This is a genomic window from Mesorhizobium sp. M1E.F.Ca.ET.045.02.1.1 (assembly GCF_003952485.1).
Taxonomy (GTDB): Bacteria; Pseudomonadota; Alphaproteobacteria; order Rhizobiales; family Rhizobiaceae; genus Mesorhizobium.
The window spans coordinates 2431036-2543524 of the sequence record NZ_CP034447.1 but is presented as its reverse complement, the minus strand read 5'-3'; the positions used below and the strand labels follow the sequence as shown (position 1 = coordinate 2543524).

At 63.7% G+C, this 112489-nt stretch carries 104 protein-coding genes, 1 tRNA gene and 5 pseudogenes (1 of these 110 cut by a window edge); 42 read left to right on the top strand and 68 right to left on the bottom strand.

Features of this window, described 5'->3' with window-relative positions:
• The 12 genes from EJ070_RS12365 to EJ070_RS12310 form a co-directional block, all read right to left on the bottom strand.
• Window positions 1-547: the 5' portion of a GntR family transcriptional regulator gene (locus EJ070_RS12365; RefSeq protein WP_040973628.1), read on the bottom strand. Its footprint begins 113 nt before the window's first position; the window shows 547 of its 660 coding nt (coding positions 1-547); it begins with the start codon at window positions 545-547; the stop codon falls past the left edge of the window.
• Between the two features lie 22 nt (window positions 548-569).
• Entirely contained in the window at window positions 570-1454 is an 885-nt protein-coding gene (locus EJ070_RS12360; RefSeq protein ID WP_126091614.1) for a dihydrodipicolinate synthase family protein, read from the bottom strand.
• Between the two features lie 104 nt (window positions 1455-1558).
• Window positions 1559-2947: a chromate efflux transporter gene (chrA, locus tag EJ070_RS12355; protein WP_126091613.1), complete on the bottom strand. Its 1389-nt coding sequence runs from the start codon at window positions 2945-2947 to the stop codon at window positions 1559-1561.
• Entirely contained in the window at window positions 2944-3762 is an 819-nt protein-coding gene (locus tag EJ070_RS12350) for a sulfurtransferase/chromate resistance protein (protein ID WP_126091612.1), read from the bottom strand. Before EJ070_RS12350 ends, chrA begins: the two co-directional genes overlap by 4 nt.
• A 139-nt stretch (window positions 3763-3901) precedes the next feature.
• Window positions 3902-4678 (bottom strand): SDR family oxidoreductase, encoded by a 777-nt coding sequence (locus EJ070_RS12345; protein WP_126095718.1) that lies wholly within the window; start codon window positions 4676-4678, stop codon window positions 3902-3904.
• 11 nt (window positions 4679-4689) lie between these two features.
• Entirely contained in the window at window positions 4690-5502 is an 813-nt protein-coding gene (locus EJ070_RS12340) for an SDR family oxidoreductase (protein ID WP_126091611.1), read from the bottom strand.
• On the bottom strand, window positions 5499-6500 hold the full coding sequence (locus tag EJ070_RS12335; protein ID WP_126091610.1) for a sugar phosphate isomerase/epimerase family protein: 1002 nt from the start codon (window positions 6498-6500) through the stop codon (window positions 5499-5501). Before EJ070_RS12335 ends, EJ070_RS12340 begins: the two co-directional genes overlap by 4 nt.
• A 40-nt stretch (window positions 6501-6540) precedes the next feature.
• Window positions 6541-7308, bottom strand: coding sequence for an SDR family NAD(P)-dependent oxidoreductase (locus EJ070_RS12330; RefSeq protein ID WP_126091609.1), 768 nt, complete (start codon window positions 7306-7308; stop codon window positions 6541-6543).
• An 11-nt stretch (window positions 7309-7319) separates the two neighbouring features.
• The gene (locus EJ070_RS12325) at window positions 7320-8441 is read right to left on the bottom strand and encodes an ABC transporter ATP-binding protein (protein ID WP_126091608.1); all 1122 of its coding nucleotides are present in this window, start codon (window positions 8439-8441) and stop codon (window positions 7320-7322) included.
• Window positions 8438-9334 carry a carbohydrate ABC transporter permease gene (locus EJ070_RS12320; RefSeq protein WP_126091607.1) on the bottom strand — a complete coding sequence of 299 codons (897 nt, stop codon included), beginning with the start codon at window positions 9332-9334 and terminating at the stop codon, window positions 8438-8440. The genes EJ070_RS12325 and EJ070_RS12320 overlap by 4 nt, the downstream gene beginning before the upstream one ends.
• Window positions 9327-10262 (bottom strand): sugar ABC transporter permease, encoded by a 936-nt coding sequence (locus tag EJ070_RS12315; RefSeq protein WP_126091606.1) that lies wholly within the window; start codon window positions 10260-10262, stop codon window positions 9327-9329. Before EJ070_RS12315 ends, EJ070_RS12320 begins: the two co-directional genes overlap by 8 nt.
• A gap of 55 nt (window positions 10263-10317) precedes the next feature.
• On the bottom strand, window positions 10318-11583 hold the full coding sequence (locus tag EJ070_RS12310; RefSeq protein ID WP_126091605.1) for an ABC transporter substrate-binding protein: 1266 nt from the start codon (window positions 11581-11583) through the stop codon (window positions 10318-10320).
• Between the two features lie 134 nt (window positions 11584-11717).
• Here EJ070_RS12310 and EJ070_RS12305 point away from each other — a divergent pair, with 134 nt between their 5' ends.
• Window positions 11718-12914, top strand: a complete 1197-nt coding sequence (locus EJ070_RS12305; RefSeq protein WP_189350503.1) for an ROK family transcriptional regulator — start codon at window positions 11718-11720, stop codon at window positions 12912-12914.
• A gap of 222 nt (window positions 12915-13136) precedes the next feature.
• Here EJ070_RS12305 and EJ070_RS12300 read toward each other — a convergent pair whose 3' ends face one another.
• On the bottom strand, window positions 13137-13925 hold the full coding sequence (locus tag EJ070_RS12300) for a 3-hydroxybutyrate dehydrogenase (protein ID WP_126091603.1): 789 nt from the start codon (window positions 13923-13925) through the stop codon (window positions 13137-13139).
• 223 nt (window positions 13926-14148) lie between these two features.
• On the opposite strand from EJ070_RS12300, the gene EJ070_RS12295 reads away from it, so the two are divergent.
• The gene (locus EJ070_RS12295) at window positions 14149-14937 is read left to right on the top strand and encodes an acetoacetate decarboxylase (RefSeq protein ID WP_126091602.1); all 789 of its coding nucleotides are present in this window, start codon (window positions 14149-14151) and stop codon (window positions 14935-14937) included.
• A pseudogene (locus tag EJ070_RS12290) lies at window positions 14930-16089 on the top strand (patatin-like phospholipase family protein). The gene EJ070_RS12295 and the pseudogene EJ070_RS12290 overlap by 8 nt, the downstream one beginning before the upstream one ends.
• 310 nt (window positions 16090-16399) lie before the next feature.
• Here EJ070_RS12290 and EJ070_RS12280 read toward each other — a convergent pair.
• Window positions 16400-18000: pseudogene (locus tag EJ070_RS12280) on the bottom strand (inorganic phosphate transporter).
• Between the two features lie 81 nt (window positions 18001-18081).
• Window positions 18082-18615 (bottom strand): TetR family transcriptional regulator, encoded by a 534-nt coding sequence (locus EJ070_RS12275; RefSeq protein WP_126091601.1) that lies wholly within the window; start codon window positions 18613-18615, stop codon window positions 18082-18084.
• Between the two features lie 148 nt (window positions 18616-18763).
• Between EJ070_RS12275 and EJ070_RS12270 the strand changes: the two genes are divergently transcribed.
• Window positions 18764-20065, top strand: coding sequence for an efflux RND transporter periplasmic adaptor subunit (locus tag EJ070_RS12270; RefSeq protein WP_245464858.1), 1302 nt, complete (start codon window positions 18764-18766; stop codon window positions 20063-20065).
• The gene (locus tag EJ070_RS12265) at window positions 20062-23145 is read left to right on the top strand and encodes an efflux RND transporter permease subunit (protein ID WP_126091599.1); all 3084 of its coding nucleotides are present in this window, start codon (window positions 20062-20064) and stop codon (window positions 23143-23145) included. Before EJ070_RS12270 ends, EJ070_RS12265 begins: the two co-directional genes overlap by 4 nt.
• A gap of 240 nt (window positions 23146-23385) precedes the next feature.
• Here the strand turns inward: EJ070_RS12265 and EJ070_RS12260 are convergent, their stop codons facing one another.
• Complete coding sequence (locus tag EJ070_RS12260) at window positions 23386-23838, bottom strand: L,D-transpeptidase (RefSeq protein WP_126091598.1); 453 nt, start codon at window positions 23836-23838, stop codon at window positions 23386-23388.
• Window positions 23839-24176: 338 nt separating this feature from the next.
• Between EJ070_RS12260 and EJ070_RS12255 the strand changes: the two genes are divergently transcribed.
• The gene (locus EJ070_RS12255) at window positions 24177-24509 is read left to right on the top strand and encodes a hypothetical protein (protein ID WP_126091597.1); all 333 of its coding nucleotides are present in this window, start codon (window positions 24177-24179) and stop codon (window positions 24507-24509) included.
• Between the two features lie 33 nt (window positions 24510-24542).
• Entirely contained in the window at window positions 24543-24707 is a 165-nt protein-coding gene (locus EJ070_RS36260) for a hypothetical protein (protein ID WP_189350500.1), read from the top strand.
• A 64-nt stretch (window positions 24708-24771) separates the two neighbouring features.
• Here the strand turns inward: EJ070_RS36260 and EJ070_RS12250 are convergent, their stop codons facing one another.
• Entirely contained in the window at window positions 24772-25458 is a 687-nt protein-coding gene (locus tag EJ070_RS12250) for a response regulator transcription factor (protein WP_126091596.1), read from the bottom strand.
• Between the two features lie 93 nt (window positions 25459-25551).
• Here EJ070_RS12250 and EJ070_RS12245 point away from each other — a divergent pair, with 93 nt between their 5' ends.
• Window positions 25552-26280, top strand: a complete 729-nt coding sequence (locus EJ070_RS12245) for a response regulator transcription factor (protein WP_245464857.1) — start codon at window positions 25552-25554, stop codon at window positions 26278-26280.
• Window positions 26281-26426: 146 nt separating this feature from the next.
• On the top strand, window positions 26427-28517 hold the full coding sequence (locus EJ070_RS12240) for a sensor histidine kinase (RefSeq protein WP_189350496.1): 2091 nt from the start codon (window positions 26427-26429) through the stop codon (window positions 28515-28517).
• 299 nt (window positions 28518-28816) lie between these two features.
• Here the strand turns inward: EJ070_RS12240 and EJ070_RS12235 are convergent, their stop codons facing one another.
• Window positions 28817-29227, bottom strand: coding sequence for a hypothetical protein (locus tag EJ070_RS12235; RefSeq protein ID WP_126091594.1), 411 nt, complete (start codon window positions 29225-29227; stop codon window positions 28817-28819).
• 464 nt (window positions 29228-29691) lie between these two features.
• Here EJ070_RS12235 and EJ070_RS12230 point away from each other — a divergent pair, with 464 nt between their 5' ends.
• Window positions 29692-30894 (top strand): aromatic ring-hydroxylating dioxygenase subunit alpha, encoded by a 1203-nt coding sequence (locus EJ070_RS12230; RefSeq protein ID WP_126091593.1) that lies wholly within the window; start codon window positions 29692-29694, stop codon window positions 30892-30894.
• Between the two features lie 168 nt (window positions 30895-31062).
• Here the strand turns inward: EJ070_RS12230 and EJ070_RS12225 are convergent, their stop codons facing one another.
• Window positions 31063-32481 (bottom strand): aminotransferase, encoded by a 1419-nt coding sequence (locus EJ070_RS12225; protein WP_126091592.1) that lies wholly within the window; start codon window positions 32479-32481, stop codon window positions 31063-31065.
• A 291-nt stretch (window positions 32482-32772) separates the two neighbouring features.
• Here EJ070_RS12225 and EJ070_RS12220 point away from each other — a divergent pair, with 291 nt between their 5' ends.
• From EJ070_RS12220 to EJ070_RS12210, 3 genes are read left to right on the top strand one after another with little or no spacing between them, the layout of a single operon-like run.
• Window positions 32773-33690, top strand: coding sequence for an ABC transporter permease (locus EJ070_RS12220; RefSeq protein WP_126091591.1), 918 nt, complete (start codon window positions 32773-32775; stop codon window positions 33688-33690).
• On the top strand, window positions 33687-34508 hold the full coding sequence (locus tag EJ070_RS12215) for an ABC transporter permease (RefSeq protein ID WP_126091590.1): 822 nt from the start codon (window positions 33687-33689) through the stop codon (window positions 34506-34508). Before EJ070_RS12220 ends, EJ070_RS12215 begins: the two co-directional genes overlap by 4 nt.
• 37 nt (window positions 34509-34545) lie before the next feature.
• Window positions 34546-35619, top strand: coding sequence for an ABC transporter ATP-binding protein (locus tag EJ070_RS12210; protein ID WP_126095716.1), 1074 nt, complete (start codon window positions 34546-34548; stop codon window positions 35617-35619).
• On the opposite strand, the gene EJ070_RS12205 is transcribed toward EJ070_RS12210, so the two are convergent.
• From EJ070_RS12205 to EJ070_RS12185, 5 genes are all read right to left on the bottom strand, one after another.
• Window positions 35583-36893 (bottom strand): flavin monoamine oxidase family protein, encoded by a 1311-nt coding sequence (locus tag EJ070_RS12205; protein ID WP_126091589.1) that lies wholly within the window; start codon window positions 36891-36893, stop codon window positions 35583-35585. The genes EJ070_RS12210 and EJ070_RS12205 overlap by 37 nt on opposite strands.
• Window positions 36890-37966 (bottom strand): extracellular solute-binding protein, encoded by a 1077-nt coding sequence (locus EJ070_RS12200; protein ID WP_126091588.1) that lies wholly within the window; start codon window positions 37964-37966, stop codon window positions 36890-36892. Before EJ070_RS12200 ends, EJ070_RS12205 begins: the two co-directional genes overlap by 4 nt.
• A gap of 115 nt (window positions 37967-38081) precedes the next feature.
• Complete coding sequence (locus EJ070_RS12195; protein ID WP_126091587.1) at window positions 38082-39164, bottom strand: ABC transporter substrate-binding protein; 1083 nt, start codon at window positions 39162-39164, stop codon at window positions 38082-38084.
• A gap of 65 nt (window positions 39165-39229) precedes the next feature.
• Window positions 39230-39916, bottom strand: coding sequence for a transcriptional regulator BetI (betI, locus tag EJ070_RS12190; protein WP_126091586.1), 687 nt, complete (start codon window positions 39914-39916; stop codon window positions 39230-39232).
• Between the two features lie 6 nt (window positions 39917-39922).
• On the bottom strand, window positions 39923-40717 hold the full coding sequence (locus EJ070_RS12185) for a class I SAM-dependent methyltransferase (protein ID WP_126091585.1): 795 nt from the start codon (window positions 40715-40717) through the stop codon (window positions 39923-39925).
• 215 nt (window positions 40718-40932) lie between these two features.
• Here EJ070_RS12185 and EJ070_RS12180 point away from each other — a divergent pair, with 215 nt between their 5' ends.
• The 4 genes from EJ070_RS12180 (at window position 40933) to EJ070_RS12160 (ending at window position 45849) form a co-directional block, all read left to right on the top strand.
• Window positions 40933-42552, top strand: a complete 1620-nt coding sequence (locus EJ070_RS12180) for an NAD(P)/FAD-dependent oxidoreductase (RefSeq protein ID WP_126091584.1) — start codon at window positions 40933-40935, stop codon at window positions 42550-42552.
• Entirely contained in the window at window positions 42539-44113 is a 1575-nt protein-coding gene (locus tag EJ070_RS12175) for an NAD(P)/FAD-dependent oxidoreductase (RefSeq protein ID WP_126091583.1), read from the top strand. Before EJ070_RS12180 ends, EJ070_RS12175 begins: the two co-directional genes overlap by 14 nt.
• Window positions 44114-44354: 241 nt before the next feature.
• The gene (locus EJ070_RS12165) at window positions 44355-45590 is read left to right on the top strand and encodes an aminomethyltransferase family protein (protein WP_126091582.1); all 1236 of its coding nucleotides are present in this window, start codon (window positions 44355-44357) and stop codon (window positions 45588-45590) included.
• Window position 45591: 1 nt separating this feature from the next.
• Window positions 45592-45849, top strand: coding sequence for a hypothetical protein (locus EJ070_RS12160; protein ID WP_126091581.1), 258 nt, complete (start codon window positions 45592-45594; stop codon window positions 45847-45849).
• A gap of 8 nt (window positions 45850-45857) precedes the next feature.
• Here EJ070_RS12160 and EJ070_RS12155 read toward each other — a convergent pair whose 3' ends face one another.
• The 4 genes from EJ070_RS12155 to EJ070_RS12140 all read right to left on the bottom strand — a co-directional run bounded on the left by EJ070_RS12155 (window position 45858) and on the right by EJ070_RS12140 (window position 49154).
• A complete protein-coding gene (locus EJ070_RS12155; RefSeq protein WP_126091580.1) occupies window positions 45858-46916 on the bottom strand; it encodes a dipeptidase in 1059 nt (352 codons plus the stop codon).
• A 369-nt stretch (window positions 46917-47285) separates the two neighbouring features.
• The gene (locus EJ070_RS12150; RefSeq protein ID WP_040998912.1) at window positions 47286-47585 is read right to left on the bottom strand and encodes a GNAT family N-acetyltransferase; all 300 of its coding nucleotides are present in this window, start codon (window positions 47583-47585) and stop codon (window positions 47286-47288) included.
• Entirely contained in the window at window positions 47578-48216 is a 639-nt protein-coding gene (locus tag EJ070_RS12145; RefSeq protein WP_126091579.1) for an alpha/beta hydrolase, read from the bottom strand. Before EJ070_RS12145 ends, EJ070_RS12150 begins: the two co-directional genes overlap by 8 nt.
• 5 nt (window positions 48217-48221) lie before the next feature.
• The gene (locus EJ070_RS12140) at window positions 48222-49154 is read right to left on the bottom strand and encodes a VOC family protein (RefSeq protein ID WP_126091578.1); all 933 of its coding nucleotides are present in this window, start codon (window positions 49152-49154) and stop codon (window positions 48222-48224) included.
• Between the two features lie 216 nt (window positions 49155-49370).
• Here EJ070_RS12140 and EJ070_RS12135 point away from each other — a divergent pair, with 216 nt between their 5' ends.
• Window positions 49371-50945, top strand: coding sequence for an alkaline phosphatase family protein (locus EJ070_RS12135; RefSeq protein ID WP_126091577.1), 1575 nt, complete (start codon window positions 49371-49373; stop codon window positions 50943-50945).
• A gap of 45 nt (window positions 50946-50990) precedes the next feature.
• Here the strand turns inward: EJ070_RS12135 and EJ070_RS12130 are convergent, their stop codons facing one another.
• Window positions 50991-52352 carry a PRC-barrel domain-containing protein gene (locus tag EJ070_RS12130; RefSeq protein WP_126091576.1) on the bottom strand — a complete coding sequence of 454 codons (1362 nt, stop codon included), beginning with the start codon at window positions 52350-52352 and terminating at the stop codon, window positions 50991-50993.
• A 216-nt stretch (window positions 52353-52568) separates the two neighbouring features.
• Here EJ070_RS12130 and EJ070_RS12125 point away from each other — a divergent pair, with 216 nt between their 5' ends.
• Window positions 52569-53489, top strand: coding sequence for a diacylglycerol kinase family protein (locus EJ070_RS12125; RefSeq protein ID WP_126091575.1), 921 nt, complete (start codon window positions 52569-52571; stop codon window positions 53487-53489).
• 8 nt (window positions 53490-53497) lie between these two features.
• Here EJ070_RS12125 and EJ070_RS12120 read toward each other — a convergent pair whose 3' ends face one another.
• From EJ070_RS12120 to EJ070_RS37620, 4 genes and pseudogenes are all read right to left on the bottom strand, one after another.
• Window positions 53498-53701 (bottom strand): hypothetical protein, encoded by a 204-nt coding sequence (locus EJ070_RS12120; RefSeq protein WP_126091574.1) that lies wholly within the window; start codon window positions 53699-53701, stop codon window positions 53498-53500.
• A 195-nt stretch (window positions 53702-53896) separates the two neighbouring features.
• Window positions 53897-54361 (bottom strand): phage holin family protein, encoded by a 465-nt coding sequence (locus EJ070_RS12115; protein WP_126091573.1) that lies wholly within the window; start codon window positions 54359-54361, stop codon window positions 53897-53899.
• Between the two features lie 6 nt (window positions 54362-54367).
• Complete coding sequence (locus EJ070_RS12110) at window positions 54368-54694, bottom strand: DUF883 family protein (RefSeq protein ID WP_126091572.1); 327 nt, start codon at window positions 54692-54694, stop codon at window positions 54368-54370.
• Between the two features lie 118 nt (window positions 54695-54812).
• Window positions 54813-55013: pseudogene (locus EJ070_RS37620) on the bottom strand (hypothetical protein); the annotation flags it as partial.
• Window positions 55014-55114: 101 nt separating this feature from the next.
• Between EJ070_RS37620 and EJ070_RS12105 the strand changes: the two are divergent.
• Window positions 55115-55528 carry a response regulator gene (locus EJ070_RS12105; protein WP_126091571.1) on the top strand — a complete coding sequence of 138 codons (414 nt, stop codon included), beginning with the start codon at window positions 55115-55117 and terminating at the stop codon, window positions 55526-55528.
• A gap of 109 nt (window positions 55529-55637) precedes the next feature.
• Here the strand turns inward: EJ070_RS12105 and EJ070_RS12100 are convergent, their stop codons facing one another.
• Window positions 55638-56189 (bottom strand): RNA polymerase sigma factor, encoded by a 552-nt coding sequence (locus tag EJ070_RS12100; protein ID WP_095804581.1) that lies wholly within the window; start codon window positions 56187-56189, stop codon window positions 55638-55640.
• Between the two features lie 3 nt (window positions 56190-56192).
• Entirely contained in the window at window positions 56193-56396 is a 204-nt protein-coding gene (locus EJ070_RS12095; RefSeq protein WP_126091570.1) for a NepR family anti-sigma factor, read from the bottom strand.
• 217 nt (window positions 56397-56613) lie between these two features.
• On the opposite strand from EJ070_RS12095, the gene EJ070_RS12090 reads away from it, so the two are divergent.
• The 6 genes from EJ070_RS12090 to EJ070_RS12070 all read left to right on the top strand — a co-directional run bounded on the left by EJ070_RS12090 (window position 56614) and on the right by EJ070_RS12070 (window position 60144).
• Window positions 56614-57408, top strand: a complete 795-nt coding sequence (locus tag EJ070_RS12090) for a response regulator (RefSeq protein ID WP_126091569.1) — start codon at window positions 56614-56616, stop codon at window positions 57406-57408.
• A gap of 190 nt (window positions 57409-57598) precedes the next feature.
• The gene (locus tag EJ070_RS12085) at window positions 57599-57763 is read left to right on the top strand and encodes a DUF1328 domain-containing protein (protein WP_126091568.1); all 165 of its coding nucleotides are present in this window, start codon (window positions 57599-57601) and stop codon (window positions 57761-57763) included.
• Between the two features lie 168 nt (window positions 57764-57931).
• Window positions 57932-58960, top strand: coding sequence for a sensor histidine kinase (locus tag EJ070_RS12080; protein ID WP_126091567.1), 1029 nt, complete (start codon window positions 57932-57934; stop codon window positions 58958-58960).
• A gap of 247 nt (window positions 58961-59207) precedes the next feature.
• A complete protein-coding gene (locus EJ070_RS36255) occupies window positions 59208-59378 on the top strand; it encodes a hypothetical protein (RefSeq protein WP_189350494.1) in 171 nt (56 codons plus the stop codon).
• A gap of 110 nt (window positions 59379-59488) precedes the next feature.
• Window positions 59489-59809, top strand: coding sequence for a hypothetical protein (locus EJ070_RS12075; protein WP_126091566.1), 321 nt, complete (start codon window positions 59489-59491; stop codon window positions 59807-59809).
• Between the two features lie 89 nt (window positions 59810-59898).
• Window positions 59899-60144, top strand: a complete 246-nt coding sequence (locus EJ070_RS12070) for a YMGG-like glycine zipper-containing protein (RefSeq protein ID WP_027166589.1) — start codon at window positions 59899-59901, stop codon at window positions 60142-60144.
• A 91-nt stretch (window positions 60145-60235) separates the two neighbouring features.
• On the opposite strand, the gene EJ070_RS12065 is transcribed toward EJ070_RS12070, so the two are convergent.
• The 4 genes from EJ070_RS12065 to xylF form a co-directional block, all read right to left on the bottom strand.
• Complete coding sequence (locus EJ070_RS12065; protein WP_126091565.1) at window positions 60236-61879, bottom strand: CHASE domain-containing protein; 1644 nt, start codon at window positions 61877-61879, stop codon at window positions 60236-60238.
• A 130-nt stretch (window positions 61880-62009) separates the two neighbouring features.
• Window positions 62010-62807: an ATP-binding cassette domain-containing protein gene (locus tag EJ070_RS12060; RefSeq protein WP_126091564.1), complete on the bottom strand. Its 798-nt coding sequence runs from the start codon at window positions 62805-62807 to the stop codon at window positions 62010-62012.
• Window positions 62808-62882: 75 nt separating this feature from the next.
• Complete coding sequence (locus tag EJ070_RS12055) at window positions 62883-64247, bottom strand: sugar ABC transporter permease (RefSeq protein WP_126091563.1); 1365 nt, start codon at window positions 64245-64247, stop codon at window positions 62883-62885.
• Between the two features lie 241 nt (window positions 64248-64488).
• Window positions 64489-65529, bottom strand: coding sequence for a D-xylose ABC transporter substrate-binding protein (gene xylF / locus EJ070_RS12050; protein WP_126091562.1), 1041 nt, complete (start codon window positions 65527-65529; stop codon window positions 64489-64491).
• Between the two features lie 360 nt (window positions 65530-65889).
• Here xylF and EJ070_RS12045 point away from each other — a divergent pair, with 360 nt between their 5' ends.
• Window positions 65890-67134 (top strand): ROK family transcriptional regulator, encoded by a 1245-nt coding sequence (locus EJ070_RS12045; RefSeq protein WP_126091561.1) that lies wholly within the window; start codon window positions 65890-65892, stop codon window positions 67132-67134.
• Between the two features lie 216 nt (window positions 67135-67350).
• Here EJ070_RS12045 and EJ070_RS12040 read toward each other — a convergent pair whose 3' ends face one another.
• From EJ070_RS12040 to EJ070_RS11995, 10 genes and pseudogenes are all read right to left on the bottom strand, one after another.
• Entirely contained in the window at window positions 67351-69072 is a 1722-nt protein-coding gene (locus EJ070_RS12040; protein ID WP_126091560.1) for an adenylate/guanylate cyclase domain-containing protein, read from the bottom strand.
• Between the two features lie 198 nt (window positions 69073-69270).
• Window positions 69271-69652: pseudogene (locus EJ070_RS12035) on the bottom strand (LysR substrate-binding domain-containing protein); the annotation flags it as partial.
• 208 nt (window positions 69653-69860) lie between these two features.
• On the bottom strand, window positions 69861-70892 hold the full coding sequence (locus EJ070_RS12030) for a medium chain dehydrogenase/reductase family protein (protein ID WP_126091559.1): 1032 nt from the start codon (window positions 70890-70892) through the stop codon (window positions 69861-69863).
• Window positions 70893-71332: 440 nt separating this feature from the next.
• On the bottom strand, window positions 71333-72022 hold the full coding sequence (phoB, locus tag EJ070_RS12025; RefSeq protein ID WP_006328038.1) for a phosphate regulon transcriptional regulator PhoB: 690 nt from the start codon (window positions 72020-72022) through the stop codon (window positions 71333-71335).
• A gap of 19 nt (window positions 72023-72041) precedes the next feature.
• Entirely contained in the window at window positions 72042-72749 is a 708-nt protein-coding gene (gene phoU, locus EJ070_RS12020; protein WP_126091558.1) for a phosphate signaling complex protein PhoU, read from the bottom strand.
• A gap of 20 nt (window positions 72750-72769) precedes the next feature.
• The gene (gene pstB / locus EJ070_RS12015) at window positions 72770-73573 is read right to left on the bottom strand and encodes a phosphate ABC transporter ATP-binding protein PstB (protein ID WP_126091557.1); all 804 of its coding nucleotides are present in this window, start codon (window positions 73571-73573) and stop codon (window positions 72770-72772) included.
• Window positions 73570-74421: a phosphate ABC transporter permease PstA gene (gene pstA / locus EJ070_RS12010; RefSeq protein WP_126091556.1), complete on the bottom strand. Its 852-nt coding sequence runs from the start codon at window positions 74419-74421 to the stop codon at window positions 73570-73572. Before pstA ends, pstB begins: the two co-directional genes overlap by 4 nt.
• Window positions 74422-74424: 3 nt before the next feature.
• Complete coding sequence (gene pstC, locus EJ070_RS12005) at window positions 74425-75411, bottom strand: phosphate ABC transporter permease subunit PstC (protein ID WP_126091555.1); 987 nt, start codon at window positions 75409-75411, stop codon at window positions 74425-74427.
• Between the two features lie 66 nt (window positions 75412-75477).
• Window positions 75478-76536, bottom strand: coding sequence for a phosphate ABC transporter substrate-binding protein PstS (pstS, locus tag EJ070_RS12000; protein WP_126091554.1), 1059 nt, complete (start codon window positions 76534-76536; stop codon window positions 75478-75480).
• 750 nt (window positions 76537-77286) lie between these two features.
• Entirely contained in the window at window positions 77287-80670 is a 3384-nt protein-coding gene (locus tag EJ070_RS11995) for a response regulator (RefSeq protein WP_126091553.1), read from the bottom strand.
• A 291-nt stretch (window positions 80671-80961) separates the two neighbouring features.
• Between EJ070_RS11995 and EJ070_RS11990 the strand changes: the two genes are divergently transcribed.
• Window positions 80962-81309 carry a hypothetical protein gene (locus tag EJ070_RS11990; RefSeq protein WP_245464856.1) on the top strand — a complete coding sequence of 116 codons (348 nt, stop codon included), beginning with the start codon at window positions 80962-80964 and terminating at the stop codon, window positions 81307-81309.
• 36 nt (window positions 81310-81345) lie between these two features.
• Here EJ070_RS11990 and EJ070_RS11985 read toward each other — a convergent pair whose 3' ends face one another.
• Window positions 81346-82164 (bottom strand): DUF2865 domain-containing protein, encoded by an 819-nt coding sequence (locus tag EJ070_RS11985; RefSeq protein ID WP_245464855.1) that lies wholly within the window; start codon window positions 82162-82164, stop codon window positions 81346-81348.
• A 596-nt stretch (window positions 82165-82760) separates the two neighbouring features.
• Here EJ070_RS11985 and EJ070_RS11980 point away from each other — a divergent pair.
• Entirely contained in the window at window positions 82761-82976 is a 216-nt protein-coding gene (locus EJ070_RS11980; protein ID WP_126091550.1) for a hypothetical protein, read from the top strand.
• Between the two features lie 33 nt (window positions 82977-83009).
• On the opposite strand, the gene EJ070_RS11975 is transcribed toward EJ070_RS11980, so the two are convergent.
• The 11 genes and pseudogenes from EJ070_RS11975 to EJ070_RS11925 all read right to left on the bottom strand — a co-directional run bounded on the left by EJ070_RS11975 (window position 83010) and on the right by EJ070_RS11925 (window position 92355).
• A complete protein-coding gene (locus EJ070_RS11975; RefSeq protein WP_126091549.1) occupies window positions 83010-83378 on the bottom strand; it encodes a hypothetical protein in 369 nt (122 codons plus the stop codon).
• 239 nt (window positions 83379-83617) lie between these two features.
• Window positions 83618-84572 (bottom strand): IS630 family transposase gene (locus tag EJ070_RS11970; RefSeq protein ID WP_245464853.1). Its coding sequence is split into 2 segments (ribosomal slippage): window positions 83618-84254 and window positions 84253-84572, totalling 957 coding nucleotides; the frame shifts between segments, so codons are not numbered across the junction.
• A 406-nt stretch (window positions 84573-84978) separates the two neighbouring features.
• Window positions 84979-86166 (bottom strand): IS91 family transposase, encoded by a 1188-nt coding sequence (locus EJ070_RS11965; RefSeq protein WP_126091547.1) that lies wholly within the window; start codon window positions 86164-86166, stop codon window positions 84979-84981.
• 13 nt (window positions 86167-86179) lie between these two features.
• Window positions 86180-87040, bottom strand: a complete 861-nt coding sequence (locus EJ070_RS11960; RefSeq protein WP_126094674.1) for a site-specific integrase — start codon at window positions 87038-87040, stop codon at window positions 86180-86182.
• 464 nt (window positions 87041-87504) lie between these two features.
• On the bottom strand, window positions 87505-88692 hold the full coding sequence (locus tag EJ070_RS11955; RefSeq protein WP_126091547.1) for an IS91 family transposase: 1188 nt from the start codon (window positions 88690-88692) through the stop codon (window positions 87505-87507).
• Between the two features lie 13 nt (window positions 88693-88705).
• Window positions 88706-89565 (bottom strand): annotated as a pseudogene (locus EJ070_RS11950) (site-specific integrase).
• Window positions 89566-89749: 184 nt separating this feature from the next.
• Window positions 89750-90622, bottom strand: a complete 873-nt coding sequence (locus tag EJ070_RS11945) for a glutathione S-transferase family protein (RefSeq protein WP_126091546.1) — start codon at window positions 90620-90622, stop codon at window positions 89750-89752.
• A 22-nt stretch (window positions 90623-90644) separates the two neighbouring features.
• Complete coding sequence (locus EJ070_RS11940) at window positions 90645-91226, bottom strand: VOC family protein (protein ID WP_126091545.1); 582 nt, start codon at window positions 91224-91226, stop codon at window positions 90645-90647.
• 160 nt (window positions 91227-91386) lie between these two features.
• Window positions 91387-91461 (bottom strand) — tRNA-Glu (locus EJ070_RS11935).
• 85 nt (window positions 91462-91546) lie between these two features.
• A complete protein-coding gene (locus tag EJ070_RS11930; RefSeq protein WP_126095714.1) occupies window positions 91547-91960 on the bottom strand; it encodes a VOC family protein in 414 nt (137 codons plus the stop codon).
• An 11-nt stretch (window positions 91961-91971) separates the two neighbouring features.
• Entirely contained in the window at window positions 91972-92355 is a 384-nt protein-coding gene (locus tag EJ070_RS11925) for a fimbrial protein (RefSeq protein WP_126091544.1), read from the bottom strand.
• Between the two features lie 106 nt (window positions 92356-92461).
• On the opposite strand from EJ070_RS11925, the gene EJ070_RS11920 reads away from it, so the two are divergent.
• On the top strand, window positions 92462-93454 hold the full coding sequence (locus EJ070_RS11920; protein WP_126091543.1) for an RluA family pseudouridine synthase: 993 nt from the start codon (window positions 92462-92464) through the stop codon (window positions 93452-93454).
• A gap of 209 nt (window positions 93455-93663) precedes the next feature.
• Window positions 93664-94575, top strand: coding sequence for an RNA polymerase sigma factor RpoH (rpoH, locus tag EJ070_RS11915; RefSeq protein WP_126091542.1), 912 nt, complete (start codon window positions 93664-93666; stop codon window positions 94573-94575).
• 268 nt (window positions 94576-94843) lie between these two features.
• Here rpoH and EJ070_RS11910 read toward each other — a convergent pair whose 3' ends face one another.
• From EJ070_RS11910 to EJ070_RS11900, 3 genes are all read right to left on the bottom strand, one after another.
• Window positions 94844-95506: a peroxiredoxin gene (locus EJ070_RS11910; RefSeq protein WP_126091541.1), complete on the bottom strand. Its 663-nt coding sequence runs from the start codon at window positions 95504-95506 to the stop codon at window positions 94844-94846.
• A gap of 187 nt (window positions 95507-95693) precedes the next feature.
• Window positions 95694-96059 (bottom strand): cell division protein ZapA, encoded by a 366-nt coding sequence (locus tag EJ070_RS11905; RefSeq protein ID WP_126091540.1) that lies wholly within the window; start codon window positions 96057-96059, stop codon window positions 95694-95696.
• 4 nt (window positions 96060-96063) lie between these two features.
• Window positions 96064-96336 carry a DUF4164 domain-containing protein gene (locus tag EJ070_RS11900; protein WP_126087211.1) on the bottom strand — a complete coding sequence of 91 codons (273 nt, stop codon included), beginning with the start codon at window positions 96334-96336 and terminating at the stop codon, window positions 96064-96066.
• Window positions 96337-96610: 274 nt separating this feature from the next.
• Here EJ070_RS11900 and tkt point away from each other — a divergent pair, with 274 nt between their 5' ends.
• The 4 genes from tkt (at window position 96611) to EJ070_RS11880 (ending at window position 103177) form a co-directional block, all read left to right on the top strand.
• On the top strand, window positions 96611-98602 hold the full coding sequence (tkt, locus tag EJ070_RS11895; RefSeq protein WP_126091539.1) for a transketolase: 1992 nt from the start codon (window positions 96611-96613) through the stop codon (window positions 98600-98602).
• Window positions 98603-98809: 207 nt separating this feature from the next.
• Window positions 98810-99820: a type I glyceraldehyde-3-phosphate dehydrogenase gene (gene gap / locus EJ070_RS11890; protein WP_126091538.1), complete on the top strand. Its 1011-nt coding sequence runs from the start codon at window positions 98810-98812 to the stop codon at window positions 99818-99820.
• Window positions 99821-99985: 165 nt separating this feature from the next.
• A complete protein-coding gene (locus EJ070_RS11885; protein ID WP_126091537.1) occupies window positions 99986-101875 on the top strand; it encodes a potassium/proton antiporter in 1890 nt (629 codons plus the stop codon).
• Between the two features lie 105 nt (window positions 101876-101980).
• On the top strand, window positions 101981-103177 hold the full coding sequence (locus EJ070_RS11880; RefSeq protein WP_126091536.1) for a phosphoglycerate kinase: 1197 nt from the start codon (window positions 101981-101983) through the stop codon (window positions 103175-103177).
• A 33-nt stretch (window positions 103178-103210) separates the two neighbouring features.
• Here the strand turns inward: EJ070_RS11880 and EJ070_RS11875 are convergent, their stop codons facing one another.
• Window positions 103211-103975, bottom strand: coding sequence for an IS5 family transposase (locus EJ070_RS11875; protein ID WP_126095713.1), 765 nt, complete (start codon window positions 103973-103975; stop codon window positions 103211-103213).
• A gap of 291 nt (window positions 103976-104266) precedes the next feature.
• Between EJ070_RS11875 and EJ070_RS11870 the strand changes: the two genes are divergently transcribed.
• From EJ070_RS11870 to EJ070_RS11855, 4 genes are all read left to right on the top strand, one after another.
• Complete coding sequence (locus EJ070_RS11870) at window positions 104267-106015, top strand: adenylate/guanylate cyclase domain-containing protein (protein ID WP_126091535.1); 1749 nt, start codon at window positions 104267-104269, stop codon at window positions 106013-106015.
• 593 nt (window positions 106016-106608) lie between these two features.
• The gene (locus tag EJ070_RS11865) at window positions 106609-107634 is read left to right on the top strand and encodes a class I fructose-bisphosphate aldolase (protein ID WP_126091534.1); all 1026 of its coding nucleotides are present in this window, start codon (window positions 106609-106611) and stop codon (window positions 107632-107634) included.
• Between the two features lie 159 nt (window positions 107635-107793).
• Window positions 107794-108534, top strand: coding sequence for a thioredoxin family protein (locus tag EJ070_RS11860; RefSeq protein ID WP_126091533.1), 741 nt, complete (start codon window positions 107794-107796; stop codon window positions 108532-108534).
• A gap of 186 nt (window positions 108535-108720) precedes the next feature.
• Complete coding sequence (locus EJ070_RS11855; RefSeq protein WP_126091532.1) at window positions 108721-109455, top strand: SGNH/GDSL hydrolase family protein; 735 nt, start codon at window positions 108721-108723, stop codon at window positions 109453-109455.
• Between the two features lie 6 nt (window positions 109456-109461).
• Here EJ070_RS11855 and EJ070_RS11850 read toward each other — a convergent pair whose 3' ends face one another.
• Window positions 109462-109623, bottom strand: a complete 162-nt coding sequence (locus EJ070_RS11850) for a hypothetical protein (protein ID WP_096874765.1) — start codon at window positions 109621-109623, stop codon at window positions 109462-109464.
• 202 nt (window positions 109624-109825) lie between these two features.
• Here EJ070_RS11850 and EJ070_RS11845 point away from each other — a divergent pair, with 202 nt between their 5' ends.
• Together EJ070_RS11845 and EJ070_RS11840 are read left to right on the top strand one after the other, a co-directional pair.
• A complete protein-coding gene (locus EJ070_RS11845) occupies window positions 109826-109990 on the top strand; it encodes a hypothetical protein (protein WP_126091531.1) in 165 nt (54 codons plus the stop codon).
• A gap of 222 nt (window positions 109991-110212) precedes the next feature.
• A complete protein-coding gene (locus tag EJ070_RS11840; RefSeq protein ID WP_059189944.1) occupies window positions 110213-110932 on the top strand; it encodes a YafY family protein in 720 nt (239 codons plus the stop codon).
• 170 nt (window positions 110933-111102) lie between these two features.
• Here EJ070_RS11840 and EJ070_RS11835 read toward each other — a convergent pair whose 3' ends face one another.
• Window positions 111103-111804 (bottom strand): DUF1013 domain-containing protein, encoded by a 702-nt coding sequence (locus EJ070_RS11835; protein ID WP_126091530.1) that lies wholly within the window; start codon window positions 111802-111804, stop codon window positions 111103-111105.
• A gap of 172 nt (window positions 111805-111976) precedes the next feature.
• Between EJ070_RS11835 and EJ070_RS11830 the strand changes: the two genes are divergently transcribed.
• Window positions 111977-112261: a hypothetical protein gene (locus EJ070_RS11830; RefSeq protein WP_189350492.1), complete on the top strand. Its 285-nt coding sequence runs from the start codon at window positions 111977-111979 to the stop codon at window positions 112259-112261.
• Window positions 112262-112263: 2 nt separating this feature from the next.
• Here EJ070_RS11830 and EJ070_RS11825 read toward each other — a convergent pair whose 3' ends face one another.
• Window positions 112264-112404: a DUF1127 domain-containing protein gene (locus tag EJ070_RS11825; protein WP_095778147.1), complete on the bottom strand. Its 141-nt coding sequence runs from the start codon at window positions 112402-112404 to the stop codon at window positions 112264-112266.
• Window positions 112405-112489: the final 85 nt, after the last annotated feature.

Below are 112489 nucleotides of genomic sequence, written 5' to 3'. Positions count from 1 at the left end.
TGACCGGCACGACGCGACCGTCGATGCGGAAGCGCTCCTGGTGGATGAGCCTGATCTTCACCGAATTGACCAGATAGGCCTTGGCGATGATTTCGTTGCCGAGCGCGCTGATGAAGGTGTCATGCATGGCCCAATCGATGTTCTGTGCCTTGGCTTCCATTTCCGGCGTCGGGGTCTGCGCCAGCGCCTGGGCGAGCATGTCCTCGTGCTCGCGCCTGAGACGCGCGATCTCGGCATCGGAAGCGTTGACGGCAAACAGCGCGACCGCCTCGCGCTCCATGAACAGGCGGAACTGGAAGGCCTCGCGGATCAGGCTGATGTCGATATGGGCGATCTGCATGCCGCGCTGCGGGATCGTGGTCAGCAGCCCCTCGGCCTCGAGCCGCGGCACGATCTCGCGGATGGCGCCAAGCGGCAGGCCGGTAAAGGCAACCAGCTCGCGCTGCGACACGAACTGGCCCGGCCTAAGGTCGCGGGCCAGCAGATGCCGCGTGAAGCTGGCATAGGCCTTTTCCCTCAGAGTTGCCGGTTCGCTCGTGTCGTCCATGCCGATCAGCGTCCTCCGCCGCTCATGCCGCTTGTGTCGAAAATAGCCTGTCGTAGGCGGCACCAAGCTGCTGTCGCTGCTGCAATGCCACCTCCTCGAGCGGCGGCCGGACCGTCAGCCAGCGTTCGTCGCCTGTCTGGCGCGCCACCATGGCCTTCACCGCCGGGATGACCGGATGCCTGAGCAATTCGAGGACGAAGCCCTCCACACGGGAATCGTCGCGCCCGCTTTCGATCATGGCGCGAAGCTCGCCCGCGGCGAAATTGGCCATGCCGGAAATCGCGCCCTGGCCGCCGATCCGCACCGCCGGCGCCAGATGCCGTTCGTCGCCGATCAGGATGATCAGGTCGCCATGCGTCTTGAGCACCGCTTCGCTGTACGCCCAGTCTCCGCCCGAATCCTTGACCCCGGCGACCACGCCCGGATACGCCCTGCGCAGCCGGCCGATCAGGTCGAGCGAGAGCTGCACCGTCGTGACCGAGGGGATGTTGTAGAGCAGCATGCCGCGGGCAAGCGGACCGAGCGCGGCGAACACGGCCGCAAACCAGCCGAACAACCCATCGTCGCCGACATTCTTGAAGTAGCTCGGCGGCGCGAGAAGGATGTTGCGGGCGCCGCGTTGCAGGGCCTGACGGCACTGCTCCGCAGCATCTTCCGCCGCGTCGACGAGCACGCCGGCGACGAGCTGATCGGCCGAGATACCTGACGCAAGCATGGCATCGATGACCGCCTGCCGCTCCGCCGTGCCGACGGAAGCGCCTTCGCCCGTGGTGCCGAACAGCGTCACGCTGTTGCAGCCGGCATCGAGACAGGCTCTGGCATGCGCGGTCATCAGCGGGATGACAATCCGCCCGGATGCGTCGAAGGGCGTAGTGAGGGCAACCGACAGACCAAAGCGCGACGCCACTGCAAAGTCTCCAAATTCATCAATCTGCAAGTAGCCGTATCATGCTGACATGTTAGTTGTAAACAAGCAGATCGATCACGCTTGGCTGCGGTCGGAAAGATTTTTCACAATGCCTGCAGAGCCAGTCCTGCCAGCGCCGATCCGGCCAGCGTCGGCAGCATGCCGGCTTTCAGCCTGAGCATGGCGACCATCGCAGCCGCCGACAGCAGCGCCGCGCGCCAATCGAGCGAGGAGTAGACCGGGACCTCCACGCCCCAACCGACACTCTCGACCTTGCCGAAGACGACATGCAGCGCGAACCACAGCGCGAGGTTCATGATGACGCCGACGACGGCCGCCGTGATCGCGCCGAGCGCCGCCGACAGCGCCTTGTTCTGCCGCAACTGTTCGATGTAGGGCCCGCCGAGGAATATCCAGAAGAAGCAGGGCGTGAAGGTGGCCCAGAGCGTCAGCACCGCCCCGAGCGACCCCGCAAGCAACGGGTTGATCGCGCCGGCATGGCGGTAGGCGGCGGCGAAGCCGACGAATTGCAGCACCAGGATCAGCGGTCCGGGCGTCGTTTCGGCAAGGCCGAGCCCGTCGACCATCTGCCCGGGCGAAAGCCAGCCGAACGAAGTCACCGCCGCCTGAGCGACATAGGCGAGAACCGCATAGGCGCCGCCGAAGGTGACGACGGCCATCAGGCTGAAGAAGCCGCCGATCTGCGTCCACACGCTTCCCGGTCCCGCCAGCACGGCGATCAGCGCCACCGGTCCGAGCCAGAGCGGCAGCCAGATGGCGATGGTGCGGGCCGCGTGCCATTTGGTCGGCACGGTGTGGCCAAGCTCGCCGCGCTCGAACATCAGGTCGACCACGCCGCTTCTGTCGGCGACGGTGCTGCCCTTGCCGTGCGCCGAGCCGGAAAACAGCCCTGGCGCGAAGCGATTGCCGATCCAGCCGATCAGTCCTGCCGCAAGCACGATCAGCGGAAACGGCAGCTTGAGGACATAGATGGCGAGGAAGGCCGCCACCGCGATGGCCACCATGGCGCGGTTCTTCAGCGCTCGTTTGCCGATGCGGATCACCGCCTCGACGACGACGGCAAGCACCGCCGCCTTGACGCCGAAGAACAGCGCCTCGATGACCGGCGCGTCGTTGTAGAGCATGTAGAAGCTGCTCAGGCCGAGCATGACCAGCGCGCCTGGCAATACGAACAATGTGCCGGCGACGAGGCCGCCCGCTGTCCGGTGCAGCAGCCAGCCGATATAGACGGCGAGCTGCTGCGCCTCGGGGCCCGGCAAGAGCATGCAGTAGTTGAGCGCGTGCAGGAAGCGTTCCTCGCCGATCCAGCGGCGCTCCTCGACCAGCTCCTTGTGCATCATTGCGATCTGCCCGGCCGGCCCGCCGAAGGAGAGCAGGCCGATCTTGGCCCACAGCCGCGTCGCCTCGCGGAAGGTCGGCGCGGCCGGGACTTCGGCCGGCCGCGCAGCGCCGTCCTTGGCAAGCACGGTCATTGTGCCTTGCCTCCGGCCGGCCAGTTATGCGTCTCATCGGTGGCGTCGCGGCACCAGCGGAAGAAGGCATCGTAGAGCAGCATGCTGGCTTCGAGTTGCTCCAAGTCGTCGCGGAACATGCGCGACAGGCCGAGCGAGGCGGCGAGGAATCCGGCCGCCTGCGGGACGAGATCGAGACGCGCCGTGTCCGCCCCGCGCACGACGAGCGCCAGACGATCGAGCGCTTCGATGCGCAGGCCGAATTCCTCGATCATCGTGTCGAAGGTGCAGCGCTCGCCGCGGTGGCTCCAGAACACGCCCTCGATGTCGAAGGGAACCGCGGCGAAGCGGTCGGCCACCAAATGCACCTCGGCCGGGTCGACGAACAGGAAGACGGCATCGGGATCGACGAAGCGGCGGATCAGCCACGGACAGGCGATGCGGTCGACCTTCGGGCGGGAACGGGTGACCCATACGGTGCGGCCCTTCTCGTTACGGGGCGGGATGGCGCTGGACGTGACCAAAGGGGCATTGCCGGCGGCCCAGGCCTCGAAGCCGCCTTCGAGCGATTCCGCAGGAATGCCTTCGTGGCGCAGCCACGCGGCGACGCCTTGCGACAGCTTCTGCCCCTTCTGGCAGATGACGACGGCTTTTGCTCCGGAGAACTCGGCAGCCCAGGTCGAGACGGTTCTGAAATCGCGCCGGCGGGATGCCGGCAGCAGGCGTGGATCGGCCTGGTAATCGTCATCGATGCGCACGTCGATGAGAACAGGCGCATCCGGCACCCCGACCAGACGGGCAAGTTGCGGGACAGTTATTGCGGTGGTTGATGGCATGGCGTCCACCTCCTGAACGAAGAGAGTTTGGACGCGATCGTTGGGCTGACGCCTCACGGGGTCGTCGCGGGGAACCCCTTGCAATGATGCTGGAACGGTCCCCGCCGATTGTCAAGGAAGAGCTTCTACGCTCGTCCCGTCACAGCGATGCCGTGATGCCGCCGTCGACATAGAGGACGTGGCCGTTGACAAAGCTTGATGCATCCGATGCCAGGAAGACCGCCGCCCCGATCAGTTCCTCGACCTCTGCCCAGCGGCCGGCAGGCGTGCGTTTCTCCAGCCAGGCGGTGAAGTCGGCGTCGGCGACCAGGGCGGCATTGAGTTCGGTGTTGAAATAGCCTGGACCGATCGCATTGACCTGCAGGCCATATCGCGCCCAGTCGGTCGCCATGCCCTTGGTCAGCATCTTCACGGCACCCTTGGTCGCCGTATAGGGTGCGATGCTCGTGCGTGCCAGCTCGCTCTGCACGGAGGCTATGTTGACGATTTTGCCGTGTCCGCGCGGGATCATGCGGCGTGCCACAGCCTGGCCGACATGGAACACGCTGTCGATATTGGTCGCCTTGAGCCTTTCCCAGGCATCCAGCGGAAATTCCTCGAGCGGCGCGCGAAACTGCGTGCCGGCATTGTTGAAGAGGATCTCGATCGGACCGATTTCGCTCTCGATGGCATCGACCGCTGCCGCCACGGCGGCCGCGTCGGTCACGTCGAAGGCGCGAGCGTGAACCTTATGGCCTTCGGCGGCGAGCCTTGCCCGCGCCTCCTCCAGCACGCTTTCGTTGCGCGCGTTGAGCACCAGCTCCGCGCCTGCTTCGGCCAGGCCGCGGGCGATCGCGAAACCTATCCCCTTCGAGGATCCGGTTACCAGGGCGAGCCGGCCGGAAAGGTCGAAGCGCTTGATGGCAGTTTCCCTCATCGTCACGTGCATCACCCCGGAAAGATCGTGAAGCCGCCGTCCACGCGGATCACCTGGCCGTTGATGAAGCGGGCGCGCGATCCGGCGAGGAAGGCGACAGCCTCGGCAATCTCTTCAGGCTCGGCATAGCGGTTCAGGGAACGCTTCGACGAATCCATCCTGGCCGGATCGACGACGCGCGTCGCCTGGAACCGGGCGGTTTTCGTCGCCCCCGGGCTGACTGCATTGACCCGCACGCCCTCGTCGATCAGTTCCTTGGCGAGGCAACGGGTATAGTGGACGACAGCGGCCTTGAGCGTCGAATAGACGACCTCCGGCGAGCAGCCGAGGTGAGCGGCCGCCGAGGCGATATTGATCACCGAACCTGACCCGCGCTTCACCATCGGCGGCACGAAGGCCTGGCAAACCAGCATGGTGCCGATCAGGTTGTTTTCGGTGAGCACCTTTATGTCCTCGTAATCGATGTCGAGGGCGTTGTTGGGGTTGGGCTTGGTTCCCTTGGCGCCGATGTCCCCGCCTGCGCAGTTGACGAGCACATGCACATCGCCGAGTTCCGCCTCGATCTTGCGCTTCATCTCGGCAACGGCGGCACGGTCGCCGATATTGCCGGTGACCGCGGTGACCCGGGTGCCGTGTCGTCCCAGGTGCCTTGCCGATTCACCGAGGTCGGCGAACTCGCCATACTTCGCCGGTTGGGTCCAGTCCAGGTCGTGGATTGCTACGTCCGCCCCGAGTTCCGCCAGCCGGTCGGCCATGACGTGGCCGAGGCCGCGTCCGGAACCGGTGACGAAGGCGGTGACGCCGCTGAGTTCGCGAGTTGTCATGAGGGGTTCTCCAGAGTCATGAGGCCGAGCTCCTTCATGTTGGCGGCGCTACGCCGGATCATGTCGAGCTCGTAGGAAACCAGGGCGCCGTCGACCCCGCGCTCCCAGGGAGTGCGGAAATCGGCATCGTCGGGCAGGCGATTCTTTTGCGCGGCGGCAAGGCAGGCGGCGAATTCGCGCGCGGTTTTCGGCGGATAGCCGTTCCACCAGTCGTCGAGAAGAAAGCGCACATGGCGCGCCTCGAGCGCGCCCGGCTCGAGCACGGCGGTGAGTTCGTCGTGCAGGTCGCCGAGCAGGGCCGCGAGGTCGCTGAAGGGCACGGCGCCGTCGCCGATGGCGCAGCGCACGAGCCGATATCCTTCGCCCGTGAACTGAACGCGGTAGTCCTTCAGGTGGACATGTCGCACATAGGGTGCGATGCGGCGGGTGAAGTCGAGCGGCGCCTCGGCGACGGGAAACGTATTGCCGGTGTCGAACGTGATGCCGACCCCTCGCCCGCCCGTCTCGCAGAACGCCACCAGCTCGGCGCTGCCGAAATCCTGATGGTTCTCGATGGCGAGCACGCGGCCTTCGGCTTCGGCCCGCGGCCCCCATTGCTGAAGCGCCGACCTGATCGAGGCGTTGAGCTCGCCCCATTTGTCGCCCCAGGCATTGCGGTCACCGCACAGAACCGGTGTCAGGCCGAGCCGGATAGTCTTCGCGCCGAGCGAGCGGGCGGAACGGAACGCGCTCTCCAGCGGCCCCATCATGTTGAGCCCGGCGCTGACGACGGGCGTCATCCCAAGCCCATCGAGCCGCTCCTTCAGGGCGGTCAGCCCGTAATCGGACATTTCCGCCAGCCATGGATCGTAGATCTCGAGCGTGCGTGCGCCGAGCTCCTCGGCCAGGGCGATGAAGCCTTCCAGCCCCGCGCCCTTGGGGTTGGCGCGCGGCGTGCCGCGGCCCTGCAGCCCAAGATGATAGGTAAGCCCATAGGGGTTCAAACCAACGCGCAGCATCAGGCCAGCCGATCGAACGAGGGGAAACGGAGAACCTGCATCAGCTCAGGCCCGCATCGACGGTGATGGATTGCTTGGTGATCATGCGGCTGTCGTCGGCGGCGAGAAAAAGCGCCGTGCGGGCGATCTCGTCGGCCAGCAGAACCCGCCTGATCAACTGGCGCCCGACCATCTGATCGACGGACTCCGGCGTCGTGTACCAAAGACGGCGCTGCCGCTCGGTGATCACGGCGCCCGGCTCGATGGCGTTGACGCGGATATTGTCGGGACCGAAGGCGCGGGCCAACGACCGCGTCATGCCGATGATCGCGGCCTTGGCCGTGGCATAGGCGGTCATCTGGTCGGCGCCGAAGCGCCAGGAGGTCGAGGAAAGGTTGATGATGGAGCCAAAGCCCAGCGACTTCATCTGCGGATGGACGGCCTGGGCGGCGAAGAACTGATGCTTCAGATTGACGTTTTGGGCATGATCCCAGTAGTCCGGCGTCACTTCAGCGACTGCGTGGCGGTCATCATTGGCGGCGTTGTTCACCAGGACGGCAACCGGCCCGGCCTTTTCCCGCACATTCTCGATCGCTGCGCGCAGGGCCGCGATGTCGGTCACATCGCATGGCAGGAACAGAGGCGCGTGGCGCGTGGCGCCCGCAAGCTCCGCCTTCAGTTCCCGGCCGACCGCTTCCTGAATGTCGAGAAAGGCCACGCGCGCCGCGTTGGCCGCAAAGGCGCGAACCATTTCGGCGCCGATGCCAGAGGCTCCTCCGGTGATCAGCACGACACGGTCTGCGAGGCTTGGATAGGTAGCGAATGTCAAAGGCTGAGCTTTCAAAGAAGGGATTGGGTCGTCGGATCGAAGAGGCAAGCCCGCGCCATGTCGATGCCGAGCGTCATTGTCTCGCCCATCCGGGGGGCGCTGTCCGGGTCGAAACGGCCGGTGACTTCGAGATCGCCGAAGCGAAGCACCGCCAAGGTCTCGGCACCCGTGGGCTCGACCAGCTCGACCGGGGCCTTCACCGCCGCAACGGCACGCTTGCGGTGCTTCAAGTCGTCCGAAAAGCGGTAGATATGTTCCGGCCGCACGCCAAGCACGACGTTCCTCGGCGCGCCGGCCGGCACCGGCTGGGCAAGTTCCAACGCTGCCGTGCCGCCATCCGCGGTCCGAACCGTGACGCAGGGCCGGCCCGCCCCGTCGCCGAGCTCGGCGGGAATGAAATTCATCGCCGGCGAGCCCATGAAGCCCGCGACGAACATGTTGGCGGGGCGGCTGTAGATCATCTGCGCGGCGTCGAACTGCTGCACCGACCCCTGATGCATGACGGCAATGCGCGAAGCGAGCGTCATCGCCTCCACCTGGTCGTGGGTGACATAGACCGTGGTCTTGCCGACACGGTTGTGCAGCTTCTTGATCTCGGTGCGCATGTCGACGCGCAGCTTGGCATCGAGGTTGGAAAGCGGCTCGTCGAACAGGAAAAGCTTCGGGTCCCGCACCAGCGCCCGGCCCATGGCGACCCGCTGGCGCTGGCCGCCGGAGAGTTGCCCGGGCTTGCGGCCAAGCAGCGCCTCGATCTGCAGCAGCGCCGCGACGTGCTTGACGGCTTCAGCCTGATCGGCCTTCGGCACGCCGCGGCTCTCCATGCCGAAGGTGATGTTCTGGCGCACGGTCATGGTCGGGTAGAGCGCATAGGACTGGAACACCATGGCGATGTCGCGGTCCTTTGGCGGCACGGAATTGACGAGCCGGTTGCCGATTCGGATTTCACCCGACGTCACGCTTTCAAGTCCGGCGATCATGGCAAGCAGGGTGGACTTGCCGCAACCGGAAGGTCCGACGAGAGCGATGAACTCTCCCGGCTGCGCTTCGAGGTTGATGCCCTTCAAGACGTCCACGGCGCCGTAGCTCTTGTAGAGATTGCGAATGGTCAGGGCGGATAGGGATTGGCTCGTCATTTGATGGCGCCCTGTGTCAGACCGCGAACGAAGTATTTGCCGCCAAAGAGATAGATCAGGAGCGGCGGCAGCGCACCGATCAGCACGGCGGCGCTCATCACGTCGTAGCTGCGGGCGGTCGTGCCGCTCGCCGTCAGCGCGACGAGCGCGGCTGTGATCGGCTGCGCCTGGCCGGACGTGAAGACCACGCCGAACAGATACTCGTTCCAGATGCCGGTGAACTGCCAGATGACGGTCACGATCAGAATGGGCGGCGACAGCGGTATTATGATCTTCCAGAAAATCCGCCAGAAGCCGGCGCCGTCGATGCGCGCCGCTTTGATCAGGTCGTCGGGGATGCCGACATAGTAGTTGCGGCAGAACAGGGTGGTGAAGGAAATTCCCTGGACGACATGCACCAGGATCAGGCCGTAGGTCGAGTTGGTCAGACCGAGCTTTCCAAGAACGAATGCCCAGGGCATCAGCGCGATCTGCCCCGGCATGAAGACACCGAGCAGCATCAGGGTGAACAAGACCTCCGAGCCCTTGAAGCGCCATTTGGACAACACGTAGCCGTTCACGGCGCCGAGCAGCGTGGAAATGATCGTCGCCGGAATGGTCATCCACAGCGAGTTCAGGAAATTCCGTTGCATCCCCTGGCAGGTGCCGGCGATGCAATAGGTGCTCCAGGCCTGCGCCCATGCCTCCAGCCGGAAGGTCTTTGGCAGCGAGATGAGCCCGTCGCGCGCGATCTCCGCCTGCTCGCGGAAGGAATTGAAGACGACCACGAAGAGCGGGATCAGATAGATTGCGGCGAAGACCGTGAGCAGGCCATAGATCGCGAACCGGCTCCAGAAGTGCCTGCGGCTCGCTGCGGCCGCTTCCAGGTCGATGGCGGCGGCCAGTTCAGCCATTTCCTGCCTCCGCCCGGCGGCGCCACACCACCCACAGCGAATAGGGCACCAGCACCACGGCAAGCGCCGCCAGCATCATGACCGCGGCGGCCGCGCCCTCGCCGATCTCGCCACGCTGGAACATCAGATCGTAGACGTAGATGGCGGGGAACGTGGTCGAGATGCCCGGCCCGCCGCGGGTCAGGGCTGCGACGAGGTCGAACGTCTTGATGGCGAACTGGATCTGGATGACGGCGACCGCAAGGAAGATCGGCGCGATGGTTGGCAGAATGACCTTCCTGTAGGTGCGCACGACCGATGCGCCGTCGATCTGCGCCGCCTTCACCAGATCCGGATCGACCGAGCGTAGGCCGGCCAGAAAGAGCGCCATGGCGAAACCGGAAGACTGCCAGACGCCGGTGATGATCACCGCATAGATCGCGTGGTTGCGATCGCTGGTGAGCGCGAAGCTGAAGTCGCTCCAGCCCAGCCCGCGCACCAGCGCCTGGATGCCGTCGACCGGATTGTAGAGCCAGCTCCAGACGGTGCCGGTGACGATGAAGGAAACCGCCAGCGGGTAGAGGAAGATTGTCCGCCACACCGCCTCGCCGCGCACGCGCTGGTCGATCAGGATGGCCAGCAGCAGCCCGACCGCCATGGAGCCCACGATGTAGAAGCCGCTGAAGAGGAAAAGGTTGGTGTAGGCGATGTTCCAGCGCCGGTTGGACCAGAGCGATGCGTAGTTGTCGAGGCCCGCAAAGCCGTAGCTCGGCAAAAGTGTCGAGTCGGACAGCGACAGATAGAGCGTCCAGCCCGTGAACACGAAGACATAGACGAAGCTCGCCGCGAGCGAAGGGGCGAGCACGAGGATCGGCACGATCGATCCCAGACGATCCCGCCACGAGCGGGCGGGCACGGCTATCGGAACGGAAAGGTCGTGGATGGACATTGGGCTTCCTGCCGGCCGGGCGCCGGCGCGATGTCGCGCCGGCGCTCTCCGCACGTCATTCCTGCGCTTCGGCGGCGTCGGCCATGGCGTTGGCCGCATCCTTGGCGGACATGTCGGGCGTCGCGACGAATTCTGTGATCGTGTCCATGATGGCGCCGCGGACCTTTTGCGGGATGGTCATGTTGTGGGCCATTGAGCGGACCAGCGTGCCCGCCTCGATCGAGGCCTGCAGGTCCTTCTGGGACTTCTGCTGGCAGGGATTGAAGCCCTTCGACAGATCGACATCGAGGCGCGCCGGGATCGAGCCCTTGGCCTGGTTGAAGACGGTCTGGAACTCCGGCGACAGAATGGTGCTGGCGAGCAGCTTCTGGCCCTCCACATAGTCGGGATCCTTCTGCTGGAAGAACACGACGGAATCGGAGTTCAAGATGAAGCCGGGCTTGCCCCAGTCGGTCGGCGCCTGGGCGCAGACATAATCCGTTCCTTCCTTGAAGCCGGCGGCGGTGAGCAAGCCGATCGTCCAATCGCCCATGATGTGGAACGCCGCCTCGCCGCGGCCGACGAGAGCCGACATCGAATCCCAGTCGCGCCCGTTCATGCCGGGGTCCATGTACTTGGACGTCATGATGCGGAATTGCTCGAAGGCCTTGACCATGCCGTCGCTGCGCATGGCGTCGACGTTGCCTTCGACGAAGGCCTTGCGATAGAGGTCGAGGTCCTGGCCGTAGACGACGACTTCGAAGACGGTGGAATCGGTCCAGTCGGCGGTCGAGTGCGAGATGCAGATCTTGCCGGTGGCCACGATCTTGTCGCAGGCTGCGTTGAATTCCGCCCAGGTCTTCGGAACTTCCGTCACGCCGGCGGCCTGCATGACTTTCGGCGACGCCCATATCCAGTTGATGCGGTGGATGTTCATGGGTGCCGCCACCCACTTGCCGCTCGGCTTCATCACCGGCAGCAATTCCGGCGCCACCACCTTCTCCCAATTCTCCGCCTTCGCGAGATCATCCAGATCGGCGGTCATGCCGGTCTTGTTCCATTCAGCGATCTCGGGACCCTTGAGCTGAACCGCCGGAGGAGCATTGCCTGCGATCACGTCGGCGCGCAGCTTGGCAAGCGTGTTGGCGGTATGGCCGGCGATCGAGGTCTGTTGCCATTTTCCGCCCTTCGCCTCGAACATCTCGCCAAGCTTGGCGATGGCCTGCGCGTCCGATCCGGTCGCCCATTGGTGGAGCAGATTGGTCTTCGGCTCGGCGAGTGCTGTGTTTGCAAGAAAGGCAAATGCCGCCGTAGCGACAAGGGTCGCCCTCAGATATCTCATCGTCTCACTCCCATTTGATTTCAGCACGGTTCATCACGACCGTTTCGTCGAGACCGCCCGCGCATCGCAGAAGGTCTCTAGTTTTTTCTAGAATGATCAAATACGATCGACAGTCAAGGAGTTTTAAGACGAAAATGACAAAAAGCCTGCTCAGATCGCTGCTGGACGGTCAACCTCCGGGCACGCCTGAAAGTCTGATTGTCCGCTGTCTCAGCCAGCGCGGCGCCATTTCCGCCGCGCAGATTGCCCGGCTCGCCGGCTTGGCCCGCTCGACCGTCTCGACGGCTCTGACTGGCCTGAGGAAGTCAGGGATCGTGGTGGAACTGGCGGCAGCTGACGAAACGGCCAAAGGCGTCGGCCGGCCGCCGGCGACGCTGACGCTCAATCCTGAAGCCGGCACCTGCGTTGGCGTTCATCTTAGTCTCGACGAGATTCGGGTCGCTGTGGCTGACGTCTCGCATTCATTCATTTCTGAAAAAATTATCCCCCTCGGCCTGGATTATCCTCCGGACCGGGCGGCAAAGCTCACCAAGGCGGCGATCGCGCAATGCTACGAGGAGAACAGCTTGTCTGCGTCCGGCCTCCTGGGTGTCGGGGTTTCTGTGTCGGGACCGGTCAGCCCCGAAGGCTTCGTCCAGCGGGCCAGCATCGTTCCCACTTGGGCTGGCGTCAACATCCGACATGTCTTTGGGCCGGTGCTGGAGCAGCCGATCTTCGCTGCCAATGAAAGCAACTGCGCCGCCATTGCCGAGATGATGTGGGGCGCCGCCGTCGGTTACGAGGACTTTGTCCTGTTCAAGATCGACCTCGGGGTCGGCGGAGCGATCGTCCAGCACGGACGCGTCGTGACCGGAATTGCCGGCGGCGCGGGCGAATTCGGTCACATGAGCATCGATCCATCGGGCGATCTTTGCCGCTGCGGCAATCGAGGCTGCCTGGAACTCTACGCCAGCTTCAACCGGCCATTGGAGCAGATCGCGCGCGTGACGGGCCGGCGCGTCACGATGGACGACGTGATCCGCATGGCCGAGCAGGGGGATGTCGGAGCATTGCGCATGATCGAGGATACCGCCGAAATGGCGGGCCGCGGCCTGGGCATGATCGGATCCGTTCTGAACCCGCCCCTCATCATCATCGGAGGACGCATGGCGCTCGCCGGCGACATCCTGCTTACGCCGCTCATTGCAGCCTATGAACGGCACACCCTAATCAAGGCGCGGGACGTCGCCCCCGACAGGCGCACGCGAATAATCATCGGCAAGCACACCGAAAACGATGTGCTGCTTGGAGCCGTCGGCCTCGTCCTGAGCCATTACGGGCGACTTCAATAGCCATGGGGACCGGCAAGGACTGCGCCAGGGGAAGGATAGCACGAAGCATCGCGAGTTAAGCCTTACGCCGCGACAGCGCCCCCTTTAGAGCAATTCCAGGAAAAGTGTGTAACGGTCGGGCTCGGCGGCTTCGCCGTAGCCTTCCCTCCGGAATTGCGTAAAACAAATATTAGAGCAGTTCAGCGTTTCCGTGAAACGATGAACTGCTCTAGGGAAGCGCGCTTACTGCGCCGTCCAGCCGCCATCCATCGGCAAGGTCGTGCCGGTCATCTGCTTGGCGGCGTCCGAGCACAGGAAGAGCGTCAGCGCGGCGAGTTCCTCGACGGTGACGAATTCCTTGGTCGGCTGCGCGGCTAAAAGCACGTCGTGCTTGACCTGCTCCTCGGTCATGCCGCGCGCCTTCATCGTGTCGGGGATCTGCTTCTCGACCAGCGGCGTCCAGACATAGCCGGGGGCGATCGCGTTGACGGTGATGCCGTCCTGAGCGACTTCCAGCGCCACCGTCTTGGTCAGGCCGGCAATGCCGTGCTTGGCCGAAACATAGGCCGACTTGAACGGCGAGGCGACCAGCGCGTGCGCCGAGGCCGTGTTGATGATGCGGCCCCATTTGCGGCTCTTCATGCCGGGCAGCGCCGCCTTGATGGCATAGAAGGCGGCGAGCAGGTTGATGCGGATGATCGCCTCCCACTTGTCGTCGGGAAACTCGTCGATCGGCGCGACATGCTGGATGCCGGCATTGTTGACCAGGATGTCGAGGCTGCCGAACGCCTCTTCGGCCTCGTGGATCATGGCGGTGACCGCGGCGCCGTCCATCATGTTGGCGCCCGAATAGCGGCACTTGACGCCGAAATCCTTCTCGATGCCGGCCCGCTCCTGCTCGATGGCCGCGGCGTCGCCCAGGCCGTTGATGGTGACATTGGCGCCCTCGGCGGCAAAGGCGCGGGCGATTGCAAGCCCGATGCCGCTGGTCGAGCCGGTGACCAGCGCATTCTTCGAAGACAGGGAACCCATGAAAAATCTCGCTAGAGGTGGAGTGGACTTAGGGCACATAGTTTGTGCGCCGCAGCATGACAATGCCATGGCCATATGTCGTTGCGATTACAATGTTGTGATGCCGCCCGATAGCCATGAAGCTGGCGCCCGAGCACCATGACATGGCACTGTCATGGTGCCGTGCAACATACTCCCCCTGCGCGTCTCGCGTGTGTCATTCCTGAACCGACGGGTGAATAGCTTGGAAATCGACGATGTCGTTAAGCGCGCCTATGAGATGCCGCTCACCAATCCTTCGTTTCCGCCCGGTCCCTACCGTTTCTTCGACCGCGAATACATCATCATCACCTACCGCACGACACGCGAGGCGCTGGAAGCCGTCGTGCCGAAGCCGCTCGAGATCGATGAGCCGCTGGTCAAGTACGAGTTCATCCGCATGCCGGATTCGACCGGCTTCGGCGACTATACCGAGACCGGCCAGGTCATCCCCGTGCGCTATGGCGGGCAGCATGGCGGCTATGTCCACTCCATGTATCTCGACGACGACGCACCAATCGCCGGCGGCCGCGAGCTGTGGGGCTTCCCGAAAAAGCTCGCCAGCCCCAAGATCGTGCATGAGGGCGAAGTGGTGGTCGGCACGCTGCACTACGGCAGCGTGCTCTGCGCCACCGGCACCATGGGCTACAAGCACCGCGAGGCCGACCACGATTCCGTGCTCGCCTCGCTGGCGGCGCCCAACTTCCTGATCAAGATCATCCCGCATGTCGACGGAAGCCCGCGCATTTGCGAGCTGGTGCGCTACTACCTGACCGATGTGACGCTGAAGGAAGCCTGGACCGCGCCGGCCGCGCTCGACCTTCGGCCCCATGTCATGGCCGACGTGGCGAAGCTGCCGGTGCTCGAGGTCGTCTCGGCCGTTCATTTCACCGCTGATCTGACGCTCGGGCTCGGCGAAGTCGTCCACGACTATCTCGCCGACCGCAACCCGTCCGCCGCCAGCGCAATCCAGCCGGAGAAGGCTCGTGCTTGAACGGACCCGAAACAAGGCGGTCGCCGCCACCATCGAGGAAATAACGGCGCAGTATGACCGCATCGCCCTGGTCTTCCAGGGGGCGGCGCGCTCGGCGCCTATCAGGCCGGCGTCTATCAGGCGCTTTCCGATGCCGGCTGCGAGCCGACCTGGCTCTCCGGCGTTTCGATCGGCGCCATCAACGCCTCGATCATCGCCGGCAACGAGCCGAGCCGGCGCCTGCAGCGCCTGGAGCAGTTCTGGCAGACGATCTCCGGCCGCAAGATCTGGGCCTACACGCCCGAAGGCGACATCTATCGCGACATCCGCAACCGCACCTCGTCGTGGATGACGATGATGATGGGCCAGCCCGGCTTCTTCAAGCCGCGCAATCCCAATCCATGGTTCGAGCTGTCGGGTGCCGAGGGCGCCACCAGCTTCTACGACACCGCCGAGCTGAAGGACACGCTGGAGAGCCTGATCGACTTCGATGTGCTCAACGACGGCAGGAAGCGCTTGAGCGTCGGCGCGGTCAACGTCAGGACCGGCAACTTCGTCTATTTCGACACCGAGAAGGTCCGCATCGGGCCGGAGCACATCATGGCGAGCGGCGCGCTGCCGCCGGCCTTCCCCTCGGTCCGCATCGAGGGCGAGTATTATTGGGACGGCGGCATCGTCTCCAATACGCCGCTGCAATACCTGCTCGACCAGGAAGAGGATCGCTCCTCGCTGGTGTTCCAGGTCGATCTGTTCAGCGCCCGCGGCGCCCTGCCGCGCAGCATGGCCGACGTGCTGTCGCGCCACAAGGACATCATGTATTCGAGCCGCACGCGCCAGAACACCGACAATTTCCAGCGCATCCACGCGCTAAAGATGAAGCTGCTCGATGCGCTGAAGCGCGTTCCGCCAGATGAGCTCAGGGACGGCGAGAGGGAACTGATCGCCGACTATTCCGATGCCGGCGTGGTCAACATCGTTCACCTGATCTACCAGCACAAAGGCTATGAGGGCCACGCCAAGGACTACGAGTTCTCGGGCACCTCGATGCGCGAGCACTGGGAAATGGGCCTCGAGGACACCGAGCGCACGCTGCGCCACAAGCAGTGGCTGTTGCTGCCGACCAATGTCGAAGGCGTGGCTATCCACGACCTTCACCGCGAAGACCCGACGTAAGGTCCGGTAGGAAGACTCGACGGGTTGCTCCGCTAACAAGCACCCTCGTCGAGTTCCGTCACACCCCCCTCTGTCCTGCCGGACATCTCCCCCGCAAGGGGGGAGATCGGATGTTGCGCGGCTTTCGCCAATTGTCGGGGTCGAAAGAAGCGCGCGGCGCCCAAGCTGCCAATCTCCCCCTTGCGGGGGAGATGTCCGGCAGGACAGAGGGGGGTGCTGTCCCGCCAACGTTTCGAGGGTAGCTATCAAGCAAAAAAGAAAGGCAGCGCCTGGCCGGCGCTGCCTTTTCTTTTGAGTTCTTGCGGCTATCTCAGAACACCTGGCGGAAGACCACGAAGAGCACGAAGGCCAGCGCGATCGAGCGGGCAGTGTCAGCACCTAGGCGAGCAAAAGGTTGCGCACGGTCGCCCACTGCAGACCGGAGCCGTTCGCCGCCATCGTGCCAGCAACGCCCGACGACAGCACGTGGGTGGTCGACACTGGCAGGCCGAGACGGTCGGCCATGCCGATCGTAACCATCGCGACCAGCTCGGCGGCGGCGCCCTGGCCATAGGTCAGGTGGCTCTTGCCGATCTTCTCGCCGACGGTGACGACGATGCGCTTCCAACCGACCATGGTGCCGAGGCCGAGCGCCAGCGCCACGGCGATCTTGACCCAGAGCGGGATGAACTTCGTCGCGTTGTCGACCGCCTTATGGTAGTTCGTCACCGCCTGCAGGTCAGCGTCCTGCATCGGCAACAGCTTCTTCTTGTCGATCAGCTTCAGCGCTTCGCCGATCAGATAGATGTCGTTGCGGGCGTTGCTGACCAGGTCGGTCGGGACCTTGTCGACGGTCGCGTAGGGCTGCAGCCCGGCGGTCGTATTGTGGATGTAGGTCTGCAGCGCGGGCGTCGTCTGATCGCTCCAGGTCTTGGAGCGGACAGCCTCTTGAACCGCGGCCTTGGGGTCCGCGACAGTGACGCCCGGCTTGACGTATTTGCCCAGCGACTGCTCGACGGCGGCGGAAGCCGACTTGTAGGCCTCGAGGTAGTTGATGTCGGGGGTACGGTTAAGCGCATAGGCGGTCGGCACCACGCCGATCAGGATCAGCATAATCAGGCCCATGCCCTTCTGGCCGTCATTGGAGCCATGCGCGAAACTGACGCCGGTGCAGGTGAAGATGAGCAGCGCGCGGATCCACCACGGCGGCGGGGTTTTGCCTTTCGGCGCCTCATAGAGCGCCGGATTGCGCACAAGGATCTTCATCACATAGAGCAGAACGGCCGCCGCGAAAAAACCGACGAGAGGCGAGACCAGCAGGGACATGCCGACATTGGTCGCCTGTCCCCATTCGACGCCGCTGGTGGCGCTTCCGGCCGGCGCCATGAACTGGTTGGCGAGGCCGACGCCGATGATCGAGCCGACCATCGTGTGCGAGCTCGACGCCGGCAGGCCGAGGAACCAGGTGCCCAGATTCCACAGGATCGCCGCGACCAGCAAGGCGAACACCATGGCGAAGCCGGAGGACGAGCCGACCTGCAGGATGAGCTCGACCGGCAGCAGCGACAGGATGCCGAAGGCGACCGCGCCGCTCGAGGTCAAGACGCCGAGGAAATTGAAGACACCCGACCACATGACGGCGAATTCCGCCGGGAGCGATCGGGTGTAGATGACCGTCGCCACCGCATTGGCGGTATCGTGGAAGCCGTTGACGAATTCGAAGCCGAGCGCGATCAGCAGGGCGATGCCGAGCAGGATCCAGGGCACTGTCTTGGCGACTGCCAAGTCCTGGCTCAGTGCATAGCCGACATAGATGATGCCGGCCAGAACCAGCACGCCGAAGGCAGGCAGGAACCACTTCGCGCCGCTCGATTGTTCCAACGGGTGATCCGGTCTCGGAATCCCCGCCTCACTGGAAACCACGTCCACCATCGTCCCACTCCTTTTGCATTGCAGCAAAGAACCGGGAGAACGCTATGTCTCCAGGATGAAGCTGGTGTGACGCCCTGCAACCTATGCGGCTATCTTGAGCAGCGAGGAAACCAGGAGCTTGTGCTCCTCCGGCGAGAGCACGTCGGAATCGAAAAGGTTCATGCTGCGCAGTCCCTCGATGGCGAGGAAGCAGACCAGCAGCGAGCCGAGGTCGTCGGTCTCGTCTTTCAGCCGTTCGAAGAGCTGCCGCTTGAACGCCTTTATCGGCGTCAGGAAATCCGGATCCTCCGCGATCGCGGAGAACATCCAGGAAGCCGATGGTTTCGGCTTCTCGCAATCATCGGCCGAAAGCCGTATGTAGGCCGCGAGCACGCTTTCATCGCTGGCCTCGGCCGTGCGTTCCTCGAGCGCCTCTTCGAAAGCATTGAGGTAATTTTCCACCAGCCCCTGCATCAGCTTGGCCTTGGTCGGAAAATTATAGAGCAGTCCGCCCTTCGACACGCCGGCCCGGCTGGCGACGGCGTCGAGCGACAGGCTTCCGGGACCCGCCTCGCGCGCCACGTCGGCGGCCGCTGCAAGTATCCTGTCGCGCGAATTTGCCCTGCGAGCTTTCATCACGCCTCCCCCTTACATTAGCTTATGCGGAATTGACAAGACCGTCCAGACGGTACAGTAAGACGCCGAAAATTGAAATCGGGACCCGTCGCCAGTATGTGTCCTGGCATCGACCGTTATGCCGGTTTCGGCTCGAGGGGACTTTTCCGTGAAGCGCTTTATCATCATCACCGTATTTCTGCTTCTGCTCGCTCTGGTGTGCGTCGGTATCGTCGGCTTCAACATCCTGCGCGACAACGGCATCAAGCAATTTTTCGCCACCATGAAGCCGCCGGCCGCGACCGTCTCGACCGTCGTCGCGAAACCCTCGAACTGGACGCCGGGCGTCGAGGCGATCGGCACCGTCAACGCCGTGCGCGGCGTCGACCTGACCGTCGAGACGGCAGGCATCGTCAAGGACATCCTGTTCCACGCCAACCAGAAGGTCGCGGCCGACGCCGTGCTCCTGCAGCTCGACGACGCCGTCGAGAAGGCCGATCTGGTGGCGCAGAAGGCGCAGGCCGCGTCCGACCAGGCGGCGCTGACCCGCGCGCTCGAATTGCAGCGGCGCGGCGTCGGGACCGACGCGACGCTCGATGCCGCGCGCGCGGCGGCGGACGCTTCGGCCGCGCAGGTGAACAAGCTGCAGGCCGTGCTCGACCAGAAGCAATTGTCCGCCCCCTTCAACGGCACCGTCGGCATTCCCAAGATCGACATCGGCCAGTATCTGGCCCCGGGCAACTCGGTTGTGACGCTGCAGGACCTGGATACGATGCGGGTCGACTTCACGGTGCCGGAACAGCAGCTGCGGCTGCTGAAGATCGGCCAGACGGTGCGGATCGGCGGCAGCGTGGCGGACATGCCCTTTGCCGGCTCCATTCGCGGCATCGATCCCAAGATCGACCCGGCGAGCCGCCTGGTATCGATCCGCGGCGAGGTCGCCAACCCGGAGGGCAAGCTGACGCCTGGCCAGTTCGTGCAGATCCGCGTCGAGCTGCCGGAGGAAAACAACGTCATCTCGGTGCCGCAGACGGCGGTGACGTCCAGCCTTTACGGCGACTTTGTTTTCGTTGTCGTGCCGGCAAAGCCTGCCGACGGTGGCGCTGCGGCGCCGGCCAAACCGGATGACCAGAAGACCGGCGGCATCGAAAGGCCGGCCAGCGACGCAACCAAACCGCAGGCCGATGCCTCGAAGCCTGCCTCCGACACGGCAAAGTCCGCCGACAACGCCGCAAAGCCCGCTGATAACGCTCAGAAGCCCGAAGCCGGGCAGCAGCCGGCGCTCGTTCTGTCGCAGGTGTTCATCAAGCTCGGCCGCCGCAACAACGGCATGGTCGAGATCGTCGAGGGCCTGAAGGCTGGCGATCAGGTCGTCACCGCCGGTCAGAACCGGCTCTTCAACGGCATGTCCGTTGCCGTCGACAACACCATCGATCCCAGCAAATCGGCGAACAAGCAGGTTCAGCAATGAGCTTTTCCGACATCTTCATTCGCCGGCCCGTCCTCTCGACGGTGCTGGCCTGCATGATCCTGCTCCTGGGCTTCCAGGCCATCTTCAACCTGTCGATCCGCCAGTATCCGAAGGTCGACGAGACGGCGATCACCATCACCACGGCCTATCCCGGCGCCAGCGCCGACCTGATCCAGGGCTTCATCTCCGCGCCGATCGCGCGCGCCGTCGCCTCGACCGAGAACATCGACTACGTGACCTCATCGAGCCGCCCGTCCTCCAGCACCGTGACCGTGCAGATGAAGCTCGGCTCCAATCCCGACGTGGCGCTGACCGAGGTGCTCTCCAAGGTCCAGGGCGTGCGCGGCACCCTGCCGGACGCCTCCAAGGATCCGGTGATCGTCAAGGGCACCGGCCAGCAGTTCGCGATGATGTATATCTCGATGCAGAATCCGAACATGACCAAGGAGCAGCTCACCGAGTATATCGAGCGCGTCATCCGGCCTCGCATCTCGACGGTGGAAGGCGTCGCCGACGTTCAGATCTTCGGCGCCGAGGAATATTCCATGCGCGTCTGGATCGACCCGGTCAGGCTTGCCGCCCGCGGTGCCACCGCCGCCGACGTGCTGACTGCGATCAACAACTCCAACTTCCTGTCCGCGCCCGGCAACACTCAGAACGAGTATGTGGTCTCGTCGATCACGGTTCACTCGACCTTGCAGACGCCGGAAGCGTTCTCGCAGCTCCCGATCCGCTCGACGGACGGCCAGGTCGTGCGTCTGCGCGACGTCGCGCGCGTCGAGCTCGGCGCCGCAAGCACCGACACCAGGGTGAGCTTCAACGGCAAACCCGGCACCTTCCTCGCCATCTTCCCGACACCGGCGGCCAACCCGTTGACGACCGCGGCGGCGATCACCAAGCTCGTGCCGCAGATTCAGGAGACGCTGCCGAAAGGCATGACGATCGAGGTCGTCTACGACGCCACCGGGCAGATCAGCGCCTCGATCGAGGAGGTGTTCAAGACCATCGGCGAGGCGGTCGCCATCGTCATCGTGGTCATCCTGTTGTTCCTCGGATCGTTCCGATCGGTGATGATGCCGATCGTGACCATCCCGCTGTCGCTGATCGGCGTCTGCTTCATCCTGTTTTCGGTCGGTTACTCGATCAATCTCTTGTCGCTGCTTGCCATGGTGCTGGCGATCGGCCTCGTCGTCGACGACGCCATCGTGGTGGTGGAGAACATCCATCGCCACATGGAGGAGGACCACATGTCGCCGATGCAGGCGGCCTTCAACGGCATGCGCGAAATCTTCTCGGCCATCGTCGCAATGACCATCACGCTCGCCGCCGTGTTCGCGCCGCTAGCCTTCACCGGCGGCCTGACCGGCGCATTGTTCCGCGAATTCGCGGTGACGCTGGCCGGCTCCGTGGTGCTGTCCGGCCTGATCGCCGTGACCATCACGCCGATGATGTCTGCGCGCCTCCTGAAGGCCGGCGCGCATAGCCGCTTCCAGCGCATCGTCGACGGCACCTTCAGCCGCGTCGAGCGCGTCTACGAGCGGGCGGTCACCGCTTCGCTCAGGAACCGGCCGGTGACGCTGATCATCGTCGTCGCGCTGGTCGCGCTCACCGGCTTCATGTTCACCAAGACCTCCAGCGAGCTGGCGCCGGAGGAAGATCAGGGCTTCCTGCTGTCGCTGGTGACCGCGCCGCGCTATGCGACGTCGGACTACACCGAAACCTACGTCAACCAGATGCTCGGCCTGGTGAAGGACATCCCGGAGACCAGGGCGCAGTTCTCGGCCGTCGCTTTCGGCGGCGCGACCAACAGCGCCTTCGTCGGCTTCGCCTTCAAGGACTGGGCGGATCGCAAGCGCGGCTCCAAGGAGCTTCAGGCCGACATCCAGGGCCGCCTCGCCAAGGTGGCGGGCGTCGAGGCCTTCGTCTTCGCGCCGCCGACGCTGCCCGGCTCAGGCGGTGGCCTGCCCATCTCGATGGTGGTGCGCTCGACCGGCGATCCCTCCGAGGTCTTCGACGAGGCCGAGAAGATCAAGAACAAGGCGCAGGCTTCCGGCCGCTTCATCGTCGTGCAGAACTCGATGGCCTATGACGCGCCACAGGTGACCGTCACCATCGACCGCGAGCGCGCCGCGGCGCTGAACCTGCCGATCGCCGATGTCGGCCGCACGCTGACTCTGCTGGTCGGCGGCGCCGAGGTGGCGCAATTCGACCGCGACTCCCACAGTTACGACATCATCCCGCAGGTGCCGCAGGAGTTCCGCGACAATCCGGAGAGGCTGGGCGAATACTTCATTCGCAGCGAGGACGGCAAAATGGTGCCTCTGTCGGCGGTGGTGAAGATTTCGACCAACGCATCGCCGGCGGCGATCGAGCAGTTCAACCAGCTGAATTCCTCGACGATCTCGGCCTTGCCGCTGCCGGGCGTCACCACCGGGGACGGGTTGAAGGTGTTGGAGGATCTTGCCAAGGAGACGCTGCCCGACACTTTCTTCATCGACTATTCCGGCCAGTCTCGGCAGGAAAAGGAGCAGGGCAACACCATCCTGATCGCCTTCACCGCGGCGGTGATCGTCATCTACCTGGTGCTGGCCGCGCAGTTCGAGAGCTTCCGCGACCCGCTGATCATCATGATGGCGGTGCCGTTGTCGATCTTCGGCGCCATCGTGCCGCTCAACATCGGCCTGGGCACGCTCAACATCTACACCCAGGTCGGACTGATCACGCTGATCGGCCTCATCACCAAGCACGGCATCCTTCTGGTGGAGTTCGCCAACCAGCAGCGCGAAATCCACGGCATGCGGCGGCGCGACGCCATCATTGCCTCGGCCAAGGTGCGCCTGCGGCCGATCCTGATGACGACGGCGGCGATGGCGCTCGGCGTCGTGCCGCTGATCATCTCCAGCGGCGCCGGCGCCGCGGCCCGTTACTCGATGGGCCTCGTCATCTTCACAGGCATCCTGGTCGGCACGATGTTCACGCTGTTCGTCGTGCCCATGTTCTACACCTTCATCGCCAGCAAGGATCTGCCGCATCTTGCCGAGAAGCCCGATCCGAAGCTGATGCCGGCGCTGCCGACCTGAAGCGGAGGCAATAGCGAATAGGGGAGAATGGCGTTCGCGCGCCGGGGCATCTCTATTCGCTACTTCCTATTCGCTCCATAATGAAAAGAGGCCGGAAAATTCCGGCCTCTTTTTTGGCGGTGGCCTCACGGCTTCGGCGCTGAGCAATTTCAGGAAAAGTGTGTAACGCTTTTCCGTCCGAAATTGCGCCTAATAGACTACGCCGAAGGCGGCAATCCGCCTGCTACTTGACCCAGCCCGTTATTTAACAATGACGATGCTGGTGTTGGCCGGGCCGAAAACCTCGACAAGCTGGTAGAAATCGGCCGCGGCATCGGGATGCAGGCGCACGCAGCCATGCGAGGCAGGCCGGCCGAGACGGTTGATGGCGTAGGTGGCGTGCACCGCGTAGCCGCCGCTGAAGAACACCGAATGCGGCATCGGCGCATTGTCGTACTTCTTCGAATACCACATCTCGTGCAGGCGGGTCGGCCTGAAGGATCCCGTCGGCGTGATGTGCCTCCTGTCACCCGTCGACACCTTCCAGGTGTAGGTCGGACGGCCGTCGACCGTGACTTCCATGATCTGCTGCGACAGCGAAACCCGGGCGACGATCTGATTGGCGTGGGCGGCGTTGCTGCCGAAAAGCAATGCCGCGCCGGTGAGCGCGGCGGCGGTGACATTGATGAGCTTGGCGGAAATGGCGGTATGCATGACGATCCCTCTCTTTATGCCGGTCCGGCCGGCTTCATTTCGATGTGTCGCTTTATCGAGGTCACCTGTTTCAAGCCTATTTCGCTTGATGCTCGTTATTGTTTCGAATCTGTTTCCCAAAATTAACGCCCCAGCCCGGAAGAACGCTGCTCGTGAGCCTGTCATGGTTACCGACGACAGAGGGGAAACCGACAAACGAAAGTGCGCATGGCTCTGATATGAAAGCTATTTCGCTAATCTCGAAACCGAATTGCAACAAAACGCGGCCTGCGCGGCATGATGCGGATACAGGCCGGCGGCAATGTGGATGCAACGGGAACAGACATCAGCAAACGAAAATGGGCAGGAAATCGAACCTACGCTCCTGGCTTCTCAGGATCGGCGTCGCGGCCGTCATCCTCGGTGGCGCCGGCTCTGTCGCCGGCAACCCCGTGGCAACGCTCGGCGCCATGAATTCGGGCGAGGTTTCGACGCTGCACACTGCACTGTTCATCGCCACGGTCTGGATCGTTTCCAGCCTGCGCGTCCACCGGCTGAGGGCCCTCTGGCGGGTCGGCCTTCGGCTGATGAGGACGCGCGGCCCCTCCGGCTACTTGCTGCCGAGAGGACCGAAGGCCCGCGCCGCAGCGGGGGGCTCCGTTAGCGGCGCGGGCGCTTCGGGAGTTTCCTGAAGCACCGATACATATCGATTTAGGGGTAATGACATGAACACCAGGTTTGCAGCTTCCGTGCTTTCCGCATTGCTCTACGCGCAAGGGCTGCTCGGCTTTGCCGCGCTGGCAACGGTGCTCCTGAAGGAGCGCGCCCATGTCGAAATCACCGCCAGCGCCGACTTGCCCTCAGGTCCCTCGGTCCTTGTGGCGCGCTGAGCACGAAGCATCGGTTTTGGGGGATCCGATGCCAGATCAAGGAAATGACCCGGCCGCCCTCGCCTCAGTCGGTGCGCGGCGTCGGCGGATCGAAGCGATAGCCGGCGCCCCTGATCGTGGTGATGGTCTCGGTATCGAGCTTGCGGCGCAACCTCACGATCCGCGAATCGATCGAGCGGTCGAAAGCGTCCGCGTTCTCGGCCGGCGCGGCGGCGATGATGTCGTCGCGCGTCAGCACCTTTCGCGGGCTTGCCAGGAAGAGCCTGAGCAGCGCAACCTGGCCCGGCGACAGTTGATCCTCGGCACCGGAGCGATGCATGACCATGGCCGACCTCAGGTCGACGGTGGCGTTCTCCAGCACGATCAGTTCCTGGGTGTTGCGGCCGCGTCGCATCAGCAGGCCGCCGATGCGCGCAGCGAGCTCGCGCACATTGAGCGGACTTTCCACCACGTCTGCGGCGCCGAGCTCCAGCGCCAGCACCTTGTCGACAAGGTCGCGTGGCCGGCAGATCAGGATGAAGTCGGAGCCGCTCTCGCCGCCATAACGCTTGAGCAGCTCGCGACCGTCCGCCTGGGTCACATCGTCACCGACGACGACGACATCGATGCCCCCCGCGGAGAGCAGCGACTCCGCCTCCCAGGGCTGGCGTGCCTGGCGCACATCGTGCCCGCGCCGTTCGAGATGGTCGGCAAGGTCGCCGGCCACCACTTCGGCAACGGACACAAGCGCGACGACAGATCGTGCTGCCATTTTCTTCACCCCGCCACAGACAACTCGAGATGAGCGCTGGACATCATGTTTATACCCAATCTACTTTCCGCTGAAAGCGGGAGCGAGACCATTGTGAAGGCACGCATCATCGTCGTCGAGGACGAGCCGGACCTGAGGGAGGCGGTTGCCGAATATCTTGGGGCAAACGGCTATGACGTTGCCACGGCCGAGAATGCCGCGGCGGCGCGCGGCCTGCTCGAGGCGCAGTCCTTCCACCTTGCCATACTCGACATCGCCATGCCCGGCGAGGATGGCCTGTCGCTCGGCCGCTGGCTGCGTTCGAAGACCCAGATCGGCATCATCTATGCCACCGCCGCCGGCACCGCGCTCGACCGCATCGTCGGCCTGGAACTCGGCGCCGACGACTACATCGTCAAGCCCTACGAATTGCGCGAAGTGCTGGCGAGGGTCCGCAGCGTGCTGCGCCGCGTGCCGCAGCCGGCAGCACCTAAGGCCGCGAAGGCCGAGGCCGGCACGCGCCGCTTCATGAACTTCGGCGGCTTCCAGGCCGATTTCGACGGCAGGCTGGTCACCGGCGCCAACGGCGCGGTCATCGAGATGGCCAAGAGCGAGTTCGACGTGCTGGAGGTTTTCCTCACCCGCGCCAACCGGCTCCTGACGCGGGCGGCGATCTCGGAGGCGATCGGCTTCGTGGAAGATCCCGAATCGTCGCGCGCGGTCGATATCCGCATCATGCGTCTCAGGAAAAAGATCGAAACCGATCCGGCCAACCCGAAATTCCTGCGCACCGTACGCGGCGAAGGCTATATCTTCTCGCTGCCGACAAGCGACGGCAATTGACTCCGGCCCGCGCATCCTTCCGGATACGTGAAAGACGCTGTAGCATTCCGATTGAGCGCACGCCCCCGCAAAACCGTGATCGATTTTCGGGGCTTGTGTGCCGGATTTCATGGTTTACCGATATGGCTCCGGGATGACGTTCGACGATGACAGCTGAGGCCGCACGGATGGACATGCACGGCTCCCGCCAGGGTGCCGCGATGGCGGCCGTCCACGTCGTTCGCCGTTTGCGCGAGGCGGGCGATTGGCAGCGCGAGATGGACGGCATGCTGGAAACGCTCTGCCGGGCCATGGATTGCCAGCGCGGCATTCTGTTTCGTCTGCGCGAACTGCCCGGCCAGGGCTTTGCGCAATCCGTCTCGGCTTACTGGATCGACCCTGAATTCGGCGGCGAGCTGGCATCGCCCACCGTCATCATGCAGTCGATCATCAACTCCGATCCGCTGCTGGAGCGGCTGCAGGAGGACGAGCGCCAGGGCAAGGTCTTTGCCGGTCACACCCGCAATCTGGATGGTTTCCTGAGGGCCGATTTCGAGAAGCAGAACATAAAATCCTTCATTTCCGTGTCGGTCTTCGCCCACGGCCATCTCTGGGGCACGCTGGCGGTCAACGACTGCGTCGCCGAACGCGAATGGACCGACGAGGAAGAGGCGACGCTGCACATCATCGCGCTCGCTATCGGCGACGCCATCGAGCACTCGCCCTCCGAGGCGCATGCCAGCGAAGTCATCCGCCGCACCATGCTGCAGGCCTCGCTCGACGCCATCATCGTCATCGACGAGGCGGGCTTCATCATCGAATTCAACCCGGCCGCCGAGAAGATGTTCGGCTTCCCGCGCAGCGATATCCTCGGCAAGGACCTGCTCGACACCATCGTTCCGCACTACTACCGCAAGGGCTATGCGTCGGGCGCCGAGTATATGGCGGGCCGCGGCGCGCCGATGGTCGGCCAACGGCTCGAGACCGTGACCCAGAACGCGGCCGGCGAGATTTTCCCGATCGAACTGACCGCGACTGAGATGCGGGTTGCCGATCGCCGCCTGATCTTCGGCTCGATCCGCGACCTGCGCGAGAAGCTGCACGCCGAAGAAGAGATCAACCGCCAGCGCGAGAAGCTGCACCAGAACGAAAAGATGGCGGCGATGGGCTCGCTGCTCGCCGGCGTCTCGCACGAGCTCAACAACCCGCTGGCGGTGGTGGTCGCGCAATCGACCCTGCTGCATGAATTCGCGACCGACCCGCAGACCAAGGTGCGCGCCGAAAAGGTGCGCGCGGCCGCCGAACGCTGCGGCCGCATCGTCAAGAGCTTCCTGTCGATGGTGCGCCTGCATCCGACCGAGCAGGCCGAAACCGACCTCAACCAGGTGATGCGCTCGGCGCTCGAGGTTACCGCCTATGGCGCGCGCTCCAGCGGCATCATCATCGACACCGACTTCGCCAACGGCCCGCTGCTCGCCATGGCGGACGCCGACCATGTCACGCAGGTCGCGGCCAACTTCCTCATCAACAGCCAGCATGCGCTGGCTGGAGCCACCGGCGAGCGGCACATCAAGGTGCGGACCTTTCGCAGCGAGCGCGGCAATCCCGGATTCTCCGTCGAGGACAACGGGCCCGGCATTCCCGAGGCGATCCGCTCACGCATCTTCGAATCCTACTTCACCACCAAGCCCGTCGGCGTCGGTACCGGCATCGGCCTTTCGATCTCGAAATCGATCGTCGAGCGCCACAACGGCAACATCTGGTTCGAGGAGGTTGAGCCGCACGGCGCGCGCTTCGTCGTCCAACTGCCGGCGATCGCCGGCGATACGGCAAAGACCGGCGAAGGTCCGGCACGCTCGAGCGGGCTGCGCCATGCGCTGATCATCGACGACGAGCCCGACGTCGCCGCTTCTCTCTCCGACATACTGGAGCTCATGGCGGTGAAATCGCGCGTCGTCGCAAGCTGGACGTCGGCCGGTGAGGTGCTGAGCGGGCAGATGCCGCCGGACATCGTCTTTTCCGACCTGCGCATGCCGGGCACCAGCGGCATATCGATCTATCGCGAACTGCTGGCCGAACGGCCGGGACTGGCGCAACGCTTCGTGCTGGTCACCGGCGACCTTATCGGCGCCAAGGCTGAGATCGAGGCGCTGCCGCCGCACCAGCGCCCGCAGATCCTGGAGAAGCCATTCTCCACACTAGACGTCCGCGGAGTCCTCTCCGCTATCGCCGATCAGGCGGCGGCCGTGGAAGGCTGAATCCGGCGTGCCAGGGATATGTGGCGATTCAAGTCAGGCCGAGTGGAGAACGATGGCTTCCGAGAACCGAAACGGAGCTTACATTCAAGTACGCGAGTACCGGCCTACGCCGGCCATAGCCTCGACTGCGCGGCGACTCGTGAGTGCTTCGGCTTCGGCCGGCGAGGGCCGGGAGCGCAGGAAGCCGCCATTCGCAGGCCGGCCTCACCTGAATCGCCACATATTCCAAAAAAAGAGGCTCCCGACCGACATTGCGGCGGGAGCCTGACTGGAGCGCGGAGGGTGCGCTCAGGGGAGCCTTAAAAAACGTTCGGTGTGTTGGTGAGCGGCGCCGCGTTGGCGATCATGCGCACCGCGCGGGCTCTGTGCTGGCCTGACTGCTCGGCGATGGCGCGCAGGCACTCGGGGCTTTCGGCGCCCCAGTTCTGGCCTTTGCAGGCGAACTCGATCTGCGGCTGCGGCAGGCGCGCGGTCTTGAGCGTGGTCGGCGCGCCCTCCACGACGTTGGCCGGGGGATTGATCGAAGCGAAAGCGGGACCCGCGGCCGGCGCAAGCACCATGCCGGCAAAGGCGGTGGCGCCGAGCAGCGTGAACATCGCCATCGGATGATCGCTGGCGCGCTGGCGCAGCGCGAGCTTCGGCCGGCGATCATTGCGCTCCGGGCCGTAAATGCGGCGGCTGGCGTCGGTGGTCTGGACTTTCGCAAACATCGGCTGTTCCCTTCGTTATCTTTCTTTTCCTTATGAAACGAACATAATCGCGCCAGGTAACAGCCGAATGATTGGGTGCGATCGGCCGTGTAACAGGATTGAAACAGGGCCGCCGCCTTTGTTCCTGCTTGGGACCGGCGAGCCGCCTCTGGTTCACGAAAGAAACACATGCGCCTGTCGGATGCGGCGGACTGTAAGCGACCTCACACAGGCGCCGAATTGCTATGGCCGTCGCGGTCATCCGGAGCGCGGGAGGTGCCGAAACGAACCCTCTCGCAACGCCCGAATCCGCGGCCGGAACCGCTGTTCCACATCCCTGACTAAGGCCCGGATTTTCCGGGGCTTCTCGGCCCAGGCGGGGCAAAACCCATCGCCATTGATTTTCCATATTTCCACAAGCCATTGCATTTCAATATAAAATATGCTTTTATTGAATGATCATTCAACAAAAGAAGAGCATTTTGATGAACCCGCACCTCCGTGACGTGGCGATCCCCAACGATTGGGACCGGCGGGGCTTGCCGGGGTGGAGTTATCATTCCAACGCGCTTCTCGAACTCGAGAAGGAATACGTCTTCCGCAATCACTGGCAGATCGCCGGCCACGTCTCCGACGTGCCGAATGCAGGCGATTATCTGACCATGGACGTTATCGGCGAGCGCGCGCTGATCGTGCGCGGCAAGGACGGCGTCGTGCGTGCCTTCAACAACATGTGCCGTCATCGCGGCAGTCGCGTCGTCGCCGACAGCCGGGGCACCTGCAAGAACGCGTTGGTCTGCCCGTTCCACGGCTGGGTCTATAATCTCGACGGCACGCTGCGCGGCGCGGCACGCCCGCGCTCTTTCCCCGAGCTCGACAAGACCGAGTTCGGCCTGATGCCGCTCGACCTCGAAATCTGGATGGGCTTCATCTTCATTCGTTTCCGCAAGGGTGGCCCGCAGCCTTCGGTAGCCGAGCTCTTGAAGCCGATCGAGGCGGAGATCGCTCACTACCGCGTTGCCGACATGGTGCCGTCCTGGGGAATCTGGACGCAGAAATCGCCGGTCAACTGGAAGTCGGTGCGCGACGTCGACAATGAAGGCTACCACGTCGCCATGGCGCATCCGGCGCTGCAGGACCTCTATGGCGCGACCTATTTCGACGAACCCTTCGTCAATGGCGTGTCGCGGTCCTTCGCCACCTACAACCCGCATGCCGGACGGCGCTGGAGCGTCGGCCAGTACATCAAGATCGCGCCCGAGCCGGCGCACTTGCCGGAGCACCTGCACCGGGCCTGGATCTATTACGGCATCTTCCCCAACAATGCGCTGTCGATCATGCCGGAATCGGTGCAGTTCTATCAGGAGTTCCCGCTGTCTACCGGCGAGACGCTGCTGCGCGGCGCGGTCTATCGCTATCCGGACGAGACCAGGGAGCAGGCGGCGGCGCGTTACCTCGCCTACCGCATCGACCGCGACACGATGAACGAGGATGTGCAGCTTTCGGTGTGGTCGAACGAATCCATGCTGTCCGAAGCCTTCGAAGGCTTCTACCTCTCCGACCTCGAATACGGTGTGCGCACCCATCACGACCACCTGCGCAGGCAGGTTCCGGTGCTCAATCTGGAGACGGCGCCCGAGGAAAAGGACATGTGGGGATTGAACGACGCGCTGCGGTCCAGGGGGTAGAAGCTGCTAATCTCCCCCTTGAGGGGAGATGCCCGGCAGGGCAGAGGGGTCGCTGCGCGTAGAACGCCGACGCCCTCTGTCGTCGCGGAAGGCGCAGGCACTCTACGTGAGACGACCCCCTCTGTCGCCTTCGGCGACATCTCCCCCTCAAGAGGGGAGATTGGCCAATCACCCCCGCCACACCCCCTCTTTACGCAAATCATCCATAGTCCGCGAAATACCCTCGCGCAGGATGGCGACCATGTCGTCGACCTGCTCGCGGCTGATGATGAGCGGCGGCGACATCACGCACATGTTGATGAGCGGCCGCACCAGCAAGCCGAGCTCGTGGCAATGCGCATCGATGCGTTTGCCGACATCCTTGTCGAGCTGCAGCGGATCCTTGCTTTCGCGATCGGCCACGCATTCGACGCAAGCCATCAGGCCGACGCCGCGCACCTCGCCGACCAGCGGCAGCTCTTCCAGCGTCTTCAGTCGCGCCTGGAAATAGGGCGCGATCTCGCGCGTGTGGGCGAGCACACCGTCCTCCAGCAGGTCGAGATTCTTCAGCGCCACCGCGCAGCCGATCGGATGGCTGGTGTAGGTGAGGCCATGGCCGAACAACGCGTCGGGATGATTGGAGCGGCGCAGTTCTTCCAGCAGCCGTTCTGAGATGATGACGCCCCCGAGCGGGAAATACCCTGATGTCACGCCCTTGGCGAAGGTGATCATGTCCGGGTCGATGCCGAACACGTCGCCGGAGGCGAAGACATGGCCGAGCCGTCCGAAACCGGTCACCACCTCGTCCGAGACATAGAGGATGTCGTTCTCGCGGCAGATCTCGCAGATGCGCTTGAGATACCCGTCCGGCGGCACGATGACGCCGCCCGAGGCCTGAACCGGCTCGCCGACAAAGGCGCCGATGCGGTCGGCGCCGACGCGCGCGATCGTGTCCCGGAACTGATCGACCAGGAAGTCGGTGAAGGCGGCAACGCTCATGCCCTTGGGCCGGCGGAACGGATCGGGCGAGGAAAGCTTGATCACGAGATCGCTTGCGCCGTCCATCCAGTCGTGATCGCGCGGGCGGCCGTTGAGCGAAGCCGACAGATAGGTCGAGCCGTGATAGGCGCCGCCGCGGCTGAGGATCAGCTTCTTTTCCGGCCGTCCGCGCACATTGTTGTAGAACTGCATGAAGCGCAGCGCCGTCTCGACCGCCGAGGAACCGCCGGTGGTGAAGAAGGTGTGGCTGAGGTCGCCCGGCGCCGCATCGGCGATGCGGCGCGCAAGCTCGGCCGAGGGCGCGTTCATCGTATACCAGGGCGTGTTGTAGGAGAGCGCCATCGCCTGGTCGAGCATCACCCTCGCCAGCTCCTCGCGGCGATGCCCGACATTGATGCACCACATGCCGGCCGGGCCGTCGATCAGGCGCCTGCCGGAGGCGTCGGTGATGTAGATGCCGTCGCCCTCGCCGATCAGCGTGCGCGCCTCGGCGCCGACCGAGCCGGCATAGGGCCAGGGCTGGACGAGATGGCGCTTGGCGAGCTCGACCGCATCGTCATCGCCAGGCCCGATGAGTTCGCTTGCCTTGATCTTGCTTTGAGCCGCCATCTTCGCCTCACATCATCGGGTTGCAGAAATTTCGTCGCACATCAAACAGCGCGGAAAACCAGGGAAATTCGGCTTTTCATCACTTCATTTTGAATGTTCGTTCAATCAATATTACAGAAATAGCGCTTGATTTCAATCGGTGGATACGCTCATGATGAAAGAAAGCCGGCAAGCCACGGAGCCATCGCGCTCCAAGCATAAATCGGGAACGGGCGGCCGGCGCTACGAATGGGAAGGCCGCATGGCGGGACAGTCCGAGCCAGCTACCGAAATCACGCCCGGAGCGCTGCAATGACGGTTGCCGCGGAAGGGTCGCCCCCGCTCCGCGTGGCGGGAGCCAGACGAAGCCCCCTTCTGCAATCGGAAGCCGTCCAGGGCTTTGCGCTGATCAGCCCGACCTTCCTCTACGCGCTCATCCTTCTCGTCCTGCCGATCCTGGTCGTTATCGCCCATTCCTTCTGGACGCAGGACTATCTCACCATCGATCACACATTCACGCTGGAGAATTACCGGATCGCGCTCACCGAGCCGATCTATCGCGACCTGCTCTGGCGCTCGCTCTACATCTCGCTGACGGTCAGCCTGCTCACCGTGGCTCTTGCCTATCCGATCGCCTATTTCATTTCCTTCCATGGCGGCCGCCACAAGAGCCTCTGGCTTTTCCTCATCACCATCCCGTTCTGGACCAGCTACCTTTTGCGCGTGATGTCGTGGAAGGTGATCCTCGGCTATAACGGCGTGCTCAATTCCGGACTGATGGGGCTCGGCATCATCGACGAGCCGTCGACGGCGCTGCTCTACAATTCCAGCGCCGTCATCATCACGCTCACCCATGCCTGGGCGACCTTCGCCATCCTGCCGATCTTCGTTTCGCTGGAGAAGGTCGACCGCACGCTTGTCGAAGCGGCGACCGACCTCGGCGACGGGCCGCTGCGCTCCTTCCTGCGCGTGACCTTGCCTCTGTCGGCGCCCGGCGTCATCTCGGCGGCGCTGATCGTCATGATACCGACCGTCGGCGACTACGTCACGCCGAAGCTGGTCGGCGGCAAGGACGGCGTCATGATCGCCAACGCTATCCAGGCGCAGTTCGGCAAGGCGTCGAACTGGCCGCTGGGTGCTGCGCTCTCCGTCACCACCATGGTCATCGTCTCGCTGATGGCCGGCGCCACCGTGCTGATCATCCGCGCTATCCAGAGGCTGGCGCGATGACGGCGATGCGACGTTTCCTGCCAAGCTGGCTCACGAGTTACGCCATCCTCCACGTCGCCTTTCTCTATTTGCCGGTGATCTTCCTGCCGATCTTCTCGATCAACACCGCGGCGACGCCGAAATTCCCGCTCTCCGGCGTCACGCTTCATTGGTATGAGGACCTGCCGCGCACGCCGGCGCTGATCGACGCCACCTGGAACAGTCTTCTGGTCGGCGTCTCGGCCTCGATCCTGTCGACCGTGCTCGGCATCCTCGCCGCCCGTTCGATCACACGCTACCGCTATCCCGGCCGCCGCACCATCAACGGCCTGATCATGGCGCCGCTGGTGCTGCCCGAGGTGATCGTCGCCATTTCGATGCTCTTGGTGATGCTGCAGCTCGGCCTCAGCCTGTCGCTTTTCACCGTGGTGCTCGGCCATGTGCTGGTCTGCATCCCCTATTCGATGACGGTGCTGACCTCCGGTTTCGAAGGTTTCGACCGCAGCCTCGAGGAAGCCTCCGCCGATCTCGGCGAAAGCGCCTTCGGCACCTTCCGGCGGGTGACGCTGCCGATGGTGGCGCCGGCCATCATTTCCAGCCTGCTCGTCTGCTTCACCATCTCGCTCGACGAGTTCATCATCGCCTTCTTCCTGACCGGCACCGAGGCGACGCTGCCGATCTACATCTGGGGCCAGCTGCGCTTCGCGGCCAAGCTGCCCGGCGTTCTGGCGCTCGGTACCTTGCTGCTGGTGGCGTCCTTCGTGCTGATGACCTTTGCCGAAATCCTGCGCCGCCGGGCGGCCAGACGCACCCAGAGCGAGGGAGGCCTCTATGCTTGAGCGGGTCCAATCCGAGCGCACCCAATCGGAACGCACCATGATCGAGATCCGCGACGTCACGCGCAGCTACGGCACCTTCAAGGCGCTGGACGATGCCTCGCTCAACATCCGGGAAGGCGAGTTCTTCTCGCTGCTCGGGCCTTCCGGCTGCGGCAAGACCACGCTTTTGCGCATGATCGCCGGCTTCGACACGCCGACCAGCGGCTCGATCGCCGTCGACGGCCAGCCGATGGACGGCATCCCCGCCAACCGGCGGCCGACCAACATGGTATTCCAGAGCTACGCGATCTTCCCGCACCTCAATGTCGAGCAGAATGTCGCTTATGGGCTGAAGCGCCTGAAGCTGCATGCCGGCGAAGAAAAACGCCGCGTCGAGGAGGCGCTGGCGCAGGTGTCGCTGACCGGCCTCGGCAAGCGCCGCGCCACCGAACTCTCCGGCGGCCAGCGTCAGCGCGTCGCGCTTGCCCGCGCGCTGGTCATGCGCCCCAAGGTGCTGCTGCTGGACGAGCCGCTCTCGGCGCTCGACAAGAAGCTGCGCGAGCAGATGCAGGTCGAGCTGCGCCGCCTGCAGCAGGCCGTCGGCATCACCTTCGTGCTTGTCACTCACGACCAGTATGAGGCTTTGGCGATGTCGGACCGCATCGCCGTCATGTTCGGCGGCCGCATCGCCCAGGTCGCTTCGCCGAAGGAAATCTACCAGCGTCCCGTCAACCGCCAGGTCGCCGACTTCCTCGGCGGCATGAATTTCGTGAAAGCTCAGATCGTTGAGGAGAACGGCGCTTCGCTGGTTGTCGACACGCTTGGCTTCGGCCGCGTGAAAACCGACAAGCCGAAAGCCTTCATACGCAACGGCGGCGCGGCGACGCTCGGCATCCGGCCGGAGCGGCTGCGTGTTTTGTGGGACAATGCGACAGCAAAGTTCGAGGTCGCCGGCAAAGTGGTCGAGCGCCACTATTTCGGCGAGATCACGCATCTGATCGTCGAGATTCCGGGATTGGAAAAACCGCTCTCAGTGACCGAGACCAATGATTTCGGCGCCGACGACATTCCGGTCGGCGCGCCGATCCGCCTCGCTTACGATCCCGAAGCGCTGGTGGCGATGGCGGACTGAAGATCAGCCAAGATCTTCCCGGCGGCGATGCGCCCGGCCACGATCGCGCCCTCGACATAGGCGGGGAAGGACGGCGACACTTCCGACGACGCGAAATGCACCGGCGGCGCGCCGGCAAGGATGGTGCGTTCGGCGTTTCTCGCCGTGGCGTCGATGATGAGGTCGCTGTAGGCGCCGCCGCTCCAACGGTCATGCGTCCAGTCGCGCAGGTTGAAATCGACGATGTCCGCCGCTTCCGGGCCGAGCGCTTTCACCAGCCTCGCCGTCACCTCGGCGCGCAGCGCCGGCTGGCCCAGTTCGTGCCAGCGCAGCGCGAGCGGCCCGCCGACAAAGACGATAAGCGCGGCATGGTCGAGATCCTTGCTGCCATCGCAGGCAAACAGCCCCGGCTGGTCGCGCCACATGACCATGCCGCGCAGACCCCGCTCGCGCCAGAATGGTCTGGCATAGCGCACCAGGATCTTAATCACCGCGCCGCTTTCCCAGACGCCCAGAGCCTTTGCAAGCTCCGCCGGCAAGGCGGGCGCGAATTCGAGCTTCGCCGCCGTCGCCGGCGGCAGAGCGATCAGCGCCTTGCGTGCTTCGATCACACCGCGGGCCGAGACGATACGAACGCCTTGCTGCCCGTGCTCGATCCGTGTCGCCGGTTCGCCCAGCCGCAGCCGGTCGCCGAGGTCACCTGCCAGATCGTCGGCCAGCGACTGCATGGTCTCGCGCAAGAAATACTGCAGCTCGAACACCTCGTTGGTGATGCGGCGATCGTTGTCGATCAGGTACCATAACGGCACCTTGTCCAGCGCCAGGCACCACAGGCCCTCGATCATCGAACGGAAGGCGGTCTTGGCGTCGGCCATGTCCTTCTGGCGTTCGAGCCACGTCGCGACGGTCAGCCCGGTGATCGAGGGATCGTCCGGCTCGATCCCGTTCATGCGCTCGCGGATCGCCATCGCGATCCGGTAGGTCCGCTCGGCTTCCTCGACGGACATCGATGGGTGGGTAATGAATTCGCCATCGACATAGGTCTCGACGAATGTCTTGCCGCGCGCCTTGGCCAACGCCATCAGTTCCGGCATGTCCTCGCACAGGAACTGGCCGCCGCTGTCGATCAGCTCACCGAGCCCGTTTCGCGTGGCTTCCACACGGCCGCCGACGCGGTCGCGTGCTTCCAGGACGAGGAAATCGACGCCGGCGCGCTTCAATTCGAGCGCAGCCGACAGGCCGGTGAAGCCGGCGCCGACGACTATGACGTCGGTCCTTTCGATCTTACTGCTCAATAGCCGGCCTTGATCTTCTCGAACTCGGCAACCATCCGCTGCTTGAGCTCCGGCGCGAGCGGCTGCTGGAACAGTGTCTTGTCGAGGAACTTGTCGAGATTGTCGAAACCGCGGTCGGTAAGCAGCTTCCGGTCCATCGCCGCCATGCCGGCATTGTTGCCGTGGCCGTAGCCGAAGGTTTTCACCATATACTCCGAAACGTCGGGCGCATTGACGGCGTTCAGAAAATCATAGGCCTGGTCGAGCTTGCCCGGCGCGTCCTTCATCAGCACATAGCCGCACACCCAGGTCGACAGGCCTTCCTTGGTGTTGCGGTTCATCTCGATCGGCAGTCCTTGTCCTTTCAGCGTCACATAGGTCTCGTTCCAGCCCCAGACCAGATCGACCTCGTTGCCGGTGAAGGCCTGGTTGAGGTCGGTGTCGTCGGTCCAATAGAAGCGGATGTTCTTGTGCACGTCGCGCAGGAAGGCGGAAGCTTGGCTGAACTGCTCGTCGGTCATCTTGGTCCAGTCCTTCAGCCCGATGACCAGGCTTGCCAGCGCATAGGCGTCATCGACATTGTCACCGATGGTGACGCGGCCCCTGAACTTTGGGTCGGCGAAGACTTTCAGCGATTGCGCCTCGTCCGCCGTCACCTTGTCGGTGCGGTAGAGCAGCGAGGTGTTGCCCCAGTCGAAGGGCATGAACCAGGCCTTGTCGTCGGCGGTGGTCGCCAGATCCTTCATCGCCATGATGCCGGGATTGAGGTCCTTCCAGCCGGCGATCTTCGATGTGTCGAGCGGCTGCAGCAGTCCGGCCTCGCGCCACTTCACCACGCTCTGCGAACAGGGATGGGCGATGTCGGCCTTGAAGCCGGCGCGCATCTTCTCGAACGCCTCGTCCTCGTCGCCGAAGAAGGAGAAGCTCGGCTCGGCGCCGTATTTGGCGGTATAGGCCGGATGCAGCAGCGGATCCTCATAACCCGACCAGTCGAAGACGACGAGATCGCCGCCGCCCTCGGCGAGCGCATAGGCGGCCCCCGCGCCAACGGTAACGACGGCGGCCAAGGCAAGGCTGCGAAGCATGGATATCATGGCGCAAGAACTCCCCCATCGCGAACATTGCGAACGAGGTTAGGAGAATTCCCAGGCTTTGGCGAGCCTGCCTGCTCCACTGTGCAGACGGAACAGGCAGCGACCGAAACTGGGCTCAATAGCCGGCTTTGATCTTCTCGAACTCGGCGATCATCTTCAGCTTGAGCTCGGAAGGCAGCGGCTGCTGGAACAGCGTCTTGTCGACCCACTTTTCCACGTTGTCGTAGCCCTTTTCCTTCAGCACCGCCTGGTCGACACCGGCCATGCCCTTGGCGTTGGCCTGGCCGTAGCCCCAGTCCTTGACCAGCACCTTGGCGACGTCCGGATTGTTGACGGCGTTGAGATAGTCGTAGGCCTTGTCGACGTTGCCGGGCGCGTCCTTGAACAGCACGTAGCCGCACACCCAGGTCGAAATGCCCTCGTCGGTGTCCTTCTTGGACTTGATCGGCACGCCGGCCTTGACCGACTGCACCGTCGCATCGTTCCAGGCCCAGGCGAGGTCGACTTCGCCGCCCGAGAGCAGCTGCACGATGTCGGTGGTGTCGGTCCAGTAGGAGCGGACATTCTTGTGCACCTGGCGCAGGAAGTCGGACGCTTGGCTGAACTCAGCGTCCGTCATCTTGGTCCAATCTTTCAACCCGATGGCGAGACTGGCCAGCGCATAGGCGTCGTCGACATTGTCGGGGATCGAGACCCGGCCCTTGTATTTCGGATCGGCGAAGGTCTTCAGCGACTGCACGTCCTTTTCGGCGATCTTATCGGAATTGTAGGTGAGCTGGGTGTCGCCCCAGTCCCAGGGCATGAACCAGGCCTTGCCGTCGGGCGTGGTGGCGAGGGCCTTCATCGCCATGATGCCGGGATTGAGGTCCTTCCAGCCGGTGATCTTCGAAGTGTCGAGCGGCTGCAGCAGTCCCGCTTCGCGCCACTTCACCACGCTTTGCGAGCAGGGATGGCCTAGATCGGACTTGAACCCGGAGCGGATCTTTTCGAAAGCCTCATCCTCGTCGCCAAAAAAGGCGAAGGTCGGCGAGTCGCCGTTCTTCTCGATATATTTGCCGTGGAAGCTCGGGTCCTCGTAGCCGGACCAGTCGAACACTGTCAGGTCCTTGTCGGCGGCGACGGCGAACGCCGCCGCCGAAGCCGCGATCGCGCTCCCAAGCGCCAAGGTCAAAGTCAGACGTCGGCTAAGATTCTTCATGCTGTTCCATCCTCTTTTGGTCTTGCCGGTCTTGTAGGCCGGCTGTTGCGAACCCCCGGCTTTTGCTAGCCATAGTGTTTCGGGAAGGCGGCGGCCAAAAAAGCGTTCGTCGCCTGCAGTGCGGTCTCGCGCGTGGTGTCCTCCGTCCCCATCATCAGCCGCAGCCACAGGCCCTCGAGCATGGCGCTGAGCGCCAGCGCGATGGCCTGGGGCTCATAGGCATAGCCGCCGCTCTGTTTGAGCGTCGTGCAGAGATCGATGAAGACCTGCTGGTAGTGATTGTCGCGCGAGCTGCTCAGCGCCTGGTAGATCGGCCGCGACTTGGCTTCGCCCCAGAAGGCGAGCCAAGCCGCGAGCTTGCGCTTGTTGCAGATCGATCGATCGAAATCGGCCCACACCAGATGCTGCAATTGTCGCGCCGGATCGTCGCCCGCCTTCTGCAAGGCTGTGCGCCAATGCGCCGAATACTCGTCATACATGTGCTGCAGCGTGGCGATCAGGAGCTTTTCCTTGCTCTCGAAATGGAAGTTGACGATGCCGCGCGACAGGCCTGCGCCATCCGCGACATTGGCCATCGTCGTTTCGGCATAGCCGCGCTTGGCCAGTGAATCGATCGTCGCCTCGATCAGTTGCAGCTGCCGGACCTCTTTCGAGGCCTTGCGGCCGCGCTTTTCGGCATCGCCTTTGCGCAGGGATTCAGCGGCGTTGTCGGTGGCCTCTGCAGTCTTCATGAGCGTGACGGTCTCCAGCATCGCCGGCTATCCAACCGGCTTCCAACCGCGCAGATGAGTGGGGCGGTGCTCGCCACTGTCAAGCACCTTCTGCATCGCCTCCCAGGTCCGGATGTTCTTGTCGACATAGGCCGCGCCGACCGCAGCGGCGACGGGTTGATAAAGCGGCCCCTTCAGGCGCGCCAATTCGTCTCGCGCGACCTCGCGGTACCATGGATTGCGGTCGCGTATGTTGATGTCGGTAAAGCCGGCGCGCCGCATCGCTTCGGCGTAGCGCGCCGGCGAAGCCATGGCGAAGGAGAGCCCCTCGGCTGCGACATAGGCCTTCATCTCAGGCGACGGCTCGCCGTCATGGCCGATCATCCAGTTCGACGCGGCGAACACGCCGCCCGGCTTCAGCACGCGGAAGATTTCTGCGAATAGCGCGTCTTTATCCGGCACATGCAACAGCGCGTCCTTGGAGAAGACGACATCGAAGGAAGTGTCCGCAAAAGGCAGCGGCCCCGGCGGCGCCTGGACGAAGCGGACGCGGTCTTCGAGACCTTGCGTGGCGGCGCGCCGCCTTGCCGTCTCGATCACCGGCCTCTCGACATCGAAACCGGTCGCATGCGCCGCGCCATGGCGCGCGACCAGATGCAGCGTGATGCCGCCGGCGCCACAGCCGATATCGAGGATCGTCTTATCCTTGAGCGCCAGGCCTTCGACCACGCGGTCGACTTCTTCGGGACCACCCGGCGACAGATAGCCGTCGCCCCAGAGCGCTTCGAGGAAGCGGATGGCGGTATCGTCATATTCCGGCTCGGCGTCAGCCGTTTCGATCATCGATCTTTTAGCCCCAAAGCCGATTTTGGCCCTTTCGGTCATGCAGGCCCAGAAATGCGTGGAAAGCCTAGCCCATCAAGGGGAAAAAGCAACACAATTTGTTGAACATTCATTCAATATAGCTGGACAAAAAGCCGTTAGCCGTGCCAAATTCGGGCAATCAGGGCCAAGATCATCAAAAAATGAAGGGGCGGCCGGATAGAGGGTGAGCGCGCATGAAGACATGGGACGCGATCGTCATCGGCGGTGGCCATAACGGGCTGGTCAACGCTTGCTACCTGCAGCGCGCCGGGCTCGATGTACTGGTGGTCGAGAAGAACGACTGGGTCGGAGGTGCAGCCACCAGTCGCGAGCTGACGCCGGGCTTTCTCTATTCCAACTGCTCCTATGTCTGCTCGCTGTTCCGGCCCGAGATCATGCGCGACCTGGAGCTGCCGCGCTTCGGCCTGCAGGTGATCTCCTATGAGGGCGGCGCCGTGTTCACGCGCGACGGCGACTACCTCGCCAACTACCGCGATCATGACGCGCACCGCCGGGAGTTCGCCCGTTTTTCCAGGCACGACGCCGAGGCCTATGACCGCTACTCGCGCGACGTGACGCGGCAGTGCCGGTTCATTCAGCCGCTTTTGATGCGCACCGCCCCGGACCCGACCAGCTTCAAGCCGCGCGACCTCGGCGAGCTGCTCTATCTCGGCAAGAAATTCGCCGGTCTCACCGCCGAGGAGATGGCGCTGACCTTGCGCTTCTGGACGATGTCGATCTCCGACTTCCTCGACGAATATTTCGAGACCGACGTCATCAAGGCGAACTTCGCGCTCTCCGGCATCATCGGCACCGCGCTCGGGCCGATGTCGCCCGGCACGGCCTATGTGCTCCTCCACCACTATATGGGCGAGGTCGATGGCTCGGTCGGCGCCTGGGGCTATGCGCGCGGCGGCATGGGCGCCGTCACCAAGGCGCTCGCCGCCTCCTTCAAGGCCTCCGGCGGCTCCATCCGCACCGGCGCCGAAGTCGACCATGTGCTGATCAGGAACGGCAAGGCAAAGGGCGTCGTGCTTGCCGGCGGCGAGGAGATTTACGGGAAGCTCGTCGTCTCCAACGCCGACGTCAAGCGCACCTTCCTGAAGCTGGTCGAGGAAAAGGAGCTGCCCGACATCTTCCTGCGCCGTGTCCGGAATTTCAAAATCCGCGGCTCGTCCGGCAAGGTCAACATCGCGCTGGATTCGCTGCCCGAATTCCCGGCCTTGCCCAAGGATTCGCCGGTCTATCGCGCCGACATGCATTTCACCGATTCCATCGAGCGCATGGAGCGCGCCTATGACGACTGGAAGGCCGGACGCTGGTCGGTCGATCCCTTCCTCGACATGGTGATCCCGACCACGCTCGACCCGACCATGGCACCGCCCGGCAAGCATTTCATGAGTTGCTTCGTCCAATATGCGCCGCCCAGGATAGACGGCCGCGACTGGACGGACGCCGACCGCGGCGGCTTCGCCGAGAGCGTGATTGCGCAGATCGCACAATATTCGCCCGGCTTCCGTGACCGCATCGTCCATATGGAAGTGCGCACGCCGCGCGAGATCGAGGCCGAGGTCGGCCTCACCGAAGGCAACATTTTTCAGGGCGAGCTCACCTTCGACCAGTTGCTCTTCAACCGCCCGGTGCCGGGCTACGCGCAATACCGCTCCCCCGTTGGCGGACTCTACATGTGCGGCTCCTCCACCCATCCGGGCGGCGGCGTCATGGGCGCGCCCGGACGCAACGCCGCCACCGAGATCCTGCGCGATCTTGCCAAGCCAACCCTGCATATGAGCCCGGCCCATGACGTCATCTGAAGTGAATTGGAACGCCATCGTCATCGGCGGCGGCCACAACGGCCTTGTCGCCGCCGCCATGCTGGCAAAGTCGGGCCGCAAGGTGCTGCTGCTCGAGGCCGGCAACGATGTCGGCGGCGCGGCGCGCACCGAGGAATTCGCGCCCGGCTTCCGCGTCTCCGCGGTCGCCCATCTGCTCAATCGGCTGCATCCCGATGTGGTGAAGACACTGGAGCTGGAACGCCATGGGCTGAAGGTTGAGCGCGGCGATTTCGTACCCTCGGTCGCGCTGTCGAAGGACGGCCCGCTGGTGCTGCACGGCGCCTATGGCGAGGTGCTGACCGGCGCCACCCCGTCGGAGCAGTCCGCCTGGAGGGATCTGCGCGCGCAGTTGCTGCGCTATGCCGGTGTGCTGAAGCCTTTCCTGTCGCGCCGGCCGCCGGACCCTGCCGGCATGTCGCTCGCCGAGATGACCGGGCTCGGCCAGACCGCGCTGGCGCTGAAGCGGCTCGGCAAGGAAGATATGCGCGACTTCCTGCGCGTGCTCTTGATGAACGTCTGCGACCTGCTCGACGAGCAGCTTTCGGACGACAGGCTGAAGGGTCTGCTCGCCTTCGATGCGACGCTCGGCAGCCATCTCGGTCCGCGCTCGCCGACCTCGCTGCTCGGCCTCTACTACCGGCTGGGCGGCGAGATCGGCGGCCTTGCCGGCGCGCAGATACTACCGAAAGGCGGCATGGGCGCCGTCGTCGCCGCCATCCGCTCGGCCGCAGAAAAGGCTGGCGTCTCGATCCGCCAAACCTCGCCGGTCGCCAAGGTCATCGTCGAAAAGGGCCGCGCCGTCGGCGTCGTCACGCAAGGCGGCGAGACGCTGCGGGCCAAGACGGTCGTCTCCGCAATCAACCCGGCAACGACGATCCTCGATCTCGTCGGGCCGCGCGAGGTCGACACCGGCTTTGTTCGCAAGGTGAGGAACATCCGCATGAAGGGCGACGCGGCAAAGCTCCATCTGGCGCTCGACCGGCCGCCGCAATTCACCGGCGTCGACGCCGCTGGCCCCAAGGGCCGGCTGGTCATCGCCCCTTCGCCCGACCATGTCGAGCGCGCCTTCAACCCGTCCAAATATGGCGAGTTCTCACCCGAGCCGGTGATGGAGATCACGCTGCCGAGCCTCGCCGATCCCACGCTGGCGCCATCCGGCGCCTGCGTGCTCTCGGCCGCGGTGCAATACGCGCCCTATGCGCTGAGAGAGGGCTGGACCGCCGGCAAGCCGCAATTCCTCAAGGCGATCATGGCGCAGCTCGAAGCCTATGCTCCGGGGATCGGCGCGACGGTGCGCCATGCCGAGCTTTTGACGCCGGCCGACCTCGAGGCGCGCTACCGCATGCCCGGCGGCCACTGGCACCACGGCGAATTGCAGGCCGACCAGATGCTGATGTCGCGGCCCGTCTCTGGCTGGTCGGGCTACGACACGCCGCTCGAAGGCCTGTTCCTTGCCGGCGCCGGCTCGCATCCGGGCGGCGGCATCTCCGGCGCGCCCGGCCTCAACGCCGCGCGCCGCATCATCGCGATGAGGGCCTAGGGATGTTTTTGCAAATCGCTGAAGTCGCACTCTACGGCGCCCCCCTCTGTCCTGCCGGACATCTCCCCCACTTGGGGGGAGATTGGCAGCTTCGCCCGGCGGCGCCCCCTTTTCCAACGTTCGAGATTGGCACGGCTGATCTCCCCCCTTGTGGGGGAGATGTCCGGTCCACCCTCCGAAGCTGCAGCGCAGCTGCTGCGGAGGAAGGGCAGGACAGAGGGGGGCGCGAAGGAACGCCATCATGAATCATCATTCCTCCATCAAGCCATCGACCGCCCGCACCCTGGCACAATCCCACTTCCGCACGCTCCGGCACGACACGCCCTTCCAGCCACGCATCGACGCGTTGGCACTGAAGAACGACTGGTACAACTGGGCCGGCTACCGCGCGCCGCATTCGCTGTGGGACGAGGAGCTCGAATATTTCGCCATCCGCAGCCAGGCAGCACTGTTCGACATCTCGCCGATGACCAAATACCGGATCGAGGGCCCCGACGCCGAAGCTTATCTCGACCGCGTCACGCTGCGCGACGTGACCAGGCTGAAGCCCAGCCGTGTCCATTACACCGCCTGGTGCGACGACGAGGGTTTCGTGCTCGACGACGGCACCTTGTTCCGGCTGTCGCCGACGCGCTTCCGGCTGTGCTCGCAGGAGCGGCATTTGCCCTGGCTGCTCGACAGCGCAATAGGCTACGACGTCATCGTCGAGGAAGAGACCGAGGCCGTCGCCGGGCTGGCGCTGCAGGGTCCCACCTCCTTCGCCATCCTGCGCGATGCGGGCTTCGCCGGCGTCGAACGGCTGAAGGTCTTCGACCTCGCCGAGTTCGCGCATGACGGCGCAGCCGTCACCATCTCGCGCACCGGCTTCACCGGCGACCTCGGCTATGAGCTGTTCGTGCCTGCCGGCAAGGCGCTGAGCCTGTGGGACCGGCTGATGGCGGCCGGCGAGCTGCGCGGCATCCGCGCCATCGGCTACACGGCGCTGAACCGCGCCCGGCTCGAAGCCGGGCTGATCGTCGCCAATGCCGACTTCACCACCGCCGAGCATGCCATCCGCGCCGACCGGCTGCGCATGCCGGACGAGATCGGCCTCGGCTTCATGGTCGATCCGGAGATGAGGCACTTCAACGGCCGCCGCGCCATCCTGGAAGCAAGGGCCAAGCGCAGGCTGCGTCACGTGCTGGTCGGGCTGGAGATCGAAGGCAACATCCCGGCCGAGCATGCCATCGTCTACTATCGCAAAAGCCAGGAGGTCGGGCTGGTGAGCGCGGCGATGTGGTCGCCCATGGCCAAGCGCAACATCGCCATCGCCTCGTTGCAGAGGCCCTATGGCGACACGATCGTCGACGACCTCTGGGTCGAGATCTATGCCATGCGCGAATTGCAGTACCAGAAGCTGATGAAGCGGGCGAAGATCGTGCCGCGGCCCTTCATCAGGCTCGACCGCCGCACCGCCAACCCGCCGGCGGATTTCTAAAATGGCAAGCGAAGCGGACGAGGCGGAGGCGGAAGCCGCCGAGCAGTGGGAGCTGGTCAACACGCCGCTCGGCGAGATGGGGTCCGGCCGCACCCGCTACGCGGCGGCGATGTATTTCTTCAAACGCGGCGAGATGAACGCCGAGACGCTCGAGGTCTACCGCATCTGCGCGAGGCTCGACCACGAGGACCCCTTGCCGATCATCCGCGACCGCGGCGTCGACAAGGAATGGCTGAAGCGCATCGGCTACGCGCAGTAGGCGTAGTCCTACCCTATGGTTCTCTCGAGCACATTCAACCAGTTGCGATAGGCGATCTTCTCGATCAGCGCGCGTCCGAAGCCGCGCGCGGCGAGCGCGCCGATGAGCTTGGGCAGGCCGGCAACGTCGCCGATCACCGCCGGGATCATCGCGCCGTCGAAATCGGAGCCAAGGCCGACGCCGTCCTCGCCGAGCGCCTGCAGCAGCGAATCGATGTGGCGCACCATGATGTCGAGGCCGGTGTCGGCATTCATGCGGCCGTCCTCGCGCAGGAAGCCGGTCGCAAAGTTCAGGCCCACCATGCCGCCCGACTCGCGGATCGCGCCGAGCTGCCAGTCGGTCAGGTTGCGCGAATGGCCGCAGATCGCATGCACGTTGGAATGGGTCGCGACCAGCGGCGCATCGCTGAGCGCCGCCACGTCACGAAAACCCTTCTCGTTAAGATGCGAGAGGTCGATCATGATCCTGAGCTGGTTGCAGGCCTTGACCAGCGCCTTGCCGGCATCGGTGAGGCCAGGCCCGGTATCGGGCGAGGAGGGGAAGCGGAACGGCACGCCATTGCCGAAAGCGTTAGGACGGCTCCAGACGATGCCCAGCGAGCGCAGGCCGGCGGCGTGCAACACGTCGAGCATGGTGAGCTCCGGGTCGATCGCCTCGACGCCTTCGATATGGAAGACCGCCGCGATCGAGCCCTTCGCCATCGCCTCGCGGATATCGCCGGCGCTGCGGCAGACGGTCAGCGCGCCGGCGCGCTCCAGCCTGAACAGGATCGAGGCCATGCCGATGGTGGAGGTGATCGCCTCGGCGCGCGGCAGTTCCGGCGGCAGAGGTTCGTCGTCGCTCGGCGCCGGCGGCACGGCGCTGCGCTTGGTCTTTTCGACCGGCGGCGGAAAGATCGCGAACATGCCGCCGGCAAAGCCGCCTTTGTTGGCGCGCGGCAGGTCGATATGGCCGCCCGGCGTCCCTTCGATGAACAGCTTTTCGACATCCGCTTCCTTCGACTGGTAGAGCCGAAGCAGCGTGTCGTTGTGGCCGTCGAAAACGGGGATGAGGTCGGTTTCGGTCATCAGGGAAGCCATTCAATTCGGTGACAGGCGGGACGGAGGTTTCGTCCGAACGAACTGTCTACTTAGGCAAGATGGCCGAACTGCGCAAATGCCAGAGGCGTGTTCGCGTTTGTGGCTGGGCCTCTTCCTTCTCCCCTCGTGGGGTGAGAAGCGGTCCGCGTTAGCGGACGAAAAGCCAATTGCTTGGCTTTTCGAGCTTCGAACGCCCTGAGCCTGCGAAGGGCCGGGGGTGGCCGATCCACCCTGCCGGGTCCCCGCTGCTTCGCAGCGTCCCGGCGTTCGCCGGCCTTTCATCGTGCCACTGGCACGATGAATTCGTCTTCGACGAACCGGCTGCTCACCCCACAAGGGGAGAAGGGAACGCCGCGCTTACTGCTTCAGCACGTCCGCCCATTCCGGATGGCGGCGGAACTGGGCGTTGGCGAAGGGGCAGAGCGGGATGATCTTCTTGCCGGCGGCGCGCGCGTCCTCGACGGCGCGGGTGACGAGCCGAAGCCCGGCGCCCTGGCCGCGGAAGACGTCCGGCACCTCGGTGTGATCGATGATGAGCTGGTGCTCGCCGATCTTGGTGAAGGTCATCTCGGCCTCGGCGCCGCCGGGACCGCGCAGCACGTAGCGCCCCTTGGAGCCATGGTCCTCGAGTTCGATCTCGGGCAATTGGTCAGCCATTGTTCTTGCCTCCTTCGGCGGCCGGCGCGAAGCCGAAGAGCCGCCGCGCCGCTTCGCTTTCATTCGGCCGCACCTCGTGCCCGCCGTCGTGCCATTCCACTGTGACATCGGCCCCGTCGGCGCGCAAATAGGCCTCCAGCCGCGTGGTCAGGTTCGGCGGACAGATCGGATCGCGCCTGCCGGCCGTGATCAGGATGCGGCGGCCGGCAAGGCTGCCCTTCACCTGAGGCTCGAACGGGATGAGCGGATGCATCAGCGCCGTGGCATCGAACAGGGTCGGCTCGGCGAACACCAGCGAGGCCAGGATGTTGGCGCCGTTGGAATAGCCGAGCCCGAACACCGCCGAGGGCTTTGCCGCCTCGACATGCGCCTTGACGAAGCCCGCCATCTTGGCCGTCGCCCGCGCGAGATCGTCCATGTCGTAGACGCCCTCGCCGGTGCGGCGGAAGAAGCGGGCAGCGCCCTGTTCCGACACGTCGCCGCGCGGCGACACGACGGTCGCCGAAGGCAGCAGCTCACGGCCGAAGGACAGAAGCTGGTTCTCGTCGGCCCCGGTTCCGTGGAGGACGAAGAGCAGCGGACTGCCCGGCGAACCGGGCAGCATTTTGTGGATGTAAGCGTCCTTGCTCATGGCTTTCAGTCTTCCAGCTTCTGCAGGTGCTGCTCGAGATAGGATCTCAGATGCCGATGCTGCATCGGCAGCTTCAGCGCCTCGCCGAGATGCGCGGTGTCCTCGTCGCGGTCGAAGCCCGGCTCGTTGGTGGACACCTCGAACAGCACGCCGCCCGGGGTACGGAAATAGATCGCCCAGAAGTAATCGCGATCGATGACCGGCGTCACGCCATAACCCGTGTCGACCAGCGCCTTGCGCACTTCGAGCTGTTTGGCGCGATCCTCGACCGCGAAGGCGACATGATGCACCGAGCCGGCGCCGAGATTGGCAAAGCCCGCGCCCGGCAGCGATTCGATGTCGACGATGTCGGCACCGTTGCCGTTCTTGATCGCCAGCCGGCGGATGTTGCCGGACTTGTCGACCTCCTCATAGCCCATGAACTTCAACAGCTCCTCGGTGGCGCCGCCGTCCTTCAGCCTGAGCGCGACCGAGTGGAAGCCGCGGATCGCTTCATCGCCGGGAACGCCGCCCTTCACCCAGGGCGCGCGGCTGTCGGCCTTGTCCTCGACCAGCGCGAAACTGTCGCCGTCAGGGCCGGTGAAGGCGAGACGCTTCTCGCCGAAGCTTTCCGTGCGGGCGACGTTGCCCACGCCTTCGTCGGCGAAGCGCTTTTCCCAATAGGCGAGCGTGCCTTCCGGCACCGAGAAGACGGTGGTGCCGACCTCGCCGACGCCGTGCCGGCCCTTGCCGATATCGGGGAACGGGAAATAGGTCATCACCGAGCCCGGCGTGCCGACTTCGTCGGCATAGTAGAGGTGATAGACGTCGGGCGCGTCGAAATTGACCGTCTTCTTGACCCGGCGCAGGCCGAGCTTCTTGGTGAAGAATTCATTGTTCCGGCGCGCATCGCTCGCCATCGAGGTGACGTGATGCAGGCCCTTGATCTGATTGAGCATGGTGTTGCTCCTTCCCTTGTCCTTTTGCGGCCCTCGCCGCTGTCCACGCCAATATGAGGATAGCCCCGCCAACGGCAAAGCGGCCAAACACAGAATGGACTGTATCATAAAGATGAACGATCATCTCGTATGCGTTCACGTTCCATGAACTGCCGCAGCTTGCAACACTCGCAAATTTCGGCTCCATGAGCGGCAGCCTGCCTGAGGAGAAGATTTTTGAACAACCGAGTGAGCCGCCCGAATGTTCTCCTCATCACCTGCGACCAGTGGCGCGGCGATTGCCTGTCGGCCGCCGGCCACACGGTGGTGAAAACGCCGAACGCGGACGCGCTTGCCGCCGAGGGCGTTCTGTTCCGGCGCCACTATGGCGGCGCGGCGCCCTGCTCGCCGGCGCGCGCCTGCCTCTACACCGGCCTCTACCAGATGAACAACCGCGTCTGCCGCAACGGCTCGCCGCTCGATACCCGGCACGGCAATATCGCGCTCTCGGCCCGCACGGCTGGTTATGATCCGGCGCTGTTCGGCTACACGGATGTCTCGCCCGATCCTCGCCAGCTCTCCGCAGGCGATCCTCGCCTGCGCAGCTATGAAGGTGTGCTGCCCGGCTTCACCGTGCGGCAGTTCCTGCCCGAGCACCAGAAGCAGTGGCTGTCCTGGCTCAGCGCGCAAGGCATCGACGCCAGCGTCGGCAGCCCTGGCATCCATCGCCCGGCGGGCGAGCAAGGCGAGGCCAGTGGCGATGTGACCAACGCGCCGCCGGTCTATTCGAAGGACCAGACGCCGACCGCTTTCCTCGCTGGCGAATTCATCCGCTGGCTTGGCGAGCAGGAGCAGGGCGCGCTATGGTTCGCGCATATCTCCTTCATCAGCCCGCACCCGCCCTTCATCGTCCCGGAACCGTATAACGCCATGTACGATCCGGCCGACGGGCCCGCTTTCCGGCGGGCGGCGGATTGGCAGGCCGAAGCGGGAAGCCATCCCTATCTCGCCTACGATCTCGATTGCCAGATGCGGACAAAATTCATTCCCGGCGCCCAGGGCAAGGTGGCGGATTGGGGTGACGAAAACTTCCGCCGCATCCGCGCGATCTACTACGGCATGGTCTCGGAGGTCGATGCGCAGCTCGGCCGCATCTGGCAGGCCGTGAAAGCGGCCGGCGCCTGGGACGACACAATCATCGTGCTCACCTCCGACCACGCCGAGATGATGGGCGACCATTTCATGCTCGGCAAAGGCGGCTATTTCGACGCCAGCTACCACATTCCGCTGATCATCCGCGACCCACACAAGAGAGCAGTGGCCGGTTCGGTCGTCGACCGGTTCACCGAGGCCGTCGACATCTTTCCGACCTTGCTCGAATTGATCGGCGCCGGACCGGAGCCGCAGCTCGACGGCAGGTCGCTGGCGCCCTGGCTCGACGGCAAGCAGCCGGCGGACTGGCGCGACGCCGCGCATTGGGAGTTCGATTTCCGCTCGGTCTTCGGCGGCGAAGCCGAGCGGCATTTCGGCATCGGCTCGCGCGATTGCAATCTGGCCGTCCTGCGCACGAGCGGCTTCAAATATGTCCATTTCGGCGGCGGCCTGCCGCCACTACTGTTCGATCTCACGAAGGATCCAGGCGAGCTGAGCAACGTCGCGGACGATCCCGCCTACCTGCCGGCGCGCCTGGAATTCGCCGAGAAGTTGCTCGCCTGGCGCGCCAGGCATCTCGACCAGTCGCTGGCGCTGGCGGAGCTGACGGAAGATGGCGTGGTCGGCCACGTGAGTTGGGCAGTAGGGAATAGGCAATAGGGGAAGCTGTTGAGAAGCGTACCCCTACTGCCTACTGCCTACTGCCTACTTCAATATCATCCGCTGCTTATCACGGTTGGCGGCATAACTGCTCTTGTCATAGGCCGCCTGCGCCTGCAGCTCTTCCTTGGTGAAGTTGGTGTAGAGATATTTCTTGCCGTCCTTGTCGGTCATGAATTTGAGCTTGTCCATGCCGACCGCCACTTCCTTGGCGCCGATGCCGAGGAAGCCGCCGACGTCGACGATCACCGCATCCGGCTTGTTGTCCGGCGTCAGCACGACATCGCCGATCGTACCGATCTTGGCGTCGTTGGCGCCATAGACGGTCGCGCCCTTCAGGTCGTCACCCCGGATGTTGCCCATCGGCATCTCAGTCAGCGTCGATTTGTCGATCGAGGCTGTCTGCGTGGTGTCGGTTGCGGACGTGCCGGAGTCCGCCGGCTTGTTCTCCGCGGTGCTCGCCGCAGGTGCGGGCGCCTTGTTTTCAGCGGTTGTCTGCGCAGGCTTGGCTTCCTTGCCGGCCGTTGTGTCGGACGATGCCACGGCGGGCGTGGTCGTCGCCGGAGCATTGTTCGACGCCGCGGTGGCCGGCGCCGGTGCCGGATCGTAAGCCTTGCGGTTGAAGTCCGGCTGCGCCTGGAGCTCCTCCTTCGTCGTCTCGGCAACCAGCCAGCGGTCCCCGTTCTTCTCCGCCCACTTTGCCTTGGCGAAATCGAAGGTGACGTTCTTCGTGCCGATGCCGAGGAAGCCGCCGACGCCGATCACGAGCGACTCGGCCTTGCCGTCCTTGGCGAGCACGATGTCTTTCACGTCGCCGATCTTCTGGGCGTCGTCCGCGGTGCCGTTATAGACGGACTCGCCCATGATGTTGGTGGCGAGATTGCCTTCCGCCTTCTTCACCGGCTCAGCCGGCTTGGCGTTGAGGTCCACCGGCTTCTGGGCTCCACCCGTGTCCGTGGTTGAAGGCTGCGTGGCGTCGGCCGACGGTGCCGGGGCCGGATCGTAGGGCTTGCGGTCGAATGCCGGCTGGGCATTGAGCTCGTCCTTGGTTGTCTTGGCCACCAGCCAGCGGTCGCCGTTCTTCTCGGCCCATTCCATCTTGCTGTAGTCGAACGCCACGTCCTTGGTGCCGACGCCAAGGAAGCCGCCGACACCGATGATCGCGGACTTCACTTTGCCGCTTGCGTCGAAGACGACATCATCGACCTTGCCGATGTCTTGGGCGTCGTCACCGGTGCCGTTATAGACGGATTCGCCGATAATGTTGGTCATCAAGGCGCCATCCGAGCGGATCACGGGAGCCGGGTTTTCGGCGGCAGGCGGCTGTGCCGGCGTTGCTGTCTGGGCGAAGGCACCGGTTGCAACCAGCGTTGCAAGCGCGGTCGTCGCAAAAAGAGTGCGGATCATGATCGTCTCTCCTCGTGCCTGATTTGGTATGCGCCGCATCCGCCACCGGCTCTGCCAGGCAAGTCAGATGCGGCAGTATTCCACAACTTCACAACGTCGTGAGCGGAGCGTTGTTCCAACAGCGCGGCCCGCGCTTCCCGGTACGCGGAACCTTTGGCGATCCTTTCCGTTCAGCCTGCGGCTGGGCTCATTTCCGGCCCAAGAACGGAGCGGGGCATGCGGTTTGCTGCGGTGCTGAACCAGGACAGCGGCACGCTGCGCACGGCCGATGTTCCAGCCTTTGCCGATCGCCTGCGACGGACGCTGGAAGCGGCAGGCCATTCGGTTCAGGTCGATATCGTTGCCGGCCGCGAAATCGGCGCGGCCTTGGAAAAGGCCGTAGCGAAGCGGAACGTCGACGTCGTGATCGCCGGAGGCGGCGACGGCACCGTGTCGCGGGCGGCATCCCTTCTCATGAACAAGAAGAAAGCTTTGGCCATATTGCCGGCCGGCACGATGAATCTCTTCGCGCGTGGCCTTGGCATCCCGCAGACGCTGGATGCGGCGCTGCAATCCTTTGCCACGGGCGAGGTGACGGCCGTCGACATGGCCAGCGTCAATGGCCGGCCCTTCGTGCATCAGTTTTCGATCGGCATGCATGTCAGGATGGTGCAGCTTCGGGAGACCATGGATTTCGGCTCGCGGCTGGGAAAGATGCGGGCCTCCGTTCGCGCGGGATGGGCAACGATCAAGAACCCACGCACGCTCAAAGTGACCTTGAGCATCGGCAACGCTGAGATCGTCACCCGCACGACCGGCATCGGCATCAGCAACAATCTGTTCGGCGAGGGCCATCTGCCTTATGCGGACAATCCGGCGGGTGGCGTGCTTGGCATCTATGTCAGCGTCGCGCGCAGACGTTACCATCTGGCGAAACTGCTGCTCGACATGCTGCGCGGCCGATGGCGCGACAGCGAACATATCGAAATCCACCAGGCCGACAGAGCCATCCTCAAGATCCATTCACCAACGAAGAAGTTCAGCGCGGTCGTGGATGGCGAGTTGGTCAGGCTGGAGCGCGAGACGGTGGTCGAGATTCTTCCCGGCGCGTTGAACGTATTGGTTCCGGCAAGCAATGCGCGGGCCAAGGCGGCGTGATGGGGCGCTCAGCCGCCCTGCATGGGTTTCTGCCCGGCCGCCGGCGCCTGAGGCGCGCTCTGATCGGTCATCGGGCTCTTGATCAACTCGCCATAGATCTCGGCCGCACCCCAGGCGATCAAGGCCAGCAACAGCCCGGCGACGAGGATCCTGAGCGCGTGCCAGCCCCAGTGCCCCTGGCGGGCTTTGTCTTCAGGAACGATCTTGGTCATTGTTGGCCTTCATATCGTATGGCGGCGGGCGCTTCGGGTACGGCATGATCGGGTAACGGGCCCTTTCCGCGAAGGTTCCCTGTCCAATGACGCGATTCGGCAACGGTAGGCCGCCGCCGCCTGTCAGGCGTGGGGATTGGCGGGCAGCAACGCGGTCAAGTTGCCGGACCCGCGCTTTTCCCGCAATGCTCCGGCCTACGGCGCTTCGCCGGGATCCGGGTCTTGAGGCTTGACCTTCACATTCTCGCGGTAGATGGCGTAGGCGACGAGCGCGATCGCGGGCGCGACAATGGTGCCCAGGCCACTCTTGCTCTTGGCAAGCGCCGGGAGCAGCGCAAGCGCCGCGGTGAGCCCAACCGCCGTCATGTCGGCCTTGCGCCGGCGCGCGCGACGCTTGGCTCGCATGCCGGTCGTCATCTTGTGGATCACCAGAATGAGCCCGGCAATCAGCAGGAAGCCGATGCCGAAGCCGAGGCTGGTCGCCAATGGTCCGTAGCGCGCGGCCAGCCAGATATAGGCGGCGCCGACAAGGAAGCCGATGCCGCACAGGGCAAGAATGGCGGCAATCCCATAGAGGATTGCCGCCACACGCGCTCTCTGCAAGGCGGCCGTCGCCTCACCCGAGGCAATGGCCGAGATCAGGGAAATCAGCGTCCCCATCTGCGGCTAGCGGCGGGAGAGCAGTGCGAACAGAAAGCCGACGCCGGCGGCAATCGCCAGCGACGTCACCGGCTTTTCGCGAACGGTGGCGATGAGCTGCGCTTCGATATCCTGGGCGCTGCCGCGCACGCTTTCGAATGCCGCTTCACCCTGGGCACGCAGGTGTTCGACCCCCTCGGAGGCGGCATGGCGCGCCGCGCCATAGCCGTGCTCCCCGGTCTTGGCCAATTGCCTGGTGAGCTCCTCGATATCGGCGCGCAACTGCCGAATATCGGCTTCGAGATCGGAGTTGGAGGGAGCGTCTGTTGCGGTTTTGCCTGCGGCGGGCGCCATTGCTTAACTCCTTGTGTTTTCTAACTTTCAACGCTCGATATACATCAAGAGTTCCGAACTTGGACCGCTCCTTACCAAGACCGGGCGGCGGGGGCATTGACAGCAGTCAAAATGCCCTCCCCTGCAGACCGATGAGATCGCCCGGCATGGAATAGTCGAGGATTTGCCGCCGCACGTCGGACAACCGTTCCTGGCTTTCGAACGGGCGAAAGGCCGGCAGCGGCCGCAGCGGACATTTCTCGCAGGGATATTGGCGGTCGGGAACGGAACGTGTGCTCTGCTGGGCATTTCGACCCCTCTCCGAAACCCCTGCCCTGATTGGGCAGTTGAAAACGTTCCAGGCGGATCGAGGTTCCGCCGATCACGAAGATGCACTCCCGGTCATGTCTTTTTTAAATGACATACCGGCAAATACCGCGCATGACTGCTGGCGATTGTAGGAGTCGCCGCTACGTGCCTTCATTGCTAGACGGATTGCGTATTCTGGTCCTGGAGGATGAGTTTCTTATCGCAATGGATGTCGAACAGCTATGCCGTGACCATGGGGCGGCCGACGTTGTGGTTGTCCGCGATCTGGCCGAAATCGACCAGCGGGATGGGCTGTCGTGGTTTGACGCGGCCATCGTCGACCTGATGCTTGGAGGTGTCTCGACACTCGGCTTCGCCGCGCGACTGCGTGGCGGGGGCGTTCCGTTCGTTTTTGCCTCCGGTCATTCGGACGCGGACGAGATCGAGAGCTCCTTTCCGGAAATCCGGCTGGTCGCCAAACCCTATTCGGGGGACGATCTGATCGAGGCCGTGGCGCTCGCTTGCGGACGCACGAAGGCGGCTTGACGACATCGCCGGCTAGAGCAATTTCAGGAAAAGTGTGTAACGGTTTTCCGTCCGGAATGGCTTAAAAATAAATAGTTGGAGCGGTTGAGCATGCTGCCGGGCGTCACTGTCAGGCTGCGTTTGAGCCGGTCACCTGCGCCGAAATCGCATCGGGACCATATTCGTCCTCGCCGGAGATCTTCAGAATTTCCTGCAGTCTCGCGCGAGCCCTGCTGACCCGGCTCTTGATCGTGCCGACCGCGCAGCCGCAGATCTCGGCCGCCTCCTCGTAGGAGAAGCCGGACGCGCCGATCAGGATGATGGCTTCGCGCTGATCCTCCGGCAGCTGTTCCAGCGCGCCGCGAAAGTCCTTGAGGTCGAGTTGGCCGTGCTGCGCCGGGTGAACGGCAAGCCTGGCGGTCATGATGCCGTCGCTGTCCTGCACCTCGCGGCCACGCTTGCGCATCTGCGAATAGAACTCGTTGCGCAGGATGGTGAAAAGCCAGGCCTTGAGGTTGGTGCCGGGCTGGAAGCTCTCATGCTTGTCCCACGCCTTGACCAGGGTTTCCTGGACGAGGTCATCGGCCTTGTCGGCATTCTGCGTCAGCGACACCGCAAAGGCGCGCAGGCTCGGTATCGCACCGAGCAGCTCGGTCTTGAAGCTCTGGGAGACCGCCGCCATGCCTCAATCCTTTTCCTCGGCGGGTTCGGCCTTTTCCAGTTGACTGAGCAACTGAGCGAATCGATCCGGCACCTGATCGGAAACCAGCTCGTCGTAATATTGTTTGAGTTTGCGGGCAATTTCGGAGTTCGGCCCGAGTGGATTGCCACCCCCGTTCCGGTGCCTGCTCGCGGCGCCAGCTCTTGAATTCTTTGACATTTCTTTCATATTCGCCCTAATTCCAGCACTCGAACCGCTCTAGAATCGTAGACCATAACGCAAGCGGCACGTTTGTCTGGTTGCCCATCCCGAAAAGCCCAAACGCCCGCTTCCTAATTTAGTTCCACCTCCAGCGGAACTTTTTCAGAAAGCCCACGTTGGTTTGTCGGGGCTTGCGACGAGTCTGGCCTACAACGCACCGCGACATCTGAGGGAGACGTCGAATATGAGCCTATCCGCAACCATCGCTCCTCACCTCCCGTTCCTGCGCCGTTTCTCGCGCGCCGTCTCGGGATCGCAGGAAAGCGGTGATGCGCTGGTCGCCGCGTTGCTGGAAGCCATCATCGCCGACACCGAGGTTTTCCCAAAGGCATCGAGCGACCGCATCGCGCTCTACAAGGTTTTTGCCAGGCTCTTCACCTCGATTGCCATTCGCGTGCCGCAGGAGCATGCGCAGACCGCCTGGGAGCAGCGGGCCGCCGCCAATCTGAACGCGATCGCGCCGCGGCCGAGGCAGGCGTTCCTGCTGGTTGCCGTGGAGGGTTTCAGCGAGGACGAAGCGGCGGAAATCCTCGATGCCGACGAGCAGGAGTTCTCCGAATTGCTTGCCCAGGCAAGCAGCGAGATTTCCCGCCAGGTCGCGACCGATGTGCTGATCATCGAGGACGAGCCGCTGATAGCCATGGACATCGAGGAGATGGTCGAAAGCCTCGGGCACCGCGTTGTCGGCACTGCGCGCACGCATGCCGAGGCGGTGGCCATATTTGGCAGGACGCGTCCGAAAATGGTTCTGGCCGACATCCAGCTAGCCGACGGCAGCTCGGGCATCGAGGCCGTAAACGAGATCCTGTCTTCAACGCCGGTGCCGGTGATCTTCATCACCGCCTTCCCGGAACGCCTGCTCACTGGCGAGCGTCCGGAACCGGCGTTCCTGGTGACCAAGCCGTTCAATCCCGATATGGTCAAGGCCCTGATCAGCCAGGCGCTCTTCTTTGACCGGCAGGCAAAGGCCGCGGCCTGACCGCCTGCAGGCCCTGACGATCAAGGCTTTGCGTAAGGCCTGTGCCTTGCATAAACCGCGCGCGGAAGCTCGTCCGATCGCTGGCGAAGCTTTGGGCGAAAAAGCGCTTCCGGGGGGATCGTCTTTTTCTGCGATTGGTGGAACAAACGCCATTCGGCCACGTTTTCAGGTCGATAGAAGGAGACGTATCATGCTGTACTGGGCGCTCGTTTTTCTTGTGGTTGCGATCATCGCCGGCGCGCTTGGGTTCGGCGGCATTGCCGGCACATCGGCAGGCATCGCGCAGATATTGTTCTTCATCTTCCTTGCCTTCCTGGTGATTTCGCTGATCGCCGGCCTCGTCAGGAGAACCTGACGCGGGGAGTTTTCGAACACTGGAAGCCGCACCCCTCAAACGGTTTCCAGCCACCGCCGGGCGGTGTCCCCAAAAGGACGTCGTCCGGCGGACCGCTATCTGAGGCTCGCGCGTCCAGCCTGGTAGCCAGTCGCAAGAACCTTTCAGCCTGGGTGCGGGAAGTATCGCATGCGGTCCAAGGCTTCAGACAAGAACGCCGACAAGCGCAATGACGAGGTGATAGCGATGCATCCGGCGGAAAGCGGGATGCAGGTTGGACGCGCCCTGCTCCACGCGCTTCACAATGCTGGAATTTCGGTCCTCTATCAGGATCGCGAAATGAGGACCGTCTGGGCCCGCAACATGCGAGCTCCGTGGGCATCCGAGACGGCCGACGGCAAGAATTTGCTCTCCCCCGCGCAGGCCGAGCGGATAGGCGCGGCCAAACGCAAAGTGGTTGAAACCGGCAACGCGGACCGCCTCGAGCTCGGCATCCCCGACAGTGACGGCGTGCGCTGGTTCCATATCTGGATCGATGCCGATCGCAGCGACTCCGGCGAAGTCCAGGGTGTTGTCACCACCATGGTCGAGACGACGGAGCAGAAACGCCGCGAACAGACGCTGAAGACGCTGCTGCGGGAAGTCAGCCATCGCTCGAAGAACCTTCTGGCCATCATCCAGAGCATCGCCACCCAGACCGGGCGCTACTCGGAGACGCTTGCCGACTTCCTGACGCGCTTTCGCGGCCGCCTTCAGTCGCTCGCCTCGTCTCAGGATCTGGTGACGTCCTCCAACTGGCGGGGAGCGGCGCTTCAGGAACTCGTATTCGGTCAGGTCGGCCGCTACAGCGCCGATCCCAAGCGCAGCCTGCGTTTCGACGGCGAAAACCCCTACCTCAACCCAAACGCCGCACTGCATATCGGGCTGGCCATGCATGAACTCGCCGTGAACTCGGTAAGTTATGGCGCCCTGTCGCAGCCTGACGGTCAGGTCAAGGTAAGCGCCAGGATAGCGGCCGGCAGCGAGACTTCGCCTGACCTTTTGCTGGTATGGACGGAGCGGATCGGCGCCGGCCGGCGCAACGAAAAGCGCTTCGGCAGCGTCGCTCTCGAACGCGTGGTTCCGACCTCGCTCAACGGCTCCGCCACGCTCGAGATCGATAAGGGCAATCTCGAATATCGCCTCACGATCCCGCGCGGCAACTTCGAGACGGACTGACCGCCGCCATTGCGGCTGCGACCGTCCGCCGGCAGCGGCCCTTAACCCGCTGTTCACCATAAAGTCCGATTCTGTTCCCGGCTAAAAGCAACTCGAGGAAAGGCGCACAGCGGCTTTCCATCCGGAGCCTGCGTAAAAACAAGCACTTGGAGCGGGTCGGCGACGTCAAGCGCTGAACCGCCCAAGTGTGTCGGAAGCCCAGCCGCGCCCAGTCAGATGATCTGGCACGCGATTTGGGAGGATTGAAATGATGGTCGCCGATATGAACAGATTGGAGCAGGCCGCCCGCGTCTCGATGAGCGGCTTTCAGGACGCCGAGGCACCGCCCTCGCCCCGCTCCTCGCATCTTACGCTTCGCCTCGGCGCCGTCGCGCTCCTTGCCGCCTTGGTGCTGGCGGCGGCGTGGCAGTTGAGCTGATCCGCCGGATATTCCGATCAAGAGCGCCAAGGGTTCGCGCATCGCGGCCACATCGGTGCAGGAACTTTTGAGCGGCGAGAATCGTTCTTTGCGGCAGGGGGGATTCACCCGTGGAACACATCGCCGCATTGCTCCTCGTCATCGGCTGCTCGGACACCATGACCGAATGCCGCGAACTGCCGGTGCCGGTCAGCGTCTTCGAGACTTTTGAGGCTTGCACCGCCGAACGGCCCTTCGCGCTGGGCGACCTGCGAGGTCGGATGCCGCGTATAATGGGCGAGTGCCTAGCCGTCGATCCGGCGCTCGAGGACGATTACGATCAGCTCCTCTGGAGCGTGCGTCCCGACGGCACGCTTGTGGCGTCGCTGGAGGTCTCCGGCACGCTTGTCGCGTCTAACGGCGCGCGCCCCGAAAAAGACTATCTTCACTAACAGTAAGATCGGGCAGGCAAATCCGGTTTTTTCATGCTAAATGGCGGACGGCACTGCCGAAAGTGAGGACAAAAGTGAGGAGCAATTTTATGCGGAAGATGATCATTGCCATGGTTGCCGTGGTCGCTGTCAGCGGCTGCACCACAACCGAGCAGGATGTGGTTGGCGGCGGCTTGATCGGCGCCGGCGTGGGCGGCTTGGTCGGCGGCGGCAAGGGCGCGCTGATCGGCGCGGCTGTCGGCGCCGGATCCGGCCTGCTGGTCCGCAACCTGCGCAACGGTTATTGCCAATATCGCGATCATCGCGGCCGGATCTACACCGCCCGCTGCAACTGATTTCGCGATTTTTCGAAGACTTGAAGGGAGGCCGATCCTTGCGGCCTCCCTTTCTTTGCGCCTGACCGGAGATCCGGCAGGCATTGGCTGTTCACGCGGTCAGCGGAATCCTTATTTCCACCTTCAGGCCGTCGGCCTGGAAATCGCGCTTGATCGTGCCGCGCAATTCGCGCGTGACATTGAGATCGATCAGCTTGGTGCCGAAGCCGGTCTTTGCCGGCGCCTCCAGCTTTTTATGCCCCGCCTCGCGCCAGTTGAGCACCAGGGTCTGCTCTCGGTTACGTCGTTCGACCGCCCAATCGACTTTCAGCGCCCATTGTCCCTTCAGCGAATTGGCCGAACTGCCGGCCTCGCCATACTTCAGCGCGTTGGTGGCAAGCTCGTGAAAGGTCAGGCCAAGCGCCTGCGTCGTCGTCTCGTCGAGCAGCACTTCCGGTCCCGACAAGATGCCTTCGGGAAGCTCCTTGCCGAACACCTGCCCGAGTTCGATGCGCAGAAGATCGCCAAGGTCCGCCTTCTGCCAGCGCGAGCGTGTCAGCATGTCCTGTGAAGCCGCCATCGCCTGCAGCCGCGCCGAAAACGATGCCGAAAATTCCTTCACGTCGGTGGCCTGGGAAGCAGTCTGCCGCGCGATCGCCAGAACCCTTGTGATCGAATTCTTGATGCGGTGCTTCATCTCCTGCAGGATGAGGTCCTTTTCCAGCAGGCTCTTCTCCGTCGCCTCATGCAGCAGCGACTTTGCCTCATAGGCGCGCTCCTGATAGCGGGCCACCAAGGCGATCGCCCCGGCAAGCAGCAGGCCGAACAGCCCGAGCATCACCGGAATGGCGCGCGAGGAAGGCAGCGAAAAAGCGCTCGTCGGCCGAAACAGAATAGTCCAGGGGCGGCCGGCCACGACGATATCCCGGCGCGCGACAAGCTTCTCGCCAAGCGATTCGGCCGGCGGAGCCTCTGAGCGGAACAGAAGATTGTCGGCGTTCGGCTTGCCGTCATAGATCTCGACGTTGACCGGCAGCAGCGGTGTCTTGCTGAGCGCCACTTGGAACAGGTCGCGCGCGCGGAAGGCGGCGTAAAGAAAGCCCGCGGTCGAGGAGCGGCTGGCATTGATGACGTCCGGCGCCGTTTCCACGTTCAGCCGCACGAACACCAGGAATCCGGGGAAGGTCTGCGTCACGTCGGCGCCCTGGCCGAGTTGGACAAGGCCGCTGGCATGCTGCTGGTCGTCCGCCATCGCCTTCTCGATCGCCGCCCGCCTTACCGGCTCGCTGAACATGTCGAAGCCGAGGATCGACTGATTGGATGTATCGAGCGGCTCGAAAAGCACGATGGGTGCGCGCCATTGCTGCTGCGTGGTGGCTGGATAGATCGGATGGGCCGAACCGTGATCGCGCAGGATGTCGCGTTCGACGGCGGCCCCGTCGCCGGTCTTGGCCAGCCTCAGGAAGCCGACGCCGCGCAGGCCGGCGAAATTATCGCTGATGTCGAGCGCGGTGAAGAAGGCGTTGAACTCGCCGCGCTTGATGTCGCCGTTGCGGGCATCGAACAGTGCCCGTGTCGAGCGCAGCAGCGACAGATGCAGGTCGATGCGGCTCTCGATGCGGTTGAGAGCATCGTCGGCCGTCCCTTCGAACTTGATGCGCGCCGCCTCCTGGGTCGCGAAATAGGCGAACCCCGCCATCGTCAGGCTGATCAGCGCGACGGCGATGAAAGCGACGATCGGAAAAAGCTTTTTCAATGCAGGGTGCGGCCCATGGATGCTTGACCATCTTTATGGGCAAGTCGCCGGACTAATACAATGGCGGGGCCAAGCCATCGCGGCTGTCGGCGCATCGACCAACGGTCTATTTGCCGGCTAATTTTCAGCGTCAAGCCGCGATTTTCAACGCTCCTGGACCCGGAATAGCGCCCGGCGGACATTTGCCGAGGATGATCATGCCGAGCACCTCGTCCTGGGTCACGTCGCCGGTGCGCGCCGTGCCGACGACCTGGCCGTTCTTCATCACACAGACCCTGTCGGCGAGCTCGAATACATCATGGATATCGTGGCTGATCAGGAAAATGCCGATGCCGTCGGCCTTGAGCTGCCGCACCAGTTCGCCGACCTGGGCCGTCTCCTGGGGACCGAGCGCCGCGGTCGGTTCGTCCATGATCAGGATGCGGGCATTGAACAGGATCGCGCGGGCGATCGCCACCGACTGCCTTTGTCCGCCCGACAGCTTGATCACCGGCTCCTTGAAGCGCTGGAAACGCGGATTGAGCCGGCCCATCACCTTGCGCGCCTCGGCCTCCATGGCGACGTCGTCTAGCGTGCCCCAGGCGGTCATCAATTCGCGACCGAGGAAAAGATTGGCGGCGGCGTCGACATTGTCGGCAAGCGCCAGCGTCTGGTAGATCGTCTCGATGCCGTATTTCTTGGCATCGCGCGGGTTGGAGATCGATGCTTCCTCGCCGTTGACGAAGATCGTACCCGCATCGCGCTTGTAGGCGCCGGACAGGATCTTGATCAGCGTCGACTTGCCCGCACCGTTATGGCCAAGCAGCGCCACCACTTCGCCTGGAAAGAGATCGATGGACGCGTCGTCGACGGCGCGGATGCCGCCGAAGGCGATCGAGATGTTGCGCATGTCGACCAGCGGATCACCGGTGGAAGCGTTCTCTGCCATTTTCTCCTCCTCCCTAATGCCTGACTTCGGGCATGATCTTTTCCGCAAACCGGTTTCCACTTTGCGGGATCATGCTCAGACCCGTTTGCGGTAGATGGTGTCGAGCCAGACGGCGATGACCAGCACGGCGCCGACGACGATGCTCTGCAGTGGTGAGTCGACGCCGAGCAGCACCATGCCGGACTGCAGCGACTGCATCAAAAGCGCGCCCAGCATGGCGCCGAGCACGGTTCCCGAACCGCCGGCAAGCGAAGTGCCGCCGATCACCGCCGCGGCGATGACCAGGAGCTCGTCCAGCGTGCCGAGCGCGTTGGTCGATGAATTCTGCCTGGCCGACGAGATCGCCGCGGCGATCGTCGCCAGCACGCCCATGATCATGAACACCTTCATGGTGATCCAGCGCGTGTTGATGCCGGCAAGGTTCGCCGCCTCCGGATTGCCGCCGATGGCGAAGACATAGCGGCCGAAGCGGGTGCGCTTGGTGATGAAGGTCATGATCAGGCCGACCGCCACCGCCATCAGCACCGGAATGGCGATGCCGTGAGCGATGAACAGCCCGCCCTCGGGAACGGTAATGTTGTTGGCGGCGGCGTATCGGTTCACGATACCGACCGGCCATGGATAGGAATTGGCCAGCCACACCGCGCCCATGATGACCGCGCAGGTGACCGCGCCGAGCAGCGTCTCGGCCCAGATCGGGCGCAGCGGGAAGCGGAAGCGCTTGCGCTGTACGCGGCCATGGAACAGCGCAAACACCACCGCCAGGCAGGCGACGACGCCGACGGCCCAGCTCCATTTGGCGCCGATCGAGCCCGCCGGCCCGCCGCCCATCAGCTGGAAGGTGGCGTCGAGCGGCGCGACCGTCTGGCCGCTGGTGACCCACCAGGCGGCGCCGCGCCATACCAACAGCCCACCCAGCGTCACGATGAAGGCCGGCACTTCGAGATAGGCGATGACGAAGCCCTGGAAGGCGCCGATCAGCAGGCCGAGCGCCAGGCCGATGGCCAGCGCCAGCACCCAGATCCACGGATTGCCGAGCTCGAGCCCGACCATCCGCACCAGGAAATGCACCTGGGCAAAGCCCATGACCATGCCGATCAATCCCTCGGCCGAGCCGACGGAGAGGTCGATATTGCGCATGACGATGACCAGCACCATGCCGGAGGCCATGATGGCCACGGCCGAGGTCTGCACCGACAGGTTCCAGAGATTGCGCGGTGTGAGAAACGTGCGGCTGTCGAAATCGAGCGGATTGACGCCGAGCCGCAGGCTCGAAATGACGTGCAGGCCGATCCAGATGATCAGCAGCGCGCCGACCATGCCGAGCATGCGCGTGTCGAGCTCGGTCGCCTTGAGAAAGCGCCCGATGGCGCTGAGTTCAGATGCCCGCGCGCGATCCGCGGCCGGGTTGGCCGGCGTTTCAGAGGTCGTATCGGTCATGATCTCCTCCCACCGGCCTGCCGTCTGGCGCGGATGCCGGGCCACGATGCTAGGGCAATTCCAGGAAGCACGTAACGGACTTCCGCGCGGAATTGCGTGGAAACAAACGGTCGGGGCAGTTCGGCGATTTTGCCAGGCGGTGAACTGCTCCGGTGGCTCCCGGCTTCGTCGAAGCCGGGAGCCTTTGGAGAAACGCCGCGGTTTTGGGCCGCGGCGCTGCGTTTGATAGCTTGCAGTCGGATCAGTTGCAGACCGCGACGCTGCCGGCGGCAACGCCGGCGCAGACTTCGTCCTTCTTGATCCAGCCCGCATCGATGACGACGTTGAGATTGTCCTTGGTGATCGCGACCGGCGTCAGGAACAGCGACTTGACGGTGTTGCCGCCAGGTGTGGTGAAGTCCTTGACGCCGGCGATGTCGGTCATCTTCTTGCCGTCGGCGAGCTGCGAGGCGATCTCGGCGGCGTTCTTGCCGAGCTCGCGCGCGTCCTTCCACACCGACACGGTCTGCGTGCCGAGCGCGATGCGGTTGAGCGCGGCATGGTCGCCGTCCTGGCCGGAGACCGGAACGGTGCCGGCCAACCCCTGGGCCGTCAGCGCCGCGACGACGCCGCCGGCAGTGCCGTCATTGGCGGCCACGACGGCGTCGACCTTGTTGTCGTTGGCGGTCAGGAACTGCTCCATGTTCTTCTGGGCGTTGGCGGGCAGCCAGCCATCCGTATAGGCCTCGCCGACATTCTTGACCTTGCCGCTGTCGATGGCTTCCTTCAGCACTTCCATCGAGCCCGAGAACAGGAAATCGGCGTTCGGATCGGAGCCCGAGCCCTTGATGAAGACATAGTTGCCTTCGGGCTTGGCCTTGAACACCTCGCGGGCCTGCATGCGGCCGACTTCCTTGTTGTCGAAGGTCAGGTAGAACACGTCCTTGTTCTCGATCAGGCGGTCGTAGCCAACCACCGGAATGCCCTCGTCGAGCGCCTTCTGCACCGCCGGCCCGATCGCCGAGGCGTCCTGCGCCAGGATGATCAGCGAATTGGCACCCTGCGAGATCAGGCTTTCGACGTCGGTGAGCTGCTTGCCCGGATTGGACTGCGCGTCGGCGGAGATATATTTGTCGCCGGCCGCCTCGATGGCCGCCTTCATCGCCGCTTCGTCGGTCTTCCAGCGTTCTTCCTGGAAATTCGACCACGAAACGCCGATCACCTTGTCCTTCGCCTCTGCGGCCGACGCCAGCGTCAGCGACATGGCGACACCCGCCAGCATGGCGGCTGCGAATCTCTTCATGATTTCCTCCCTGCGCCCTTGCGGCGCGACCCAGACTGGCCCGAAGGCCGGCACTGAGGCTCTTTTTTTCGAGCCTCGAAAAAATAGTGGTCCAACGCCGAAGCGCTGTCAACAGCGATTCTGATGGTTTTTGACGTGTCGTGAACTTTTTTTCGAGACCCGCAATAAATAATGACAGCCTCCGCCGCTTCTGCCACTATCCCGGAACAGTTTCGGAAGAAGAGCAGAACCGCTTCCACCGGACTGAACAACAAATCCAGGGCGGTTCGGTGGCTGTATCAAGGAACTGAACCGGTCTGGCGCGTCGCCGACGGCCCATGCATTGTCAAGAGGCCGCGCTGACCGGGGAGGAAGGAAAGAATGTCGGTCGGAATCCGCCACGACGACCTGCGCCGGCGCAACCGCGCCATGGTGCTCTCGGCGGTGCGCCGGGCCGGCCAGCCGTCGCGAACCGAGATCGCCGCGACGACCGGGCTCAGCCACTCGACGATTTCGGCAATCTCCTCGGACCTGATCCAGGAAGGCATCCTGACCGAGGGCAAGCCGAGCGAGACCGCGTCATTGAAGCGTGGACGGCCGCAGGTCGGCCTCGCCCTCAATCCCGAAGCGGCCGCCGTGGTGACGGTGGTGCTGTCGCTGAATTTCCTCTCCGTCGCCGTCATCGACTATGCCGGTCAGGTCATTGCCGAGGAACAGCGGCGCCTCGACACGCTGACCATGCCGCGCGACGAGCTGATCGGCGAATGCATGGCGATCGTCAGGCGCCGCCTGGAGGACCCCGACCTCGATGTCGGCAGCGTTGCGCGCATCGCCATGGGCATTCAGGGCATCACCGATTCCCATGCCCGCGCCATGCTGTGGTCGCCGATCACGCCACTGACCGACATTCCTTTCGCCGACATCCTGGAGCATGAATTCGGCATTCCGGCCACCATGGAGAACGACTGCAACATGATGGCGGTGGCGCTGCAGTGGCGCGACCCCGACCGCTACCACGACAATTTCATCGCCATCCTGCTCTCGCACGGCATCGGCATGGGTCTTGTGCTGAAGGGCGAGCTGTTCACCGGCACGCATTCTTCCGGAGGCGAGTTCGGCCACATGATTCACCGCCCGGGCGGCGCGCTCTGCCGTTGCGGACGCCGCGGCTGCGTCGAGGCCTATGCCGGCAACTACGCCATCTGGCGCAATGCCAAAGGGATGAGCGAGGACTCCGAGCCGGTCGATGTCAGCGATGCCGACATGCGGGCGCTTGCCGCCAAGGCGCGCGAGAAGGACGGCCCGGAACGCGAGGCCTATCGCAGGGCGGGCGAGGCGCTGGGCTTCGGCCTCGGCAACCTGTTCGCGCTGATCGACCCGGCGCCGGTCGCCGTGGTCGGCGTCAGCGCCGCGGCTTTCGACCTGATAGAGCCGGCGCTGCGCGAGGCCATTGCTCAGACCGCTGGCGGCCAGCACTCCAAATCGATCTCCTTCGACACCGAGCCGAACGAATTGCCGCTCATCCGCGAAGGCTGCGCCATGCGCGCGCTGACCTTCGTCGACCAGGAGATCTTTGCGCCGGGCGTGCAGGCGAGGTCCGGCGCAACCGGGAAAAACGTCGCCTGACGATGGGGTGAAACCAATCATCTCTAAGCGACCGAATTTCCGACCCAATTGGGAACGTTGGCCTCCGACCGCTGTGCGCCAGAAACGGTCATTCGCACGGGCACCTAAAGCATGTCTCCCGAAAGTGGTAACCGGTTTCGGGACAAAGACATGCGTAAAATCAAAAACCTAAAGCGTACGGAGCGAATCTGAATGATCGCGACGCGCTTTAGCGAGTCATTCGGGTAGACCCGCCATTAGATAGCCATCAACGAAATGCTGGCGATCCGCGTCGCGGCGGAACGGCTGCGTGCTCGCCCATTGCCGAGCGGAAAAATGCGGGTTGGCGGCGAGGAATTGTCGTGCTTCCTCCTTGGCCTCTTCGATCCGACCAAGCTGTGCAAGGGCGGCAGCCAAAATCCGCCGCGACCCTGTCCGGTAGGTTGTTTCATGCCGAAGGGTGTCGACCGCATCCTCGTAGCGGCGCGCAGCATATTCTACGTACCCGCGCAGCCAATAGCATCGTCCGGGTGGGTAAGGATCCAGCCGGAAGGCATTTTGAATGCACTCGATCCCCTCGACGGCGTTACCCAGATGCGCTTTCGATTCGCCCAGGAAGATCCAAGTGTCGGCGTGGTTGGGATCGATCCTCAACGCTGTCGCAAATTCCGCCGCTGCCTCATCCGCCCTAAAGTCGAATTGCAAAACATAACCCAGGATTGAATGCGCGCCTGCGTTCCCTGGATCGAGCGATACCGCGCGCTCGGCCTCAGCCCGCCCGAGTGAACGGTACTCCTCAGGCTCTCCCCAGAACATCCAACCAAGCAGGTGCGACATCGCGAGCCAGGCATGCGCCTCCGCGAAGCCTGGATCCAGCTGGATCGCTCTTTCGAGGAGCGGACGTGCGGTCTTGTTCGCCTCTTGCGACTGGGTCACCAGCGACCGCCCGCGCACCAGAAGCTCGTAAGCTTCGAAATTCGACGTCCTCTGCCGGGGCAGCGAGCAGGCGGAAGGAAACGAGCCGGAGAGTGCACCAACGATCTTACCGACAACCTCGTCCTGCAAGGCGAAGACATCGGCAAGTTCGCCGTCGAAGCGGTCGGCCCAGATATGCGTATTCTCGCGCGCGTCGATAAGCTGTGCGTTGATCCGCACGCGCGCCGCCGCTTTCTGCACACTGCCTTCGACAACATATCGGACGCCGAGATCCCTCGCGATCGATCGGACATCGACCGACCTTCCCTTGTAGACAAACGAGGAGTTGCGAGCGATCACAAGAAGGCCGGGGACCTTTGCCAGGTCCGTGATCAGGTCTTCAGCCAATCCCTCGGCGAAGAACTCCTGCTCCGGATCGCTGCTCATGTTGGCGAAAGGCAAGACGGCGACGGCCGCCCTGTCGGGCAATTCCAGCGATACCGGTCGACCGGCCGAAGAGGCTCTGACAGACTGCAAGTTTACGCGATAGCAGTATATCGGCTCGGCTATATTCTTCACCCGCTGGCCGCCCATGGGTTCGAACTCAAACGCCAGCTTCTTCTCGACCTCCTTGGACACCTTCTCTGAAACGCAGACGCCGCCGGGATCAGCGAGCTGCTGCAGGCGAGCGGCGACATTGACACCCTCGCCGTAGCGATCGTCCCCTTCGACGATCACTTCTCCCAGATTGATCCCGAGGCGGACCTCGAAGCGCTCGCTTTCGGGGACACTTGCGTTGCGCTCCACCATGCCGCGTTGAAGGGTTACCGCGCACTCGACAGCATCGACTGCACTGCCGAATTCAGCCAGCAAACCGTCGCCCATCAGTTTGAAGATGCGCCCGTGATGCTTGCTGATCTCCGGCTGGAACAGCTCCTTACGGCTGGCCCTAAGCCGCTCGAAGGTCCCTCCCTCGTCCGCCTCCATCAGGGCCGAGTAAGCTACGACGTCGGCGGCAAGAATGGCCGCAAGCTTGCGTTCCATAGCACCACGGTGTGTGCTTCATGGCCAAGGGTGTCGCGCCAAATGCGCTCCACTCCGGCGATGCGATCACCGAACTCTAGCACGGCTGGAGCTTCCGGGCTAATCCGCAGTCCGCTTGAATGACCACTTAGGGTCAACGGCTGACCTTTGATCGGCGCCGCCAAGCTCACGCCCCGCCAGCGCCGCCAAGTCAACCCCCAGAACCGTCTGGTCCAGTCCACGGATGATCTTGGCCAATTCCATGCATTCGTCCTGCCGCACCTTGTTCTTCCGCCAGGCCATGCAGATCATGCGCTGCGGCATCGGCTCCCTGGAATGGCACGATCCTCAAGTCCGGCATGACGCTGGCGGCGCTTGCCGCCATTTCCGGAACCAGCGTCACGCCCAGCCCATGCGCCACCATCTGCAAAAGGATCGTCAGGCTGGTCGCGCCGTAGCTTGCCATCGCCACCGGCCGCACGCTGCCGCAGACCGCCAGCGCCTGCTCGCGCAGGCAGTGGCCTTCCTCGAGAAGCATCAGCCGCTCCAGCGCCGGGCTTTCCGGCGGCACCGGCGGCGAGGCGAAGGCTGGATCGCCGGCCGATGACGGTGACCGACAAGCCGCAGAAGTTCTTGATGCGCCAGGCGATGGTCGAAGAACTGGGGCTGGTGGCGCAGAAGACGGCGTGACGGGGTGTCTGCTTAGCGCAGCGCCATAGGCAGTCATTGAAACGATCAAAGCCGACGCCGGAGGCGACTTGCGTTTCAAAGGCTCTGCTCTGGCTCGGCGATCCTTGTCGGGTGGCCAGTCAATTGCAGATCAACACGAGCTTGCCCTTGACACCTCCCTGACCGAGCAGCTCCTGGGCGCGACGAGCCTCAATCAATGGCATCCGGTCGGCCACCATCGGCTTGATCTTCCCGTCGCGAAGCAGATCGAGCAAGACGCCGAGATCTTCGCGGAACCAAGCGAGCTTCCACCGTTTCAGATATTGTATGCTGTAGGGGAGTATGCGTCGTCGGCCTGGTGAAACGAAAGCGCGGACCGCGTACCACGCAGGTCGCAATATCCCGCGAAGACGGTAACGCAAGCCCCCTGCCAGTTGGCCCTTCTGCAGAAATGAAGTGAAGCCATAGGCTATGACGCGGCCACCAGGCCTCAGAGTACGAAACGAACGCCAGACATTGGCTTCGCCGACCCCATCGAAGACGACATCCACGCCGTCGTTTGTCAGACGATGAATCTCTTCGACAAAGTCAACTCGCTCGTAGTCGATCGGCGTGGCCCCGAGATCGGATACGATCTGATGGGCTGCAAGAGATGCAGTCCCATACATCTCCAGACCTGCCAGGCGGCCAAGTTGCAGCAGAGCCGTGCCGACTCCGCCGGCGGCGCCATGAATGAGGACCCGTTGACCCGGAGAGGCATGCCCAAGGCGATGCATCATCTGATAGGCCGTAACGTAGTTCAGCACGAGGCTGACTGCCTCGGCGGGATCGACACCAGTTGGAACCAGAGTGAGTTCATCTGCCGGCAGGCAAATGAACTGGGCGTAACCACCATGAATGGGAAGCGCCGCAACCATTTTACCAATCATGGCATGGGACACTCCCTCTCCGGCCTCATCGACGATGCCGACAATGTCCCATCCTGGCGTGAATGGCAGGGTCGTTTTCTCGGGATGAATCCCCTCCCGCATCAATAGCTCTGCGAAGGAGACGCCGGCGGCGATTGTTTGCACACGCAGTTCACCTGATGCCGGATGGGGCGCGTCCTCCTCCACGATCTCCAGAACTTCAGGTCCGCCATGGTGGCGAACAACGACGCGCAGAGACTTCATGGCAACCTCGGTCCAAATTGGACTCCTCCACTGAGGCAAACTCTAGTGGAAAGGTAGCGCGCGCTGGGATGGAGCGACTTGCTCCAGATCAACCCCACGAGAAGATCGGTCGCCACCCAACAAACAACTGCTCATTTGAGCAGAATGACATTGGGACGCAGCCGCGACAGCAGTTGGAATGGCCTCACATCAGCTGCCGTTGGGGGTGAGCGGAAACGAACGACAGGTTTGGGTCAGAAGCCGACATTGCCTGTGGCCCCTTCGCGGCCATCGGCAACCGCCTGCTATTGAGTTCTGCCCCTGAAACATGATTTCGATCCATCGGGAGGGCGGGACTCCAGAGCAATTCCAGGAAAAGTGTGAAGCGCGGTTTCCGTCCGCAATTGCGTGAAAACAAAGAGATGGAGTGGCTCGCCGTTTCCGTGAAACGGTGAACCGCCCTAGTCTTCCCTGATCGCGTAGCCCGCACCGCGGATGGTGCGGATGACGTCGGGCATGCGGCCATTGTTGACCGCCTTGCGCAGGCGTCCGACATGCACGTCCACCGTGCGCTCGTCGATATAGATCGTCTCGCCCCAGACATTGTCGAGCAGCTGGCTGCGCGAGAACACGCGGCCGGGATGCCGCATCATGAATTCGAGCAGCCGGAACTCGGTCGGGCCGAGCCTGATCTCGCTCTTCTTGCGGTAGACGCGGTGCGATTCACGGTCGAGCACGATGTCGCCGACCTTGAGCACGCTGGACAGCACCTCCGGCTTGGCGCGGCGCAGCAGCGCCTTGATCCTGGCCATGAATTCCGGCGTCGAGAACGGCTTGACCAGATAATCGTCGGCGCCCGTCGAGAGGCCGCGCACTCTGTCGCTCTCCTCGCCGCGCGCGGTCAGCATGATGATCGGCAGCCGTTCGGTCTCTGGCCGCATCCTCAGGCGCCGGCAGAGCTCGATGCCGGAAACCGCCGGCACCATCCAGTCGAGCACGAGCAGGTCGGGCACGTTTTCCTGCAGGCGGATCTCGGCCTCGTCGCCGCGTGTCACCACCTCGACCTGATAGCCTTCGGATTCGAGGTTGTAGCGGAGCAGCACCCCCAGCGGCTCCTCGTCCTCCACCACCATGATGCGTGGCGCGATCATTCAGCAGGTACCTTCGTTGTCAGGCCGCCGGCGCCGGCATCGCCGTCTCGTCCTGCTTCGGACGGTTCGCGGGCAATTGCGTGCCGGTCAGCACATAGTAGGCGTTCTCGGCGATGTTGGTCACATGGTCGCCGATGCGCTCAAGATTCTTGGCGCAGAACAATAAATGCGTGCAGGCCGTGATGTTGCGCGGATCCTCCATCATGTAGGTCAGGAGCTCGCGGAAGACGGAGGTGTATTTGACGTCGACGCGCTCGTCGTCGTTCCTGAGCTTGGCAAGCGCCGTGGCGTCGCCCGCGGTGTACTCCTCGATCACGCCCTGGACCTGGATCAGCACCAGCTGCGCCATCGAGTCGATGGAGTGCGACAGGTCGCGCGGCGCGGCGCTGATGCCGACCGAGCCGACGCGCTTGGCGATGTTCTTGGCGAGGTCGCCGATGCGCTCGAGGTCGCCGGCCATGCGGATCGCGCCGACCACGCTGCGCAGGTCGTCGGCCATGGGTTGCCGTTTGGCGATGAGCGTGATGGCGCGGTCGTCGAGCTCGCGCTGGCGCGCATCCATGATGGCGTCGTCGGAGACGACGCGCTGCGCCATCGCGTTGTCGGAATTGAGCAGAGCCTTGGTCGAAGCGCCGACCATGGAGCCGGCGAGATCGCCCATGTCGATGATGAGCTGGCTGATCTGCCTCAGATCCTCGTCGAAGGAAGCGACGGTGTGTTCGGCCATGATGGTATCCTCGTATGAACTCAGCCGAAGCGGCCGGTGATGTAGTCCTGCGTGCGCTTCTCGCGGGGCGAGGTGAAGATCTTCTCGGTCCGGTCGAACTCGACCAGCTCGCCGAGATACATGAACGCCGTCTGCCGCGACACGCGCGCCGCCTGCTGCATGTTGTGGGTGACGATCACGATCGTGTAGTCGGCCTGCAATTCGTCGATCAGTTCCTCGATCTTGGCCGTCGACAGCGGATCGAGCGCCGAGCACGGTTCGTCTAGCAGGATGACTTCCGGCTTCACCGCCACAGTGCGGGCGATGCAAAGCCGCTGCTGCTGACCGCCGGAAAGGCTCTGGCCGCTGGCGTTGAGCTTGTCCTTGACCTCGCTCCACAGCGCCGCGCGCTTCAGTGCCTGCTCGACGCGGTTGTCCATCTCGGTCTTGCTGATCTTCTCATACAGCCTGACGCCGAAGGCGATGTTCTCGTAAATCGACATCGGGAACGGCGTCGGCTTCTGGAACACCATGCCGATCTTGGTCCTGAGCAGGTTGAGGTCCTGCGAACGGTCGAGGATGTTCTTGCCGTCGAGCAGCACCTGGCCTTCGGCGTTCTGCTTCGGATAGAGCTCGTAGATGCGGTTCAGCACGCGCAGCAGCGTCGACTTCCCGCAACCCGACGGGCCGATGAAGGCGGTGACGCTGCGTTCGGGCAAGGACAGGTTGATGTCCTTCAGCGCCTTCGACTGGCCATAGTAGAAGTTGAGGTTCTTGACCTCGATCTTGGCCTTCTCGACGACGGTGTCGGCTACGTTCAGGTCGGTGGACAACATCGGTTTCATCTGTCCTCTCTGCGTCCGGTAAGGCTGCGGGCGAAGATGCTCAGCCCGAGAACCGTCAGGGTGATTATGAGTGCGCCCGTCCAGGCCAGTTGCTGCCACTCCTCATAGGGGCTCAGCGCGAACTGGAAGATGGTCACCGGCAGGCTGGCCATCGGCGCATTGAGATTGCTCGACCAGAACTGGTTGTTGAGCGCGGTGAAGAGCAGCGGCGCCGTCTCGCCGGAAATGCGGGCGATCGCCAGCAGGATGCCGGTGACGATGCCGGAAAGCGCCGCGCGATAGGCGACCGAGCGGATCACCACCCAGCGCGGCGCGCCGATGGCAGTGCCGGCTTCGCGCAGAGCGTTGGGCACAAGGTTGAGCATGTCCTCGGTGGTGCGCACCACGACGGGGATCACCAGGATGGACAGCGCGACCGCGCCGGCGATCGCCGAGAAGTGGCCCATCGGCCGCACCAGCAGCTCATAGACGAACAGGCCGACGATGATCGACGGCGCCGACAAGAGGATGTCGTTGATGAAGCGCACCACCGTGGTCAGCCGCGAGAAGCGCCCGTACTCGGCCATATAGGTTCCGGCGAGCACGCCGATCGGCGTGCCGACGATGATGCCGATGATGGTCATCACGATGCTGCCGTAGATGGCGTTGAGCAGGCCGCCGGCGTCGCCGGGCGGCGGCGTCATTTCGGTGAACACGGCCAGCGAGACGCCGGAGAGCCCCTTGTAGAGCAGCGCGCCGAGGATCAGCGCCAGCCAGGCGAGGCCGATTCCGGCAGCGATGACGCACAGCGCCATCATCACGGCGTTCTTGCGCTTGCGGCTTCGGTAGAGCGACGTGGCGGTCGACATCGGTCAGGCTCCCGTGCGGCTATCGATGCGCAACAGCATGTAGCGTGCGAGCGCGAGGATGATGAAGGTGATGATGAACAGGATCAGGCCGAGCGCCACCAGCGAGGAGGTGTAAAGCGCGCCGTCGGCCTCGGTGAATTCGTTGGCGATGGTCGCCGAGATCGTCGTGCCCGGCGCGAATAGCGAGGCGCTGATGCGGTGCGCATTGCCGATCACGAAGGTGACGGCCATCGTCTCGCCGAGCGCGCGGCCGAGACCGAGCATGACGCCGCCCATGATGCCGACGCGGGTATAGGGGATGACCACGCGCCGGGTCACCTCCCAGGTCGTGCAGCCTATGCCGCAGGCCGATTCCTTCAGCACCGCCGGCACCGTGTCGAACACGTCCTTGGTGATCGAGGTGATGAAGGGCAGCACCATGATGGCGAGGATCAACGACGACGTGAGCAGGCCGATGCCGTAGGGCGGACCGGCGAACAAGCTGGAGAGGCCCGGTATGCCGTGGAAAAGACTGATGATGAAGGGCTGCACCGTCGTCTGCAGGAACGGCGCGAAGACGAACAGGCCCCAGATGCCGTAGATGATCGAGGGGATGCCGGCGAGCAGCTCGACCGCAATGCCGATCGGGCGCCGGAGCGGCCGCGGGCAGAGCTCGGTCAGGAAGACGGCGATGCCGATGCCGATCGGCACGGCGATGATGATGGCGATGGCCGAAGTGACTATGGTGCCGTAGATCGGGGCCAGCGCGCCGAAGTTCTCGGTGACCGGATTCCAGGATTCGGTCGTCAGGAAGGATACGCCGAACTTCGACAGCGCCTCCCACGAGCCGGCGATCAGCGAGATGGCGACCCCGCCAAGCAGCACCAGCACGAGGATGGCGGAAGCGCGCGTGGCCGCCCGGAAGGCCATGTCGGTGAAGGCGAAGCGGCGCACCGTCGCTTCTCTGGTCCGCATGGCGGACGACGTCACGGCTTCGGAAACGGCAGTCATTTAGCCCCTCGCATTTCGGAAGAGAGACAGGAGGGCGCCGCAAGCGCCCTCCTCATTCCGTAAGAATTACATGCCGGAGAAGATCGGCTTGCCGTTGCTGTCGACGATATCCTTGCCCCACATATCCTCGACGCTCTTCACGACCGCGTCGGGCATCGGAACATAGTCGAGCTCGGCAGCCATGTCGTCGCCCTTGGCGTAGGACCAGGCGAAGAACTTGAGCGCTTCGCCGGTGGCCGCTGCATCGTCGGGCTTCTTGTAGACGAGGATCCAGGTGGCGGAGGTCATCGGCCAGGATTCGGCGCCAGCCTGGTTGGCCAGGATGACGCCGTAGCCCGGCTGCGAGCTCCAGTCGGCATTGGCCGCGGCGGCCGAGAACGCCGCGGCGGTCGGCTCGACCTTCTTGCCATCCTTGTTGATCAAGTCGGTATAGGTGAGCTTGTTCTGCTTGGCATAGGCGTATTCGACATAGCCGATGGCGCCGCCGGTCTGCGACACGTTGTTGGCGACGCCCTCATTGCCCTTGGCGCCGATGCCCACCGGCCACTCGAGCGCCTTGTCGACGCCGACCTTCGACTTCCAATCGGCGCTGACGTCGCCGAGATAGTAGCTGAAGTTGAACGTGGTGCCCGAGCCGTCCGAACGGTGGACGACCGCAATCGCCTGGTCGGGCAGCTTGACGTCGGGGTTGAGCTTCTTGATCGCCTCGTCATTCCAGTTGGTGATCTTGCCGATGAAGATGTCGGCCAGCGTCGGACCGTCGAGCACGAGCTCGCCCGGCTTGACACCTTCGAGGTTGACGACCGGAACGATGCCGCCCATCACCATCGGGAATTGTGCCAGCCCGGTGGAGTCGAGCTCGTCGCCCTTCAGCGGCGCATCGGAAGCGCCGAAGGTCACGGTCTTGGCCTTGATCTGCTTGATGCCGCCGCCGGAGCCGATCGACTGGTAGTTGAGGCCGGTGCCGGTCTCCTTTTTGTAGGCGTCGGCCCACTTGGCATAGATCGGATAGGGGAAGGTGGCGCCGGCGCCGGAGATGTCGGCGGCCATCGCGGCGGAGATCGAAAGGGTGGATGCCGCAGCCATTGCAATCGCAACGGCCGCCGAGCGGATGAAATGTCTCATGTGGCCTGCTCCTGTTCGGAATATGGTCTTTTGGCACCCGGTCTACCGGCGCCCGGTGAGCGCAATAGCTCCCGATTATTACAGTCGCATGACAGTTTCGTGTCAGCCCGGTAACGTCTGGACGGGGTTGTCTGGAAGGGGTCTGCGGCCGGCTCCGCCGAGCAGCCGGGAGTTTGCCGCGGGAATCAGTAACTTGTCTGACTTTCAAATTGAAAATTTGTCCCGGCGGCCGGATCTCGGCCGCCGGGAAATAAAATCCGGACGAGAGCGCGTTGCCCGAATGCCAGAGCGGATCATGGCCTAGCCATCGCCGAAAACAGGGTCCGTTGGGGTAGAGTCGACGCTGTTTCTATGCCGGCGGTCGCTGCTCCCGCCCGTAACCGAGGGGCGGAATCGACAGCTCCTATTGTCCTTGCTTGGCTTCGCTTTGGTATGGTGCGATCACACCATACGTCTGCCGGCTGACGGCGGGCTACTGCGGAAGGGAGCTATCTGTTTTTACGCAATTCCGGACGGAAAACCGTTACACACTTTTCCTGGAATTGCTTAGAGCGGCTCAGCTTTTCACAGAATCGCTGATCCGCTCTAAATGTTTGATTTTGCGCAATTCCGGACGGAAAACCGTTACACACTTTTCCTGGAATTGCTTAATGCATGTCGCCCAAAAGTGCGCAGCGGTTTTGGGAGAACGACATGCATCAAACAAAGACTTAAAGCGCGTCGCCTGAATCCGCCTCGTCGCGACGCGCTTTAGCTGGCGCTACGTCGGACCTCCGCGTCCGGGCCGAGCCATCTTTCGAGCTTCTCGAGCAGCGCCTTCGGGCTGATCGGCTTCGGCAGGTAATCGTCCATGCCGGCTTCCAGGCAGCGCTCGCGGTCCCCTTTCAGCGCGTGCGCGGTGACGCCGACGATCGGCACATGCGTCCCTATCTCCGCTTCGAGCCGGCGGATGGCCGCGGTCGCCTCCAGTCCGTTCATCTCCGGCATCGACACATCCATCAGGATCATGCGCGGATTGAGCTTGCCGAAAGCATCGAGCGCCTTGCGGCCGTTGCCGACGATCTCGAAATGATAGCGGGTCTCGCCGAGGATCTGCGTGAACACCAGTTGGTTCACCTCATTGTCCTCAGCGACGAGGATGTCGAGCCCACGCTCCACGCCGGCCGGACGCGGTCGCGCGCGGACGGGCGGCGGCTGCAGCAGGGCACGATCCGACGCCGCCGCGGGCGCCTGCGCCTGCGATGCCTGCGGCGCGCCATGCGCGGGACCGGCGCCCGCTATTAGCGGCGGCTGGGCGGCCGTCGTGCCGTGGCGATGACGCTGGATGGTGGCGACCAGCGTCTCCAAGAGGATGGAGGAGCGCGCCGGCTTGATCAGCTGCGCGTCGATGCCGAGATCGCGATAGGTGGCATTGGCCAGCGACTGGTCGACCGAGGTCAGCATGATGATCGGCGTATGCGCGAGGCCGGCGGTGTTGCGCACGATGCGCGCCATTTCGGCGCCGGTCATGCCCGGCATCTGGTAGTCGAGCACGACGCAATCGACAGGCACGCCGTAAGCGGCGGCGGCAATCAGCACCTTCAGTCCCTCGGCGCCGCTTTCGGCCGCGCAGGAATCGAAGGTCCACGACGCCATCTGCTCGCTGAGGATCGAGCGGTTGACGGCATTGTCGTCGACGATCAGCACACGCGCCCCGGTGACGTCGACCGGCATGATGCGCTGCCCGCCCTGCGCGGCCCGCGGCAGCGTGACGGTGAACCAGAATGTCGAGCCTTTGCCCTCGGCGCTGTCGACGCTGATCTCGCCGCCCATCATCTCGACCAGCCGCGAGGTGATGGCAAGGCCGAGCCCGGTGCCCTCGTGCCGCCTGGTCGAGGAGGTGTCGACCTGGCTGAACTTCTCGAACACCAGCTTCAGCTTGTCCTCGGGAATGCCGATGCCCGTGTCGGTGATCGAGATGGTGAGCCTGGTGCCGGCCGGAACCCGCTCGCCGGTGACGTCGACCAGCACGTGGCCTTCGTCGGTGAACTTCACCGCATTGCCGAGCAGGTTGGTGACGATCTGCCTGAGGCGGCCGACATCGCCGACGAACTGCCCGTCGAGCCCGGGCTGGACGCGGACGATGAGCTCGAGGTCCTTCTCCTTGGCGCGCGTCGAGACCAGCGTCGCCACATCCTCGATCGCCTCGGCGAGATTAAAGGGCGCCGGGTCGAGCACGAGCTGGCCGGCGTCGATCTTGGAGAAGTCGAGGATGTCGTTGATGATGGTGAGCAGGGCGTTGCCGGATTTGACGATGATGTCGGTGAACGTCTTCTGCTTCGAATCGAGAGCGGATTTGGCGAGCAGCTCGGCCATGCCGAGCACGCCGTTCATCGGTGTGCGGATTTCGTGGCTCATATTGGCCAGGAATTCCGACTTGGCGCGGTCGGCCAGCACGGCGCGCTGGCGTGCCTCGCTGAGCTCGACCTCGCGCTGTTTCAGCTCTGTTATATCCGTGGTCGACCCGATCAGGTAGAGCGAGCCGTCGGAGGCGATCATTGCGCCCTTGCGCGCGAACTGATGGCGCACACTGCCGTCGGACAGCGTCACCTTCTCCTCGACCTCCTGCGTCTCGCCGGTGCGCAGCACCGCGAGGTCGCCCGCCACGAAGGCTTCGCCGTCCGCGCCGAAGATCTCGACGTCGGTCTTGCCGATCGCCTCTTCCTTGCTGAAGCCGGTGAGGTCGCACCAGCCCTTGTTGACGTAGAATTGCCTCAGATCCGAGCGCTTGGCGTAGATCGACACCGGCACGTTGTCGATGAGGCTGCGGAAAACCTCGTTCTCGCTCATGCTTTCCTTGAGCGCCCGCTCTCGCGCCTTGACATCGGTGATGTCGGTGCTGGAACCGACCAGGTGCACCGATCCGTCGAGGGCCACCAGCCGGCTCTTGCGCGTCATCAATTGCCGCACCGTGCCGTCGCGATGGGTGACGGGTTCCTCGACTTCGCGCCCCTTGCCGGTCGCAATGACCTCGGTGTCGTCCTGGCTGTAGCTTTGGGCGTCCCCGGCAGCGAAAAGCTGGCGGTCCGTCTTGCCTATGACGTCTTCCTTTGGAAGGCCGGTCAGCGCGCACCAGGCCTTGTTGACGAACTCGATGCTCAGATCCTCGGCCTTGATGAAGGCGGCCACCGGCAATTCGTCCATGACATGCCGGTAAAGGTCGATCTGGCGCATCGAATCGCGCAGCGCCTTCTCGCGCGCCTTGATGTCGGAGATGTCGACACGCACGCCGATGAACGTGCCGTCGTCGGTGCGCATGTCGTAGACCTGGTACCAGCGCCCGTCGGGATTGAGCCGCTCATAGTGTGAATTGGGCAAGTGGTAACGCCCGAGTATGGCGTCGAGCCAGCGTTCTTTGTCGACGCTGTAGAGGTTGTCGATCTCGACGTCGCCGCTCGACCGGAAATAGCCGACGGAATGGCCGAGAGCGAGCGCCTCGCGAAAGGTGCGGCCTGGCTGCCAGACCGGTTTCAGCGCCGGCAACGTATCCTGCAGCTTGCGGTTGGCGAAGACGAATTTATCGTCCCGATCATAGATGATGACGCCCGCCGGCAGCGATTCGAGCACCGTTGCGAGGTTCTTGCGTGCATCGTCGGCCTCGGTTTCGCGATGCTTCATGTCGGTGATGTCGACATAGGAGATCAGCCGCTTGCCCCCGGCAAGCGGCGCCAGCGAGGCGATCAGCGTGCGGCCGTCGTTGCGCGGCAACTGCCGGGAGCCGGCAAGGCCCGCCCGGATTTCCGCCTCGCGCTGAGCGATGTGGCGCTGCCATTCCGCCTCGTCGACGCCATAGGGATCGGCGTCGCGGCTTGCTTCCATCAGCTCGCGAAAACCGCAGCCGACCGTGGCGCGACGCGGATCGATCTTCCAGAAGTCGTAGAAGGCGCGGTTGATGATCTCCGCCTTGAGGTCGGCGTCGAGGACGACGACGCCGATCGGCATCGAATCGACCATCCGGCGAAGATTGACGAGCGCCTCCGAAGTCGCGGCCGCATGCTGATCCTGGGCGCCGGCGACCGCTGCCTCGCCGCGCCCAACCGCGCCTTCGAAATCGCGCGGGCCGCGCGCACCGACCGTCCCGTCCGTATCAGCCATTCCTACCCCCAGGCCGAACCTCGCCAGTTCGTCGGCGGAATGTGCCCGACAAGCATTAACGATCCGCTAACCTTAACGATTCGCAACCGAACGCATCCGACGCCGTTAACGCATGTCGCCCAAAAGCGTGCAGCGGTTTGGGGGAAACGACATGCGTAAAGCAGAACCAAAGCGCGTTGCCCGAATCCGTTTCGCGGCTCTAGTCAGACGCTGGTCCGATGCTCGCTGCGGTAATCCGTCCGTTGGCGATCCAGCCGCTGCCGGGTTATAAATTAGCCGGGGGTGCTGCTGATGTTCGGTCGAATTCTATCTCTCGTTCTCTGCCCGGTGCTGCTTGCGGCCACCGGCTGCGCGCGCAGCGACGACGGTACGGTGATCATTCCGCGACAGCTCGACGTCAGGCGTGTCTGGGACAAGCCTCCGCAGCAGGCGCAAGTGAGCCCGCCGCCGGTGGCAGCCGGCGTCTTTCCGGCGCCTCCCGAGCCGGCAAGATCGGCGCCGCGCAGATATCGGAAGCCACCGCCGGCAATGCGGCCAGTGGATACGCAGTTGCCGGATGCATCTTCCGGCCCGGAGAAGGCGCTGGCCTGCCACAATGTCAGCGAGCCCGGCAAACGCTTTCGCGTCGTATGCGACTAGTTCCCCAGCACTGGCGGTCGAAGCCGCCGGCCGGGATCAATCCGCCGGGAAAAAGGCAGGGCCGATCATCCGCACCGGCCGCGATCCGGCCGGCATGGTCGGCGCCTGGTCTTCCGCCGCCCCGGTTTCGGCTGCGGTCGCACGGACCTTTGCATCCGCTGCCGCGGGTGACGGAATATCCGAAACCGTCCCGAGATCGGGCTTTGCCGTCGGCAACGGGATGATGGCGTTCTGCATGTTGCCCGGCGTCACGGTGCGCGCCCTGAGCTCGGCCACGCGCTGATGGTAGCGCTTGAGGTCGCAAGCCTTGAAGCTGGCGTCGTCGCGATACCGGAAAGCCGTTGGAAGCTCCTTATATGGCTTGCGCGTGTCGACCGCGACCATCTGGTCGGTCTCGAGGTTCGGATCGCCCAGCGTATAGAGATCGACGCTGGGATCGTCGCAGATATAGCGACACTGATCGACCGTGTCCTTGAGATCGGCGCCTTGCGTGAATTGCGAGTTCGGCGCCGGGAAGAAGTAGCCGTCCGAAAGGCGCACGCAAAACAGCATCGCATTGCTGCCGAACGTCGTGTCGGAAGATTGCGGCTTGGCCGCGGGCTGCCGTTTGGGCGCCGACTGGCAGCCGAGCGCGGCATATCTCGCCTGCGGATCGTCGCGGCCCGAATTGCCGATGCCGGCGATCCGTCGCTGCACCTCGGCCCTGCTCCTGGCAAGGTCGGCGCAGGCGTTGAAGAAGCCGCCCATCGCGCTGCTGGCGGTGCAGCGGCGCTGCCTTTCGATGCCCTGGATCGCGGCAAGCTGACGCCGCAGCTGGGCAAGCTCGGGATTGGCCGTGCCGCGTCCGGTAAGCATCTGGCTTCTGAGTACGCCGCAAGGATCAGCGTGAGAAACCGCTGCAAATGCCACCAACGCAGTAACAGCCAGGAGGGAGGTCGTGAGGAATCGCAGACGTGCCATTGATTGCCACCTCAAACCCATCTCAAGCTCTAACCTAATACAAGCTTTGACTAAATGAGTTTATTGCGATATTAGTATGGTAAAACACCTCAGTTGACCTTACTGTATAGGTGTTATGCTCAGTGCTGTAAAATGAATATTACATTTTCATTTCAAGATTGAGACAGTAGCCGAAAGACTTTTCCGCAGCTGGAGCAATTCCAGGAGTGCGCAGCGGTTTCCGTTCGGAATTGCTTAAAAACAAATATTTAAAGCATGCCTCCCGAAAGTGGGACCGGTTTCGGGAAAAGACATGCGCAAAAAAAGACCTAAAGCGCAGAAGCGAATCTGAAAGATCGCGACGCGCTTTAGAGCGGGTCAGCAATTCTGTGAAAAGCTGAACCGCTCCAGCCGATGCCCGGTGTCGGTCGCACCGCGCCTGCGATCACGGACTGCTGATGAAACTCTGACCGGCATTTCACGTTATCTGTCCAGCGCGAGGGAGACTGAGGATGTCCATTCACTTCACCGTCTCTGGCCTGACCCGGAACCTGATCCACTCGCTTGGACTGGATCACGAGCGGGCGCCGAGGCATCTGACACCGGAGCAGAATCTGCTGCTGGAATGCTACCTGGCCGGACAGATTCCGGAATCGGCCTGGAACGACTATGTCTTCGAGATGCCGGAACTGGAAAAGCACGTCACCGCAAGGCAAGCCGCACGCTGACGGCGGTCCGCGTAGCGACGATGCAGGTGCTCGCTATTGCTTTGGCGAATTGAACTGAAGCGTGAAGACGTTGCCGGCAATTCCTTGCGCCAGTGCAGGCGAAAAGCTGAGCGGCAGGCAGTTTCGCAGGGCGGCGGTCGCCGCGTCGACATAGGCCTGCCGCGCCTTGTCATCGCCGCCGACCTTGATCGCTGTTGGCTTCGGCGGGCCGATCAGCGTGCCGTCGCGCTTGAAGCTGAAGCTCAAGGTGACCGAGGCGTTCCCGGAATTGGCGGGCGGTGTCCAGCACGCCTGCAGAGCGGCGCCGACCTCGTTCATGGTATTGAGCGATGCGGCGCTCGCCGGAAAAGGCGCTGCCAGCAGAGCCCCAACGATCGCCGAAAATCTTGCCGTGCTTCTCATGGCGGGTCCTCGTCATCATCGCCCGCTCGCCTGGTGGCATGGTACGATCAACCAGGAGGATGACAATAGGATTTCAACCGGGCTGGAGCCGGCAAAATTATGCCGTCGTGATGCTGGCATGGGCGTCGCGGAAAAGCAAAAAGCAAAAGGCCGGCGCTGAGCCGACCTTTCCTCGCCTCGGCATCGCGCCAGTACATCCGTGGTCACGGCGAGGACCGTACCACTAGAGCGGCGGACTTTCATGTGAGTCCATAGCCTGCGGCAGTGAAGTAGTTTCTGCATTCTGTTGGAGAGAAGAGATTGCAGATATCGCCGATGGCCTGCCACAGGGCGTCGATGGTTCTGATGGCCCTTGCGCGCAGATGCGCCTTGAGCTTGGCGAAGGCCATTTCGATCGGGTTGAGATCGGGGCTGTAGGGCGGCAGGAAGAGCAGCCATGCGCCTCTGGCCCGGATGGCTGCCTCGGCGGTGGGGCTCTTGTGGGCAGCGAGATTGTCGAGGATGACGACATCGCCCTTTGCCAGCGTCGGAGCGAGCTGCGTTTCGACGTAGGTCTCGAAGATGCGGCGGTTCATTGGCGTGTCGACGACGAAAGGGGCGGTGAGCCCATGGCAGCGCAGCCCGGCGATGAAGGTCTGCGTCTTCCAATGTCCGAACGGTGCCTTTGAGCGCAACCGCCGACCCTTCAGGCAGCGACCGCGCGGGCGCGTCATCTTCGTCGTGGTTCCGGTCTCGTCAATGAACACCAGCCGATGCGGCTCAAGCCGCATCCGCGGCTGGCGTTTGGCCCGCCACTCCTGGCGCGCCTTGCTGATGTCGGGTCGATCTTGCTCGCTGGCCAGCAGCGTTTTTTTTGAAGCGGTAGCCGTTCCTGATGAGCCAACGCGAGATCGAGGCGGGAGCGACCTGGACGCCTGCAGCAGTAACCAGTTCGGCGGCAAGCTCCGGCATGGTGATGTCGTCCTTCTCGGCCACACAACCAAGCAGGAACGCACGATGCGGGTCGAGCTTGGAATGGCGGCGGCCCCCGCTGGCTTTGGGCGCCAGGCTCTCGGTCTTTCGATAGTTCCTCATCAGGATCACGACGAACGAAACCGACACCCCAAAATGGGCCGCCGCCGCACGCCGCGAATGGCCAGCCTCGACAAACCGCACAACGCGTTCACGCAAATCGAGCGAATAAGGCTTGGGCATGACAAATCACCTCCATAAGGAAGTGAATCACAAACCCAACATCAGTGGAATCTGGAGGCTTCTGTGAGGTCCGTTGGCTCGACGGAGCCGCTTGGCACGACGTCGGACCTCATTGCAAGCCGGATTGAACGGAGCCGCGGGTCGGTCTGGCGCTATGGGGATTGTAGCCCTGCGGAGCGGTGGGGATTGTCTTTGCCAGGCCGATGAACGGCGTTCGCGGTTCGACCACGGCGATGGAGAGCATGGCGGAAGGCAAAACCGTGATGGCGTGAACCGTCAGACAGGTAGCAGTGGCCTCTACCGCTGGTCTGGCTGCTTGCGGCTTTGTGCGATGGGGCAAAGGTCTGGGTGCCGGCGCGCAAGGCGACGGGTGCCGAACCAGACGATGTGGACGCACTCGGCGTGATCATGAGGTGTCATTCCAGAAGGGGGTCGGCGCCTGCCCGCATCGCCAGGTGGCGAGCGTGACCATCGCCCCTCCGCAGCATGGGCAGCGATGCGTCAACGCCAGGCGCCCGGCGGCGACAGCGGCGCTTTCGGCACTCGGTTCGAGATTGTTCTGCTGTTGGCTGGCCAGCAGTCGGCGGCACAGGCCGAGCTTGGCGGCGCGATGACCGTTGGCGAGGAAGCCGTAATGACGGATGCGGTGGAAGCCGTCGGGCAGCGTGTGCAGGAGGAAGCGGCGGATGAACTCATCGGCATCGAGCGTCATGACCTTCGTCCTGCCGCCATGACGATAATCCCGCCAGCGGAACGCGACGCGATCGTCGGCCATGCTGACCAGCCGGGAATTGGCGATGGCGACGCGATGGGTGTAGCGGCCGAGATAAGCCAGTACCTGTTGCGGGCCGCCGAAGGGCGGCTTGGCGTAGACGACCCATTCGAGGTGACGGACTTCGGCGAGCAAACGGGCGAAGGCATCGGGCTTTGCCAGGTGGGCGAGATCGCCGAAGAAGCCCAGCCGGCCCGCATCATGGGCCACTCGCAGTTCCTCCAGGAAGCGGCGGCGAAACAGGCGCGACAGCACGCGCACGGGTAAAAAGAATCCCGGCCTGCACGAGATCCAGCGTGCGCCGTCGGGCGAGACGCCACCGCCCGGCACGATGCAATGCAGATGGGGATGGTAGGTGAGAGTCTGGCCCCAGCTGTGCAGCACTGCGATGAGGCCGATCTCGGCGCCCAGATGTCTGGGATCGGCGGCGATCGTGCGCAGCGTCTCGGCCGCCGCCTTGAACAGGATCGTGTAGAGCGCCGTCTTGTTGTGGAAGGCGATCGCGGCGACCTCGGCCGGCAGCGTGAACACCACATGGAAGTAGGGCACCGGCAGCAGCTCGTCCTGCCGCGCGGCGAGCCAGTCCCGGCAGGCCTGGCTCTGGCACTTGGGGCAATGCCGGTTGCGGCAGGAATTGTAGGCCACGCGAATCGACCCGCAGGAGCGGCAGCCCTCGACATGACCGCCCAGTTCGGCGGTCCGGCATAGCTCGATCGCGCTCATCGTGCGGCGCTCGACGCGCCCGAGATGGCCGTCATGGGCCTGCCGATACGCCTCGCCATGGCGGCGGAAGATATCCGCCACCTCCAGTCTCGCCGGCATGGGCGGGACCGGATCAACCCGGCGGCACGACCTCGACGTTCAGCCGGTCGAGCGGGCTCGTCGTGCGCCGGATTAGGCCGTTCGAGACCCTGGTGTAGCGCGCCGTGCTCGACAGGTTGTTGTGGCCGAGGAGAACCTGGATGATACGGATGTCGGTGCCGTTCTCCAGAAGATGCGTGGCGAAAGAGTGCCTGAGCGTGTGGACCGTCACCCGCTTGTCGATGCCGGCGGCCGCACGCGCCGAGCGACAGGCGGAATACAGCACCTGCACATCGATAGGGCGATCGGCGCCGCGCCCGGGAAACAGCCAGTCCTGCGGCTTCGCCAGCCGCCAGTAGATCCGCAGGATGCGCAGAAGCTGCGCCGACAGCATCACGGTGCGGTCCTTGCCGCCCTTGCCATGCTCGATCCGGATGACGCCGCGACCGCTGTCGATGTCGCCGACCTTTAGGCCGACGGTCTCCGAGGCGCGAAGTCCAGCAGCGTAGGCTGTGGTCAGGGCCGTGCGCGTCTTCAGGCTCGGGACCGCTTCCAGGAACCTGACCACCTCGTCGGCGCTCAACACCACTGGCAGCGTGCGTGGTAAGCGGGCGTAGACAATGCGCTCCGGGATCTCGGCATGGCCCAACGTCACGCCGTAGAAGAACCGCAGTGCGCACACCGTCTGGTTCAGCGCCGGCCACGAAATCCCCGTTGAAACCAGATGCACCTGGAAGGCGCGCACGTCCTCAAGGCCAAGCCGGTCAGGGGAGCGGCCAAAGTAGCGCGAAAACTTCGCCACCGCATGCACGTAGGATCGCTGGGTGGCCGGCGACAAATTGCGGATCGTCATGTCCTCGATCATGCGCCGGCGAAGAGGGCTCAACTCGACCATCTCATTGCTCCTGTTCTCGAGATTGCGCTTCAACAGCCACAATCCTTCAAAACAGAAGCGTCACCCGCAAACCGATCCGCCAAATGCCGCGTTAGCGGCTTCGTTCAATCTGGAGGCTTCTGTGAGGTCCGTTGGCTCGACGGAGCCGCTTGGCACGACGTCGGACCTCATTGCAAGCCGGATTGAACGGAGCCGCGGGTCGGTCTGGCGCTATGGGGATTGTAGCCCTGCGGAGCGGTGGGGATTGTCTTTGCCAGGCCGATGAACGGCGTTCGCGGTTCGACCACGGCGATGGAGAGCATGGCGGAAGGCAAAACCGTGATGGCGTGAACCGTCAGACAGGTAGCAGTGGCCTCTACCGCTGGTCTGGCTGCTTGCGGCTTTGTGCGATGGGGCAAAGGTCTGGGTGCCGGCGCGCAAGGCGACGGGTGCCGAACCAGACGATGTGGACGCACTCGGCGTGATCATGAGGTGTCATTCCAGAAGGGGGTCGGCGCCTGCCCGCATCGCCAGGTGGCGAGCGTGACCATCGCCCCTCCGCAGCATGGGCAGCGATGCGTCAACGCCAGGCGCCCGGCGGCGACAGCGGCGCTTTCGGCACTCGGTTCGAGATTGTTCTGCTGTTGGCTGGCCAGCAGTCGGCGGCACAGGCCGAGCTTGGCGGCGCGATGACCGTTGGCGAGGAAGCCGTAATGACGGATGCGGTGGAAGCCGTCGGGCAGCGTGTGCAGGAGGAAGCGGCGGATGAACTCATCGGCATCGAGCGTCATGACCTTCGTCCTGCCGCCATGACGATAATCCCGCCAGCGGAACGCGACGCGATCGTCGGCCATGCTGACCAGCCGGGAATTGGCGATGGCGACGCGATGGGTGTAGCGGCCGAGATAAGCCAGTACCTGTTGCGGGCCGCCGAAGGGCGGCTTGGCGTAGACGACCCATTCGAGGTGACGGACTTCGGCGAGCAAACGGGCGAAGGCATCGGGCTTTGCCAGGTGGGCGAGATCGCCGAAGAAGCCCAGCCGGCCCGCATCATGGGCCACTCGCAGTTCCTCCAGGAAGCGGCGGCGAAACAGGCGCGACAGCACGCGCACGGGTAAAAAGAATCCCGGCCTGCACGAGATCCAGCGTGCGCCGTCGGGCGAGACGCCGCCGCCCGGCACGATGCAATGCAGATGGGGATGGTAGGTGAGAGTCTGGCCCCAGCTGTGCAGCACTGCGATGAGGCCGATCTCGGCGCCCAGATGTCTGGGATCGGCGGCGATCGTGCGCAGCGTCTCGGCCGCCGCCTTGAACAGGATCGTGTAGAGCGCCGTCTTGTTGTGGAAGGCGATCGCGGCGACCTCGGCCGGCAGCGTGAACACCACATGGAAGTAGGGCACCGGCAGCAGCTCGTCCTGCCGCGCGGCGAGCCAGTCCCGGCAGGCCTGGCTCTGGCACTTGGGGCAATGCCGGTTGCGGCAGGAATTGTAGGCCACGCGAATCGACCCGCAGGAGCGGCAGCCCTCGACATGACCGCCCAGTTCGGCGGTCCGGCATAGCTCGATCGCGCTCATCGTGCGGCGCTCGACGCGCCCGAGATGGCCGTCATGGGCCTGCCGATACGCCTCGCCATGGCGGCGGAAGATATCCGCCACCTCCAGTCTCGCCGGCATGGGCGGGACCGGATCAACCCGGCGGCACGACCTCGACGTTCAGCCGGTCGAGCGGGCTCGTCGTGCGCCGGATTAGGCCGTTCGAGACCCTGGTGTAGCGCGCCGTGCTCGACAGGTTGTTGTGGCCGAGGAGAACCTGGATGATACGGATGTCGGTGCCGTTCTCCAGAAGATGCGTGGCGAAAGAGTGCCTGAGCGTGTGGACCGTCACCCGCTTGTCGATGCCGGCGGCCGCACGCGCCGAGCGACAGGCGGAATACAGCACCTGCACATCGATAGGGCGATCGGCGCCGCGCCCGGGAAACAGCCAGTCCTGCGGCTTCGCCAGCCGCCAGTAGATCCGCAGGATGCGCAGAAGCTGCGCCGACAGCATCACGGTGCGGTCCTTGCCGCCCTTGCCATGCTCGATCCGGATGACGCCGCGACCGCTGTCGATGTCGCCGACCTTTAGGCCGACGGTCTCCGAGGCGCGAAGTCCAGCAGCGTAGGCTGTGGTCAGGGCCGTGCGCGTCTTCAGGCTCGGGACCGCTTCCAGGAACCTGACCACCTCGTCGGCGCTCAACACCACTGGCAGCGTGCGTGGTAAGCGGGCGTAGACAATGCGCTCCGGGATCTCGGCATGGCCCAACGTCACGCCGTAGAAGAACCGCAGTGCGCACACCGTCTGGTTCAGCGCCGGCCACGAAATCCCCGTTGAACCAGATGCACCTGGAAGGCGCGCACGTCCTCAAGGCCAAGCCGGTCAGGGGAGCGGCCAAAGTAGCGCGAAAACTTCGCCACCGCATGCACGTAGGATCGCTGGGTGGCCGGCGACAAATTGCGGATCGTCATGTCCTCGATCATGCGCCGGCGAAGAGGGCTCAACTCGACCATCTCATTGCTCCTGTTCTCGAGATTGCGCTTCAACAGCCACAATCCTTCAAAACAGAAGCGTCACCCGCAAACCGATCCGCCAAATGCCGCGTTAGCGGCTTCGTTCAATCCTTCACGATTCAACCTGAACGTCCGACGCTCTAGACAGCGCTTTGGTTAACGAACCCCTAACCCCGCGACCTCTCTAGCTCGCGGCCTGTGCCTTCACATGGGCGATGTAGCCACGCACGTCGCCGGCCGGCTCGGCATAGGCCTTGCCGAGCTTCTTTTCGATCGCAGCCATGTAGTCCTTCGCCCATTCGGGCAGCGCGTAGTCGATGACGGCCAGGAACTCGAGCGTTGCCGCCAGGCGGATGTCGGCGATCGACGGATTGTTGCCGCCGATGAACGGCTTGCCGTCCCTGAAGAAGCTGTGAAAGACCTCGAGCGGTTCGGCGATCGCCGCGGCAGCCGCCTTCTGCGCCTCCGATTTCCTGTCGGGGTGGGCATCGCTGTGGCCGACCTCGCCGGCATATTGCGGAAAGCCGAGCGCCGGATAGGTGGCTCTGGCCACATAGGGATAGAGCGTGCCGATCAGGTAGAACATGGCGCTGTCGACCATTGCCCGCTTGGCCGGCGCCTTTGGATAGAATTTGTCCAGCCCGTGCTTGTTGGAGAGGTACTGCATGATGGCGCAGCTTTCCCAAAGCACGCCGCGCGGCAGCCCTTTGTCCTCGATCATCGGCGTCAGATGCGCCGGGTTCCGCGCCAGGAATTCTGGCGTGCGCGTCAGACCCCAGGCGTCGGTCTCCGCGGGATCTAGCCCGGCCGCCCGCGCGAAAACCCGGACCGTCATGTTGTTGACGCTGGGCCGCAGCATACTGAGCTTTATCCCAGGTTTCTTGGCAGGCTTGGCCTTTGCCTTAGGCGCGGCCTTTGCCGTCGCTTTGGGCGCGGGCTTGGCCGACACCTTGGCGGCGGTTGTCGCCTTTGCCGCGGCCTTCGCCGCCGGCTTGGCTGCCTTCGCCGCCGGCTTGGCCGCGGCCTTCTTGGTTCCTTTTGTGGCTGCCTTTGCCATCTTGGTCCTCCCTCTGACCTGTTCAGTACGGATTTTTCGCCGCCCGGTTCTCGGACAAGGTCTCGCGCGACCGCTCGATCAGCGCCTGGATGGCGTCGGCAAGGTGCACTTCGGCGATTGCATAGTCGCCGCGCGCGACGCGGATCTTATGCGCCTCCATCAGCACGTCGGCATGGCCGAAGCCGGCCGGCGGCTCGAAGCGGTAGGAGGCAAGCTCGATCAGCAGGCCAAGCGGATCCTCGAAATAGATCGAATCCATGAAGCCGCGGTCCTTGACGCCGCTGTGCTTGATGCCGCGCTCGTCGAGCCGGGCGACGGCCTGCAGGAACGTCACCCGCGACACCGAGAACGCGATGTGGTGGACGCAGCCGATATCGGTCGGCGTCCGCCGCTTGACCGGCGTTCGGCTCTCGTCGGTGAAGACGGTGATCAGCCGGCCGTCGCCGGGATCGAAATAGAGATGGCTTTCGCTCGCCTTATCGAGATTGGGTTGCTCGAAGATGAAGGGCATGCCGAGCACGCCCTCCCAGAAATCGATCGAGGTCTGACGATCGGCGCCGACCAGCGTGATGTGATGGACGCATTGCGATTGCAGTTTTTGCATTGGCTCCTCCCGCCGCCTCGCTTGCCTCTTTTGCTGGGCAAGTTCGAAGCCGGAACCCTTGGTGCTTTGGCCAAGGACAATCACGCAATGCTAATTCAATCGGCAACGCCACGCCAGAAGAGATGCGCGACGCAGTGCAAGGCCGAGTGACGGGGAGACTTGGTACGCCCAAGGGGAATCGAACCCCTGTTACCGCCGTGAGAGGGCGGTGTCCTGACCGCTAGACGATGGGCGCGCTCAAGAACCGGCTACATAGGATGACGGCCGCGAAAAAGCAACTGGGGTTTCAGCTTGTTCGCGGACTATGCCGAATGGCCCAATCAACCTCGCCGTTTCGGCTCGATCAGGTCCCAGAGATTGCCGTAGAGGTCGGCGAACACCGCCACCGTGCCATAGGCCTCATGGCGCGGCGCCTCGCGGAACTCGACACCCCTGCCAAGCATCGCCTCGTGGTCGCGCGCGAAGTCGTCCGTTTCGAGGAAGAGAAACACCCGGCCGCCGGTCTGGTCGCCGATGCGGCTCGCCTGCATTTCGTCTGACGCTTCCGCCAAGAGCAGCCGCGCGCCCTGCCCGTCTGCCGGCGTGACCGTCACCCAGCGCTTGCCGCCGCCGAGGTCGACATCGTCGGTCAGCGCAAAGCCGAGCCGCTCGACATACCAGGCGATCGCCTCGTCATAGTTCCCGACGACGAGCGCCACGGTCGCAATGCGGCGGTTATCGGCAAAGCCGCTCATTTGTTGCGGGCTCATTTGTTGCGGATCGCGAACTGGCCGATCATGCGGCGCTCGGCGATGTCGTAGACGAAGATGGCGCGGCTGCCGTCGGCGAGCTCGGCATCGATCGACAGTCGGTTGCCGGAGAGCGACTGGCTGACCACCTTGGCGCCGACCGGCAGCACGATATCGCCGCCGAGCGGCGCCCCGGCCGGAGCCTGGACGTCGCCGGCAGGCGCCGAACCCGCGCCAGGCGCATTGCGGGCTTTGTAGACAAGCGCCCCGATCACCACCATAAGGGCGAGGAAGAGAAGGCCGAGATTGACGATCATGAAGCGGATGAGCTTCCTGCGCACTTTCTCGGCCGCGGGATCGAGCGGCTTTTCCTCATCTTCTTCGGCGATGGGCCGGGCCATGGCTAAACAATCCGCAACGGGTTTCGATGAGCGCTCATAACGAAGAGACCCCGATTTTGATAGGGCCTCGATTTTGATACCGGATGAATTGGCGAGCGGCGAAGCCATGGAATTGGAAGCCGGCGCGGAAGCCGCAGGGCAGCGCCTCGACCAGTGGCTGGCCGCGAAGCTCGGTCCCGACATTTCACGCAGCCGCGTGCAGATGCTGATCAAACAGGGCGCGGTCTCGATCGCCGGCAGACCGGTCGAGGAGACCAAACGCAAGATGGCCGCCGGCGAGCGTGTCTCGGTCGTCATGCCGGAGCCGGAGCCGGCCGAGCCGCAGGGCGAGGCGATCCAGCTCGACATCCTTTACGAGGACGACGAGCTGATCGTCATCAACAAGCCGGCGGGGCTGGTCGTCCACCCCGGCGCCGGCAACTGGACCGGCACGCTGGTCAACGCGTTGATCCATCATTGCGGCGACAGCCTTTCCGGCATCGGCGGCGTCAAGCGGCCGGGCATCGTGCACCGGCTGGACAAGGAAACCAGCGGCGTCATGGTCGCGGCCAAGACCGACCGCGCCCACAAGGCGCTGTCGGAGGCCTTCGCCGACCATGGCCTGACCGGTGACCTCCAACGCGCCTATCTGGCGCTGGTCTGGGGCATTCCGCAGCGGCCGGCCGGCACCGTCGACGCCCCGCTCGGCCGCGCCGCTGACCGGGTCCGCCGCGCCGTGGTTCCCGAAGGCCGCGACGACGCCCGCCACGCCGTCACCCATTTCACCGTGGTCGAGCGCTTCGGCGAGGGCCAGAAGGCCTTCACCACCGCCAGCCTGGTCGAATGCCGGCTGGAGACCGGCCGCACCCACCAGATCAGGGTCCACATGGCGCATATCGGCCATCCCGTGATCGGCGATCCGGACTACGGCCAGGCCTTCCGGACCAAGGCCAACCGGCTGCCGGAACCGCTGAAAAGAGAGGTCAATGCATTTTCCAGGCAGGCGCTCCACGCCTGGCTCCTTGAATTTCGGCATCCGACCACCCATGTAACGATGAGGTTCGAGGCGCCGATGCCGAGGGATATGGAGGAACTCGTCTGCGGTTTCCGCAAGCTCTGAACCGGTCATCAAGACGCTTCAAACCAGCCATCAAAAAACCTGACTGGCGTTGTTCACTTCAACGTGACACACTGTTTCGTGTTGAACAAAAGCTGTCCTTTCTGGTTTTGTTCCTATATATACCGCTTGCCGCGAATGAGCCTTAGGCATTCGCGTCACATGCCCGCCGCGTTAAGGGGGCACCACTCTAATAGAGAGGGGGCGCTATCATGGCCCAGTCATTACCCAGTATCGTTTCCGGTGAAGGCGGTCTCGCCCGTTATCTGGAAGAAATCCGCCGCTTTCCGATGCTGCAGCCGCAGGAAGAGTACATGCTCGCCAAGCGTTATGCCGAGCATGAGGACACTTCGGCTGCGCACAAGCTCGTCACCAGCCATCTGAGGCTCGTCGCCAAGATTGCCATGGGCTATCGCGGCTACGGCCTGCCGATCGGCGAAGTGATCTCGGAAGGCAATGTCGGCCTCATGCAGGCTGTGAAGAAATTCGAACCGGAGCGCGGCTTCCGGCTCGCTACCTATGCCATGTGGTGGATCAAGGCCTCGATCCAGGAATACATCCTGCGCTCGTGGAGCCTGGTCAAAATGGGCACCACCGCCAACCAGAAGCGCCTGTTCTTCAACCTGCGCAAGGTGAAGGGCAGAATCCAGGCGCTCGACGACGGCGACCTCAAGCCCGACCAGATCGCTGAGATCGCCACGCGCCTCAACGTGTCCGAGGCCGAAGTGGTGTCGATGAACCGCCGCCTGTCGGGCGACGCTTCGCTCAACGCCCCGATCAGGGCGAGCGAGGGTGAGTCCGGCGAATGGCAGGACTGGCTGGTCGACGACCACGAAAGCCAGGAAGAAATGCTGATCGAGCAGGACGAGCTGGAAAGCCGGCGCGCCATGCTGTCGGGCGCCCTGTCGGTGCTCAACGAGCGCGAGCGGCGCATCTTCGAGGCGCGTCGCCTGGCCGAAGAGCCGCTGACGCTGGAAGAGCTGTCGGCCGAGTTCGACATCAGCCGCGAGCGCGTGCGCCAGATCGAGGTGCGCGCCTTCGAGAAGGTGCAGGACGCGGTCAAGGCCGCCGCCAAGCGCCAGAGCCAGGCTCTGCGCACCATCGAAGCGCAGCCGGCGGCTTAAGGCTAGGCAGAAATGAAATATGAAAAGGCGGCGCTTCAGCGCCGCCTTTTTTGTTGTCGTAACTGGCTGGTATGGCGGGTTGAGATTCAGGTCAGCCCGAGCCGAAAATGGTGGCTTCCGAGAACCGGCCTACGCCGGCCGTAGCCTTCATAGAGCGGAGACACTTATAAGGGCTTCGGCCGGCGTAGGCCGGAGCGGAGCGCACTTAAAGTACGTGAGCACCGGAAGCGCAGGAAGCCGCCATTTGCAGGCCGGGACCACCTGAACATCAGCCTGCCGAAGGCTGCTTGGTCTTCCTCAGATACGGCAGCACCGTCTCATAGGCACCGAAGCGCTTGATCGCATCCTCGTTGGAGACCGCGGCGGTGATGATGACGTCCTCGCCCTGTTTCCAGTTGGCCGGCGTCGCGACCTGGTGCTTGGCCGTTAGTTGAACGGAATCGATGACGCGCAGGATCTCATCGAAGTTGCGGCCCGTGGTCATCGGATAGGTCAGCACCAGCTTGATCTTCTTGTCGGGGCCGATGACGTAGACCGAGCGCACGGTGGCGTTATCGGCCGGCGTGCGGCCTTCCGAGGTCTCGCCGGCGCCCGCCGGCAGCATCTCGTAAAGCTTGGCGACCTTGAGGTCCTTGTCGCCGATGAGCGGATAGTTCACCGTTTGGCCGGTCGCGGTCTTGATGTCGGCATGCCACTTTTCGTGGCTCGATACCGGATCGACCGAAATGCCGATGATCTTGACGTTCCGCTTCCTGAACTCGCCTTCCAGCCCGGCCATCGTGCCGAGCTCGGTCGTGCAGACCGGCGTGAAGTCTTTCGGATGGCTGAAAAGCACCGCCCAGCCGTCACCGATCCACTGATGGAAATTCACCGTTCCTTGCGTGGTTTCGGCCGTGAAGTCCGGCGCGATATCGTTGATACGAAGGCTCATGACGTGCTCCCTACCCTGTGACATGTCGCCGACGGGCCAACCCCATCGGCCTGGCTACGCCTTCTATACCGCCGGACGGCTGTGTTCAAAAGGCTTATGCCTGCAAGCGTGACCGAAGCGGCGGAAAAATTTCGTCTTTTCCTGGAAAAGACAGCAGGAATTTCCGTGGGGGACTGGACGAAGCGGCTTAAGCCTTCTTCACCGCCAGCGTCGTCGCGAGATCTTCCATGCGCTGCGCCAATGCGCCGAGCGCGGTGGTCAGCACGCTGTCGCTCTTGTCGGCCTTGGTCAGCGCCTCGTCGCGCGTCTTGCGCAGCGTGAGCACTTCGCTCTCCATGCCCTTGACCCGCTTGTTGAGCTCCGAGAGCTCGTCCATCACCATGATGCCGGCCATCACGGTCAGCCGCTGGTCGCCGATCTCACCGAAGGAATCCTTCAAGTGCATGACGTAGCGGTCGAAGCGCTCGGCGAGATCGATCAGATGCTCTTCCTGGCCTTCGTCACAAGCCATCCGGTACTGCTTGCCGTCGATGGAAACCGTCACCTGTGCCATTGGACTACCTGTCGAGTACAGCGCGGATGGTTTCCATGGCGGTCACCAGCCGGCGCGACACTTCCTTGTTGGCATCTTCCAGCCGTTCGGCGCGGGCTTCGGAATTGTCGAGCTCCTGCGCCAGCCGCGAGCGGTCGGCATTCATGCGCTGCACCTCGGCCTCGGCCTCGGAATAGTCGCGCTCATGCTCGAGCCGCGCCGCCACGGCGCTTTCCAGCCCTTCCATGGCCTTGCCGAGCCTGGCGATGACTTCTTTAAGGGTCGTTTCCCCGGTCATGGCCTTCGTCCTATGCCCTGCCCGTCACCGAATCGCTCGCGTTCAGAACGCGTTATGTCGGAAAGATTAGGCGCCGGGTGAAGCGCGCGTCAATAAAGCTCTCGCGACTGTCCCCCGCTAACGCTAATGTAGCGCATCCGACCCCTTCACAAGCCCGGCAAAAGTCGACCGATTTGTTGACTCAAGGGCCGCGCCTGCTATGTGTCGCGGCATCCTTTCCAAGGGCTCTCCCCCAAGGGCTCACCCAAGGCTCCAACCCACTTCCGGAGGAAGCATGACCTCGCGTGAACAACATGACCGGATGGCCAATGCTATCCGTTTCCTTTCCATGGACGCCGTCGAGAAGGCGAATTCCGGCCATCCGGGCCTGCCCATGGGCTGCGCCGACATCGCCACGGTGCTGTTCACCCGCTTCCTGAAATTCGACGCCAGGGCCCCGCACTGGGCCGACCGCGACCGCTTCATCCTGTCGGCCGGCCACGGCTCGATGCTGCTCTACTCGCTCCTCTACCTCACCGGTTACGAGGACATGACGATCGACCAGATCAAGAACTTCCGGCAGCTCGGATCGAAGACCGCGGGCCATCCCGAATACGGCCATGCCGCCGGCATCGAGACGACCACCGGCCCGCTCGGCCAGGGCCTTGCCAATTCGGTCGGCTTCGCGCTCGGCGAGCGCATCATGAATGCTGCGTTCGGCAACGACCTCGTCGACCATTACACCTATGTGCTGGCCGGCGACGGCTGCCTGATGGAAGGCATCAGCCAGGAAGCCATCGCCCTTGCCGGTCATCTCAAGCTCAACAAGCTGATCGTCTTCTGGGACAACAACAACATCTCGATCGACGGTCCGGTCTCGCTCGCCGACAACACCGATCAGGTCGCCCGCTTCCAGGCCAGCGGCTGGAATGCAAGCCACATCGACGGCACCGATCCGGAAGCGATCGCCTATGCCATCGAAGCCGCCCGCCATTCCGACAAGCCGACGATGATCGCCTGCAAGACGACCATCGGCTTCGGTGCCCCGACCAAGGCCGGCACCAACAAGGCGCATGGCTCGCCGCTCGGCGCCGAGGAAATCGCCGGCGCCCGCAAATTCTTCAACTGGGAGTCGCCGCCCTTCGAGGTGCCGGCCGACATCCTCGACGCCTGGCGCGCGGTCGGCAAGGCCGGCGCCAAGGCACGCGCCGACTGGGAAGGCCGGCTCGCCAAGGCCGACGCCAAGCTGCAGGGCGAATTCGAGCGCCGCCTTGCCGGCAAGCTGCCGGGCAATTTTGACGCCGTGATCGCCGACTACAAAAAGAAGCTCTCGGCCGACAAGCCGAAGGTGGCCACCCGCAAATCCTCGGAAATGGCGCTGGAAGTCATCAACGGCGCGGTGCCGGAAACCATCGGCGGCTCGGCCGACCTCACCGGCTCCAACAACACCAAGACCAGCCAGACCAAGAACATCACGCCCGACGACTACGGCCAGCGCTATGTCCACTACGGCATCCGCGAGCATGGCATGGCCGCGGCGATCAACGGCCTGACGCTGCATGGCGGCCTGATCGCCTATGGCGGCACCTTCCTCTGCTTTTCCGATTATGCCCGCCCCTCGATGCGCCTTGCCTCGCTGATGGGCATCCGCTCGATCTTCGTCATGACGCACGACTCGATCGGCCTCGGCGAGGACGGCCCGACCCATCAGCCGGTTGAGCATCTGGCGGCGCTGCGCGCCATTCCGAACCACAACGTGTTCCGCCCGGCCGACGCGGTGGAGACGGCGGAATGCTGGCAGCTCGCGCTGGAATCCAAAAAGACGCCCTCGACCCTGGCGCTGACCCGCCAGAACCTGCCGACCGTGCGCACCGAATTCAACGAGAAGAACCTCAGCGCCTCCGGCGCCTATGAGCTCGCCGCGGCAAACGGCGAGGCGGCTGTGACGATCTTCGCCACGGGTTCTGAGGTCGAGGTCGCCCTCGGCGCCCGCGAGTTGCTCGAGAAGCACGGTCACCCGACCCGCGTCGTCTCGGTGCCCTGCTTCGAGCTGTTCGACCAGCAGAGCGAGGACTACCGCAGGAAGACGATCGGCAACGCCAGGATCAAGGTCGCCATCGAGGCCGGCATCCGCCAGGGCTGGGACCATATCATCGGCAGCGACGGCATCTTCATCGGCATGACCGGCTTCGGCGCCTCGGGCACCATCGAGCAGCTCTATCCGCATTTCGGCATTACGGCGGAAGCTGCGGCGAAAGCAGTGGAAGCGCGCCTGCACGGCAAGTGAGTCACTGCATGTCGCTGGAAAGCACAGCGGTTTTGAGCGACATATGGAAGCAGGAAGGCCCCGGTCCGGCGAAATCATTCAATGGGTTGTGTCGAGCTGGGCTAACCTAATCGATTTAAATTCGGGTATCCTCGGCTGGATTCTTTGTCCGTCCCCCGTTATGAAGCTGCGGACCCATCCGCTTTCCGGCCCCCTAGGGAGAGAAAAATGACCGTCAGAGTTGCCATCAACGGATTTGGCCGCATCGGCCGCAACATCCTGCGCGCGATCCACGAATCCGGCCGCAAGGACATCGACGTCGTCGCCGTCAATGACCTCGGCCCGGTCGAGACCAATGCGCACCTTTTGCGCTACGACAGCGTGCATGGCCGCTTCCCGCATGAGGTGACGGTCGATGGCGACCAGATCTCCGTCGGCGCGGAGAAGTTCAAGGTCACCGCCATCAAGGATCCGACCCAGCTGCCCTGGAAGGAGCTCGGCGTCGACATCGCGCTCGAATGCACCGGCATCTTCACCGCCCGCGACAAGGCCGCCGCGCATCTGACCGCCGGCGCCAAGCGCGTCATCGTCTCGGCTCCGTCCGACGGCGCCGACCTGACGGTCGTCTACGGCATCAACCACGACAAGCTGACCAAGGACCACGTCGTCATCTCGAACGCGTCCTGCACCACCAACTGCCTGGCGCCGCTGGCCGCCGTGCTGCACGAGACCGTCGGCATCGAAAAGGGCATGATGACGACGATCCACTCCTACACCGGCGACCAGCCGACGCTGGACACCATGCACAAGGACCTCTACCGCGCCCGCGCGGCGGCGCTGTCGCAGATCCCGACCTCGACCGGTGCTGCCAAGGCGATCGGCCTGGTGCTGCCCGACCTCAAGGGCAAGCTCGACGGCATCTCGATCCGCGTGCCGACCCCGAACGTCTCGGTGGTCGACTTCAAGTTCATCGCCAAGCGCTCGACCACCGTGCAGGAGATCAACGAGGCGCTGATCGCCGCCTCCCAGGGCAAGCTGAAGGGCGTGCTCTCGGTCACCCATCACCCGAACGTGTCGATCGACTTCAACCACGATCCGCACTCCTCGATCGCGGCGCTCGACCAGACCAAGGTCATGGACGGCAACTTCGTCTCGGTGCTCTCCTGGTACGACAACGAATGGGGCTTCTCCAACCGCATGGGCGACACGGCTGTCGCCTTCGGCAAGACCATCGCCTGAACGCGGGCTTTCTTTTGATCGCGTGAAACGCCCGGCTTCGGCCGGGCGTTTTCGTTCCATATCAGCGGCATGGGGCAAAAAACCACGCCGCCGCCTTGCACTGGTCATGTCTTCGCCCCACTCTGCCGTAAAGCGGGAGGGAGCGGATTTGAGGGGCAATTCCGGATGGAGCATGCGATCTATCTTGTGACGCTGGTCGGCACGGCGCTCGTCGTTGCCGCCGCGTTTTCGAGCCTGATCGCCTTTCGCTTCGGCGCGCCCCTGCTGCTCCTCTTTCTCTGCATCGGCCTTGCCACCGGCGTCGATGGGCTGGGCATCGAATTCGACAATGCGCGCCTGGCTTATTTTGCCGGCTCACTGGCGCTGGCCGTCATCCTGTTCGATTCCGGTTTCGGCACGCCGCTCAACGCCTTGCGCCAGGCTGCCGGACCGGCGCTGTCGCTGGCCACTGTCGGCGTGGTCCTGACCACGGGTATTTTCGGCGTCGCGGCCTACTATCTGCTCAATCTCAGCTCGCTGGAATCCTCGCTGCTTGGCGCCGCCGTCGCCTCGACCGACGCGGCGGCGGTGTTCTTCCTGCTGCGCGCCGGCGAAATCCATTTGCGCGAGCGCGTGCGCTCCACCCTCGAGGTCGAATCCGGCACCAACGACCCGATCGCCATCTTCCTGACCATCACTCTGGTCGAGATCATTGCGGCTCACGCCAACCCGGAGGCGAACGTTCTCGCCATCAATCTGGCAGTCGGCTTCCTCATCAATATGGGGCTTGGCGCCGTCATCGGCGTGCTCGGCGGCATGGCAATCGTGCGCCTCGTCGAGCGACTGAACCTCGACCACGGGCTGCTGCCGATCTTCGTGCTGACGCTCTCGCTGATGGTCTTCGCCGCAGCCGGCGCCGTCGGCGGCTCGGGCTTCCTCGCGGTCTACCTCGCCGGCCTCGTCGCCGGCAATTCCGACATCCGCGCCGTCACCATCCTCAAGCGCTTCCAGGACGGCATGTCGTGGCTGGCGCAGATCATCATGTTCCTCATCCTCGGCCTGTTCGCCACGCCGTCGCAGTTCCCGGCGATCCTGGCGCCGGCGATCATGCTGGGCCTGTTCCTGATCTTCGTGGCGCGGCCTTTAGCCGTCTGGCTGTGCCTTATCCCGTTCCGCCTGCCGCGCCCGGAGGTCGCCTTCGTCTCCTGGGTCGGCCTGCGCGGCGCGGTCTCGATCCTGCTTGCCATCACGCCGCTGCTCGGCGGTCTCGAGCAAGGACGTCTGATCTTCAATGTCGCCTTCATCATCGTGCTTGTGTCGCTGGTGGTCCAGGGCTGGACCGTCGGTCCGCTGGCGCGCCGCCTCGGCCTGATCGTGCCGGCGCGGCTCGGACCGCTCGACAAGGTCGAGCTCGAACTTCCGGGCTCAGCGCATCATGAGCTGCTCGCCTATCGCGTGGCGCCCGGCAGCCCGGTGGCGCGCGGCGAGCGCATCCCGCGCTGGGCGAGGCCGTCGCTGGTGCTGCGCGACGGCCGCTCCATGCGCTTCCAGGACATGGGCCGGCTGACCGCCGGCGATCAGGTCTACATCTTCGTGCCGGACCGCTATCCGCGCCTGCTCGACAAGCTCTTCGCCAGCCGCGCCGTGGTCGACCCCGAGGATGCGGACTTCTTCGGCGCATTCGCCCTCGATCCGGCCCGCTCCGCGGGAGAGCTGGAAGCCGCCTACGCGCCGGGTCTCACCGAGGCCGAGCAGAAGCTCACCGTCGCAGCACTGGTCACGGAGCGGCTCGGCGGCCACGCCGAATATGCCGACCGCGTGATGATCGGTCCGATCGAGCTGATCGTGCGCGATGTCGACGAGAAGGGCAGGATCACTGGCCTTGGCCTGTCCTTCGAGCCGACCGCGCCGGTGGCGCGCGTGCCGGTTTTCCTGAGCGCCGGCGAGATCGCCGACCGCGTCGCCGCCTTCATTCGCAACTGGCGCAAACCGGCGGAAAAGCAGGCCGCCGGGGACGCGCCAAACGACACGGCGGCGCCCGAACCAGATGGACAAAAGGCAACCAGCGAAAGCTGATGTCTCACTGCGACATTATTTTTGCGCGCACGCCCTAACGCAGACCTTGCATCGTCCCCGCTGCCGGGTAAGGTCGCCGCGTTTTTTCGAGGGAAAGGAACGACCATGGCCGGCTTCAAGACACTCGACGATATCGGCGCCGTCAGCGGCAAGCGCGTCCTGGTGCGCGTCGACCTCAATGTGCCGGTAGCCGACGGCAAGGTGACCGACGCCACGCGCATCGAGCGCATCGCGCCGACCATTTCCGAGCTCTCCGGCAAAGGCGCCAGGGTCATCCTGCTCGCGCATTTCGGCCGGCCCAAGGACGGCCCGTCGGCCGAATTCTCGCTGGAGCCGATCGCCCGGGCGACGGCCGAGGTGCTCGGCCGCCCGGTCGGTTTCGCCTCCGACTGTATCGGCGACAAGGCCGCGGAAGCGGTCGCGGCCATGAAGGACGGCGATGTGCTGCTCCTGGAAAACACCCGCTTCTACAAGGCCGAGGAGAAGAACGAGCCGGCCTTCACCGAAAAGCTCGCCGCCAATGGCGACATCTATGTCAACGACGCCTTTTCCGCCGCGCACCGGGCGCATGCATCGACCGAAGGTCTGGCGCACCGGCTGCCCGCCTATGCCGGACGCACCATGCAGGCCGAGCTCGATGCGCTGGAAAAGGGCCTCGGCAATCCGGTGCGGCCGGTCGTCGCCATTGTCGGCGGCGCCAAGGTCTCGACCAAGATCGATCTCCTGATGAATCTGGTGAAGAAGGTCGATGCGCTGGTCATCGGCGGCGGCATGGCCAATACCTTCCTCGCCGCGCGTGGCACCGATGTCGGCAAATCGCTGTGCGAGCATGACCTTGCCGGCACCGCCAAGCAGATCATGATCGAGGCGGCCGAAGCCGGCTGCGCCATCATCCTGCCCGCCGACGGCGTCGTCGCGAAAGAATTCAAGGCGGGTGCTGCGAGTGAAACCGTCGCTATCGAGGCCGTGCCGGCCGATGGCATGATCCTCGATGTCGGCGCAAAGACCGTCAAGAGCGTCACCGACTGGATCGACCGCGCCGCGACTCTGGTGTGGAACGGCCCGCTCGGCGCCTTCGAGATCGAGCCCTTCGACCATGCCACGGTAGCGGCGGCGAAGCACGCCGCTGCCCGCACCAGGGAAGGCAAGCTGGTTTCGGTCGCCGGCGGCGGCGACACGGTGGCGGCGCTCAACCATGCCGGCGTCGCCGACGATTTTACCTATGTCTCTACCGCCGGCGGCGCCTTCCTCGAATGGATGGAAGGCAAGCCGCTGCCCGGCGTCGAGGTGCTGAAGCGCTGAGTCGTTCAAGACTCGGCGAGTGGGCGCAGGAATCTAGGGCACGGGCTCATTAGCACGCAACCAGACGCGGATTGATGCGAGCTTGACGAAGGCCAGGTAGTTGGCCGCGAGTTTGTCGTATCGGGTCGCAACACACCGACATTGCTTGATCTTGTTGAAGAACCGTTCGATCAGGTTGCGCGCGCGATACAGATACGAGCTGAAGCAAATCGGGTCTTTGCGATTGCGTTTCGGCGGAAGGTTCGCCCATGCGCCTTGCTGACGGGCAAGCTCCCTGATCCAGTCCGCGTCGTATCCCCGATCCGTGAGCAGCATCGTTCCTGGAAGCAAGGGGCTGAGAAGGACCGAACACAGCCGATTGTCATGCGCCTCACCCGGCGTGAGGGCGAGGTGGACCGGCAGACCATTGGAGTTAACGACCGCATGAATCTTGCTGGTGAGGCCACCGCGTGAGCGACCCATATCTTGCTGAGTGTTGTCTGCGATACAGGCTCCGTGCTGGTGCACGCGCACGACGGAGGTATCGATCATCTGCACCGCCGCGTCACGACCGGCCGCCAGTGCATCCATGATCCGGTCCCAGACGCCAGCCCGCCGCCACCGAACGAAGCGATTGTAACAAGTCGTGCGGGGACCGTAGTTCTCCGGCAGGTCGCGCCAAGGGGCACCTGAACGCAGGACCCAAAAGATGCCATTGAGCACGCGACGGTCATTTACGCGCCGAACGCCGCGCGGCTTGTTCGGCAGCAACGGTCTGATGGCGGTCCATTCGCAATCGCTGAGTTCGTAGCGCGTGATTCGAAGCTCCGGTTTTGGAGCTTGAATCACGTCTCGGGCAGCGCCATCAACCCGCCAAGACTTATAGCCTTGCCGCTAATGCTTTGAATTTACTTCCGCTTTCGGCGGCATAGCGGACTTGGCCGGACTTGCCACTGGCTCGACCCGGTCGCGAATGACCCCTAGCAGACATGACGCGTAGCAGCCTGACTTCGCTCTGGGACCACTGGTTGCGGCCAGGCGCGGCAGTGCTATCTTGTCATCAACCAGGCTCTGCAAGGGAGCCCCGGTGACCAACTGGGGCACTATCGAGTGGTGGAGAACTCCGTTCAGCGCCGTCTGGCTGCCATCCTTGCAGCCGATGTAGTCGGTTACAGTCGCCTCATGGGCGTGGACGAGGACGGCACTCTGACGGTCGTGAGGAACCTCCGCGCCGAAGTGATCGAAACTAGGATCGCCGAGCACCAAGGTCGGCTGTTTAAGTCTATGGGGGATGGCTTTCTCGCGGAATTCCCCAGCGTCGTGAAGGCCGTGGCCTGCGCAGTTGCATTACAGAAGGATATGGCAGCACGGAACGCAGAGCTGCCAGAGGACCGAGCCATCCAACTCCGCATTGGCGTCAACTTGGGGGATGTGATTGCTGAGGATGGCGATGTTTTCGGTGAAGGCGTGAACGTCGCTGCGCGGATCGAGGGACTTGCCCCGGCGGGCGGCATTGCAGTCACCGGCATGGTTCATGACAACGTAGGAAGTCGCCTTGATCTCTCGTTTGAAGACATGGGTGAGCAGCAACTCAAGAATATCGCCCAGCCGGTCCGGGTCTATCGTCTGGGAGCTCCCTCAGGAACATCGGTGCGACCAACAGCGGTAGAACGAATCAAACCGTCCATAGCAGTACTGCCATTTACCAACATGAGTGGTGATCCCGGGCAACAGTACATTTCCGACGGGATCACCGAGGATATCATTACCGAACTCGCCCGCTTTCACGGCCTGTCCGTAGTAGCTCGCCACGCGTCGTTTCATTTTGCCAACAAAGGAAAAAGTCCTATCGAAGTAGCGCGGGAACTGGGCGTTGCCTATGTAGTTGAGGGTAGTCTACGCAAATTGGGCGGCCGAATACGCATCACAGCCCAACTGGTTGATGCCAGAACCGGCAATCACATCTGGGCCGACCGCTACGATCGCGATGCGCAGGATATCTTCGCTATCCAGGACCTTGTTGTGGCCGCAATCGTAACAATGCTGGAGGGCCGTATGCACGCTGCAGAAGCAGCAAAAGCCCGTGCAAAACCAACTACTAACTGGTCGGCTTATGACTGTCTGTTACAAGGCCGCGATCTATGTGACCATCAGCGTGATGCCGAAGCCGTACCCCTACTTGAGCGCGCAATTGCCGTCGATCCGCATTTTGCACTTGCCCATGCCTGGCTGGCGATAGCTCTTACCATGAGCAATGTCATTCTGCTCGATGACGATCAGATGGCCAAGGCTGAGAGCGCTTCGAAACAAGCGCTGGAACTAGATACCAACGACGCCACGTCTCATTGGGCAAGAGCGCTCTACTACCTTTGGACAGGCGACCATGACCGTTCACGCTTCCATTTTGACAGGGCGCTGACACTCAATCCGGCCGATATACAGATTAAGGGCGACTACGCGAACTGGCAGCGCGCCAGTGGCAGGCCGGCCGATGCGTTGGCCACAATCGATGCCGCCATAGGCTTGGGTCCCTTCGTGCCCGATTGGTTTGCAGCGGTTCGCGGCCTGACGCTCTTTGACCTCGGTCGATATGCTGACGCAGTCGAAGCGCTCGAGAGTGTCCCTGTACAACGCTCCAGTGGCTTATTGTACCTAGCCGCTGCGCGCGCGCAATTAGGCGACTTAACTGGTGCACGTGAGGTGATCGCCGAGGTGAAGCTGGTGAAACCGGATTTATCGCTTCGGAATGTGATCCAGGTACTGCACTACGCACGCCCTGAAGCTCAGCAACACTTGATTGATGCCCTGCGGAAGGCGGGGCTGCCGGAGCAGTATGTGCGCCCCTTACGAGCAAGTTGAGTTAACTTCTGCTTGTGGCCCATTGCTTCTTTCAGCTGCGCTGCAAACGTTGGTCGCTTTCGGTGCATAGCGGACGCCGGCAAGTCGTCCGCCCGGCTGATTTATGGGTTCACGGCCTAGTTTCCTCGACACAGGACACTGAAAGATTGCCGTTTGTCGGTGGGCAAGATTTTCACCGTTCATTTCCGTGAAATCAGCGCAAACGCTGGGGATTGGCTGAAGCCCCCGCAGCCTCGTCATCCCAGGGCGAAGCAGCCGCGAAGCGGCGTCGCGGAGACCATGGGATCCATGCCGAGACCTTGATCGAAGGCTGCAGCGGAGCAGAATTCTGCACCGCAGCAGCGCTCCAAAGTCACGGCATGGATCCTCGGGTCTGCGCTGCGTCGCTGCGCTCCTTGCTCCGCCCGTGGATGACGACGGAGGACTTTTCAGCCAATCACCAAGGCATGCCGCATGCTAACGCGGACATAGCCGACCGATCAAATTTCCCGTGCTCGAGAACTAAGACTTTCAATCGATTCGAGCTTTCCGGTGTCATTCCTTTGGCGGTAGTGTTCTGCTAGGCGCGGAATACAACCGTCAAGGAGAGCACCATGAGCGAACGTCTCGAAGACATTGCCGCCGCGATCGTAGCCGATGGCAAGGGCCTTTTGGCCGCCGATGAGAGCTCCGGCACCATCAAGAAGCGCTTCGACGTCATCGGCGTGGAATCGACAGCCGACAGCCGGCGCGATTACCGCGAGATGATGTTCCGCGCCAAGGAGGCGATGACCAAGTACATTTCCGGTGTCATCCTCTATGACGAGACCATCCGCCAGAAGGCAGCCGACGGCACGCCGCTGGTCGACATCATCAAAGCCTCGGGCGCCATTCCGGGCATCAAGGTCGATCTCGGCGCCAAGCCTCTCGCCGGCTTTCCCGGCGACACCGTCACCGAGGGCCTCGACGGCCTGCGCGAGCGGCTGGCGGACTATTGCAAGCTCGGCGCCCGTTTCGCCAAATGGCGCGCGGTGATCGACATCGACACCGCCAAGGGCGTGCCTTCGATGACGTCGATCGGTTCGAACGCGCATGCTTTAGCCCGCTATGCAGCGCTCTGCCAGGAGGCCGGCATCGTGCCGATCGTCGAGCCGGAAGTCCTGATGGACGGCGCCCACGACATCGACACCTGCTACAAGATCAGCAAGTCGATGCTGCTGAAGCTCTATAGCGAGCTTTATGCGGCGCGCGTCGTGCTGGAAGGCACCATCCTCAAGCCGAACATGGTCCTCTCCGGCAAGAAATCGGGCAAGACCGACAGCCCTGAAGAGGTAGCCGAGAAGACGATTAAATTGTTCCGCGAGACCGTGCCGGCGGCCGTGCCCGGCATCGCCTTCCTGTCCGGTGGCCAGGACGACGAAGAGGCGACGGCCAACCTCAACGCCATCAACGCCATCGGCCCGCACCCGTGGAAGCTCTCCTTCTCCTACGGCCGGGCCTTGCAGGCGGCCGCGCAGAAGGCCTGGAGCGGCAAGGCGTCGAACGTCGCCGCCGGCCAGGCAGCCTTCATCCACCGCGCCCACATGAACCATCTGGCGGCGCTCGGGAAATGGAAGCCGGCGCTGGAAAAGGCCGCCTGACACGGTTTCTTCAGTAGCGACGAAAACCCGGGCCCCCAGCCCGGGTTTTGTTTTTCGCGGCCGCCATCCCCACTTTGAGGCTGCGTCGGAAAACGACGCCGGCCATGTCGGATCGCGCCGATGTCGAACGTCCTTGGCAGGAGAGGACAGGAGATAGTCATGCATCGCAATGCCGTCGTTTCGCGGGAGGACTGGTTCGAGGCGCACAGAAAGCACCTCGAGCGCGAAAAGGAGCTGACGCGGTTTCGCGACCGCATCGCCGCCGAGCGGCGGCAACTGCCCTGGCTCAAGCTGCGCAAGGACTATGTCTTCGAAAGCGAGCAGGGACCGAAACGATTTGGAGAACTGTTCGCCGGCAAGAGCCAGCTGATCGTCTACCATTTCATGATGACGCCGGGGTCCGATCATCGCTGCGAGGGCTGCTCGTTCCTGGCCGACCACATCGACGGCGCCGACCAGCATCTCAGGCACCACGACGTGTCGCTGGTCGTCGTTTCGCGGGCGCCGCTGGCCGAACTCCTGCCCTACAAGCAGCGCATGGGCTGGAAATTCGACTGGGTGTCGTCCTATGCGTCGGACTTCAACTTCGACCTGCAGGTCTCCTTCACCGACAGGCAGATCGCGGCGGGCGAGACGATCTACAATTTCGAGAAACGTCCGCTGCGATCGAAGGACCTTCCCGGCACCAGCGTCTTCTATCGCGACGAAAACGGCGACATCTTTCTCACCTTCATGTCGCGCGCCCGCGGCGGCGATGCGCTGATCGGCGCCTACCACTATCTCGACATGACGCCGAAGGGCCGCGACGAGGCCGGCCCTTATCACGGCCTTATGGACTGGGTGCGGCTGCACGACGAATATCAGGACAGGATCAAGGATCGGCCGGACTGCTGCGAGTGACCGGCTCGTTCACCTCGGCCGAAACATGCGCCAGAGCAATTCCAGGAAAAGTGTGAAACGGTTGCGCTCGGCGCCCTCGCCGCAGCCTTCCGTCCGGGCTTGCGTCAAAATAAAGAGATAGAGCGGTTTGCCGTTCCATGAAACGGCGAACCGCTCTATGGCTTTCCGCCATTCAATGGATTTGCCATGCAGCGACTGCTAGCTCTCCTCACCTGGCTCGCCTTCCCGGTCTATGTCTGGCAGGGCCTTGGCGTGCGCCGCCGCACCAGCCGCATGCTGCCGGCGCGCGGGCCAGTCCTGCACGAGATCGCCGGCAAGGCGCCGGCAATCGCATTGCTGGTCTTGGGCGATTCTTCCGCGGCATCCGTGGGCATCGAGCAATCGGAATACGGGCTCGCCGCGCAGCTTGCCGGCCTGATTGCGGAGCGCACCGGCCATGCCGTGCGCTGGCGCGCCGCCGGCTTCAACTCGGCGACGTCGGGGCAGATCCGGGATTATGTCCTGCCCAACCTGTCGGCGAATCCCTGGACGCATATCGTGCTTGCCGTCGGCACCAACGACACCAAGAACTTCCATTCCGTGCCGCGCTTCAAGAAGGAGTTCGGCGGCCTGCTTTACGCGTTGCGCGCCAAATGGCCGGAAGCGCGTGTGGTCTGGTCGCCGGTGCTCGAATTCACCCGTGCCCCGGCAATGCCGCCGCTGCTCGGCAAGATCCTCGAAATCCGCGCTATCGCGATGAACCGGATGGGCGTGCGCCTCTGCAACGAACGCGGCGCCGTTCCCGCCGCGCGCCTGCCGATCACCAATCCCGAAGCCGGCTTTGCGTCCGATGGCTTCCATGCCTCGGAAGCGGGCTATCGCGCCTGGGCGGAGCATCTGGCGGATTTGGTGCTCGACGACCAGAACCTCAGTCCGGTTTGAGGATCCTCAGGCCCAATGGCCCAGCACAGCGGCAAGCGAGATCGCGGCCATGGCAAGCAGCGCCAGCTTCCAGAAGTCGCCCCGACGCTTCAGCCCGGGCCAGCCCAGCGGCTTGATGATCTGGATGAGCATGATGCCGATGATGACAAGGGCAAGAAGTTTCGTCATGCCGCCTTTGACCAGCATCGGCGGCGGCTGTCAAAGCGGTTCTTGACGCTTCCGACAGCCGCATTGCTCCTGACAGACAACCGGTAACCCAAGGCTGCGCCAATCTTTCCGACGCCTGCTCCGACGGCCTGCCAAGCTCCTGACAGACTGCTGTCAGCAGGGGTGTGAGATACTCCTCTCATCGAAAAAGAGGAGCCTGGCCATGAACGGTTTTACCATCCTGCGCAGTGTACAGAACTATGTCGGCAAGATCCGCACCGTGCGGAACGAGATCCGCACCCAGCGTTTCCTGAACACTTTGCCGGCGGATATCCGCAAGGACATCGGCTGGCCGGACCTTTATGACGGCCGCATGCGTAAGAACTGAAATTTTTCGGCGTACGACTTGGATAGCGGCCGTGTCGCGCCCAGATGTAATGTCGGTTGAATTACCGGGTTTCAGGAAAGAAGCCGTTGTTCCGTGGCGGATTCCTGTCAGCCTCCTGACAGTATGTTGTCAGGAGGCCTGCGTTATTGAAGCAGCCTCGAACCTGCGGGAACCGGTTTGGGGACCGCGGCATGCATAGAACCGAGATCAAGGGGTCACACGATGCGCCGCGCCGACAGGCTATTCCAGATCGTACAGCATTTGCGCGGCGGCCGGTTGGTCACGGCGCAGAAGCTCGGCACGTGGCTCGAGGTTTCCGAGCGGACCATCTACCGCGACATAGCCGACTTGCAATCGACCGGCGTGCCGATCGACGGCGAGGCGGGTGTCGGCTACATGATGAGGGAGGGTTTCGACCTTCCGCCGCTGATGTTCACGCGTGACGAGATCGTGGCGCTGGTCGCCGGCGCCCGCATGGTGCGCGCCTTCGGCGGCGCTGCTATGGCGAGGGCCGCCGACGAAGCGCTGGTCAAGATCGGCGCCGTGCTGCCCGATACGGAAAAGGACCGCATAGCACGCACCGAGATCCACACGCCGATGTGGGTGGTGAGCGACGCGGCGCGGGAAGCGATCGACCTGATCGAACGCGCCATCGAGAAGCGGCAGGTTCTGACCATCGACTATTCGGATGAGGCCGGCCGCGGCACCGCCCGCGACATCAGGCCATTGGGACTTTGGTTCTGGGGCAAGGTGTGGACTCTGGTCGCCTGGTGCGAGATGCGCGACGATTTTCGCGCCTTCCGCATCGACCGCATCGCCTCGGTTGTCATCGCCGGTCGCATCTACAAGCCGGAGCGCGGCAAGCAGCTCGCCGACTTCTACCGCGCCGTGGAGCGCAGCGAGGACTACGGCATGGCGCCCGACCGCGCGGCACGGACGTGACTTCCGCTTTCTCCTTCTCCCCTTGTGGGAGAAGGTGGATCGGCGCTTTAGCGCCGAGACGGATGAGGGGTGTTCCAGCGGAGTGAGACGCTGGCTTTCCCTGGAGCACCCCTCATCCGTCGCCTGCGGCGACACCTTCTCCCACAAGGGGAGAAGGTAAGGCAGCGCCCTTACTCCTCTTCCTCGTCTTCTTTCTTGTCCTTCGACTTCAGCGCCGAAAGCTTGGCGAACACGGCATTGGCATCCAGTTCCTGGTCCTCGTCCTTCGGCTTTTCCGGGGCCGGCACCAGCCGCTCGGTCAGCGCCGCCGGCAGCAACGTATCGCCGGCAACCGGCTGCGCCTGCTCGCGGCCGCGCGAGGCGCGGTTGACTTCGAGGTCGAGGTCGATCTGCGAGGTCAGGCCGAGGGTCACCGGATCCATCGGCTGCAGATTGGCCGAGTTCCAGTGCTTGCGCTCGCGGATCTGCTCGATCGTCGATTTGGTGGTGCCCACGAGACGGGCAATCTGCGCGTCCTTGAGCTCGGGATGGTTGCGCACCAGCCACAGGATTGCGTTCGGACGGTCCTGCCGCTTCGACAGCGGCGTGTAGCGGGGACCCTTGCGCTTCGTTTCCGGCACCCGCACCTTGGGGTCGGACAGCTTCAGCCGGTGGTTCGGGTCCTTCTCGCCGCGCGCGATCTCGTCGCGGGTGAGCTGGCCGGTCATGATCGGGTCCATGCCCTTGATCCCCTGCGCCGACTCGCCGTCGGCGATCGCTTTGACCTCCAGCGGATGCAGCCCGCAGAACTGCGCGATCTGCTCGAAGGAGAGCGCGGTGTTGTCGACCAGCCAGACGGCGGTCGCCTTGGGCATCAGCAGCGTATTGGCCATGTTAAAAATCCTTCTCGTTCGCCCGCGTTCCCGCGCGGGCGGTGGTTTTAGAGCCACCAAAATGGGAAATTCGCGGCCTGTATAAACGCTCCGTCACGATTTCGCAATGTTTTTGGGGAGGAGCGGCCTAGCGCATGACCCCGAAAATCGGAATCGATTTTCGGAAAGGATCATGCGCAAGATCAAAAGTGCTACAGCGTCCTTTGCGCGTCCGAAAGGACGCGCGGCGCTGTGGTGCATGTCGCCCAAAAGTGTGCAGCGGTTTTGGGAGAACGACATGCACAAAACAAAAAACCCACAGCGCGTCGCTCGAATTCGTTTCGAGCGGCGCGCTGTGGGCTCCAAAAGACAAAACCCGCTGGACGAGGTCCAGCGGGTTCGGAACCGGAGACGAGCAAGCGTCTGCGACGGCTCTGGCTTCGAGGTCGCAGCCCGGCTTGCGCCGGGTCGCGCTTGAAATCAAAGAGCCTGGCGGGCGATACGCTCGATGTCGGCGCGGTTGATGCCGAGGTCGTTCAACTGGCGGGCGTTCAGCTTGTTCAGCTCACGCACGGTTTCGTTGTACAGGCGCCAGTTGCGGAAAGCGCGGATCGGGTTCATTTCAGTCCTCCATTCGTGGGGTCAGTTGTTTCGATGCCGCGTAGATAGGCATCGCTGCCCAGAAATTGAACGGACGCTTTTGCAT

Bases quoted from the DNA above. Each gene is read 5' to 3' on its own strand.
- chrA (WP_126091613.1), bottom strand. From the start codon at position 2,947: ATGACCGTGCTTGCCAAGGACGGCGCTGCGCGGCCGGCCGAAGTCCCG.
- EJ070_RS12350 (WP_126091612.1), bottom strand. From the start codon at position 3,762: ATGCCATCAACCACCGCAATAACTGTCCCGCAACTTGCCCGTCTGGTC.
- EJ070_RS12345 (WP_126095718.1), bottom strand. From the start codon at position 4,678: ATGAGGGAAACTGCCATCAAGCGCTTCGACCTTTCCGGCCGGCTCGCC.
- EJ070_RS12340 (WP_126091611.1), bottom strand. From the start codon at position 5,502: ATGACAACTCGCGAACTCAGCGGCGTCACCGCCTTCGTCACCGGTTCC.
- EJ070_RS12335 (WP_126091610.1), bottom strand. From the start codon at position 6,500: ATGCTGCGCGTTGGTTTGAACCCCTATGGGCTTACCTATCATCTTGGG.
- EJ070_RS12325 (WP_126091608.1), bottom strand. From the start codon at position 8,441: ATGACGAGCCAATCCCTATCCGCCCTGACCATTCGCAATCTCTACAAG.
- EJ070_RS12320 (WP_126091607.1), bottom strand. From the start codon at position 9,334: ATGGCTGAACTGGCCGCCGCCATCGACCTGGAAGCGGCCGCAGCGAGC.
- EJ070_RS12315 (WP_126091606.1), bottom strand. From the start codon at position 10,262: ATGTCCATCCACGACCTTTCCGTTCCGATAGCCGTGCCCGCCCGCTCG.
- EJ070_RS12310 (WP_126091605.1), bottom strand. From the start codon at position 11,583: ATGAGATATCTGAGGGCGACCCTTGTCGCTACGGCGGCATTTGCCTTT.
- EJ070_RS12305 (WP_189350503.1), top strand. From the start codon at position 11,718: ATGACAAAAAGCCTGCTCAGATCGCTGCTGGACGGTCAACCTCCGGGC.
- EJ070_RS12300 (WP_126091603.1), bottom strand. From the start codon at position 13,925: ATGGGTTCCCTGTCTTCGAAGAATGCGCTGGTCACCGGCTCGACCAGC.
- EJ070_RS12275 (WP_126091601.1), bottom strand. From the start codon at position 18,615: ATGAAAGCTCGCAGGGCAAATTCGCGCGACAGGATACTTGCAGCGGCC.
- EJ070_RS12265 (WP_126091599.1), top strand. From the start codon at position 20,062: ATGAGCTTTTCCGACATCTTCATTCGCCGGCCCGTCCTCTCGACGGTG.
- EJ070_RS12260 (WP_126091598.1), bottom strand. From the start codon at position 23,838: ATGCATACCGCCATTTCCGCCAAGCTCATCAATGTCACCGCCGCCGCG.
- EJ070_RS12255 (WP_126091597.1), top strand. From the start codon at position 24,177: ATGGGCAGGAAATCGAACCTACGCTCCTGGCTTCTCAGGATCGGCGTC.
- EJ070_RS36260 (WP_189350500.1), top strand. From the start codon at position 24,543: ATGAACACCAGGTTTGCAGCTTCCGTGCTTTCCGCATTGCTCTACGCG.
- EJ070_RS12250 (WP_126091596.1), bottom strand. From the start codon at position 25,458: ATGGCAGCACGATCTGTCGTCGCGCTTGTGTCCGTTGCCGAAGTGGTG.
- EJ070_RS12240 (WP_189350496.1), top strand. From the start codon at position 26,427: ATGACAGCTGAGGCCGCACGGATGGACATGCACGGCTCCCGCCAGGGT.
- EJ070_RS12235 (WP_126091594.1), bottom strand. From the start codon at position 29,227: ATGTTTGCGAAAGTCCAGACCACCGACGCCAGCCGCCGCATTTACGGC.
- EJ070_RS12230 (WP_126091593.1), top strand. From the start codon at position 29,692: ATGAACCCGCACCTCCGTGACGTGGCGATCCCCAACGATTGGGACCGG.
- EJ070_RS12225 (WP_126091592.1), bottom strand. From the start codon at position 32,481: ATGGCGGCTCAAAGCAAGATCAAGGCAAGCGAACTCATCGGGCCTGGC.
- EJ070_RS12220 (WP_126091591.1), top strand. From the start codon at position 32,773: ATGACGGTTGCCGCGGAAGGGTCGCCCCCGCTCCGCGTGGCGGGAGCC.
- EJ070_RS12215 (WP_126091590.1), top strand. From the start codon at position 33,687: ATGACGGCGATGCGACGTTTCCTGCCAAGCTGGCTCACGAGTTACGCC.
- EJ070_RS12210 (WP_126095716.1), top strand. From the start codon at position 34,546: ATGATCGAGATCCGCGACGTCACGCGCAGCTACGGCACCTTCAAGGCG.
- EJ070_RS12200 (WP_126091588.1), bottom strand. From the start codon at position 37,966: ATGATATCCATGCTTCGCAGCCTTGCCTTGGCCGCCGTCGTTACCGTT.
- EJ070_RS12195 (WP_126091587.1), bottom strand. From the start codon at position 39,164: ATGAAGAATCTTAGCCGACGTCTGACTTTGACCTTGGCGCTTGGGAGC.
- betI (WP_126091586.1), bottom strand. From the start codon at position 39,916: ATGCTGGAGACCGTCACGCTCATGAAGACTGCAGAGGCCACCGACAAC.
- EJ070_RS12185 (WP_126091585.1), bottom strand. From the start codon at position 40,717: ATGATCGAAACGGCTGACGCCGAGCCGGAATATGACGATACCGCCATC.
- EJ070_RS12180 (WP_126091584.1), top strand. From the start codon at position 40,933: ATGAAGACATGGGACGCGATCGTCATCGGCGGTGGCCATAACGGGCTG.
- EJ070_RS12175 (WP_126091583.1), top strand. From the start codon at position 42,539: ATGACGTCATCTGAAGTGAATTGGAACGCCATCGTCATCGGCGGCGGC.
- EJ070_RS12165 (WP_126091582.1), top strand. From the start codon at position 44,355: ATGAATCATCATTCCTCCATCAAGCCATCGACCGCCCGCACCCTGGCA.
- EJ070_RS12160 (WP_126091581.1), top strand. From the start codon at position 45,592: ATGGCAAGCGAAGCGGACGAGGCGGAGGCGGAAGCCGCCGAGCAGTGG.
- EJ070_RS12155 (WP_126091580.1), bottom strand. From the start codon at position 46,916: ATGACCGAAACCGACCTCATCCCCGTTTTCGACGGCCACAACGACACG.
- EJ070_RS12150 (WP_040998912.1), bottom strand. From the start codon at position 47,585: ATGGCTGACCAATTGCCCGAGATCGAACTCGAGGACCATGGCTCCAAG.
- EJ070_RS12145 (WP_126091579.1), bottom strand. From the start codon at position 48,216: ATGAGCAAGGACGCTTACATCCACAAAATGCTGCCCGGTTCGCCGGGC.
- EJ070_RS12140 (WP_126091578.1), bottom strand. From the start codon at position 49,154: ATGCTCAATCAGATCAAGGGCCTGCATCACGTCACCTCGATGGCGAGC.
- EJ070_RS12130 (WP_126091576.1), bottom strand. From the start codon at position 52,352: ATGATCCGCACTCTTTTTGCGACGACCGCGCTTGCAACGCTGGTTGCA.
- EJ070_RS12125 (WP_126091575.1), top strand. From the start codon at position 52,569: ATGCGGTTTGCTGCGGTGCTGAACCAGGACAGCGGCACGCTGCGCACG.
- EJ070_RS12120 (WP_126091574.1), bottom strand. From the start codon at position 53,701: ATGACCAAGATCGTTCCTGAAGACAAAGCCCGCCAGGGGCACTGGGGC.
- EJ070_RS12115 (WP_126091573.1), bottom strand. From the start codon at position 54,361: ATGGGGACGCTGATTTCCCTGATCTCGGCCATTGCCTCGGGTGAGGCG.
- EJ070_RS12110 (WP_126091572.1), bottom strand. From the start codon at position 54,694: ATGGCGCCCGCCGCAGGCAAAACCGCAACAGACGCTCCCTCCAACTCC.
- EJ070_RS12105 (WP_126091571.1), top strand. From the start codon at position 55,115: ATGACTGCTGGCGATTGTAGGAGTCGCCGCTACGTGCCTTCATTGCTA.
- EJ070_RS12100 (WP_095804581.1), bottom strand. From the start codon at position 56,189: ATGGCGGCGGTCTCCCAGAGCTTCAAGACCGAGCTGCTCGGTGCGATA.
- EJ070_RS12095 (WP_126091570.1), bottom strand. From the start codon at position 56,396: ATGAAAGAAATGTCAAAGAATTCAAGAGCTGGCGCCGCGAGCAGGCAC.
- EJ070_RS12090 (WP_126091569.1), top strand. From the start codon at position 56,614: ATGAGCCTATCCGCAACCATCGCTCCTCACCTCCCGTTCCTGCGCCGT.
- EJ070_RS12085 (WP_126091568.1), top strand. From the start codon at position 57,599: ATGCTGTACTGGGCGCTCGTTTTTCTTGTGGTTGCGATCATCGCCGGC.
- EJ070_RS12080 (WP_126091567.1), top strand. From the start codon at position 57,932: ATGCGGTCCAAGGCTTCAGACAAGAACGCCGACAAGCGCAATGACGAG.
- EJ070_RS36255 (WP_189350494.1), top strand. From the start codon at position 59,208: ATGATGGTCGCCGATATGAACAGATTGGAGCAGGCCGCCCGCGTCTCG.
- EJ070_RS12070 (WP_027166589.1), top strand. From the start codon at position 59,899: ATGCGGAAGATGATCATTGCCATGGTTGCCGTGGTCGCTGTCAGCGGC.
- EJ070_RS12060 (WP_126091564.1), bottom strand. From the start codon at position 62,807: ATGGCAGAGAACGCTTCCACCGGTGATCCGCTGGTCGACATGCGCAAC.
- EJ070_RS12055 (WP_126091563.1), bottom strand. From the start codon at position 64,247: ATGACCGATACGACCTCTGAAACGCCGGCCAACCCGGCCGCGGATCGC.
- xylF (WP_126091562.1), bottom strand. From the start codon at position 65,529: ATGAAGAGATTCGCAGCCGCCATGCTGGCGGGTGTCGCCATGTCGCTG.
- EJ070_RS12045 (WP_126091561.1), top strand. From the start codon at position 65,890: ATGTCGGTCGGAATCCGCCACGACGACCTGCGCCGGCGCAACCGCGCC.
- EJ070_RS12040 (WP_126091560.1), bottom strand. From the start codon at position 69,072: ATGGAACGCAAGCTTGCGGCCATTCTTGCCGCCGACGTCGTAGCTTAC.
- EJ070_RS12030 (WP_126091559.1), bottom strand. From the start codon at position 70,892: ATGAAGTCTCTGCGCGTCGTTGTTCGCCACCATGGCGGACCTGAAGTT.
- phoB (WP_006328038.1), bottom strand. From the start codon at position 72,022: ATGATCGCGCCACGCATCATGGTGGTGGAGGACGAGGAGCCGCTGGGG.
- phoU (WP_126091558.1), bottom strand. From the start codon at position 72,749: ATGGCCGAACACACCGTCGCTTCCTTCGACGAGGATCTGAGGCAGATC.
- pstB (WP_126091557.1), bottom strand. From the start codon at position 73,573: ATGAAACCGATGTTGTCCACCGACCTGAACGTAGCCGACACCGTCGTC.
- pstA (WP_126091556.1), bottom strand. From the start codon at position 74,421: ATGTCGACCGCCACGTCGCTCTACCGAAGCCGCAAGCGCAAGAACGCC.
- pstC (WP_126091555.1), bottom strand. From the start codon at position 75,411: ATGACTGCCGTTTCCGAAGCCGTGACGTCGTCCGCCATGCGGACCAGA.
- pstS (WP_126091554.1), bottom strand. From the start codon at position 76,536: ATGAGACATTTCATCCGCTCGGCGGCCGTTGCGATTGCAATGGCTGCG.
- EJ070_RS11995 (WP_126091553.1), bottom strand. From the start codon at position 80,670: ATGGCTGATACGGACGGGACGGTCGGTGCGCGCGGCCCGCGCGATTTC.
- EJ070_RS11990 (WP_245464856.1), top strand. From the start codon at position 80,962: ATGTTCGGTCGAATTCTATCTCTCGTTCTCTGCCCGGTGCTGCTTGCG.
- EJ070_RS11985 (WP_245464855.1), bottom strand. From the start codon at position 82,164: ATGCTTACCGGACGCGGCACGGCCAATCCCGAGCTTGCCCAGCTGCGG.
- EJ070_RS11980 (WP_126091550.1), top strand. From the start codon at position 82,761: ATGTCCATTCACTTCACCGTCTCTGGCCTGACCCGGAACCTGATCCAC.
- EJ070_RS11975 (WP_126091549.1), bottom strand. From the start codon at position 83,378: ATGAGAAGCACGGCAAGATTTTCGGCGATCGTTGGGGCTCTGCTGGCA.
- EJ070_RS11965 (WP_126091547.1), bottom strand. From the start codon at position 86,166: ATGCCGGCGAGACTGGAGGTGGCGGATATCTTCCGCCGCCATGGCGAG.
- EJ070_RS11960 (WP_126094674.1), bottom strand. From the start codon at position 87,040: ATGGTCGAGTTGAGCCCTCTTCGCCGGCGCATGATCGAGGACATGACG.
- EJ070_RS11955 (WP_126091547.1), bottom strand. From the start codon at position 88,692: ATGCCGGCGAGACTGGAGGTGGCGGATATCTTCCGCCGCCATGGCGAG.
- EJ070_RS11945 (WP_126091546.1), bottom strand. From the start codon at position 90,622: ATGGCAAAGGCAGCCACAAAAGGAACCAAGAAGGCCGCGGCCAAGCCG.
- EJ070_RS11940 (WP_126091545.1), bottom strand. From the start codon at position 91,226: ATGCAAAAACTGCAATCGCAATGCGTCCATCACATCACGCTGGTCGGC.
- EJ070_RS11930 (WP_126095714.1), bottom strand. From the start codon at position 91,960: ATGAGCGGCTTTGCCGATAACCGCCGCATTGCGACCGTGGCGCTCGTC.
- EJ070_RS11925 (WP_126091544.1), bottom strand. From the start codon at position 92,355: ATGGCCCGGCCCATCGCCGAAGAAGATGAGGAAAAGCCGCTCGATCCC.
- EJ070_RS11920 (WP_126091543.1), top strand. From the start codon at position 92,462: ATGGAATTGGAAGCCGGCGCGGAAGCCGCAGGGCAGCGCCTCGACCAG.
- rpoH (WP_126091542.1), top strand. From the start codon at position 93,664: ATGGCCCAGTCATTACCCAGTATCGTTTCCGGTGAAGGCGGTCTCGCC.
- EJ070_RS11910 (WP_126091541.1), bottom strand. From the start codon at position 95,506: ATGAGCCTTCGTATCAACGATATCGCGCCGGACTTCACGGCCGAAACC.
- EJ070_RS11905 (WP_126091540.1), bottom strand. From the start codon at position 96,059: ATGGCACAGGTGACGGTTTCCATCGACGGCAAGCAGTACCGGATGGCT.
- EJ070_RS11900 (WP_126087211.1), bottom strand. From the start codon at position 96,336: ATGACCGGGGAAACGACCCTTAAAGAAGTCATCGCCAGGCTCGGCAAG.
- tkt (WP_126091539.1), top strand. From the start codon at position 96,611: ATGACCTCGCGTGAACAACATGACCGGATGGCCAATGCTATCCGTTTC.
- gap (WP_126091538.1), top strand. From the start codon at position 98,810: ATGACCGTCAGAGTTGCCATCAACGGATTTGGCCGCATCGGCCGCAAC.
- EJ070_RS11885 (WP_126091537.1), top strand. From the start codon at position 99,986: ATGGAGCATGCGATCTATCTTGTGACGCTGGTCGGCACGGCGCTCGTC.
- EJ070_RS11880 (WP_126091536.1), top strand. From the start codon at position 101,981: ATGGCCGGCTTCAAGACACTCGACGATATCGGCGCCGTCAGCGGCAAG.
- EJ070_RS11865 (WP_126091534.1), top strand. From the start codon at position 106,609: ATGAGCGAACGTCTCGAAGACATTGCCGCCGCGATCGTAGCCGATGGC.
- EJ070_RS11860 (WP_126091533.1), top strand. From the start codon at position 107,794: ATGCATCGCAATGCCGTCGTTTCGCGGGAGGACTGGTTCGAGGCGCAC.
- EJ070_RS11855 (WP_126091532.1), top strand. From the start codon at position 108,721: ATGCAGCGACTGCTAGCTCTCCTCACCTGGCTCGCCTTCCCGGTCTAT.
- EJ070_RS11850 (WP_096874765.1), bottom strand. From the start codon at position 109,623: ATGACGAAACTTCTTGCCCTTGTCATCATCGGCATCATGCTCATCCAG.
- EJ070_RS11845 (WP_126091531.1), top strand. From the start codon at position 109,826: ATGAACGGTTTTACCATCCTGCGCAGTGTACAGAACTATGTCGGCAAG.
- EJ070_RS11840 (WP_059189944.1), top strand. From the start codon at position 110,213: ATGCGCCGCGCCGACAGGCTATTCCAGATCGTACAGCATTTGCGCGGC.
- EJ070_RS11835 (WP_126091530.1), bottom strand. From the start codon at position 111,804: ATGGCCAATACGCTGCTGATGCCCAAGGCGACCGCCGTCTGGCTGGTC.
- EJ070_RS11830 (WP_189350492.1), top strand. From the start codon at position 111,977: ATGCGCAAGATCAAAAGTGCTACAGCGTCCTTTGCGCGTCCGAAAGGA.
- EJ070_RS11825 (WP_095778147.1), bottom strand. From the start codon at position 112,404: ATGAACCCGATCCGCGCTTTCCGCAACTGGCGCCTGTACAACGAAACC.